Origin of the sequence: Roseovarius sp. BRH_c41 (assembly GCF_000961715.1) — a bacterium.
GTDB lineage: Bacteria > Pseudomonadota > Alphaproteobacteria > Rhodobacterales > Rhodobacteraceae > Roseovarius.
Map to the genome: position 1 here is coordinate 1 of NZ_LADY01000025.1, position 115007 is coordinate 115007.

General features: G+C 63.3%; 102 protein-coding genes and 2 pseudogenes. 53 read left to right on the forward strand and 51 right to left on the reverse strand.

Annotated features, from left to right (window positions below):
* A pseudogene (locus tag VR71_RS07950) lies at positions 1–276 on the reverse strand (calcium-binding protein); the annotation flags it as partial.
* 144 nt (positions 277–420) lie between these two features.
* A pseudogene (locus tag VR71_RS07955) lies at positions 421–1329 on the reverse strand (calcium-binding protein); the annotation flags it as partial.
* An 860-nt stretch (positions 1330–2189) separates the two neighbouring features.
* Between VR71_RS07955 and gatB the strand changes: the two are divergent.
* Positions 2190–3704, forward strand: a complete 1515-nt coding sequence (gene gatB / locus VR71_RS07960) for an Asp-tRNA(Asn)/Glu-tRNA(Gln) amidotransferase subunit GatB (RefSeq protein ID WP_045682781.1) — start codon at positions 2190–2192, stop codon at positions 3702–3704.
* A 108-nt stretch (positions 3705–3812) separates the two neighbouring features.
* Positions 3813–5441 (forward strand): AMP-binding protein, encoded by a 1629-nt coding sequence (locus tag VR71_RS07965; RefSeq protein ID WP_045682783.1) that lies wholly within the window; start codon positions 3813–3815, stop codon positions 5439–5441.
* A 9-nt stretch (positions 5442–5450) separates the two neighbouring features.
* On the opposite strand, the gene VR71_RS07970 is transcribed toward VR71_RS07965, so the two are convergent.
* The 4 genes from VR71_RS07970 to VR71_RS07985 are packed head-to-tail and all read right to left on the reverse strand — an operon-like array spanning position 5451 to position 9917.
* A complete protein-coding gene (locus tag VR71_RS07970) occupies positions 5451–6791 on the reverse strand; it encodes an FAD-binding oxidoreductase (RefSeq protein ID WP_045682785.1) in 1341 nt (446 codons plus the stop codon).
* Positions 6788–8284, reverse strand: a complete 1497-nt coding sequence (locus tag VR71_RS07975; RefSeq protein WP_045682788.1) for an aldehyde dehydrogenase — start codon at positions 8282–8284, stop codon at positions 6788–6790. The genes VR71_RS07970 and VR71_RS07975 overlap by 4 nt, the downstream gene beginning before the upstream one ends.
* Positions 8285–8286: 2 nt before the next feature.
* Positions 8287–9204, reverse strand: coding sequence for a dihydrodipicolinate synthase family protein (locus VR71_RS07980; protein WP_040651743.1), 918 nt, complete (start codon positions 9202–9204; stop codon positions 8287–8289).
* A gap of 8 nt (positions 9205–9212) precedes the next feature.
* Positions 9213–9917 (reverse strand): GntR family transcriptional regulator, encoded by a 705-nt coding sequence (locus tag VR71_RS07985; RefSeq protein ID WP_045682789.1) that lies wholly within the window; start codon positions 9915–9917, stop codon positions 9213–9215.
* A 125-nt stretch (positions 9918–10042) separates the two neighbouring features.
* Between VR71_RS07985 and VR71_RS07990 the strand changes: the two genes are divergently transcribed.
* Both VR71_RS07990 and VR71_RS07995 read left to right on the forward strand, forming a co-directional pair.
* On the forward strand, positions 10043–10993 hold the full coding sequence (locus tag VR71_RS07990) for a GlxA family transcriptional regulator (RefSeq protein WP_045682791.1): 951 nt from the start codon (positions 10043–10045) through the stop codon (positions 10991–10993).
* Between the two features lie 40 nt (positions 10994–11033).
* Positions 11034–12422 (forward strand): bifunctional enoyl-CoA hydratase/phosphate acetyltransferase, encoded by a 1389-nt coding sequence (locus VR71_RS07995; RefSeq protein ID WP_045682793.1) that lies wholly within the window; start codon positions 11034–11036, stop codon positions 12420–12422.
* A 5-nt stretch (positions 12423–12427) separates the two neighbouring features.
* Here VR71_RS07995 and VR71_RS08000 read toward each other — a convergent pair whose 3' ends face one another.
* The 5 genes from VR71_RS08000 to VR71_RS08020 form a co-directional block, all read right to left on the reverse strand.
* Positions 12428–14392 (reverse strand): cache domain-containing protein, encoded by a 1965-nt coding sequence (locus VR71_RS08000; RefSeq protein ID WP_045682794.1) that lies wholly within the window; start codon positions 14390–14392, stop codon positions 12428–12430.
* A gap of 80 nt (positions 14393–14472) precedes the next feature.
* Positions 14473–15489, reverse strand: a complete 1017-nt coding sequence (locus VR71_RS08005) for a Fe(3+) ABC transporter substrate-binding protein (RefSeq protein ID WP_045682796.1) — start codon at positions 15487–15489, stop codon at positions 14473–14475.
* A gap of 87 nt (positions 15490–15576) precedes the next feature.
* Entirely contained in the window at positions 15577–16386 is an 810-nt protein-coding gene (locus tag VR71_RS08010; protein WP_045682949.1) for a metal ABC transporter permease, read from the reverse strand.
* Entirely contained in the window at positions 16386–17165 is a 780-nt protein-coding gene (locus VR71_RS08015) for a metal ABC transporter ATP-binding protein (protein WP_045682798.1), read from the reverse strand. Before VR71_RS08015 ends, VR71_RS08010 begins: the two co-directional genes overlap by 1 nt.
* Complete coding sequence (locus tag VR71_RS08020; RefSeq protein ID WP_045682800.1) at positions 17156–17644, reverse strand: Fur family transcriptional regulator; 489 nt, start codon at positions 17642–17644, stop codon at positions 17156–17158. Before VR71_RS08020 ends, VR71_RS08015 begins: the two co-directional genes overlap by 10 nt.
* Positions 17645–17751: 107 nt before the next feature.
* On the opposite strand from VR71_RS08020, the gene VR71_RS08025 reads away from it, so the two are divergent.
* Both VR71_RS08025 and VR71_RS08030 read left to right on the forward strand, forming a co-directional pair.
* The gene (locus tag VR71_RS08025) at positions 17752–18753 is read left to right on the forward strand and encodes a zinc ABC transporter substrate-binding protein (RefSeq protein WP_045682802.1); all 1002 of its coding nucleotides are present in this window, start codon (positions 17752–17754) and stop codon (positions 18751–18753) included.
* Positions 18754–18884: 131 nt separating this feature from the next.
* Positions 18885–20768 carry an acyl-CoA synthetase gene (locus VR71_RS08030; RefSeq protein ID WP_045682804.1) on the forward strand — a complete coding sequence of 628 codons (1884 nt, stop codon included), beginning with the start codon at positions 18885–18887 and terminating at the stop codon, positions 20766–20768.
* Positions 20769–21090: 322 nt separating this feature from the next.
* Here the strand turns inward: VR71_RS08030 and VR71_RS08035 are convergent, their stop codons facing one another.
* Complete coding sequence (locus tag VR71_RS08035; protein ID WP_045682806.1) at positions 21091–22683, reverse strand: 2-isopropylmalate synthase; 1593 nt, start codon at positions 22681–22683, stop codon at positions 21091–21093.
* A gap of 261 nt (positions 22684–22944) precedes the next feature.
* Between VR71_RS08035 and VR71_RS08040 the strand changes: the two genes are divergently transcribed.
* Entirely contained in the window at positions 22945–23610 is a 666-nt protein-coding gene (locus VR71_RS08040) for an SDR family NAD(P)-dependent oxidoreductase (RefSeq protein ID WP_045682807.1), read from the forward strand.
* On the forward strand, positions 23604–25133 hold the full coding sequence (locus tag VR71_RS08045; RefSeq protein WP_045682809.1) for a cryptochrome/photolyase family protein: 1530 nt from the start codon (positions 23604–23606) through the stop codon (positions 25131–25133). Before VR71_RS08040 ends, VR71_RS08045 begins: the two co-directional genes overlap by 7 nt.
* Here VR71_RS08045 and VR71_RS08050 read toward each other — a convergent pair whose 3' ends face one another.
* Positions 25134–26546 (reverse strand): MORN repeat-containing protein, encoded by a 1413-nt coding sequence (locus VR71_RS08050; protein WP_045682811.1) that lies wholly within the window; start codon positions 26544–26546, stop codon positions 25134–25136.
* 153 nt (positions 26547–26699) lie between these two features.
* Here VR71_RS08050 and VR71_RS08055 point away from each other — a divergent pair, with 153 nt between their 5' ends.
* Entirely contained in the window at positions 26700–28367 is a 1668-nt protein-coding gene (locus tag VR71_RS08055) for an NAD+ synthase (RefSeq protein ID WP_045682813.1), read from the forward strand.
* 12 nt (positions 28368–28379) lie between these two features.
* Here the strand turns inward: VR71_RS08055 and VR71_RS08060 are convergent, their stop codons facing one another.
* A complete protein-coding gene (locus VR71_RS08060) occupies positions 28380–30527 on the reverse strand; it encodes an ATP-binding protein (RefSeq protein ID WP_296430090.1) in 2148 nt (715 codons plus the stop codon).
* A gap of 5 nt (positions 30528–30532) precedes the next feature.
* A complete protein-coding gene (locus VR71_RS08065) occupies positions 30533–30928 on the reverse strand; it encodes a hypothetical protein (RefSeq protein WP_045682815.1) in 396 nt (131 codons plus the stop codon).
* Positions 30929–31110: 182 nt separating this feature from the next.
* On the opposite strand from VR71_RS08065, the gene VR71_RS08070 reads away from it, so the two are divergent.
* The 3 genes from VR71_RS08070 (at position 31111) to VR71_RS08080 (ending at position 33356) form a co-directional block, all read left to right on the forward strand.
* Positions 31111–31914 (forward strand): prolyl oligopeptidase family serine peptidase, encoded by an 804-nt coding sequence (locus VR71_RS08070; RefSeq protein ID WP_045682817.1) that lies wholly within the window; start codon positions 31111–31113, stop codon positions 31912–31914.
* Between the two features lie 69 nt (positions 31915–31983).
* Positions 31984–32763: a methyltransferase domain-containing protein gene (locus VR71_RS08075; protein WP_045682819.1), complete on the forward strand. Its 780-nt coding sequence runs from the start codon at positions 31984–31986 to the stop codon at positions 32761–32763.
* On the forward strand, positions 32760–33356 hold the full coding sequence (locus tag VR71_RS08080; RefSeq protein WP_296430092.1) for a GNAT family N-acetyltransferase: 597 nt from the start codon (positions 32760–32762) through the stop codon (positions 33354–33356). The genes VR71_RS08075 and VR71_RS08080 overlap by 4 nt, the downstream gene beginning before the upstream one ends.
* Here the strand turns inward: VR71_RS08080 and VR71_RS08085 are convergent.
* From VR71_RS08085 to VR71_RS08105, 5 genes are read right to left on the reverse strand one after another with little or no spacing between them, the layout of a single operon-like run.
* Positions 33338–34135 (reverse strand): phytanoyl-CoA dioxygenase family protein, encoded by a 798-nt coding sequence (locus VR71_RS08085; protein ID WP_009819400.1) that lies wholly within the window; start codon positions 34133–34135, stop codon positions 33338–33340. The two genes, VR71_RS08080 and VR71_RS08085, sit on opposite strands and share 19 nt — an antisense overlap.
* Positions 34128–35507 (reverse strand): aminotransferase, encoded by a 1380-nt coding sequence (locus tag VR71_RS08090; RefSeq protein ID WP_045682821.1) that lies wholly within the window; start codon positions 35505–35507, stop codon positions 34128–34130. The genes VR71_RS08085 and VR71_RS08090 overlap by 8 nt, the downstream gene beginning before the upstream one ends.
* Before the next feature lie 48 nt (positions 35508–35555).
* Positions 35556–36728 (reverse strand): aminomethyltransferase family protein, encoded by a 1173-nt coding sequence (locus tag VR71_RS08095; protein WP_045682823.1) that lies wholly within the window; start codon positions 36726–36728, stop codon positions 35556–35558.
* Complete coding sequence (locus tag VR71_RS08100; protein ID WP_296430094.1) at positions 36725–38284, reverse strand: NAD(P)/FAD-dependent oxidoreductase; 1560 nt, start codon at positions 38282–38284, stop codon at positions 36725–36727. The genes VR71_RS08095 and VR71_RS08100 overlap by 4 nt, the downstream gene beginning before the upstream one ends.
* Positions 38281–39918, reverse strand: coding sequence for an NAD(P)/FAD-dependent oxidoreductase (locus tag VR71_RS08105; RefSeq protein ID WP_045682827.1), 1638 nt, complete (start codon positions 39916–39918; stop codon positions 38281–38283). Before VR71_RS08105 ends, VR71_RS08100 begins: the two co-directional genes overlap by 4 nt.
* 138 nt (positions 39919–40056) lie before the next feature.
* On the opposite strand from VR71_RS08105, the gene VR71_RS08110 reads away from it, so the two are divergent.
* Positions 40057–40698, forward strand: coding sequence for a TetR family transcriptional regulator C-terminal domain-containing protein (locus VR71_RS08110; protein ID WP_296430096.1), 642 nt, complete (start codon positions 40057–40059; stop codon positions 40696–40698).
* Between the two features lie 10 nt (positions 40699–40708).
* Here VR71_RS08110 and VR71_RS08115 read toward each other — a convergent pair whose 3' ends face one another.
* Positions 40709–41461 carry a cupin domain-containing protein gene (locus tag VR71_RS08115; protein ID WP_045682832.1) on the reverse strand — a complete coding sequence of 251 codons (753 nt, stop codon included), beginning with the start codon at positions 41459–41461 and terminating at the stop codon, positions 40709–40711.
* A gap of 276 nt (positions 41462–41737) precedes the next feature.
* Between VR71_RS08115 and VR71_RS08120 the strand changes: the two genes are divergently transcribed.
* The 7 genes from VR71_RS08120 to VR71_RS08150 all read left to right on the forward strand — a co-directional run bounded on the left by VR71_RS08120 (position 41738) and on the right by VR71_RS08150 (position 49097).
* A complete protein-coding gene (locus VR71_RS08120) occupies positions 41738–42862 on the forward strand; it encodes an extracellular solute-binding protein (RefSeq protein WP_045682834.1) in 1125 nt (374 codons plus the stop codon).
* Between the two features lie 71 nt (positions 42863–42933).
* Positions 42934–43869, forward strand: coding sequence for an ABC transporter permease (locus tag VR71_RS08125; RefSeq protein ID WP_009819392.1), 936 nt, complete (start codon positions 42934–42936; stop codon positions 43867–43869).
* Positions 43866–44666 carry an ABC transporter permease gene (locus VR71_RS08130; RefSeq protein ID WP_009819391.1) on the forward strand — a complete coding sequence of 267 codons (801 nt, stop codon included), beginning with the start codon at positions 43866–43868 and terminating at the stop codon, positions 44664–44666. Before VR71_RS08125 ends, VR71_RS08130 begins: the two co-directional genes overlap by 4 nt.
* Complete coding sequence (locus VR71_RS08135; protein ID WP_296430097.1) at positions 44663–45784, forward strand: ABC transporter ATP-binding protein; 1122 nt, start codon at positions 44663–44665, stop codon at positions 45782–45784. Before VR71_RS08130 ends, VR71_RS08135 begins: the two co-directional genes overlap by 4 nt.
* A 48-nt stretch (positions 45785–45832) precedes the next feature.
* Complete coding sequence (locus VR71_RS08140) at positions 45833–46531, forward strand: TetR family transcriptional regulator C-terminal domain-containing protein (RefSeq protein ID WP_045682837.1); 699 nt, start codon at positions 45833–45835, stop codon at positions 46529–46531.
* Positions 46528–48618: an FAD-dependent oxidoreductase gene (locus tag VR71_RS08145; protein WP_045682840.1), complete on the forward strand. Its 2091-nt coding sequence runs from the start codon at positions 46528–46530 to the stop codon at positions 48616–48618. The genes VR71_RS08140 and VR71_RS08145 overlap by 4 nt, the downstream gene beginning before the upstream one ends.
* On the forward strand, positions 48615–49097 hold the full coding sequence (locus VR71_RS08150) for a hypothetical protein (RefSeq protein WP_045682843.1): 483 nt from the start codon (positions 48615–48617) through the stop codon (positions 49095–49097). Before VR71_RS08145 ends, VR71_RS08150 begins: the two co-directional genes overlap by 4 nt.
* Before the next feature lie 124 nt (positions 49098–49221).
* Here the strand turns inward: VR71_RS08150 and VR71_RS08155 are convergent, their stop codons facing one another.
* From VR71_RS08155 to VR71_RS08185, 7 genes are all read right to left on the reverse strand, one after another.
* Positions 49222–49359: a hypothetical protein gene (locus tag VR71_RS08155; protein ID WP_296430099.1), complete on the reverse strand. Its 138-nt coding sequence runs from the start codon at positions 49357–49359 to the stop codon at positions 49222–49224.
* An 83-nt stretch (positions 49360–49442) separates the two neighbouring features.
* The gene (locus tag VR71_RS08160; RefSeq protein WP_045682845.1) at positions 49443–51143 is read right to left on the reverse strand and encodes an ABC transporter ATP-binding protein; all 1701 of its coding nucleotides are present in this window, start codon (positions 51141–51143) and stop codon (positions 49443–49445) included.
* Between the two features lie 28 nt (positions 51144–51171).
* Positions 51172–51945, reverse strand: coding sequence for an ABC transporter ATP-binding protein (locus tag VR71_RS08165; RefSeq protein ID WP_045682846.1), 774 nt, complete (start codon positions 51943–51945; stop codon positions 51172–51174).
* Positions 51942–53906, reverse strand: coding sequence for a Fe(3+)-hydroxamate ABC transporter permease FhuB (fhuB, locus tag VR71_RS08170; RefSeq protein ID WP_045682848.1), 1965 nt, complete (start codon positions 53904–53906; stop codon positions 51942–51944). Before fhuB ends, VR71_RS08165 begins: the two co-directional genes overlap by 4 nt.
* Positions 53903–54781: an ABC transporter substrate-binding protein gene (locus tag VR71_RS08175; protein WP_296430102.1), complete on the reverse strand. Its 879-nt coding sequence runs from the start codon at positions 54779–54781 to the stop codon at positions 53903–53905. The genes fhuB and VR71_RS08175 overlap by 4 nt, the downstream gene beginning before the upstream one ends.
* Complete coding sequence (locus VR71_RS08180) at positions 54775–56886, reverse strand: TonB-dependent siderophore receptor (protein ID WP_045682957.1); 2112 nt, start codon at positions 56884–56886, stop codon at positions 54775–54777. The genes VR71_RS08175 and VR71_RS08180 overlap by 7 nt, the downstream gene beginning before the upstream one ends.
* 32 nt (positions 56887–56918) lie before the next feature.
* Positions 56919–57857, reverse strand: a complete 939-nt coding sequence (locus tag VR71_RS08185) for a helix-turn-helix domain-containing protein (protein ID WP_045682852.1) — start codon at positions 57855–57857, stop codon at positions 56919–56921.
* 202 nt (positions 57858–58059) lie between these two features.
* Between VR71_RS08185 and VR71_RS08190 the strand changes: the two genes are divergently transcribed.
* From VR71_RS08190 to VR71_RS08215, 6 genes are all read left to right on the forward strand, one after another.
* A complete protein-coding gene (locus VR71_RS08190; RefSeq protein ID WP_045682958.1) occupies positions 58060–59076 on the forward strand; it encodes a siderophore-interacting protein in 1017 nt (338 codons plus the stop codon).
* Positions 59077–59342: 266 nt separating this feature from the next.
* Positions 59343–59795 (forward strand): hypothetical protein, encoded by a 453-nt coding sequence (locus VR71_RS08195; RefSeq protein WP_045682854.1) that lies wholly within the window; start codon positions 59343–59345, stop codon positions 59793–59795.
* Between the two features lie 14 nt (positions 59796–59809).
* On the forward strand, positions 59810–60472 hold the full coding sequence (locus tag VR71_RS08200) for a MotA/TolQ/ExbB proton channel family protein (RefSeq protein ID WP_296430104.1): 663 nt from the start codon (positions 59810–59812) through the stop codon (positions 60470–60472).
* The gene (locus VR71_RS08205; protein WP_009819376.1) at positions 60465–60848 is read left to right on the forward strand and encodes a biopolymer transporter ExbD; all 384 of its coding nucleotides are present in this window, start codon (positions 60465–60467) and stop codon (positions 60846–60848) included. Before VR71_RS08200 ends, VR71_RS08205 begins: the two co-directional genes overlap by 8 nt.
* Positions 60845–61240, forward strand: a complete 396-nt coding sequence (locus VR71_RS08210) for a biopolymer transporter ExbD (protein ID WP_045682858.1) — start codon at positions 60845–60847, stop codon at positions 61238–61240. Before VR71_RS08205 ends, VR71_RS08210 begins: the two co-directional genes overlap by 4 nt.
* On the forward strand, positions 61237–62178 hold the full coding sequence (locus tag VR71_RS08215; protein WP_045682860.1) for an energy transducer TonB: 942 nt from the start codon (positions 61237–61239) through the stop codon (positions 62176–62178). The genes VR71_RS08210 and VR71_RS08215 overlap by 4 nt, the downstream gene beginning before the upstream one ends.
* Positions 62179–62233: 55 nt before the next feature.
* Here VR71_RS08215 and VR71_RS08220 read toward each other — a convergent pair whose 3' ends face one another.
* Positions 62234–63982: a serine protease gene (locus tag VR71_RS08220; RefSeq protein ID WP_045682863.1), complete on the reverse strand. Its 1749-nt coding sequence runs from the start codon at positions 63980–63982 to the stop codon at positions 62234–62236.
* Between the two features lie 188 nt (positions 63983–64170).
* Between VR71_RS08220 and VR71_RS08225 the strand changes: the two genes are divergently transcribed.
* From VR71_RS08225 to mraY, 16 genes are all read left to right on the forward strand, one after another.
* Positions 64171–65100 carry a glycine--tRNA ligase subunit alpha gene (locus tag VR71_RS08225; protein ID WP_045682865.1) on the forward strand — a complete coding sequence of 310 codons (930 nt, stop codon included), beginning with the start codon at positions 64171–64173 and terminating at the stop codon, positions 65098–65100.
* Positions 65100–65624, forward strand: a complete 525-nt coding sequence (locus VR71_RS08230) for a DUF6446 family protein (protein WP_045682867.1) — start codon at positions 65100–65102, stop codon at positions 65622–65624. The genes VR71_RS08225 and VR71_RS08230 overlap by 1 nt, the downstream gene beginning before the upstream one ends.
* A 3-nt stretch (positions 65625–65627) precedes the next feature.
* Positions 65628–67883: a glycine--tRNA ligase subunit beta gene (gene glyS / locus VR71_RS08235; RefSeq protein WP_045682869.1), complete on the forward strand. Its 2256-nt coding sequence runs from the start codon at positions 65628–65630 to the stop codon at positions 67881–67883.
* A gap of 161 nt (positions 67884–68044) precedes the next feature.
* Positions 68045–70585 carry a putative PEP-binding protein gene (locus VR71_RS08240; protein WP_009819369.1) on the forward strand — a complete coding sequence of 847 codons (2541 nt, stop codon included), beginning with the start codon at positions 68045–68047 and terminating at the stop codon, positions 70583–70585.
* Positions 70586–70749: 164 nt separating this feature from the next.
* Positions 70750–71361: a cell wall hydrolase gene (locus tag VR71_RS08245; RefSeq protein ID WP_040650757.1), complete on the forward strand. Its 612-nt coding sequence runs from the start codon at positions 70750–70752 to the stop codon at positions 71359–71361.
* A 127-nt stretch (positions 71362–71488) separates the two neighbouring features.
* On the forward strand, positions 71489–71656 hold the full coding sequence (gene rpmG, locus VR71_RS08250) for a 50S ribosomal protein L33 (RefSeq protein ID WP_007799108.1): 168 nt from the start codon (positions 71489–71491) through the stop codon (positions 71654–71656).
* Positions 71657–71760: 104 nt separating this feature from the next.
* Positions 71761–72312, forward strand: coding sequence for a GNAT family N-acetyltransferase (locus tag VR71_RS08255; protein ID WP_009819367.1), 552 nt, complete (start codon positions 71761–71763; stop codon positions 72310–72312).
* A 23-nt stretch (positions 72313–72335) separates the two neighbouring features.
* On the forward strand, positions 72336–72725 hold the full coding sequence (locus VR71_RS08260) for a hypothetical protein (protein WP_009819366.1): 390 nt from the start codon (positions 72336–72338) through the stop codon (positions 72723–72725).
* A 69-nt stretch (positions 72726–72794) separates the two neighbouring features.
* On the forward strand, positions 72795–74204 hold the full coding sequence (locus VR71_RS08265) for a PepSY domain-containing protein (RefSeq protein ID WP_045682961.1): 1410 nt from the start codon (positions 72795–72797) through the stop codon (positions 74202–74204).
* Positions 74205–74930: 726 nt separating this feature from the next.
* Positions 74931–75434 (forward strand): division/cell wall cluster transcriptional repressor MraZ, encoded by a 504-nt coding sequence (mraZ, locus tag VR71_RS08270; RefSeq protein WP_296430106.1) that lies wholly within the window; start codon positions 74931–74933, stop codon positions 75432–75434.
* A gap of 3 nt (positions 75435–75437) precedes the next feature.
* Positions 75438–76430: a 16S rRNA (cytosine(1402)-N(4))-methyltransferase RsmH gene (rsmH, locus tag VR71_RS08275; protein WP_045682889.1), complete on the forward strand. Its 993-nt coding sequence runs from the start codon at positions 75438–75440 to the stop codon at positions 76428–76430.
* Entirely contained in the window at positions 76427–76774 is a 348-nt protein-coding gene (locus VR71_RS08280) for a cell division protein FtsL (protein ID WP_009819362.1), read from the forward strand. The genes rsmH and VR71_RS08280 overlap by 4 nt, the downstream gene beginning before the upstream one ends.
* A complete protein-coding gene (locus VR71_RS08285) occupies positions 76771–78555 on the forward strand; it encodes a penicillin-binding protein 2 (protein WP_045682891.1) in 1785 nt (594 codons plus the stop codon). Before VR71_RS08280 ends, VR71_RS08285 begins: the two co-directional genes overlap by 4 nt.
* A 19-nt stretch (positions 78556–78574) precedes the next feature.
* Entirely contained in the window at positions 78575–80056 is a 1482-nt protein-coding gene (locus tag VR71_RS08290) for a UDP-N-acetylmuramoyl-L-alanyl-D-glutamate--2,6-diaminopimelate ligase (RefSeq protein ID WP_045682894.1), read from the forward strand.
* Positions 80053–81483 (forward strand): UDP-N-acetylmuramoyl-tripeptide--D-alanyl-D-alanine ligase, encoded by a 1431-nt coding sequence (gene murF / locus VR71_RS08295; protein ID WP_045682896.1) that lies wholly within the window; start codon positions 80053–80055, stop codon positions 81481–81483. The genes VR71_RS08290 and murF overlap by 4 nt, the downstream gene beginning before the upstream one ends.
* Positions 81484–81487: 4 nt before the next feature.
* Positions 81488–82570, forward strand: coding sequence for a phospho-N-acetylmuramoyl-pentapeptide-transferase (mraY, locus tag VR71_RS08300; protein WP_009819358.1), 1083 nt, complete (start codon positions 81488–81490; stop codon positions 82568–82570).
* 248 nt (positions 82571–82818) lie between these two features.
* Here mraY and VR71_RS08305 read toward each other — a convergent pair whose 3' ends face one another.
* Complete coding sequence (locus tag VR71_RS08305) at positions 82819–83598, reverse strand: IclR family transcriptional regulator (protein ID WP_009819357.1); 780 nt, start codon at positions 83596–83598, stop codon at positions 82819–82821.
* 112 nt (positions 83599–83710) lie between these two features.
* Between VR71_RS08305 and VR71_RS08310 the strand changes: the two genes are divergently transcribed.
* Both VR71_RS08310 and VR71_RS08315 read left to right on the forward strand, forming a co-directional pair.
* Positions 83711–85837 carry a malate synthase G gene (locus VR71_RS08310; protein WP_045682899.1) on the forward strand — a complete coding sequence of 709 codons (2127 nt, stop codon included), beginning with the start codon at positions 83711–83713 and terminating at the stop codon, positions 85835–85837.
* Between the two features lie 11 nt (positions 85838–85848).
* Positions 85849–86271 (forward strand): heme-binding protein, encoded by a 423-nt coding sequence (locus VR71_RS08315; RefSeq protein WP_045682901.1) that lies wholly within the window; start codon positions 85849–85851, stop codon positions 86269–86271.
* Here the strand turns inward: VR71_RS08315 and VR71_RS08320 are convergent.
* The 8 genes from VR71_RS08320 to miaA all read right to left on the reverse strand — a co-directional run bounded on the left by VR71_RS08320 (position 86268) and on the right by miaA (position 94422).
* Positions 86268–86717, reverse strand: a complete 450-nt coding sequence (locus tag VR71_RS08320) for a CoxG family protein (protein WP_045682903.1) — start codon at positions 86715–86717, stop codon at positions 86268–86270. The two genes, VR71_RS08315 and VR71_RS08320, sit on opposite strands and share 4 nt — an antisense overlap.
* A 29-nt stretch (positions 86718–86746) precedes the next feature.
* Positions 86747–87541: an XdhC family protein gene (locus VR71_RS08325; protein ID WP_367118644.1), complete on the reverse strand. Its 795-nt coding sequence runs from the start codon at positions 87539–87541 to the stop codon at positions 86747–86749.
* Positions 87501–88676 (reverse strand): VWA domain-containing protein, encoded by a 1176-nt coding sequence (locus VR71_RS08330; protein ID WP_045682905.1) that lies wholly within the window; start codon positions 88674–88676, stop codon positions 87501–87503. The genes VR71_RS08325 and VR71_RS08330 overlap by 41 nt, the downstream gene beginning before the upstream one ends.
* Positions 88673–89551 carry a MoxR family ATPase gene (locus VR71_RS08335; protein WP_045682907.1) on the reverse strand — a complete coding sequence of 293 codons (879 nt, stop codon included), beginning with the start codon at positions 89549–89551 and terminating at the stop codon, positions 88673–88675. The genes VR71_RS08330 and VR71_RS08335 overlap by 4 nt, the downstream gene beginning before the upstream one ends.
* A 69-nt stretch (positions 89552–89620) precedes the next feature.
* Entirely contained in the window at positions 89621–92038 is a 2418-nt protein-coding gene (locus VR71_RS08340) for an aerobic carbon-monoxide dehydrogenase large subunit (RefSeq protein ID WP_045682909.1), read from the reverse strand.
* The gene (locus VR71_RS08345) at positions 92035–92529 is read right to left on the reverse strand and encodes a (2Fe-2S)-binding protein (RefSeq protein ID WP_045682910.1); all 495 of its coding nucleotides are present in this window, start codon (positions 92527–92529) and stop codon (positions 92035–92037) included. The genes VR71_RS08340 and VR71_RS08345 overlap by 4 nt, the downstream gene beginning before the upstream one ends.
* 13 nt (positions 92530–92542) lie before the next feature.
* A complete protein-coding gene (locus VR71_RS08350; protein ID WP_045682912.1) occupies positions 92543–93397 on the reverse strand; it encodes a xanthine dehydrogenase family protein subunit M in 855 nt (284 codons plus the stop codon).
* 137 nt (positions 93398–93534) lie between these two features.
* Positions 93535–94422 carry a tRNA (adenosine(37)-N6)-dimethylallyltransferase MiaA gene (miaA, locus tag VR71_RS08355; protein WP_045682914.1) on the reverse strand — a complete coding sequence of 296 codons (888 nt, stop codon included), beginning with the start codon at positions 94420–94422 and terminating at the stop codon, positions 93535–93537.
* 135 nt (positions 94423–94557) lie between these two features.
* Here miaA and pyrH point away from each other — a divergent pair, with 135 nt between their 5' ends.
* From pyrH to rseP, 6 genes are read left to right on the forward strand one after another with little or no spacing between them, the layout of a single operon-like run.
* The gene (gene pyrH / locus VR71_RS08360; protein WP_217623018.1) at positions 94558–95289 is read left to right on the forward strand and encodes a UMP kinase; all 732 of its coding nucleotides are present in this window, start codon (positions 94558–94560) and stop codon (positions 95287–95289) included.
* Between the two features lie 49 nt (positions 95290–95338).
* Positions 95339–95902, forward strand: coding sequence for a ribosome recycling factor (gene frr, locus VR71_RS08365; protein ID WP_009819345.1), 564 nt, complete (start codon positions 95339–95341; stop codon positions 95900–95902).
* 17 nt (positions 95903–95919) lie between these two features.
* Positions 95920–96645, forward strand: a complete 726-nt coding sequence (locus VR71_RS08370) for an isoprenyl transferase (RefSeq protein ID WP_040651715.1) — start codon at positions 95920–95922, stop codon at positions 96643–96645.
* Positions 96642–97421 carry a phosphatidate cytidylyltransferase gene (locus tag VR71_RS08375; protein ID WP_045682916.1) on the forward strand — a complete coding sequence of 260 codons (780 nt, stop codon included), beginning with the start codon at positions 96642–96644 and terminating at the stop codon, positions 97419–97421. Before VR71_RS08370 ends, VR71_RS08375 begins: the two co-directional genes overlap by 4 nt.
* Positions 97418–98596, forward strand: coding sequence for a 1-deoxy-D-xylulose-5-phosphate reductoisomerase (dxr, locus tag VR71_RS08380; protein WP_045682918.1), 1179 nt, complete (start codon positions 97418–97420; stop codon positions 98594–98596). The genes VR71_RS08375 and dxr overlap by 4 nt, the downstream gene beginning before the upstream one ends.
* 3 nt (positions 98597–98599) lie before the next feature.
* The gene (gene rseP / locus VR71_RS08385) at positions 98600–99949 is read left to right on the forward strand and encodes an RIP metalloprotease RseP (RefSeq protein WP_045682920.1); all 1350 of its coding nucleotides are present in this window, start codon (positions 98600–98602) and stop codon (positions 99947–99949) included.
* Between the two features lie 87 nt (positions 99950–100036).
* Here the strand turns inward: rseP and glp are convergent, their stop codons facing one another.
* Genes glp through VR71_RS08410 form a run of 5 tightly spaced genes read right to left on the reverse strand, consistent with a single transcriptional unit; the run spans position 100037 to position 104094 of the window.
* Positions 100037–101209, reverse strand: coding sequence for a gephyrin-like molybdotransferase Glp (glp, locus tag VR71_RS08390; RefSeq protein WP_045682923.1), 1173 nt, complete (start codon positions 101207–101209; stop codon positions 100037–100039).
* Complete coding sequence (gene moaC / locus VR71_RS08395; protein WP_045682925.1) at positions 101206–101682, reverse strand: cyclic pyranopterin monophosphate synthase MoaC; 477 nt, start codon at positions 101680–101682, stop codon at positions 101206–101208. Before moaC ends, glp begins: the two co-directional genes overlap by 4 nt.
* Positions 101682–102497, reverse strand: coding sequence for an indole-3-glycerol phosphate synthase TrpC (gene trpC, locus VR71_RS08400; RefSeq protein WP_045682927.1), 816 nt, complete (start codon positions 102495–102497; stop codon positions 101682–101684). Before trpC ends, moaC begins: the two co-directional genes overlap by 1 nt.
* Positions 102494–103516, reverse strand: coding sequence for an anthranilate phosphoribosyltransferase (trpD, locus tag VR71_RS08405; protein WP_045682929.1), 1023 nt, complete (start codon positions 103514–103516; stop codon positions 102494–102496). The genes trpC and trpD overlap by 4 nt, the downstream gene beginning before the upstream one ends.
* Positions 103513–104094 carry an aminodeoxychorismate/anthranilate synthase component II gene (locus VR71_RS08410; RefSeq protein ID WP_045682931.1) on the reverse strand — a complete coding sequence of 194 codons (582 nt, stop codon included), beginning with the start codon at positions 104092–104094 and terminating at the stop codon, positions 103513–103515. The genes trpD and VR71_RS08410 overlap by 4 nt, the downstream gene beginning before the upstream one ends.
* A 135-nt stretch (positions 104095–104229) precedes the next feature.
* On the opposite strand from VR71_RS08410, the gene VR71_RS08415 reads away from it, so the two are divergent.
* Together VR71_RS08415 and VR71_RS08420 are read left to right on the forward strand one after the other, a co-directional pair.
* Positions 104230–105699: a divergent polysaccharide deacetylase family protein gene (locus VR71_RS08415; RefSeq protein WP_254656456.1), complete on the forward strand. Its 1470-nt coding sequence runs from the start codon at positions 104230–104232 to the stop codon at positions 105697–105699.
* A gap of 132 nt (positions 105700–105831) precedes the next feature.
* Entirely contained in the window at positions 105832–106575 is a 744-nt protein-coding gene (locus tag VR71_RS08420; RefSeq protein WP_045682965.1) for a 1-(5-phosphoribosyl)-5-[(5-phosphoribosylamino)methylideneamino] imidazole-4-carboxamide isomerase, read from the forward strand.
* 10 nt (positions 106576–106585) lie between these two features.
* Here VR71_RS08420 and VR71_RS08425 read toward each other — a convergent pair whose 3' ends face one another.
* The 8 genes from VR71_RS08425 to fabI form a co-directional block, all read right to left on the reverse strand.
* Positions 106586–107128, reverse strand: coding sequence for a pseudouridine synthase (locus VR71_RS08425; RefSeq protein ID WP_045682934.1), 543 nt, complete (start codon positions 107126–107128; stop codon positions 106586–106588).
* A gap of 38 nt (positions 107129–107166) precedes the next feature.
* Entirely contained in the window at positions 107167–107784 is a 618-nt protein-coding gene (locus VR71_RS08430) for a sulfurtransferase (protein WP_045682936.1), read from the reverse strand.
* 92 nt (positions 107785–107876) lie between these two features.
* Positions 107877–109388 (reverse strand): anthranilate synthase component I, encoded by a 1512-nt coding sequence (gene trpE, locus VR71_RS08435; RefSeq protein WP_045682938.1) that lies wholly within the window; start codon positions 109386–109388, stop codon positions 107877–107879.
* An 11-nt stretch (positions 109389–109399) separates the two neighbouring features.
* Positions 109400–111244, reverse strand: coding sequence for a peptidyl-prolyl cis-trans isomerase (locus VR71_RS08440; protein WP_045682940.1), 1845 nt, complete (start codon positions 111242–111244; stop codon positions 109400–109402).
* A 46-nt stretch (positions 111245–111290) separates the two neighbouring features.
* Complete coding sequence (locus VR71_RS08445; RefSeq protein WP_045682942.1) at positions 111291–112496, reverse strand: aminotransferase; 1206 nt, start codon at positions 112494–112496, stop codon at positions 111291–111293.
* A gap of 1 nt (position 112497) precedes the next feature.
* The gene (gene gpt / locus VR71_RS08450) at positions 112498–112995 is read right to left on the reverse strand and encodes a xanthine phosphoribosyltransferase (RefSeq protein ID WP_009819328.1); all 498 of its coding nucleotides are present in this window, start codon (positions 112993–112995) and stop codon (positions 112498–112500) included.
* Positions 112996–112999: 4 nt separating this feature from the next.
* Positions 113000–113605, reverse strand: coding sequence for a LysE family translocator (locus VR71_RS08455; protein WP_009819327.1), 606 nt, complete (start codon positions 113603–113605; stop codon positions 113000–113002).
* An 11-nt stretch (positions 113606–113616) separates the two neighbouring features.
* On the reverse strand, positions 113617–114423 hold the full coding sequence (gene fabI, locus VR71_RS08460; RefSeq protein WP_009819326.1) for an enoyl-ACP reductase FabI: 807 nt from the start codon (positions 114421–114423) through the stop codon (positions 113617–113619).
* A 158-nt stretch (positions 114424–114581) separates the two neighbouring features.
* Between fabI and VR71_RS08465 the strand changes: the two genes are divergently transcribed.
* A partial coding sequence (locus VR71_RS08465; protein WP_045682944.1) for a pyridoxal 5'-phosphate synthase occupies positions 114582–115007 on the forward strand: 426 nt, incomplete at its 3' end.

The following is a 115007-nucleotide window of genomic DNA, read 5'->3' on the forward strand; positions in this document are numbered from 1 at the left end:
GACATCGATCACAGTATTATTTGAGGTCAGGTCAAGGCCGTCAAGCCGCGCAATCTGAAAGCTCCCCAGATTGGTGATGAAGACATTTGGAACGTTTCCGGCTATTGCGGGTTCCGCGAAGCTATACGAGAATTGATCGCCCGGCACGGATACTTCCAGCGACACAGTCCTGAAATTGCCTGCGATGACGGAAAGTGTGCCGTCCGGGAGCAGGAAGATGTCATCAATACGCGCCGCAAAGCCGTTAATCGTAAAAAGATTCATCAACTCACCCACACGTTGCTACACCTGTCTTCGCTATCTCGAAGCGGTGCGATGATCAAGTCGGGAAATGCTTATTCGCCTTTGGTTACAGGGTCTTGTGACATAAGGGCGCCCCATGGGGCGCCCTTATGCGTCTTGCCAATCGTTGAGTGCCGTTCAGAGGAACGTGAAATCATCCAGCGTGAGTTGCGCGGCCGTGATGCCCTCGACAAGGATCGTGTTGCCGTTCACGCTCATCTGTGCGCCGCCCTCTACATCGACGATATTCATCGCCGCGACGAAACCCGCCAGACCATTGCCACCGTTGGTGATATTGGTCTCGCCCGTGTCCGGGTCAACGCGACGGATCAGGAAGCTGTCGATCCCATCCTCGAAATCGGTGATCACATCGGCCTCGCCGTCGAAGAAGGACGAGAACACGAATTGATCGGCCTCGGTGCCGCCGGTGATCACATCATTACCAGCGCCTGCGTTGATCGTGTCATTGTCCGCGCCGCCGTCGATCACGTCATCACGCCCGCCGCCCGCAAGGAAATCATTGCCGTCGCCGCCAAGGATGCTGTCATCGCCTTCGCCACCGCCAACGCTGTCATTGCCAGCGCCTGCGTCGATCGTGTCCTGTCCCGTGCCGCCGCCGATAGCATCGTCGCCATCACCACCCGAGATGAGGTCATTTCCGAAACTTCCGGACATCGAGTCGTTACCATCTCCGCCGTCCAGCGTGTCATTGTCCGCGCCGCCTGCAACCACGTCATTGCCAGCCCCGCCGCTGATGCTATCCGCGCCAAAGCCGCCCCCGATGATGTCATCGCCGTCACCGCCATCAATCGTGTCAGTGCCCAGACCGCCGCCGATATTGTCAGCGCCCAGACCGCCATTGATCACGTCATTGCCATCCGATCCAGAGATCGAGTCATTACCGTTGCCGCCTTCGATTGAATCATTGTCGATACCGCCTGCCAACACGTCATTTCCATCGATACCGAACAGGGTGTCGTCGCCTGCACCGCCGCTTAAGGTGTCGTCCAGCGGTGTGCCAAAGATCAGATCATTTCCGTCAGTGCCGGGTTCCAGAACCACTTGCGCTGCATTTGAAACGACGCTCTCGTCTGTTCCGAGAAGGTCGGTGTAGGACACGCGCACAGTCAGTGACGTGCCGATATCCTCGGGCACCACAACATAGCTGACATCAACCGCTCCGACGATCGGTATCCCGTTGCGCAGCCATTGATAAGAGAATTCCCCGATCCCATCCGCGTCTGACAACCCCGAAGGGTCCACTGTCAGGGTATTCCCGGCGAAGGCCTCTCCTTCTATGGTAACCGTCCCCTGAGGTGGAACGTTCTCGGCTACATCCCGGATGAAAATCTCGAACGATTTTGACGTGGACGAATCCTCAAAGGCGATGCCATTGAACGATACGTTCAGAAAGAGGCTTTCTTGCCCCTCGTCGAGATCATCGAGAACAGCAGCCATTGAAAATGACTCGATAGTCACGTCCTCTGGAGGATTGATGCTGAAGAATATTGCTTCGCTGTTGCCGGTCCCCACGAAATCGCTTGTATCAGCAGTGCCCCCGACTGTTGAAAACGAGTACGTATAACTCGCGGATACAAAAGTGGCATCATTGAAAACGATTTGAAAGTCCAGGGTCTGACCTTCAAAAACTGTAAATCCATCTGGAGATTCAAGCGAAGCAAATGCCATTTTTCTCACCCGCGTTAAGATTCGATTGTTCACACCACTCGTGTGGGTGGGCTCATCCGCCTACACTACCCTCGTTCCTGATGGTATTGAACCCTTGTGTTTGACAGCGCTGTTGCGATGGAAAAATATGCCTCCGGCTCTCTGACGCTCCCAGCCCTCTTGCCCCATCCGCGCCCCTGTCCTAGAACGCCTCTGATATATCAGCCGGAGGCCGTGCCATGCTTGATCTCACCTATGAAGCCCCGAAACCACGCGTGATCGCGGGGGCCAAGCATGATTGGGAGTTGGTGATCGGGATGGAGGTGCATGCGCAGGTCGCGTCGCGCTCCAAGCTGTTTTCCGGCGCGTCCACGCAATTCGGGGCGGAACCCAATTCCAACGTCGCGTTTGTGGATGCGGCGATGCCGGGGATGTTGCCGGTGATCAACGAATTCTGCGTCGAACAGGCGGTGCGCACGGGGCTGGGGCTCAAGGCCAAGATCAACCTCTGGTCGGCCTTTGACCGCAAGAACTATTTCTACCCCGACCTGCCGCAGGGCTATCAGATCAGCCAGCTCTATCATCCGCTGGTCGGTGAGGGCGAGATCCTTGTCGATATGAGCCCCGGCGTGGCGCGGCTGGTGCGGGTCGAGCGCATCCACATGGAACAGGACGCGGGCAAGTCGATCCATGACATGGACCCGGCGATGTCCTTTGTGGACCTGAACCGCACCGGTGTGTGCCTGATGGAAATCGTCAGCCGCCCCGATATTCGCGGGCCGGAAGAGGCCGCCGCCTATGTGACCAAGCTGCGCCAGATCCTGCGCTACCTTGGCACCTGCGACGGCAATATGCAGAACGGCAATCTGCGGGCCGATGTGAACGTGTCGATCTGCCGTCCGGGACAGTATGAGAAATACATGGAGACGCAGGATTTCAGCCACTTGGGCACGCGCTGCGAGATCAAGAACATGAACTCCATGCGCTTTATCCAGATGGCGATTGACTACGAGGCGCGCCGCCAGATCGCGATTGTCGAGGCGGGCGGCACGGTGGTGCAGGAAACCCGGCTCTATGATCCGGACAAGAACGAGACCCGCTCCATGCGTTCCAAGGAAGAGGCGCATGATTATCGCTATTTCCCCGATCCTGACCTTCTGCCACTGGAAATCGAGCAGGCTTGGGTCGATGAGATTGCCGCCAACCTGCCGGAACTGCCCGACGCCAAGAAGGCGCGGTTCGTGTTGGAATTTGGGCTATCGGAATATGACGCCTCTGTGCTGACGGCCGATCTCGCCAATGCCGCCTATTTCGAGGCGGTGGCGGCGGGCGCGGGCGATGGTAAGCTGGCGGCGAATTGGGTGATCAACGAGCTCTTTGGTCGGCTCAAGAAAGAGGATCATTCAATTGAGGATAGCCCGGTAAGCCCGGCGCAATTGGCCGGTATCGTCCGGCTGATCAAGTCTGACGCCATTTCCGGCAAGATCGCCAAGGACCTCTTCGAGATCGTCTATACCGAAGGCGGCGACCCTGAAGAGATCGTCGAGGCGCGCGGCATGAAGCAGGTGACGGATACCGGCGCGATTGAGGCCGCCGTGGACGAGATCATCGCCGCCAACCCCGCACAGGTGGAAAAGGCGCAGGCCAATCCCAAACTCGCGGGCTGGTTCGTGGGGCAGGTGATGAAAGCCACCGGCGGCAAGGCCAATCCCAAGGCCGTCAATGACATCGTGATGGCGAAGCTGGGGCTGTAACGGGCCCGGCCCTGGATGATCCGGGGTGTCAAACGCAGTCTGGATTTGAAAACCCTACGGATTTCCTTAATCTCGCCCAACCGAGGGGCGAGAATCAGGGAGAGTTCGATGGGCTGGATGAAAGAGGAGACCGGGCTTGAGAAATGCGCCGCGAATTTCGTGGCGCTGACGCCTCTGTCGCATCTGAGGCGCGCGGCGCATCTCTTTCCCACCCATGAGGCGCTGATTTATCGCGACACGCGGCGGACCTATGCAGAGTATCACGCGCGTGTGTCGCGGCTTGCCTCGGCGCTGGTCAAGCTGGGGATCGAGCCCGGCGATGTGGTGGCCACCCTTCTGCCTAATATCCCCGCCCATTGCGAGGCGCATTTCGGGGTGCCCGCCTGTGGCGCGGTGCTGAATGCGATCAACACCCGGCTCGAGGCCGATACCATCGCCTATATTCTTGATCATGGCGGCGCGCGCGTCGTGCTCTGCGATCCGCAATTTCTGCCCACGCTGGCGCAGGCCATCGACCTGATGGAGGGACCGCCTCCCGGCGTTGTCGAGGTGGCCGATGATGCGGCGGGGGTGCATGCCCACGGGCATTACATGGAATATGAGGAACTGCTGGCCTCTGGCGATCCCGATTTCCCCTGGATCATGCCCGAGGATGAATGGGAGAGCCTCGCGCTCAATTACACCTCGGGCACCACGGGGCGGCCCAAGGGCGTGGTCTATCACCATCGCGGCGCGTATCTGATGACCATGGGCACGGTGGTGAGTTGGGATTTGCCGCGCTATCCGACCTATCTGACGATCGTGCCACTCTTTCACTGCAACAACTGGAACCACGTCTGGCTGATGCCCATGCTGGGGGCGACCCTTGTCTGCTGCCGCGACATCACTGCCAAGGCGATTTATGACGCGATTGCAGACGAGGGGGTCACGCATTTCGGCGGTGCGCCCATCGTGCTCAACATGATCGTCAACGCCAAGGACAGCGAGCGGCGCAGGTTCGACCATATCGTCGACGTGTTCACCGCCGGTGCCCCGCCGCCTGCCGCGACCCTGGCCGCAATCGAGCCGTTGGGTTTCAAGGTCACACAGGTTTATGGTCTGACCGAGACCTATGGCCATGTTACCGAATGTCTCTGGCAAGAGGCTTGGGATGACCTGCCCGATGACGAGCGATATTCGATCAAGGCGCGCACAGGGGTTCTTATGCCGATGATGGAGGACATCACCGCGATGGACCCGGAAACGATGACTCAGATCCCAATGGATGGCGAGAGCCTCGGCGAAATCATGATCCGGGGCAATTCGGTGATGAAAGGCTATCTCAAGAACCCGGCCGCCACCGAAGAGGCGTTTCACGGCGGCTATTTCCATTCGGGGGATATCGCGTTCCAGCATCCTGACGGCTATCTCAAGATTGCGGACCGAGCCAAGGACATCATCATCTCGGGCGGCGAGAATATTTCTTCGGTCGAGGTCGAAGGTGTGTTGATGCGCCATCCCGCCGTCATGCTCTGTGCCGTGGTGGCCAAGCCGGATGAGAAATGGGGCGAGGTGCCGTGTGCCTTTGTCGAGTTGAAGGATGGGGTCACGGTCAGTGAGGCCGAATTGATTGCCTTTGCCCGCGAACGGTTGGCGGGTTTCAAGACGCCAAAAGCGGTTGTATTTCAAGAGCTTCCCAAGACAGCGACCGGAAAGATTCAGAAATTCGAACTGCGGCAGAGCGCCCGCGCGCTCTGATCCGCCGCGTCACTCGTCACGCGCGCGCCATTCCCTCAAGCGCAGGACGGCGTTGGCCCCGATCTCTCGCAGCGGTTGGGGGGGCAGGCGTTTGGGCTCTGCCTCTGCGGTGAAATGGCGGGTAATCTCGGTTGAGAGGCCTGCCGCCAGGTCTGCTGCACCCATTCCTGTCAGGGTGCCGCGCGCGGTGCCGAGGCCGTTTTGCACGCAACCGGAGAAAAGCCCCGGTTCAATCTCGCGCATGACGGCAACTCCATTGAGGCTGAGGCAAAGATGCCCGGCCCATGTGTGCTCCATCTTGATACCCGCAAGCTGCGGAAATCGTTGATCAAATTTACGCTGCATGGTGCGAGAAGCGCGGGCAAGATCGGCCTTGGTGGCGCGCATGTCGGGGCGCAGGGCGGCGCAGGTGCGGGTGACGATGCGGTTGCCGCCCTGGGCTGTGTCGATGCGGCGCAGGGTGGTGCCCATGGGGTCAGAGGGGGTGACGCCCCACCGGGTGTGGCCGCCCAGCCGTGCCAGCGTGTCGCGGTCCAGATCAGGGGTCATGGTGGCGAAGAGAAAGAGCTGCATCAGCCGTCCGCGCGCGATGCCAAAGCTCTCAAGATGGCCATTGACGGTCAGGATCACCTTGCCTGCAGAGATCTGGCCATACGGTGTTTTGACCTGCCAAGCGTCGCCTTGGCGGGTAAATTCCGTCACCGGGCTTTGCTCAAAAACCTTTACACCTGAACGGCTTAGACCAGATTCGAGCCCTCGGATATAGCCTGCGGGCTGGAGCATCACCGTGCCGGGGGTATAGAGGCCCGAGCGGTAATGCGCGCTGCCGGTCAGTTCTTGCATGGCTTGGGCGTCGAGCATTTCGGAGGTCTCGCCAAGACTGGCGAGATGGCGCGCGTAGCTCTGGTTATGCGCATGGGCGGTTTCGCTCGCGGCACCGTTCACCTTGCCCGCCGGATCAAAGAAGGCGGGGGCGATGTCATAGTCCTCGACGGCGGTTCTCGCAAAGGTACACGCCGTACGATTGAGCGCGATGAGCGTACGGTCATCGCCCGTGCCTGCGTAGTCTTCCGAAGTCAACTCGTGCGGCAGGTCGATCATGAAGCCAGAGTTGCGCCCCGCCGCGCCTTCGGCAATGCGGCCTGCGTCCAGAATCACGATGCCCGCGCCGGGCACAATCTGTGTTAGCCGGCGTGCCGCCGACAACCCGGCATAGCCCGCGCCGATGATGACGACATCGGCGGTCTTGTTTCCCTCCAGCCGGGGATACGCGTCCTGCGGCGGCAGGATCGCGTTCCAGGCGGCGGGGCCCAGATGGGCGGGCAGGGTGCGGGCGGTGTAGCGTGTCAATCCACCGCCTCATCCGCGTCATCGGCCAGATCAAGCCAGATGGTTTTCAACTGGGTGTATTGGTCGTGGGCGTGGATGCTGTTGTCGCGCCCGCCAAAACCCGACTGCTTGTAGCCGCCAAACGGTGTGGTGATATCGCCCTCGCCAAAGCTGTTGACGGTCACAGTGCCCGCGCGCAGCATCCGCGCGCCCCGGATTGCCCGTTTGGCATTGGCGGTAAAGAGCGCGGCGCAGAGACCGTAGTCGGTGTCATTGGCAACAGAGATCGCCTCGTCAAAGCTGCCGACCTCGATCACGGTCAGGACCGGGCCAAAGATCTCCTCGCGCGCGAGCGGGTGATCGTTCCCAGGCACGGAAACGATCGTCGGCTCGACAAACCCATTCTCGGCCTTGCCGCCCAAGAGGATCGTGTCTGCCTGATCGAGATAGCCGCAAACCTTGGCATAATGCCCTTTGCTGACCAGAGCGCCAATGCGCGTTTCAGGATCGAGCGGGTCGCCCACCACCCATGCGCGGGCATGGGCGGTGATGCGGGCCAAGAGATCGTCCTTGATGGCGCGGTGCACGATCAGCCGCGAGCTGGCCGAGCAGTTTTCGCCCATGTTCCAGAACGCGCCGTTGACGATATGTGCCGCGACCCGGTCGAGGTTCTCGGCATCGTCCATGACGATGGCCGGATTCTTGCCACCCATTTCCAGCACCACCTCTTTGGCGTTGCTGTCGGCGGAGTAGCGCAAGAAGCGTTTGCCGGTTTCGGTCGAGCCGGTAAAGCTGACCATGTCCACATCCATGTGACGGCCCAAGGGTTCGCCCACCTCTGGCCCAGTGCCGGGCAGGACATTGAGCACACCGCGCGGCACACCGGCCTCATGGGCCAGTTCGGCGATACGCAGCGCGGTGAGCGAGGTTTCCTCGGCGGGTTTGAGAACCACGGAACAGCCAGCGGCCAAGGCCGGGCCGATCTTCCATGCCAGCATCAGCAGGGGGAAATTCCACGGCAGCACGAGGCCCACGACGCCAATCGGCTCGCGCAGGACCATGGCGATGTGGTTGTCAGAGGCGGGCGAGACCTGATCATAAATCTTGTCGATCAACTCGGCGTGCCATTTGAGGCAGTTGACGGTTTCGGGCAGGTCCACGGTTTCGCAATCATAGATGGTCTTGCCGGAATCGAGGCTCTCCATCACCGCCAATTCACGGGCGTTGCGGGTGATCAGCTTGGCCAGCCGGATCAGAACCGCCTTGCGCTCGGACGGGTGCAGGCGTGACCAGCGGCCGTCGTCAAAGGCGGCGCGCGCCTTGGTGACGGCAAGCTCTACGTCTTCGGCCCCACAGGCGGCAATCTCTGCCAAGGTCGCGCCGGTGGCGGGATTTAAACTGGCAAATGTCTTGCCCGAAATGGCCGGGCGCGACCTGCCGTCGATAAAGGCACCTGTGGGAAAATCGATCGTGGCGGCGATGGCCGCATAGTCGTCGCGTGTCAGCAAAGCCATGATCAGCCCTCCGCCGTGATGGTTGCAATGGTGGTTTTGAGAACGCGCACGACCTGTTCCAAGGCGCGTTTGTCGTCCTTGTTCAGCCCTTTGAGCGGTGCGCGCATGATGCCTGCGTCGATGCCGGTCATGGTCACGCCATGCTTGATGGTCTGGATGAATTTACCGCCCTGTTCCAGCACATGCATCAGTGGCAGCATGGCCGACATGATGCGTCGTCCCTTGGCAAAATTTCCCTCGACCACGCAGGCGTTGTAGAGCGCGATATGCTCGTGTGGCAGAAAGTTGGAGCCACCGCAGACCCAGAACGGCGCGCCCCACGCAAAGAATTCCAGCGCCTGATCGTCCATGCCGCAGCCAAGCTGGATGTGCGGATAGTCGCGCGCCAAGAGGTGTACGCGGTTGATATCGCCCGAGCTTTCCTTGATGCCGCAGAAATTGCGGCTGCGCCCGACGCGGTCTAGAAATTCCTCGCCCATCATCGTGCCGGTGCGACCGGGATAATTATAGAGCATCACCGGCAGGTTCGCGGCGCGGTCGATAGCGAGCGCATTCAGCGCATTCTCGCGATCCGTGGGCACCGCATAGGGCGGGCTGGCCAAGAGGATCACATCGGCACCGATGTCGCGTGCGGCTTGCGCCAGAGCGATGGAATCATCGGTCAGCATCGCGCCGGTGCCTATGACAAGCGGCACGCGCCCCTTGATGCAGGCATGGGCGAAACGCGCGAGATCGACGCGTTCCTGAACGGTCTGGGCGTAATTCTCGCCGGTGGAGCCGCCCGAGATGATGCCATGCACCCCCGCCGCGATCAGATGTTCGATCACGTCTGAGAGGGCGTCATGGTTGACCGATCCATCGGCGTTATAGGGTGTGATGACGGGGGTATAGATCCCGTCGAACCTGAATATCGGGGTCATGGCGGTCCTCATGCGGGGGTGGAGCGGGCAAGATTGCCCATAGGCACATCGAGTGCCGCAGGCATCACGAAGCGTTCGATCTGGTTGCGCGACAGGTTCCAGTGATCTTCGGCCAATTGCGCGGCGGTGGCCTCGTCCCGCGCTGCGATGGCGTCAATGATGGCATCATGCTGCGCGCTGGCCTCAGAGAGGTTTTCCACCATCTCGGAGGTCTGGGGTTGGTAGAAGGTCATGCCGATGCGGGCATGGTCGATCAGCAGGCGGTGGAACGAGGGCAAGAGAAAGACATTTCCCGCCATCTCGCCGGTGATTTCGTGAAAGCGGGTGTTGGCGAGGGTCCGCTCGGCGGGGGTGCCGCTGCGCAGGGCCGCGCGAAATGCGTCCTGTGCGGCGCGCAGGGCGGCGACCTGAAGCTCTGAGGCGTTGCGTGCGGCAAGCCGGAGGATCGCGCCGTAGATCATCGGGGCCGCCAGAAAGAAATCGCGCAGGGTGGTGTGCGAGAGGTCCGAGACGCGCGGACCGCGATTGTCACGCAGGTCGATATAGCCAAGCCCGGCCAATTCGCGAAACACCTCGCGCACGGGCGTGCGGGAGAGGCCAAAATTGGTGCAGAGCGCCACCTCATCAAGATCCTCGCCGGGGCGCAAGACGGTGGTGAGCACCGATTCCTTGAGATGCGCGGCGAGGGCGAATTTGCGATCCTTCGCGGCCATTGGGGGTCTCCTTTTGGTGGCTGTGGGTTGGGATTACTAAATACAAACTGTATACACAAGAAATTTATATTGTGTAATTCAAAAATTCATCCCATAGAGAACCAGTCACAGTCGATGGACCCGCCATGTCTGACACGCAGCATTTTGCCTTTGTTCTGGTCGAGGAATTCTCGCATCTGGCGTTTTCCTGCGCGGTCGAGCCGTTGCGCATCGCCAACCTGATCAGTGGCAAGGCGCTCTATCGCTGGTCCTTTCTGTCTGAGGGTGGTGCGCAGGCGACCTGTTCCAACGGGTCTGTGACGCTTGTGCATCAGGGATTCGAAAGCGTGCCGCCCTGCGACCTGCTGTTCGTGCTGTCGGGGATCAACATGCGGGCGCATGGCACGCGCCCGTTGCAGACCCTGCTGCGGCGCGCGCATCGGCATGGAACGCCGATTGGGGCGCTCTGTTCAGGGGCGTGGATTCTAGCGGAGGCAGGGTTTCTGAATGGCATGAAGACCGCGATCCACTGGGATTATCACGATGCCTTTATGGAGCGGTTTCCCGAGGTCAATCTGGTGCGCAACGTCTTTGTCGCGGATGAGCGGCACATGACCGCCTCGGGCGGGACGGCGACGGCGGATCTGATGCTGCACCTCATCGAACGCGATCACGGCTATGATCTGTCCGTCGCGGTGGCCGATCAGATGGTCTATGCCTCGGTCCGCGAGGCAAGCGTGGCGCAGCGCATCTCGTTGCAATCGCGCAATGGCATCCGCAATGCCCATCTGAGCAAGGCGATTGCCCGGATGCGTGAGACGGTCGAAGACCCGCTCAGCCCGGCGGAAATCGCGTCGGAGCTTTGCATTTCCACCCGGCAGTTGGAGCGACTGTTTGGTAAGTTCCTGAATACCTCGCCCAAGAAATTCTTTATGGATCTACGCCTGGATCGGGCGCGGCATCTATTGATTCAGTCCGAAGCCTCGGTGGTGGAAATCGCCATTGCCTGCGGATTCGAGAGCCCCGGCCATTTTTCGCGGGTTTACAAATCCGCTTATGGTGTCACTCCTATGCAGCAACGCGGGCGTTTGAGTTGACGATGATGTGCCCGGCCCGGTGAACAGGACGGCGCAGGCCATGAAGATCGAAAACCGCACCTTTGACGAGTTGCAGATCGGCGAGAGCCAGAGCCTTCGGCGGCTCTGCACGCAGGATGATCTGCTGGTGTTTGCCAATGTCTCGGGCAATCACAACCCGATGCATCTCTATGATCTCGACGGCGATGGCGATGGTCAGCCAGAGGCCTTCGTGCCGGGGATGTTTCTGGGATCGCTGGTGTCTGCTGTGCTGGGCAATCTCTTGCCGGGGGCGGGGACGCTCTACCGCGCGCAGAGTCTTGTGTTCCATAATCATGCCCATGCGGGGGATGAATTGGAGAGTCGGGTCACGGTGACGGACAAATCCGAGAAAGATTTTACCGTCACCTTGGCGACCGAGGTGCGCCGGCTGCGGGATGACGCGCTGATTGTGTCTGGCGTGGCGGTGGTCGAGGCACCGCGCCGCAAACTGAACTATTCGAGCCACGATTTGCCGGGATTGATTGTGCAGCGGCATCGGCATTTCGAGAAACTGCTCAAGCGATCGGAGCCTTTGGCCGCGCTGGTCACGGCGGTCGTCTGTCCCGAAGAGCCGAATTCCCTTGGCGGCGCGCTCTTGGCGCGGGCGCATACATTGATCGAGCCGATCCTGATTGGTGATCCGGGACGAATTGCAACGGCGGCGGTGACACTGGGCGCTGATCTGACGGGACTCGAGATCATCGCGGAAGCCGACCCCGAAGCCGCCGCGCGGCGTGCCGTGGCGCTGGTGCATGCGGGGCGGGCCGGGGCGCTGATGAAGGGGCATCTGCACACCGATCAACTGTTGCGCGCCGTTCTGGACAAGGCGCTTGGCCTGCGCGCCGGGCGGCGGTTGACCCATATCTTTGTGATGGATGTGCCGGGGCTGGCGCATCTCTTGATGGTCACGGATGCGGCCATTAACATTGCCCCCGACCTGCGCACCAAGGTCGATATCGTGCAGAACGCGATTGATCTTGCCCTCAGCCTCGGGATCGAGTTGCCCAAGGTCGGCGTGCTCTCGGCGGTCGAGACGGTCAATCCCGATATGCCGTCGTCGATGGATGCCGCGCTCTTGTCCAAGATGGCGGAGCGCGGGCAGATCACTGGCGGGTTGGTCGATGGTCCGCTGGCGATGGACAATGCGGTCGATATTGCGGCAGCGCGCATCAAGGGTATTTCCTCGGCTGTGGCGGGGCGCGCGGATATTCTGGTCGTGCCCAATCTCGATGCGGGCAATATGCTGGCCAAGCAATTGACCTATCTCGCCCATGCCGAGGCGGCGGGGCTGGTGCTGGGCGCGCGGGTGCCGATCATTCTCAATTCGCGGGCGGATGATGATATGGCGCGGCTGGCCTCCTGCGCCGTGGCGGCGCTTTATCAGGCGAGAGGCATGGGGCAGGGCTAAGGCCCTCAGCCCACCTGTGCAGGCAACCAGACGGTGAATTCCGCGCCGCCCTCGGGGCGGTTGCGGGCTGTGATGAGGCCGCCCGCCTGTCGGATCAGGGTCTGGCTGACCGAGAGGCCAAGCCCCGTGCCCTCGCCCTGTTTGGTGGTGAAAAACGGATCGAACACCAGTGCCAGCTTGTCCTCGGGGATGCCGGGCCCGCTGTCGGCCACGATCAGCGCGGCGCCCGCATGCCCCTCGCGAGACTCGGCGTGTGTTGTCACGGCCAGCCGTCCCCCCGTCTTCATGGCCTGAGCCGCATTGGTCACGAGGTTGATGATCACCTGCTGCAATTCGCCCGGATTGATCCGCACCAGCGGCGTGTCGGGCTGCGCGTCGATCACCACCGTGACGCCCGCCTTGGCAACAACGTGATCGACCAGCACAAGGCAATCGCGCAGGACCGAGGCAATCTCGACATCTTCCTCGAAGGTGCCGAATTCGCCGGGGCGCGCGAATTGCAAGAGCTTGCCGACGATCGCGCTGATCCGCCCAACTTGGCGGTCGATGAGGTCAAGTTCGGTGATGACGGGCAATGACCCTGCGCCAAGTGTCTGGCGGATCACATCGAGATTGCCCTGAATGACGGCTGCGGGGTTGTTGATTTCATGCGCGACGCCTGCCGTGATTTCGCCGATGGAGGCGAGCTTTTCGGACATCACCAATTGCTGATAGGTGATCTCGAGCTTGGCATTGGCCTCGCGCAACTCGGCTGTGCGCGCCTCGACACGGGCATTGAGCGCGTCGTTCCATGCGCGCAGGGCGCGGTCGCGTTCCTGCACCTGATCGAGCAGGCTGTCGAGATGGGCGGCCACGGTGCCAATCTCATCACGCGCTGCGACGGGACCGATACGGGCGTCGAGATGACCGGCCTCGACCCGTTCCATGGTCCGCGTCATCCGTTCGAGCGGGGCAAAGATGGTGCGCGCGAGACGCAGAAAGAGGGGGGCGCTGACGGCGAGAACGATCAGAAAGGCCGCGAGAACCAGCAGGTAGGCATTGCGCTTGGCGGCATCAAAGGGTGCCTGAAGAAAGCCGACGTAAAGCATGCCGACCCGGTCCCCAAAGCTGTCGATGAGGGGCTGGTAGGCCGAGATATACCAGTCATTGACCACAAAGGCGCTATCAAGCCAAGTCTGCCCTTCGTCCAGAACCGTGCCCCGGACCGCGGCTGACACCCGCGTTCCAAGCGCGCGCTCATCCGCAAAGAGCCGCACATTGGTTGAGATGCGCACATCCTCGAGAAAGAGTGTCGCGGTGCCCTGCCGGTCGCCTGATCGCCCGGTGTCGCGGTAGACCAGAGCATTGATCGTGTCGATGAAATCAAGGTTGCGATTCAGCAGAATCCCGCCCACCAGAATGCCCTCTCGCCCGCGCGTGCTGACCGGTGTGGCGGTGTGAACGACCATGCCACGATCCTCAACCCTGCGGTTGGTGGGGACGGCAGCGCGGGTCGAGACCAATGGCACCACGGCGCGGGTGGCGAGGCTTTGGCCGGTCTCGGGCAGGTTCTCCAGATCGCGGGATGAAAAAATGTCAATCTCTGTGGCCGGGCGACCCTTGGCGGCCGTGTCGATCACCGGCCAGTCGACCCCGCGTCGCCGCGCCTCGGGCAGGGGCAGGTAATAGAGGAAATCAAGCCCGAGGCTGCGACGGTTCGTGTCGAGAAACGCCGACATGTCTGCCGGATCACCTTGTGCCACCGCGTCAAAGTTGAGCGAGCGCGCGAGAGCGGTCACTTCGGTGCCCGTGGTGGTGAGGATGCGTTGCAGATACTGATTGGCGATGCGCAGGTCGCTGGTGACATTGGTGATCAGCAGGCTGTCGTAATTGGCGGACCAGCGATTGATCGCCACCAGCAAGAGGAGCGGCATCAGAACCACCAGCGGCAGAAGTGCCAAGATCAGCAATCGCAGCCGGACGGATGTCATATGCAAATCGGGCCCCTGTTCAGGAGCCCGACTTTAGGTCAATCATGCAGGTCGCGCAATCGCGCTTGGCCGCTGACGGATCAGTTCCAGCCGACCTGATTGAAGATCGCCTGAGCCGCGGCCGCATTGGCGCCAAAGGAGGCGGTGGGCGTGGTGCTGTCCGGCTTGAATTCGCCCAGCTCTTTCACATGCTCACCGATATCGACACCGGCGAGGACCGGGAATTCGTTGTTGGCATTGGCGAATTGCGCCTGCGCGGTCTCGCTGGCGAGGAACTCAAGCAGAGCGATCGCCTCGTCCGGGTTCGGCGCATGGGCGGTGATGCCGGCCGCCACGAGGTTCATATGCGCGCCGCGGTCGTCCTGGTTCGGCCAGACCCAGCCAATGCCGTCGATGCCGCTGGTCAGCCCGTCCACATCTCCGGCGAGGCCGCGGGCAAAGTAATAGGTGTTCGACACGGCGATGTCGCATTCCCCCGACACGATGCCGCGCAACTGGTCGGTGTCGCCCCCTTCGGGCGCGCGCGCCATGTTGGCGACGATGCCTGCCGCCCAATCCTTGGCCACTTCCTCGCCATGTACTTCGATGATCGAGGCCAGCAGCGACTGGTTGTAGACATTCGACGAGGAGCGGATGCAGATCTGGCCCTTGTATTTCGGATCGGCCAGCTCTTCATAGGTCTGGGGCGGGGCGTCGACCCGGTCCTTGGAATAAAAGATGATGCGCGAGCGCTGCGAGAGGCCGGTCCAGAGATTGTCCGGGTGGCGCAGGTTGGCCGCGACATTGGTCTCGATCAGGTCGGAGTCGAAAGGCTGCAACAGACCCTCGTCCACAGCACGCGAGATATTGCCCACGTCCACGGTCATGAACACATCCGCCGGGCTATTCGCGCCCTCGGCTTTCATGCGCTCGATCAGTTCGGCTTCCTTGCCCTCGATCCGGTTGATCTTGATGCCGGTTTCTTCGGTGAAGGCGTCGTAGAGCGCATTGTCCGAATCGTAATGCCGGCTGGAATAGAGATTGACCTCTTGCGCCAGTGCGGGGGCGGTCAGGGCGAAGAGCGCAGTCACGCTCAGGGCGGCTTTGATCGGGTGCATCGAGAGTCCTTTCAAGGTATCCGAGTGATTTGATGGGGTATCTCTCGTATCTCTGACTAAAAGAGTCAATGGTAATTTCTGACAGTTTTAGTCGGCTGCCGGTCCGCGCTGCCGCAAGCCGCTGCCGATCAGCGTGGTCGTGGCAAAGATCAGCGCCGCAACACAGACGATGGTCGGCCCGGTCGGCGTGTCGAAGTGAAACGACAGCCGCAATCCGCCCAGTGCCGAGGTGCTCGCGATGAGCGTGGCGATGACCGCCATACGCTCGGGCGTGATGGCGAGGGGGCGGGCGGCAGCGGCGGGGACGATCAGCATTGCGGCGATGAGCAGCACGCCCACCACCTTGATCGCCACCGCCACCACCACTGCCAGCGCCAGGGTCAGCACAAGCTGTTCGCGGCGCGGGTCGATGCCTGCCGACCAGGCCAGATCAGGACTGAGCGTGGTGGTCAAAAGCGCTTGCCAGCGCCAAGCAAGGAGACTGAGAACAAGCGCCGCACCGCCCCAGATCACCAGCAGATCCCCCCGGCTGACGGCCAGAATATCGCCAAAGAGATAGGCCATGAGATCAATTCGCACGCCTGAGAGAAACGACACCGCAACGAGGCCAAAGGCCAGTGCCGAATGCGCCAGAACGCCCAGCATCGTATCCATGGCAAAGCCGCGTCCCGACAGGGTTGAAACGGTGGTGGCCATGATCAGCGACATCGCCAGTGCGCCGACAAAGACCGACACGGAAAACGCCAGCGCCATCGCCACCCCGAGGATGGCCGCATGGGCCGTGGCATCGCCGAAATAGGCCATACGCCGCCAGACGACAAAGCTGCCCAAGGGGGCGGCGGCCAGCGCCACGCCAAGACCTGCGAGGGCGGCGCGGACCATGAAATCATCAAGCATCATTCGGCGGCCTCGTGGCTATGAGGGTGATCGTCGGTGTGATCATGGTCATGATCATGGTCATGATCATGATCGTGGGCGTGGTTGTGTTCATGCCGGTAGAGCGCCAGTGCGCCTTGGGTGCCAGTGCCAAAAATCGCCCTATATTCATCAGCTTGCGCGACGACCTCGGGGCGGCCTTCGCAGCAGATGTGACCATTGAGGCAGATCACCCGGTCAGAGGCGCTCATCACCACATGGAGTTCGTGGCTGACCATCAGCACGCCGCACCCAAACTCGCGGCGCACCTCTTCGATGCGGCGGTAAAAGGCGGCGGAGCCGGGTTGATCGAGGCCTTGTGTGGCCTCGTCGAGAATGAGCAGGTCGGGCTTTTCCAAGAGCGCGCGGGCGAGCAGAACGCGCTGGAATTGGCCCCCCGACAGGTCTGCCATCTGTCGATCCCGCAGGTCAGGCAGCCCCGCCTGATCCAATGCGGCGCGCGTTTGATCTGCAGTATGCCGCCTTGGCAGGCCGAGAAAGCGCGTGACGGTCAGCGGCAGCGTCGGGTCGATATGCAGCTTTTGCGGCACATAGCCGATGCGCAGGCCGGGGCGGCGGATGATCGCGCCGCGCGCCGGTTTCTGTGCCCCGATGAGGGCGCGCAGGAGGGTGGATTTGCCCGATCCGTTGGGGCCAACGATGGTCACGATCTCGCCCCGGTCGAGGACGAGATTGACGTCGGACAGCACGGTTGTGCGGTTGAAAGAGACGGTCAGCCCTCTGGTTTCGATCAGGCGCAATTCGTGGCCCCTTTGCAGCATTTCGGGCAGAGGCCCATCGCCTCGACCACGGCCTGTTCGATGACGAAACCCGTGTCGGCAGCGGCGCGGCCCAACATGCCCTTTGAGGGTTCGGCATGGGCCTCGGCCACCGCGTCACATTGGCGGCAGATCAGGAAGGCCGGGGTGTGTTTCTGTCCGGGGTGGGTGCAGGCGATAAAGGCATTGAGCCGCTCGATCTTATGCGCAAAGCCATGTGTCACGAGAAAATCGAGGGCGCGGTAGACGACGGGAGGCTGAGAACCCAACCCTTCGTCGCGCAGGATGTCGAGAATCTCATAGGCCCCCATCGCGCGGTGCTCGCTGAGCAGGATCTCCAGCACGCGGCGGCGGACGGGGGTGAATTGCAACTTGTGCTCTGCACAATGCGTCTCGACCGCCGCGATGGCGTCGCGCACGCAGCCCTTGTGGTCATGCGCTTCGAATCCGATCGTGTCCATCTGGTCCTCCAACGGGTTCACCTTGGGATCATTTTGGGGTTGATATGTTATAGGGTTACATTTATCAAGCGATGTTGAATGTTATGATATCACATATGAGGGCTGCTATGCCGAAGCGTTTTCTAATCTCCGTGAGTCTTGGGGTGTCACTGGCCGGGGTGTCACTGGCCGGGGTGGCCATGGCGGACGCACCAAAGGTGGCCACCGATATTACGCCTGTTCAGTCGCTGGTCGCGCGAGTGATGCAGGGGGTGGGTGCGCCGGAGGTGATCGTGCGCCCCGGTGCCTCGCCGCATGGCTATGCGATGCGCCCGTCTGAGGCGGCGGCGCTGGAGCAGGCTGATTTGGTTTTCTGGATGGGTGAGGGGCTCACGCCTTGGCTGGAGGGTTCCATCGAGTCGCTGGCCAGTGAGGCACATGTGGTCGAGTTACTGGGCGCAGCGGGCAGCCAGGTCTTGCCGTTCCGCGAGGGGGTAGAGTTTGCGGCGCATGAGCACGGCGAGGAACACGGCGAAGACCACGCAGAAGAAGAGGCGGGGCATGCGGATCATGCGGATGCGCATGATCACGACCACGACCATGACCATGAGGGGGCAGACCCGCATGCCTGGCTTGCTCCGGAAAACGCGCGGGCCTGGATGCGGCTGATTGCCGAGGAACTGGCCGAGCATGACCCGGATAATGCCGCAGCCTATGCCGCGAATGCAGAGGCAGGGCAGGCTGAACTCGAGGCGCTGAGCCACGAGATCGCGGCAGAGTTGGCCCCGGTCCAGGACAAGCCCTTTTTGGTGTTTCACGATGCCTATCAGTATTTCGAGAGCGCGTTTGACGTGACCGCAGCAGGGGCGATTGCGCTGGGCGATGCGGCCGCACCGGGACCGGCACGGGTTGCGGCGCTGCGCGACATGGCCGAGGCGCGTGGCATTCTGTGTGTTTTCTCGGAGCCACAATTCGATCCCAAGCTGGTCGAGACCGTGTTTGGCGATGTCGCCACCCACGGCGTGCTTGACCCGATGGGAAGTCAGTTAGAGCCGGGTTCGGGCCTCTATCCGCAGATGCTTCGGGATATGGCCGGGGCGATGGCGACCTGCCTTGGCGGGGCAAGCTAGGGACGCACCGGATCTGACGAATCCGTCAAAACGCAGCGTTAAACTTGCGCGCCTATGAATTCCCGCACATTCTCTCCCGAAAGGAATAACCCTGCGCCGGGAACGCGGGGGCAATCAGGGAGGACGGACCGATGGCGTTCAAGACGCGGCAGGATGCGCTTGATATTCAGAATGAGATGCCTTGGGCGGCGCGCGAGCGCCCCCAGACCATCTATCAGATGTTGAGCGAGGTTGCGCGCAAGTTTCCGAACCGGCCTGCAATCAGCTATCAGTTGTTGTCCGGTGCCACCGACAAGGCGGAGACCCTGACATGGCAGCAGTTTCACGATCAGTGCTGTCAGGCTGCCAATCTCTTTCGCAGCCTCAAGCTGGGCGAAGGCGATGTGGTGGCTCTGGTGCTGCCCAACTGTCTGGAAACGGCGGCGGCGACCATTGGCGGCATGATCGCGGGCATCGTCAACCCGATCAACCCGCTGTTGGAGCCAGAGCAGATCAGCGCCATTCTCCGCGAGACCGGCGCCACGGTGGTGGTCACGCTCAAAGCATTCCCCAAGACCGATATCGCGCAAAAGACCGCTGAAGCGGTGCGCCATGCGCCGAATGTCCATACGGTGCTGGAGATTGATCTCAACCGCTATCTCAGCCCGCCCAAAAGCTGGATTGTGCCGCTGGTGCGGCCCAAGAACCCGGTGCAGCATCATGCCGATTGCATGGATTTCAACAAGGCCAGCGCACGGCAGCCCAAGACCCTGAGTTTTGCCGATAGCGCGGGCGACCGCGTGGCGGCCTATTTCCACACCGGCGGCACCACCGGCATGCCCAAGGTGGCGCAGCACAAGTATTCCGGCATGATCTACAATGGCTGGATCGGGCACACGCTGCTCTTTACCGAGCAGGACAATGTGATGTGCCCGCTGCCTTTGTTCCATGTGTTTGCCTGTCATGTGATCTTGATGGCGATGATCAAATCTGGGGCGCATGTGGTGTTTCCGACGCCTGCGGGCTATCGCGGTGAGGGGGTGTTCGACAATTTCTGGAAGCTCTGCGAGCGCTGGAAGATCAGTTTCATCATAACGGTTCCGACCGCTGTTTCCGCGCTCATGCAGCGCAAGGTGGATGCGGATGTCTCAAGCGTCAGGAACGCCTTTTCCGGATCGGCACCGATGCCGATGGAATTGTTCAACCGGTTCGAATCGGCCACGGGCATTGCGGTGATCGAGGGCTATGGTCTGACCGAGGCGACATGCCTTGTCTCCGCCAACCCGCCCGAGGGCGAAAAGAAGGTTGGATCGGTGGGCGTGCCCTTTCCCTATACCGATGTGCGGATCATCAAGGGCACGGCGGATGGGCCGATGGATTGCGCGGTGGATGAGGTGGGCGAGATTTGCATCTCGAACCCCGGTGTCGTTTCCGGTGGCACCTATACCGAGGCGGTCAAGAACAAGGATCTCTACTATCATGGTGATTATCTGCGCACCGGCGATCTGGGGCGGATTGATCCGGATGGCTATCTGTGGATCACGGGCCGCGCCAAGGATCTGATCATCCGCGGCGGTCATAACATCGACCCCGCCGAGATCGAAGAGGCGCTGATGGTGCATAAGGCGGTGGCGATGGCCGGGGCGATCGGGCAGCCGGATGCGCATGCAGGCGAAATCCCCTGCGCCTATGTGGAGCTGGTGGCCGGGGCCACGGTGACGGGCGAGGAGTTGCTCGAGCATTGCAAGCTGCATGTACACGAGCGCGCGGCGGTGCCGAAACATGTCGAGGTCTTGCCGGAATTGCCAAAGACGGCGGTGGGCAAGGTATTCAAGCCGGATCTGCGCAAACTGGCGATCACGCGGATTTATAACGCGGCATTGGCCGATGCCGGGATTGCCGCGCGGGTGACATCGGTGGTGGATGACAAGAAACGCGGGCTAGTGGCCAAGGTTTCGGGCACGGCGAGTGCGGAGGGCGAGGCCGTGGGGCATGTTCTGGGACAGTTCGTGCGGCCTTGGGATTGGGCGGAGTAGGGGGGCGCTTGAGCCACCCGCGCGGAATCAAGCCCGAAGGGCGCCGCGCGATCGCTGGGCCGTCCGTCGCACCGAAGGTGCGCCGCTATATATCGGCACACCTTTGGCGTGACGGCCTAGCGATGTTGAGAGGAAGCGTTAGGCTGTCAGGTTAGACGGACTTGGCTGGCATAAAGTGGCAGCCAAGTCCGTTGCTTCGCTAGTCCCCGGCCCAGCGACCGCGCGGCTCGGTCAACGGAAGCCGCATACGACCACAGCAACGACAAAAAAAGCCCGGATGATCCTGTCATCCGGGCTTTGCAGTTCTGCGCTCAATGGGCTGTTATGACACGTCCTTGTAGCTGACCTCGCGGGCATCGCTGCCGGTTTTTTCGCGGCGCACGAGCAGGCGGTTGAGGGCGTGGACATAGGCCTTGGCCGAGGCCACGACCGTGTCAGTGTCCGCCGATTGGCCCATCACGATGCGCCCCGCCTCTTCCATCCGTACGGACACGGTGGCCTGTGCGTCGGTGCCTTCGGTCACGGCATGGACCTGATAAAGCTGCAACCGCGCCTCATGCGGAAAGAGCGCCTTGACCGCGTTGAAGGTGGCATCGACAGGCCCGTCGCCGGTGGCCTCGGTCGAAACCTCGCGCCCGTCGATTTCCATCGTGAGGGTCGCCTGTTGCGGACCATCAGTGCCGCAGATCACGCGCAAATGCTTGATTTGCAAGCGATTGTTCTCGGAATCCACTCCTGCGTTGACCAAGGCCACAAGATCGTCGTCGTAGATTTCCTTTTTGCGATCGGCGAGTTCCTTGAAGCGGACGAAGACATCGTTGAGTTGATTGTCGGCCAATTCATAGCCCAAATCCTTGAGCTTGGAACGCAGGGCTGCACGGCCCGAATGCTTGCCCATGACGATATTGGTCTCGGTGAGACCGACATCCTCGGGGCGCATGATCTCGAATGTCTCGGCGTTTTTGAGCATGCCGTCCTGATGGATGCCGGATTCATGGGCAAAGGCGTTCTTGCCGACGATGGCCTTGTTGAACTGCACCGGAAAGCCCGACACGGCGGCAACCCGGCGGGAGATGTTCATCAGCTTGCGGGTATCGACGCCGGTCTCATAAGGCATGATGTCGCCGCGCACCTTGAGGGCCATCACCACCTCTTCCAGCGCCGTGTTGCCAGCGCGCTCGCCAAGGCCATTGATGGTGCATTCGATCTGGCGCGCGCCGCCTGCGACGGCGGCAAGAGCGTTGGCCGTGGCCATGCCGAGGTCGTTGTGGCAATGGGTGGCAAAGACCACGTCATCCGCGCCCGACACGGTTTCGATCAAGCGGCGGATGAGCGAGGCGGATTCCTCGGGCGCGGTATAGCCGACGGTGTCGGGGATGTTGATCGTGGTGGCGCCCGCCTTGATCGCAATCTCGACCGTGCGGCAGAGATAATCCCATTCGGTGCGGGTGGCATCCATCGGCGACCATTGCACATTGTCGCAGAGATTGCGGGCATGTGTCACGGTCTCGTGGATACGCTCGGCCATCTGATCGCGGTCGAGATTGGGAATGGCACGGTGCAGCGGCGAGGTGCCGATAAAGGTGTGGATGCGCGGTTTTGCGGCGTGTTTCACCGCCTCCCAGCAGCGGTCGATATCCTTGAAATTAGCGCGCGCGAGGCCGCAGATCACGGCGTTCCTCGAGTTCTTCGCAATCTCGCTGACCGCGTTGAAATCGCCCTCAGAGGCAATGGGAAACCCCGCCTCGATGATATCGACGCCCATATCATCGAGCAGCCCGGCAATTTCGAGCTTTTCGGCATGGGTCATGGTCGCGCCGGGGCTTTGCTCGCCGTCGCGCAAGGTGGTGTCAAAGATTACGACACGGTCTTTGGTCACCTGTGGTGAAACACGGTCTTTAGAAGTGTTGGTCATGTTGGTCTCTTTCAAAAAATCCTAAGCCTGCGGCGCGAAACGGCACATCCTCTGAGCGGTCGCGCCAAGACGGCACGCTCAGAGGCGGCTTAGGCCTAGCAGGACAGCCCGAGCGGCACGCCGGAGGGCGTGGGGCAAGGGCGTGTTATGATCCTGCATCAACATGGGCGAAACTATAGGCATGCCGTGCGGCGATGAAAACCCCGAAATTGCACGGGTGATCGGGGTTGAAGCGGCGCGGGCTTCGGCTAGGTCTGGCGCATGGATAAGGCATTGATCATAGGGGCCTCTGGCGGGATCGGGCGCGCGGTGAGCGCCGCCTTGCAGGCGCGTGGTGTAATGGTCACGGGCCTGTCGCGGAGCGGCGATGGGATTGATCTGACCGATGAGGGGTCGATTGCGGCGGCGCTTGGGCGGCTTGAGGGGCCGTATGAGTTGATACTGGTCGCAACAGGCGCGTTGGAGATTGCCGGGGCGGAGCCGGAAAAGGCGCTGCGGCAGGTGAGCGCGCAGGCGATGCTGGATCAATTCGCGCTCAATTGCGTCGGGCCGTCCTTGGTGCTCAAGCACAGTGTCCGGCTCTTGCCGCGCGAGGGGCGGGCGGTCTTTGCGGCGCTTTCTGCGCGGGTGGGCTCGATTGGCGACAATAATTTTGGGGGCTGGTACAGTTATCGCACCGCCAAGGCGGCGCTCAATCAGATGATCCATACTGGCGCAATTGAACTGGTGCGCAGTCACCGGGGGGCGATCTGCGTGGCGCTGCATCCGGGCACGGTCGAGACCGCGTTTACCCGCAAATATCTCGGGCGACATCCGGCGGTGCCTGCGGCAGAGGCGGCGGAAAACCTGCTGCGCGTCATCGACGGGTTGCGGCCCGAGGCGAGCGGTGGGTTCTTTGATTGGCAGGGGAAACCCGTGCCATGGTAACACGGCTGATTTTGGTGCTGGGGGATCAACTGAGCCTTGATCTATCGGCGCTGCGCGCGGCGGACAAGGCACGCGACGTGGTGGTCATGGCCGAGGTGATGGACGAGGGCAGCTATGTGCCGCACCATCCCAAGAAAATCGCGCTCATCCTGTCGGCGATGCGGCATTTCGCGCATGAGTTACAGGCCGATGGCTGGCAGGTGGCCTATACGCGGCTGGACGATCCCGAGGCCATGCCGTCGATTGTCGGGGAGTTGATCCGGCGGGCAGAGGAGTACGGTGCAGGCGAGGTGATCGCCACGCAGCCGGGGGAATGGCGGCTGATCGAGGCCCTATCGGATGCCCCTTTGACGGTGCGGCAACTGCCCGATGATCGGTTCATCTGTTCATTGGAGGAGTTCGACCGATGGGCCGAGGGCCGCAAGGAATTGCGGATGGAGTATTTTTACCGCGAGATGCGGCGCAAGACCGGGCTGATGATGGAGGGCGACCAACCGGCGGGGGGCAAGTGGAATTTTGACCATGACAACCGCAAACGTGCGCAGGCGGACCTGCTGCGCGAGGGGCCGCTGCAGTTTGAGCCGGATGCGATCACGGCGGAGGTGCTCGATCTGGTCGAGGCGCGGTTTGGCAAGCATTTTGGCGCGTTGCATCCGTTCTGGTTTGGAGTGACACGGGCCGACGCGGCGCAGGCGTTTGACCATTTCGCGCGGCATCTGCTGCCGGGGTTTGGTGACACGCAGGATGCCATGCTGGAAGGGGATGCGTTTCTGCATCATTCGGTGATTTCGATCTACATGAACATCGGCCTGCTCAGCCCGACCGATATCTGCGCCCGTGTTGTAGAGGAATGGCAAGCAGGCCGGGTGCCGATCAATGCCGCCGAAGGCTATATCCGGCAGGTGATCGGCTGGCGCGAATACATGCGCGGTCTCTATTTCCGCGAGGGGCCTGACTATGTGACGCGCAACGCGCTCGGGCACAGGCGCGACTTGCCCGCGATGTTCTGGGGGGGCGAGACGCGCATGACCTGTGTTGCCCATGCGGTTGGGACGACGGCAAAAGAGGCCTATGCGCATCACATTCAACGGCTGATGGTGACGGGCAATTTCGCGCTTCTAGCCGGGATTGACCCCGCGCAGGTGCATGAGTGGTATCTGGCGGTCTATGCCGATGCCTTTGAATGGGTCGAGGCCCCGAATGTGATCGGCATGAGCCAGTTTGCCGATGGCGGCATCATTGCCAGCAAACCCTATGTGAGCTCTGGCAATTATATCGACAAGATGTCGGATTACTGCCGGTCCTGCGCCTATTCGGTCAAGGAGAAGACCGGCGAGAACGCCTGTCCCTTTAACCTGCTCTATTGGGATTTCCTGATCCGGCACAGGGGGCGATTCGGGCGTAATCCGCGCATGGGGCCGGTTTACCGCACATGGGACAAGATGGAGGAGACACGGCGCGCGGCCGTTCTGGACGGGGCCGCGCGGGTGCTGGGCGATCTGGACGCAGGCCGACCCGTCTGATCACTCGGTCTGGGTGGTGTTTTCGGACAGGGCCCCGTCGTCCCATGTGCCGCTGGCCTCTTGACCGCTGGCATAGCGCATGGTGCCTTCGCCCTGCCGTTTGCCGGCGCGGAACATGCCCTCATAGACATCGCCATTGGTGTAGGTGGCCACGCCGCGCCCCGAGATTTCGCCGGTCTGCCATTCGCCCTCATAGACAAAGCCATCGGGCATGGTGATCTTGCCCTGCCCGTGGCGCTGACCGTCGACGAATTCTCCGACATAGATCGTGCCATCGGGATAGCTCGCGGTGCCGGTGCCGTGGCGTTGACCGTCCTGCCAGTCGCCCTCATAGCGATAGCCGTCGGGGTAGGTCATGACCCCTGTGCCATGGTTGCGGGCATTCTCGAACTCGCCCTCATAGACGAGACCATTGGGGTAGGTTGCACGCCCCGTGCCCTCGATCACGCCGCCGACCCATGATCCTTCATAGGTGGAGCCGTCAGGGTATGTGATGCGCCCTTCGCCATTGGCGAGATCGTCGCGGAACTGCCCCTCATAGACCGAGCCATCGGGATAGGTCACGCGCCCCTGACCCGAGATTTTGCCCGCGACCCATTCGCCCTCATAGAGATAGCCATCGGTGCCGGTAAACGTGCCCTGACCGTGGCGGCGGTCATCCTTGAAGGCACCCTCATAGAGATCGCCATTCTCATAGGTGACGCGGCCCATGCCTTCGCGCCGCCCCGCGACAAGATCGCCCTCATAGATATCGCCATTGGGCTGGGTGAGCTTGCCCTTGCCGTCAATCTCTCCGGCGCGCCATGTGCCCTCGTAGATCAGCCCGTCGGGCATGGTCAGCGTGCCAATCCCCTCGCGCGCGCCGCGCGCAACCGCGCCTTCGTAAACGGCGCCATCGGGATAGGTGATCTTGGCCATGCCTTCCTTGACACCATTGACCCAATCGCCGTCATAGATATAGCCGCCCGGGCTCTGCATCCGGCCACGTCCGTGGTGCATCGCATTGAGAAAACCGCCCTCATAGCGCACGCCATTGGCGTAGATTGCCACACCTTGGCCGGTGATCTTGCCATCCTCCCACGCGCCCTCATAGGTGCCGCCGTCGGTGAACACGATCTTGCCGATGCCATTGGGTTTGCCGCGCGCAAATTCGCCCTCATAGACCGAGCCATTGGGAAAGCGGGCGACACCCGTGCCGCGAATTTCACCCTCGGCCCAGTCGCCGGTATATTCATAGCCATTGGGCAGGGTATAGGTGCCGGTGCCATGTTGCAGCCCGTCCTTGAACGTGCCCTCATAGATGCCACCATCGTCATATTGCTTGGTCTGGACCTCGGCGTCCTGAGCGGCGGCCATGCTGGCGGCGCTGAGGGCAATGCCCAGAAGGATGGCTCTTGTGCGCGAAAAGTTCATATCTGCCCCGATGCCCGATCCCGCCCGATGATACGGCGGCTGCGCCAAATCTAGAGGACGGGGCAGGGGCTGACAACGGGTTTTGGCCAAATCGTCTTTCCCTCCGGCGGCGATCTGCTACATCAGGCCCGAGGATAAGCAGAGGGCACGGACATGGGTGACAGGTTTCGCCTGACATTGGCGCAGTTGAACCCGACGGTGGGGGATCTGGCAGGCAATGCGCGCATGGCGCGTGCGGCATGGCAAGAGGGACGCGCGGCGGGGGCCGATCTGGTGGCGCTGCCGGAAATGTTCATCACCGGTTACAACACGCAGGATCTGGTGCGAAAGCCCGCATTTCATCAGGCTGCGATCGCAACGATCGAGGCGCTGGCGCGCGACTGCGCCGAGGGTCCGGCGCTGGCGATTGGCGGCCCGGCACTCGACGGTGTTGGGCTGTTTAACGCCTATTACGTCTTGCAGGGGGGGGCGGTGCGCGCCCGCGTGCTCAAGCATCACCTGCCCAATGAGACCGTGTTCGACGAGGTGCGGCTCTATGAGAGCGGGCCGGTGGCGGGGCCCTATACGGTGGCAGGTGTGCGGATCGGCAGCCCGATTTGTGAAGATGCCTGGCACGAGGATGTGGCCGAGACATTGGCCGAGACCGGGGCCGAAATCCTGCTCGTGCCCAATGGATCGCCGCATTACCGCAACAAGATGGACCTGCGCCAGAACATGATGGTGGCGCGGGTGATCGAGACCGGCTTGCCGCTCATCTACCTCAACATGGTGGGCGGGCAAGACGATCAGATGTTCGATGGCGGCTCTTTCGTGCTTAACCCCGGTGGGGCGCTGGCGGTGCAACTGCCGATGTTCCAAGAGGCGGTGGTGCATGTCGATCTGGAGCGGGGACCGGAGGGCTGGCGCGCGGCTCCGGGCGTTCTGGCGCATCTGCCGGATGATCTGGAGCAGGATTATACCGCGATGGTTCTCAGCTTGCGCGACTATCTGCGCAAATCCGGGTTTTCAAAGGTCTTGCTGGGCCTTTCGGGCGGGGTCGACAGCGCCATTGTGGCGACGATTGCCGTCGATGCGGTGGGGGCGAAGAACGTCCGCTGCGTGATGTTGCCGTCGGAATTTACCTCGCCCGAGTCGCTGGAGGATGCCAAGGCTGTCGCGGAAAATTTGGGCTGCCGCTATGATTTCGTGCCGATTGATGCCGGGCGTGCGGCGATCACGGCGACGCTGGCCCCCCTCTTTGACGGTATAGACCCGGATCTCACCGAGGAGAATATCCAGTCGCGCCTGCGCGGGCTCTTGCTGATGGCGCTCAGCAACAAGTTTGGCGAGATGCTGCTGACCACGGGCAACAAATCCGAGGTGGCGGTGGGCTATGCCACCATTTATGGCGATATGGCGGGGGGGTATAACCCGATCAAGGATCTCTACAAGACGCGGCTGTTCGAGATTTGCCGCTGGCGGAATGCCCAGCATCGCGACTGGATGATGGGCGGCGCGGGCGTGGTGATCCCCGCGCGGGTGATCGACAAACCGCCCAGTGCGGAATTGCGCGCCGATCAAAAGGACAGCGATTCGTTGCCCGACTATCCGGTGTTGGACGGCATTCTGGACATTCTGGTCGATCAGGACGGCTCGATTTCGGATTGTGTGGCGGCGGGCTACACGCTCGGCGATGCCAAGCGGGTCGAACACCTTCTCTACATCAGCGAGTACAAGCGGTTTCAGGCCGCCCCCGGCACGCGGCTGAGCCATCGGGCCTTTTGGCTCGATCGCCGCTATCCGATCGTCAATCGCTGGCGGGACGGATCGGGAGAGGGCTGAGCGCGACTCGGGTTATTCGGCGGCGGGGCGATGTGCGGCGGGGCGCGGCATGAGATCGCCGCTCTCACGCAGGCGGGCGATATAGGCGATAAGATCGGCCTTGCGCAGCGGTTTGCCAAGAAAGCCGTCCATGCCCGCCAGATGCGCCTCTTGCCGGTGTTGCTCGAGCACATTGGCGGTCACGGCCACCACATGCGCGGGCGGCAGATCCTGCGCCGCCTCTTGCGTGCGGATCAGGCCGGTCGCCTGATAGCCGTCCATACCGGGCATCGAGACATCCATCAGCACCAGATCGGCAGGGGCCGCGCCATAGAGCGCCACCGCTTCGGCACCGCTCGCGGCAAGGCGGAGCTGCGCGCCGGAGCGGGCAAAATAGCGCTCGAGCAAAAGGCGGTTGGTGGCGTTGTCATCGACGCCAAGGATGTGCAGCCCCTCGGCCCAGTTCTCGGCCCAGTTCCCCGCGAGGCGCGCGGGCGCGGGCTCGCACGGAAGTGCTGTGAGAAGGCCGTTGAGGGCGGCGCGCGCCGCCTCGATCAAAAGCGCGTGGCGCAGCGGTTTGCGCAGCACGGAGCGGATGGCATCCGAGGGGGCAACGGCGCGGTCGGACAGCAGGATCTGTGGCGTTGCCCCCTCGGTCAGATCACCGTCAGCCACCCGGTCATCGCGCAGGATGAGCGCCGGCTTGGCCGCAGCGGGCATATCGGCGACGCTCCCCCCTGCGATCACGCGGGCCCCGAGATGGGTGAGCGGGGCGGCGATCCCGGCACGGCGGTCGGCGCAGGGATCAAGCAGCCAGATCACCGGCGCATCCAGACCGGGCTGCGCCAGAGGCGTGGCGCGCAGGCCCCGCCCGCCGCTTTCTTGCGGGATCAGCGGCAGGGTGATGTCAAACCGCGTGCCATGGCTCTCGCGGGAATGGAGCGTCAGCGTGCCGCCCATCAGCGTCACCAACTGGCGACTGACCGCAAGGCCAAGGCCGGTGCCACCAAAGCTGCGGGTGGCGGTGTTGTCCACCTGCTCAAAAGCGGTAAAGACCTTGTCCTGTTGATCCGATGGAATGCCCGCGCCGCTGTCATGGACGCGGATCACGATCTGGCCGGGGCCGCCGGCGCTGGCGCGCAGGGCGACATGGCCCTCCAGCGTGAATTTCACCGCATTGCCCGCGATGTTCACAAGGATCTGGCGCAATCGCCCGGCATCGCCGAGCATGATTTCGGGCAGGTCGGGCGCGACATCGGAATAGAGCATCAGCCCCTTGCGCGCGGCCAGCGGGGCGAGAAGTTGCGTCACATCCTCGACAATCTCGCGCAGGCGGTAGGGCTCGGAGGCGAGCGTGAGCTTGCCCGCCTCGATCTTGGAGAAATCGAGAATGTCGTTGATGATGGTCAAAAGGGCATCGCCCGAGCGGACCATTGTGCTGACATAGCTGTCCTGTTCCGGGGTCAGATCGGTTTCCGAGAGCATGTCGGCCATGCCGATGATGCCGTTCATCGGCGTGCGGATCTCATGGCTCATCTTGGCGAGGAAATCGGATTTCGCATCGTTGGCGATCACCGCCACCTCGCGCGCCTCTTCCAGCCGGGTGATGAGGCGGCGCAGCGGGCGGCCCACGATGACCCGGAACGAGAGCCAATTGGCAAGCGCGGCAATGAGGATGCCGCCCGCCAGCAGCAAGAGCAGGAAATCGCGCTGATAGCGTTTGACGGTCGCAATCTCGCGCTCGTCAAAGCGGGTGACAAGCTCGGTGATGGGCCAGGAAAACACCTCATAGGGCAGCGAGACCGCGGTATCGGCCCCCTGACAACCCAGCCCCTCGGGCACCACCGCCAGCACGGCGCGATTGGCCGGGTCCACCAATTCCACGCAGCGGATTGCGGGATCGCCCAGCAGCGTCTGCATGAGGTCGGTGACATAGGGGCTTGCCCAATCCACCGTGCCATCGCCCTGATCGCTGAAGCGCTCCAGCGCGCCCCCCAGCCGTGATGTGGCATTGCCGATGCGCATGGCCATCGCCTCTTCGCTGCGCAAGAGGTTCTTTTCGCTCAGCCACAAGAGGCCAGAGGCGGCAAAGAGCAAGAAGGTCGGGACCATGACGGCCGTCAGCTTGAGATACAGCCCCAGCGTCGGCGTGCGCAGCGCCGCCCCATCCCTCATGGCCATCGGGGTCACTCCAGCCGGGTGGCGCGGCCCGCGTCCATCAGCGCCTTGAGCGGGGTGCGATTGTCGATCTCGGTCCGGATCACGCCATACCTTCCGCCGCTCTGCGTGATGTAGTAATCCACCGGCACCTCTTTGCCATCGGGGCCGAGGAGGGTGGCGCACATCACATAGACCTCCTCCATCTTGAGGATGATCTCGTGGTTCTCGGTCGGGTAGAATTTGGTCAATTGCCCGGTGGTCAGGTCGAGATGCGGCAGCGCGCCATCCATCATCGACCGGCTCAGGCTGCGTTGCAGCGCCGCCTGAAGCTGGGTGCGCACCTCTGTCAGCGATTGCGCCTGAGCGCCGGTCCCGGAAAACAGACTGAGCGCCAGCAAGGCGAAGAGGGCTAATCGTGTCATGCGGCATCTCCGTCATCGGGCAGCTTTGCACCCATCCAAGCGCATTGACGTTACCAAAGGGTTGATCCGCGCCGGGCACTCCGATCACAACCGCGTGAGCAGGGGACACGCGCCACGCGCTTGTGACTTGTCTCTGTCAGGGTTAGGCACAGATTAGAGCCAGTCGGTTTCAGGAGGGTGCGATGCGAGTTTTTGCAATTTTGCTGACGTTGGCGGCACTTACGGGGCCCGCGCTGGCCTGCGGGCCGGATACCGATTGTCAGCTTGGCGACCGGCATTACCGCATTGCCATGCCCGAAGGGCAGACGGGCGGCCCGGTGGGGGCGGTGGTCTATGCCCATGGCTATCGCGGGTCGGCGGCGGCGGTGATGCAGAATCAGAACCTGCGCCGGATGGTGTCGGACATGGGGCTCGCGCTGATCGCGCTCAAATCCGCCGATGACGATTGGGTGATTCCCTATGCGCCACGCCATATGGACAGCGACGGATCGGTGGAATTCCGCTATGTCGAGGCGGTGATCGAGGATGCCGCGCGGCGGTTTCCGATTGATACCAAGCGGTTGATGGCGGCGGGATTTTCCGCAGGCGGCATGATGGTCTGGAACCTCGCCTGCACCATGCCAGAGCGGTTCGCGGGCTTTGCCGCGATTTCCGGCACCTTCTGGATGAAACCGCCCGAGACCTGCGCCACGCCTGCGGCGAGCCTGGTGCATATTCACGGCACGACTGATCCGACGGTGCCCTTGGCCGGGCGGCCCATTCTGGAGACGCGCCAGGGCGATGTGGCCGAATCGTTGGACATGTATCAGGCGCTGGGTGGATTCCGCCCGAATGGCGAAACGGAATTCGAGGATCTCGAGTGTCAGAACCGCCGCAATCCCACGGGCGACGTGCTCGATTTCTGCCTGCATCCGGGCGGGCATTCGTTTCGCAGCAGCTATCTGCGCTTTGCGTGGGATCGGTTGCAGGCGGCGGGGCAACTCTGAGGCGGGGCTTGTCTGAGGGGCTTATTCGCGAAATACTCGGCTGAATGGGTATTCAGTCGGGGGCGACGCATGTCAGAAGATATTCTCTATGATCAGAGCCATATCGGCTTTCTCGAGGAGCTCTGGGGCGAGGGATTTCTGTCCCCCGGTGGCCCGGAAGAAGTGGCGCGGGTGCTCGATGGTGTCGATCTGACAGGCGCCAAGGTGCTCGACATCGGCTGTGGCTCGGGGGCGATTGCGGTGCTCATGGTGCGCGACCACGGCGCGGCGCATGTCACGGGCATCGACGTCGAAGACCCGGTCTGTGCCGCCGCGCGCGCCCGGGCCGATGCCGCAGGGCTGACCGAACGGATCACCATAGACAAGGTCACGCCGGGGCCGTTTCCCTATCCGGATCAGAGCTTTGACGTGGTGTTTTCCAAGGATTCGATCATCCATATCCCCGACAAAGAGGCGCTGGCACAGGAGGTGTTTCGCGTGTTGAAGCCGGGTGGCATCTTTGCCGCCTCGGACTGGTTGCGCGCACATGACGGCGCGCCGTCGCCCGAGATGGCGCATTACATAGCCCTTGAGGCGCTCGATTTCGCCATGGCGTCGCCAGCGCGCTACCGCGCGGCGCTGGCGGCGGCGGGGTTTGGCGATGTCGCTCTGGTCGACCGCAGCCCGTGGTATGCCGAGGTGGCAGCGGCGGAATTGCAGGAGCTCTCCGGCCCGCGCCGCGCGACATGGGAGGCGCGGCATGGGCCGGACTTTATCGCGCATCAGATCGAGACATGGACCGCGATGGTGCCGGTCATTCAATCGGGCGAGCATTGTCCCCATCACATCCGAGGTCGCAAGCCGGGATGATCGCACCAATAGAGCCAGAGGCGCTGGTGCTCGACACGCCGCGCCTGTCCTTGCGTCCTTGGGCGGATGAGGACGAGGATCTATGCGTTGCGCTGCTATGTGATCCGCAAGTGATGCGATTTGTCGGTGAGACGCTGACCGAGGCACAGGCGCGCGCCCACATGGCCAACGCGCGGCGGCGCGGCGCGGGTGGGAGGCTGGGCATATGGTGCGTGCAGGACCGTGCCACCGGCGAGAAAATCGGCGATGGCGTGCTGACGCCGATCCCGATTGAGACCGAGGAGCCGGACTGGGCGCAATTGGTACCCGACACCTATCCCGAGGCGGCGATTGAGGTCGGATATCTGCTCAAGCCCGGCGCATGGGGACAGGGTTTTGCCACCGAAATCTGCGCCCGCCTGCTGCGTTTTGCGTTTGAGCAGACGGCATTGGCGCAGGTCGTGGCCTGCACCGATCCGGACAATTCCGCCTCGCAACATGTGCTGCGCAAATGCAGACTGCGCGATTGCGGTCCGGCGCGCGCCTATGCCAGTGACGTGGCATGGTTCGAGATGACCCGCGCCGAATGGCAGGCTCAGGCGTCGAACCAATAGCCATCGGGATCGCCGGGGTAGACGCCCAGATTGCGCCCGTGGCCCTGATAGCCCAACAGGCGGCGCACGGCGTCGGGATAGGCATCGGCCTTGGATTTGGGCACCGAGAGATACATGTTTTCCTCCTGCCTGAGCCAGCCCAGCGAATAGGTGGTGATCAACCCCTTGCGCGGCGCGTTCGAGCGGTTGGCCCCGCCCGCATGCACCGTGGCCCCAAGGTAAAACAGCACCGAGCCGCGCGGCATCACGGCTTGCGTGATCTGATCCTCGGTGATGCTCTTGATCGGGCGCAGATCCTGCGAGCCGGGCACGACGCGCGTCGCGCCATTCTCAGCGGTGAAATCATCCAGCGCCCACATGGCCGAGAGCTGAAACTCCACGCCCGGAATGCGGATCGGATAGAAATCATCGTCGCGGTGCAGCACCTGCGGCTTTTCCCCCGGCAGGATCTCGATCGCGGTGGACGAGCCGATGCGGTAATTGACGCAGTGGCGCTTGAGCACGCGGTCGGCCACCTGCATGACCAGAGGATGTGCCAGAACATCCGCCGCCGCCTCGGAAATCTTGAGGATGCTGCCCAGACGTCGGGTCTTGTAGCCGTTGAAATCATTGGCGAACTTATGCCCCTGCGCGTCGAACGGGCCGCGCAGATCGGCGGTGATGCGGTCCAGCAGCGCGGATCCCGCCACCGCATTGACCACCACGCCGCCATCCCTGAGCAGGGTGTCGGCGACAAGGTCCGCGTCGGCATCTGCCGTCAGGCGCGCGACCTCAACCATTGTATTCGGCGCTGAGTTGGGTCAGCCCCGCCTCCATGATATCGAACATTTCATCTATCTCCTCTGTGGTGATGATCAATGGCGGTGAAAACACCGCCATATTGCCGTAGGGGCGCAGCAAGAGGCCGCGCGCCTCGCAGGCGGCATCGAGCTTGGCGCCGAATTGCAGATGTTTGGCGTAGCTTTCGTCGCTGAGGTCGGGCCGACATTCGAGACAGCCCAAGAGACCCATGCCGCGCGCGTCGCCGACGATGTCGAACCTCTCGCCGATGCTGCGCAACCGCGCCTGAAACTGCGGGGTGATGCGGCGGACATGGGCGAGAATATCCTCGCGCTCGATGATCTCGATGTTCTTGAGCGCCGCGGCGCAGGCCACGGGGTGTCCGCAATAGGTATAGCCGTTGTAGAACACATCATCGCCCTCCACCCCCGCCAAGCGCTCCATCAGCGCATCGGACAGGATGCAGGCCCCCAGCGGCACATAGCCCGAGGTGAGACCCTTGGCGCAGGTGATGATATCGGGGGTGAACCCGAACACATCCTCAGAGGCGAACCAATGGCCAAGCCTGCCAAAGCCGGTCACAACCTCGTCCGAGATATAGAGGATGTCGTGCCTGCGACAGATCTCATGGGTGCGTTGGTGATAGCCGGAGGGCGGCACGACAACGCCGCCGGAACACAGGATCGGTTCGGCGATAAAGGCGCCGATGCGGTCGGGGCCAACCTCTGCGATCGTCTGCTCGAACTCGGCGATTTTGAGATCACCCCAATCCGCCACGCTCATGCCTGCGGGGCGGCGGTAGGGGTTCACATCTGGCAGGAACCGCACCAGATCATCGGCCTTGTCGAACCTTGTCTTGAAGCGTTCCTTGCCCGTCATGGTTGCCGCCAGATAGGTCGAGCCGTGATAGGCCTTTTCGCGTGACAGCACGATTTTCTTGTCCGGGCGGCCCAGCCGGTTGTTGAGGAACTGCATGACGCGGATGGCGGTATCGACGGCGGTCGAGCCGCCGGTGGTGAAATGCACGGTGTTGAGATCGCCGGGGGTCAGCTCCGCCAGTTTGCGCGCCAAGAGGGCGGCGGGCTCGGTGGTAAAGGACCAGGGCGAGGCATAGGGCATCGCCATGGCCTGTGCTGCGATCGCCTCGGCCATCTCGGCCCGGCCATAGCCGATCTGCACGCACCACATGCCCCCCGGCCCGTCGATATGGCGCTTGCCCGTGCTGTCCCAGATATGGATGCCCTGCGCGGTGTTGACCCGCAAGAGATCAGACTTGCGCCAGTCGCGGATGCCCGTCCAGGGGTGCAGGTTGTGCCGGCGGTCCAAGAGGGTCAGGTCATCGGGGGCGGGGGTATTGGCGTGCGTGTTCATGGTCGTCTCCGTCTGAAGTCAGGTCTGGTCAGATCAGGTCTGGTAAGATCAGGTCTGGCCGGGCGGGGTAGCGCGGGCGCGGGGCGGGCGGAAAAAGGCTGCATTGACCGGCGTCAGCCGCGCCATGCGCCGATCCCACCGGCCCTCTTCCAGCGTGTAAATCTCGGCCCAGAGGGTGCTCGGATGCCGCGCCGCATAGGGCATCTGCACATGAGCGAGGGCGATGTTGCGCTTGGCGGTGGGGGACCAGACGCCCGAGGTGACATGCCCCACCTCACGGCGCTTGGCCTGATAGACCAGCGCGCCCTGCGCCGGTTTGAACCCCTCGACATCGAGCCGCATCAAGAGGCTGCGGGGCTTGGTGGCCGAGAGCGCGCGGCGACCGTTGAAATGCCCCTTGGTGAGATCGACCATGGGGCCAAGGCCCAACTCTAGGGGGGTGTGCCCCCGGTGCAGGCGTTCCGTGGCATGGGCGGGCTGAAAGTCGACGCCCGCGACCATGAATCCCGCCTCGATCCGGGCGATATTCACCGCCTCATACCCGATGGCGCGCAGCCCGAGATTATCGCCCGCCTGCCAGAGGCGGTCCCAGAGGGGCAGGGCATCGCCCCACGCCGTCCAAAGCTCGTATCCGAGATCGCCGGTGAACCCGGTGCGCGAGATCATCAGCCCCGGCTCCACCTCGGCCAGATCGAAGGGGCGCAGATTTGCCACATCGAGCCCCGCCGCGCACAGCACCGCAAAGGCGGTCGGCCCTTGCAGGGCCAGCCCGGCAATCTCTCGGCTCTCGTCAAGAATGTCTGCGTCAAAGCCCCATGCCGCCTCCAACAGCCATGTCAGCATCGGCTCCTGACAGCACAGCCGCCAATCCTCCGACCCAAGGTGAAAGAGCGTGCCATCGTCGATCACCATCCCCTCTTCGTCGCACCAGAGCGCATAGCCGACCCGGCCTGTCGCAATTTTGGCCACGTCGCGGGTGACGAGACGGTTGAGCACGCGCGCCGCGTCCGGCCCGGTGATGCGGTATTTGTGCATGGGCGAGATATCAAAGAGCGAGGCTTGATTGCGCAGGGCGAAATATTCGAACTCGACCGTGTCGAGCATGGACGGGGCCGCATATCCGGCCCAGCCATACCAGCCCTGCGCCCGGTTGAGCGCGGCAAGGCGCGAATGCACCGGCCCGTCGATCAGGCCCAGCTTGGGATCGGTGGCGATGCTCATGGCGTGCCTCTCAGGGCTGCCTGCGCCGCGTTGCGCCCCGCCAGCCCCATCAGATCGCCGCCGGGATGGGCGGAGGCGCCACAGAGGAGGAGCCCCGATGGACCCATCCCATAGCGCCCGATGCCAATGGCGGGGCGCAGGGTGAGAAGCTGATCAAGGCTCATTTCCGCGTGGTGCCAATGCCCACCCGGCGCGCCGGTCTCGGCTTCGATCTGATCGGGCGGGATCACCTCTACCCCGGTCACAAGGTCGGGCAGGCCGGGGGCGTAGCGGTTGAGCGTCTTTAGCGTGGTCTGGAGCAGCGTATCACGCGCCGCCGCATGCCAGCCCCCCGCCAGATCGACCGGCGCATATTGCACGATGAGAGAGAGGGCGTGGCCCTGCGCACCCCGTTGTGCGGGGTCCGTTTGACCGGGCAAGAGCGCCTCGATCACGGGATGGGGCGATATTTCGCGGTATTTCGACGGGTTGAACGCCTCTTCGACATAGGTGGCGGAGGGCGCGATCACCATGCGGGCCGAGAGCAGATCATCGGGCAGGCCGGGGATCGCGGGCAGAGAGGAAAGCGTCAGGTTGATCTTGGCCACCGTGCCGCGCGCGCGGATATGGCGCAGTCGGCGGGATGCTTCGATGTCGAAATGCGCCAACCCGGCCATCTCTGCGGTGATCCGCGCCCCGCCGCTGCTCAGGACACGGGCGGCATTCAGTGTTTCGCCCCGGTCGCTGATCACGCCGGTCACGCGGTCCTGATCGGTCAGGATACGCGCCACGCCGCAGCCTGTCTCGATCACCGCCCCAGCCTGTCGTGCGGCCCCGGCGAAGGCGTCGATCACCGCCGCCATGCCGCCCATTGGCAGGCTTGCCCCACCGCCATGCCCCATGCGGTAAAGGAGGCCAAAGACCGTGCCGGGCGCGCGCGGTCCCGCCGCCGCGCCGCGCACGGCATCAGCCGCCAAAAGGCCCGCAAGGGGGCTATCGGGGATGTCATCAAGAATGAGATCATAGGCATTCGACAGCAGGATTTGCAGGAACCGCCGCATTTCGGGTTTGCCCATGCGCCGCAGGCCAAGACCGACCCGGCCCAGACGCAAGACCTCTTTCAGCCGTGCGGATGAGAGGAGCGGCGCATCGCTCCCTGGTGGGGCCGCCTCGGCCAACTGTCGCAACAGCGCGGCATAGGAGGTCAGGCGTTGGTGGAGCGCCGCAAAACCCGCCGCATCTGGATGGGTGCCGCCATCGGCAAAGCGGGCCTTTGCGCCTTGTGTGACCACATGACGCCCATCCTCGGAGAGCGCGATAGTGGGCAAGGCCACGGTTTTGAACGGCCAATCGCGTGCACCCAGCCCCAGATCGCGCCGCACCACAGGGCTGAGATTATAGAGCAGATGCGCCATGCGCGGCGCGCCGCTGGCATCGGGGGCGGCCAGACCGCCCAGATGCGGTGCGCGTTCCAGCACGCAAACCGATTGCCCCGACCGCGCCAGCACCCCCGCCGCCGCCAGACCATTCAGCCCGCCACCGATCACGATGGCATCAAAGGTCCGGGTGGCGCTCATGCCGCATAGCCCTTGCGCGGGGCGCGGGGCCATTCGCGGCGCAGGATCGCGCGGGCGGCATTGGCCCCCGGTGCCGCCATCACCCCGCCGCCCGGATGGGCGGATGAGCCGCAGAGATAGAGGCCCGCGATGGGCGAGCCATAGCCGGAATAGCCCGGCACGGGGCGGTTGAAGAAGAGCTGATCAAAGGTCAACTCGCCCTGAAAGATATTGCCCTCGGTCAACCCCACCTCCGTCTCCAACTCCAAGGGCGAGCGGACCTCCATATGCTGAATGCGGTCGCGGATATCCGGGCAGGCGATGGTAATCTGGTCCAAGACGGTCTCGGCCAGCGCGTGCCGCGCGGTGTCCGTCCAGTTCTGGCCGCTGCGCTGGCCCTCGGCCGCGAGATCATAGGGCGCATATTGCACAAAGACCGTCATCATATGACTGCCGGTTGGGGCCATGGTCGGGTCGATCTGGCTGGGGATCAGCATGTCGATATAGGGGCGCGCCGACCAGCGTCCGGCCTTCCAGTCGTCATAGGCGCGCTCCAACTCCCAGAGGCTTTGGGACACATGCAGATCGCCGCGCAGAAAGCTGGCATGCGCGGGCGCGGCGGGAAAGGCGGGCAGGCGGTCGAGTGCGATGTTGAGCTTGGCCGAGGAGCCGCGGATCTTGAACCGCTCCGCCGCGCGGGTGAAGTCCTCGGGCAGGGCAGCGCGCTCGACATGGTTTAGAAACGTGCGTTTCACATCCATGTTCGAGGCCACGACCGGCGCGTGAAACTCGCGTCCATCCTCCAGCGCCACGCCGGTCACGCGGCCCTCCTTCACGAGGATTTGCGCAACACCCGCGCCGACATGGATGGTGCCGCCCGCCGCCTCAAAGGCCGCGCCAAGTGCCGCGGAAATCGCCCCCATGCCGCCCCGGGCAAAGCCCCAGGCTCCGATGCCGCCGTCGATATCGCCCATGTAATGATGCAAGAGCACATAGGCGGTGCCCGGTGAATAGACACCCAAGCCCGTCCCGATGATACCCGACCCGGCCAGATGCGCCTTGATCAGATCGCTCTCGAAATGCTCGTCCAGAAGGTCGCCGATCGACATGGTCCAGAACCGCAGGGTTTCAGCCAGTTCGCGCCGCCCCAGCCCATGCGCCTGTTTCACCATATAGGCCATCTCGCCCAGATCGCGGGGGTGGAGCGAAGCTGGATCCGGTGCGTCGCGCAACAGAAACGGGCGGATGAACCGGCATTGCCGCAGGATCTTCTGCGCATAGCGCGGATAGGCATCGGCATCGCGGGGCGAATGGCGCGCCATTTCCCGGTGCAGGGCGTGGTGATCCGAGTAATAGGCGAAATAATCGCCGTCCGGCGTGAAACTGGCCCCGCCCTCATAGGGGATCACCTGTAGGCCGTATTTCGGCAGGTCGAGATCGCGCACAATCTCGCGCCGCAGGAGCGAGCAGACATAAGAGCAGTTGGAATAGGTCCAGCCTTCGTGCAGCGAGCGGCTGACCGCCGCGCCGCCGATCCAGTCGTTCTTCTCCACCACCAGCACCTGACGGCCGGCGCGTGCCAGATACGCGGCGGCAGTCAGCCCGTTATGGCCCGCGCCGATGATGATGGCGTCAAATGAGGATTGGGGTCGCATGGCTTTGCTCCTGTCGTCATCCTAGCCAAACCCGAATTCGCCGTAAAGTTTTTTTGAGCGCTCAAATAAATTTTTTTGGGCTGACGTGCCGCACGGCCTGTGGCATGGATGGGGAAAGCATCGGACAAAGGGTCAGACGTGGGCGAGGTGACGACCAAAAAACCGCGAAAAGAGCGCAAGGAGAATGCCGAACGCCGCCGCAGGCAGCTCTTGGATGCGGCGCGACGGTCGATCCTGACGTATGGTCTGGCGCGCACCACACTCGCCACCGTCGCGGATGAGGCGGGGCTGTCACAGGGCGTGGCGGTTTTCTATTTCAAGTCCAAGGGCGGCTTGCTCACCGAAACGCTGCGCGATCTTTATGAAGGCTACGAGAGCCAGTGGATGCGGGCGTTGGAGGGCGCGGGCGATGCCCCGCTCGACCGCCTGATGGCCCTGCTCGCGGCGGATTTCAGCGCCGAGGCTTGCGGGGCCGATGTGTTGCCGGTTTGGTTTGCCTTTTGGGGCGAATTGCGCTTTACCGGCCACTATGCCGAGGTGGCGGCAGAGTTCGATGCCACGCGGCACGCGGTCCTGTCTGAAATCTGGGCGCAGCTTTTGCCCGAGGCCCGATCCACCGAGGCGGATCAACTGGCGGAATGGATGGAATCGCTGACCGATGGCTATTGGCAGCGCCTGCATCTGGCCCCAGACAGCTATGACCGGCAACGCGCCCTTGCCGCGAGCAAAGTGTGCCTGTCGCGGTTGGTGCCGGACCTGCTGCGCGAGCCGCCCGCGTGACGCCGCGTGATCACTCCCCGGGGCGGTTCGCGGGATCAAGCGCCGCGTAGAATTTGCGCAGGTATGTGGGCACATGCCAGATGCAGGGCGTGCCCGCCGGGATAAAGAACACATCGCCAGCGGTGAAATGATGCCGCCTGCCATCCGCTTCGGTCAGAGAGACCTCGCCCTCCAGAATCTGCGCCATTTCGTGATAGGGAAAGGGCTCCAGCTCGGTGTTCAGCACCTGCGTATCCCAGAGACCGACTTCGAAATTGCCATGGGCATTGCTGAAGAGGTTGCGGTCACGTTGCGGCGTGCTGGTGTCCTCCATCAAGTCAGCATCGGTCAGGCTCATGTCGGGCGAGAGCACGATCACGCCCCCCTCCGCCGTCAGGCCCTGCGGGGATGTGGCGCGTGGGTCCTTGTAGGTCATGTAGAATTTCTTGAGATACCCGTCCTGTCGCCAACTGACTGGGATGCCGTTGCGGATTGCCACACACTGCCCCGCCTTGGCCGCCACACCCGCGCCTGTGTTATCCAGCAGGCGGAACGCGCCCTCGAGCACAACGATGAACTCATCGCCCGGATAGGGGCCGAACGCCTCTTGCATGCTTGTCGTATCCCAGACCCCCACGCTGAGGCCGAGCGTCTCATCGGCAAAGCAGACATGCAGGTTTTGCGCCTCTGGCGGGGTTTGAAAGTCAGCCGCGTCAATCGCTAGCGGCGTCAGGCCATGTGACCCCGTCGGGCTTAGGCGGATGATCCCGGTCGTCTCGCTCATGGCGGTCTCCTTGAAAATAATATGTCCGGCCTGCCGTGATCTGCATAATCTTCGGTCATTCGGATCATCCGTCTCGCGTCGCAGGCGGGCCGCGCGCAAAACTCTTGACTCGATTCAGGAAACCCTGAAATGATTGAATAACCATTCAATGACATGCCCGAGCGACGGCAAATGTCAACTGCCCAAAGTGATCGCCGGACGCATGCAACACTAATGATTGCGTGACGGGACCCACCGCCAAGGTGGGCCCGCGCCAACAGGGGAGACTGGGACCACATGGATATTCTGGACCAATTGGGCGCTGTGCGCGAAGGCAAGCTCAGCCGTCGGAAATTCACCAAGGGGTTGCTTGCGGCGGGTGTGGCGATGACCACGGTGCCGCTGCCGGCGCGTCGCGCCTTGGCCGCCGAGGGCGATCAGGCCACCTATTTCACCTGGGGTGGCTATGACATCCCCGAACTCTTTGGCCCCTATCAGGAAAAGAACGGCGCACTGCCCAATTTCGCCATTTTCGGCGGTTCGGAAGAGGCGCTGACCAAGATGCGCGGCGGCTTTGTCGTGGATGTGTCGCACCCCTGCAACCAGTCGATGCCACGCTGGGTGCAGACCGGGCTGTTCCAGCCGATTGACACCGCACGTGTCGCCAACTGGGGCGATGTGATCCCCGAACTGGTCGATTTGCCGGGCAATGACCCCGAGGCGGGCAAGGTCTGGATGGCGCCCTTTGATTGGGGGCAGACCTCTGTCACCTATCGCACCGATCTTGTGGAGCTTGAGGGCGAGGAAAGCTGGGATATCCTGTGGGACGAGCGCTATTCCGGGCGGCTGGGGTCGCTGGCCTCGGGCGGGGACGCCTGGTGGTGCGGGGCGATCAAGGCGGGCGTGGATTTTGCCAGCATCGACACGCCAGAAGCGTTTGACAAGATCGCCGCCGTGATGCGCGAGCAGCGCCCGCTGATCCGGCTCTATACCGATGACACGACCACGCTGGAACAGGCGCTCTCGGCGGGGGAAATGGTGGCTTCTATGACATGGAACAGCTCCGCCGTGCTGTTGCAGGCCGAGGGTATCCCGGTCAAATTTGCCAAGCCCAAGGAGGGCGCGCTGACATGGGTCTGCGGCGTGATGATCCACAAGGACGCGCCCAATCTCGACCGCGCCTATGACGTGATCGACTCGCTGCTCAGCGTTGAGACGGGCCATTTCATGATCAACGACTGGGGCTATGGCCATTCCAACAGCAAGGCGTTCGATCAGTTCGACGAAGAAACCCTGGCGGGGCTGGGCCTGAGCAAGAACCCGGTCGAGATCCTGAATGCGGGGCATTTCCAGCAGCCGCAGACGCAGGAATGGGAAACCCGGATGAACGAGCTCTTCGAGCAGATCAAGGCCGGGTTCTGATCCCGCCTGCACCGCCCGCCCGCCCCGGCGGGCGGGTCTCTTGATCCGCCCATCGAGGAGACCGCGCAGGAATGGCCGAAACCTCATTACCGAAACGCCGGTCAGCAGGCGCGCCGCCCCGCGCCCCTGCCTCGCCCCTCCTGCGCCTCTTGCGCCGCAGCGAGAGCGCGCGCGGGTATCTGATGATGTCGCCCACGCTCTTGATCATGACCTTTGGTATCGTGGTGCCGTTTTTCATCCTGCTGGTGATCAGCCTCTGGACCCGTCAGGGTTTTGGGTTTGACACGACCCTCACGCTCGCCAACTACGGCCGAAGCTGGACCGAGCCGATTTATGGCGCGCTGATGCTGCGGTCCTTCTGGATTTCCGGCGTGGCGACGGTGGCCACGGTGCTGCTGTGTTATCCGATGGCCTATTACGTCGCCTTTCACGTCCACAGAAACAAGATGATGTGGATCATCCTGATGACCCTGCCATTCTGGACCAGCTATCTCTTGCGGGTTTTCGCGTGGAAGGTGATCCTTGGGTATGAGGGCGTGATCAACTCCGGGTTGATGTCGGCGGGATTGATCGACGCGCCGCTCGGTTTCCTGCTTTATAGCCCCACGGCGGTGATTATCACGCTGGCGCATGCCTGGGCCGCCTTTGCCATCCTGCCCCTCTATGTGTCGCTGGAAAAGATCGACAAATCGCTGCTCGAGGCTGCGACGGATCTGGGTGACGGACCGATGGCGCGATTTTTCCGCGTCACGCTGCCGCTCTCGATGCCGGGGGTGATCGCGGCCTCGTTCCTGATCTTCATCCCCACCACCGGCGATTACATCACCCCCGCGCTCTTGGGCGGGCCGGATGGGGCAATGATCGGCAATCTCATCCAGTTGCAATTCGGCGCGGTCAACAATTGGCCGATGGGGGCCACGCTGTCGATTGTGCTGATGCTCTGGATTGCGGCACTGGCGCTGGTGTTTCTGCTCGTCACGCGCAAGGTGCAGGGGCGCATCACATGAGCAGCTATATCAAACGCCCCAACCGGGCGCTGCAACTCTACGCGGTGATCTTTTTGATCGTGCTCTATGTGCCGGTGCTCTTTATCCCGCTCTTCAGCTTCAACGATTCCATCTACGTCCGCTTTCCGCTGCAGGGCTTTACCGTAAAATGGTATGGCGAACTCTGGACGCGCGAGCCGGTGTGGAATGCGCTCTGGAACAGCGTCAAGGTGGGGCTGGTGGTCTCGGTCATCTCGACCGTTCTGGGGGTGATGGCGGCGCGCTCGATCACCCGCACCCGGATCAGGGGCAAGGGGGCGCTCGTCACCTTCATCATGATGCCGCTGGTCATTCCCGGCATCATCTTTGGCGTGGCGCTTCTGGTGCTGCTCAGCCGGATGGGCGTGCCGCTCTCGTTGTATACAGTGGGTCTGGGACATCTCATCATCTGCCTGCCCTTTGCCGTGGCCACGCTGTTGCCGCGCTTTGAAGGGTTCGATCCCTCGATCGAAGAGGCCTCGGCCGATCTGGGGGAAAACGGCTGGTGGACCTTCTGGCGGGTGACCTTTCCGATGGTCATGCCGGGGATCGTGGCCAGCCTCTTGTTGACCTTCACCATCTCGTTTGACGAATTCATCATGGCGTTCTTTCTGACCGGCACCGATCCGACCCTGCCGATGTATATCTGGGGGCAATTGCGCTTTCCCAAGGAATTCCCCTCGGTGCTGGCCATGGCCGCGCTGATCCTGTTCGTCTCGTTCGCACTGGTTTTTGTCGCGCAATGGGTCGGGCGCAAGGGGCTGGAGGATCAAGAATGAAGGGCACCTCAGAGATGGCATCCGCCGACCGGTTCATATCCATCCGCAAAGTCAGCAAATCCTTTGGTGCCTTTCAGGCCATCGACGATGTCTCCATGGATATCCGGCAGGGCGAGTTTTTTTCCCTCCTCGGGGCCTCGGGCTGTGGCAAGACCACGCTTTTGCGGATGCTGGCGGGGTTCGAATCCACCTCGAAGGGCGAGATTTTCATCGACGACCAACCGATGTCGGACGTGCCGCCGCATCACCGCCCGGTCAATATGGTGTTCCAGAGCTATGCGATCTTTCCGCATCTCAACGTGCGCGACAATATCGCCTACGGCCTGCGCAAACAGAAATTGTCCGCCGCCCGTCGCGCGGAAATGGTCGAGGACATGCTCGATCTGATCAAGCTGCCGGGCTATGGCAATCGCAAGGCCAACGAGCTCTCGGGCGGTCAACGCCAACGCATCGCCTTGGCGCGCGCGCTCATCCTGCGGCCCAAGGTGCTCTTGCTCGACGAACCCTTGGGCGCGCTCGACAAGCAGTTGCGCGAGCAGATGCAGCTTGAATTGCGCGCCTTGCAGCGGCAGGTCGGCATCACCTTTGTCTTTGTCACCCACGATCAGGAAGAGGCGTTGACCCTCTCGGACCGGATCGCGGTCATGGCGGGGGGCAAGGTGTTGCAGGTGGATACGCCCGCAGGCCTCTACGAGACGCCCAAGACGCGCGACGTCGCCAGCTTCATCGGCAATATGAACTTCTTTCGTGGCACGGTGCGGCGCAATGGCTCTGCCATGGCGGCCATAGAGGCCGAGGGGCTGGGCACCATCCCGATGTCGACGGCTGAGCTCACCAAGCCCGATGGCGCGCCGGTGCAGATTGGCCTCAGACCCGAGAAATTCAGCCTCTCACCGACCCGACCGGACACCGGCCTCGCAATTGAAGGAGCGTTGCGCACCGCGTCCTATATGGGCGAGCGCAGCCAGTATTACCTGAGCATCCCCGGCAAGGACGAGCCGGTCGCGGTGTCTTCGCCGAACACGCATCGCCTGATGGGTGCGCAGGACGCTCCCGAGGGCCAAACGCTCTGGCTCTCGTGGTCGCCCGAGGCCATCGTCATTCTCGAGACCGATTGATCAAAGGAGAGGGGCAGGCCGCAGGACGGACGTGACCCCGACACGCTCATGCAAAGGACCGCCCCCCCGCTCTCGCCTGACACAGGCAAGCCCCGCCGCACCGAACCCAAACAGGTCCGGCGTAGACAATTGATCGAGGCGACCATCGATTCCATTGCGAAATACGGGATCGCGGGCACCACCATGTCGACTGTCACGGACATTGCCGGTCTCTCCATCGGGCTGGTCAATTTTCATTTCCAAAGCAAGCAGAACCTGCTCGAGGAAACCTTGAAATTTCTGGCGCGCGAACACCATGACCATTGGCGCCGCGCCTATGAGGATGCGGGGCTGAGCGCGCGCGACAAACTTCTGGCGATTGTCGACTCGCATTTCCATTCCAAGATCTGCACGCGTCGGAAACTGGCTGTCTGGTATGCGTTCTTTGGCGAGGCGGGGCGGCGCACGGTCTATCGCGCGTTGGTGGATGCCATCGACGACGAACGCTTTGCCTTGTCGCTGGGGCTATGCCAGCAGATCACAGACGAGGGCGGATATCCTCGCCATCCGGTCACGACCATAGCCCGCACCCTTGAAGGGCTCTATGACGGGCTCTGGCTCAATATCCTGATGTATCCCGAGACCTTTGACCGGGATGCGGCGCGGGCCAACGTGCATGCCTATCTGGCCCTCGCCTTTCCCCGGCATTTTGAACTGCCGCAGCAAGCGACAGCGGGACGGCTGGTTCAAATGGAGCGTCGCAGATGAGCAGAGACCCAAGCCACGACATCCTGTTCGAGCCGGTCCGCATCGGTCCCGTGACCGCGCCCAACCGCTTCTATCAGGTGCCGCATTGCACCGGCATGGGCTGGATGCGCCCGCGCACTCTTGCGGCCATGCGCGGGGTCAAGGCCGAGGGCGGCTGGGGCGTCGTCTGCACCGAATACAATTCCATCCACCCGACGTCGGATGACATGCCTCACCCGTCCGCCTCGCTCTGGGACGACAGCGACGTGCGCGCCCACGCCCTGATGACCGAGGCGGTGCATGCACATGGCGCGCTGGCAGGGGCGGAGCTCTGGTATGGCGGGGCGCGCACGCCCAACATGATGACCCGCCTGCCGCCGATGGATCTGGCCTCCGTGCCCAATCTGGCCGGACACCCCTATCAGACCCGCGCCATGGACAAGGACGACATCCGGCAATTCCGCCATTGGCACAAACGCGCCGCGCTGCGCGCCCGCGACGCAGGCTTTGACATCGTTTATGTCTATGCCACCCATGGCTATCTGATCTCGAATTTCCTCAACCCGCGCACGAATACGCGGGGCGATGAATATGGCGGCAGCCTTGAAAACCGGGTGCGTCTGGTGCGCGAGTTGATCACCGAGACCAAAGACGCGGTCGGCGACCGCTGCGCCGTGGCGGTGCGGTTTTCGGCGGATGAAGAGGTGGGCAGCGACGGGCACCCGGTCTGGGGCGAGCGGCGCGACATGTTCGCGATGCTGGCCGAACTGCCGGACCTCTGGGATATCAACATCGCCGATTATTCGCTGGAAATGGGTGTCTCGCGCTTCGTCAAGGAGGGCGCGCTGGAGCCCTATATGACATGGGTGAAATCGGTCACGACCAAGCCCGTCGTCACCGTGGGCCGCTTTACCTCGCCCGATACGATGGCCAGTCAGGTCAAGCGCGGCATCGTGGATTTTATCGGCGCGGCGCGGCCTTCGATTGCCGATCCGTTCTTGCCGCGCAAGATTGCGGAGGGCCGGCTGTCAGCGATCCGCGAATGTATCGGCTGCAATATCTGCTATTCCGGCGACAGTCTGGGCGTGCCCATTCGCTGCACGCAAAACCCGACGATGGGCGAGGAATGGCGGCGCGGCTGGCATCCCGAACGCATCTCGCCACGGGGACGTGATGCGCATGTGCTGATCGTCGGTGCCGGACCGGCGGGGCTGGAGGCGGCGCGCGCCTTGGGCGCACGCGGCTACCGTGTGACGCTGGCCGAGGCCACGCGCGATCTGGGCGGGCGGGTGCTGCGCGAGGCCAGCTTGCCGGGTCTGCGCGAATATATTCGCGTGCGCGACTACCGCGAGCAAGCCTTGCGCGACATGCCCAATGTCGAGATTTTCCGCGAAAGCCGCCTGACCGCGCAGGACGTGCTCGACGTCGGCGCGGATCACGTCGCCATCGCCACCGGCGCGCATTGGCGCAAGGACGTGTTCGACGGCGAGGTGTTTCAGTCCGTGGCCGAGGGCGCGGCAGAGGCGCATATCCTCACGCCCGACGATATCATGGCCGGTCGCCTGCCGGATGGGCCGACCGTGGTCTATGATGGCGACGGCTATTACATGGGCGGCGTCGTGGCCGAGCGTCTGCGCGCGGCGGGGCTCGACGTGACCCTCGCCACGCCCGACGACAGCCTGTCGCGCTGGGCGGGCAATACCGCCGAACGCTGGCGGGTACGGAGCCATCTGCAAGGCCTTGGCGTCCGGTTTGAGCCTGCGCGCGAGATTGCGGGGTTTGACGGTCGCGCGATCGTCCTGCCCTGCGCCTATGGCGGGGCGGCGTTGACCTTGCCTGCCACCCATCTCGTGATGGTCAGCGCGCGGCGTCCCGAGGATGGGCTCTACCAAGATCTGCGCGCCTTGGCCGACCCGCTCCCCTTTACCCTCACACGGATCGGCGATTGCGAGGCCCCGGCGATCATCGCAGCGGCGGTCCATGCCGGGCACCGCTATGCGCAGGAGCTGGACGCCCCGGTTGATCCCGATCTGCCGATGAAACACGACCGGATCGACGTGGGCGCGCCCGGCGGTGCCGCCTGGACGACAGGAGAACAGCCGATATGACCCGACCGGACCAAACCTATCTTGCCAAGCTCTTGCTCTATTACGAGGAGGAAATCGAGGGCGAGGCCTATTTCGACGCACTCGCCCGCCGCTTTCCCGACCCCGCGCAGCACAAGCGCCTGATGCTCTTGGCCGAGGTCGAACGCCACGCGGCCCAAGGTGTCGCTCCGCTCATCGCGCACTATGATCTGACCCCCCGCTCGGTCGAGAGCCTGACCATGAGCGGCCACGAACAGGCGCGCCGCGCGCCGGGCACATGGGCGGGGCTTCTGGACGAGATGAACCGCACATACCCCGCCTATCTCGCGGCGTTTGAGGCGCTTGAGGCGATGGGGCCAGAGGCGGATCAAACCCGCCTGCGGTTCTTGACCGAGCATGAGGTCGCCGCACTCGACTATCTCGCGCTGGAAAACGCTGGCGCGGCGCAGTCCTACGCGCCGCTCGTTCGCTATCTCGCCTCGGCCCCCGTGCCCGCATGAGGGTCGGCGTCCTGTTCGCAGTTTTGCTCTGCGGCGCCTCCGGTCTCAGTGCTCAGGAGGCCGCCGTCGCGCCGCTGACGGAGTGTGACACCTGTCAGGCCCGCCACCGGGGGCTTCAGTCGCTTCAGGCGGCGCGGGCCGGTGCGGCGCGGGCGGGTGCGGCGCGTCCATCGGCAGACCGGGCCATCACACCACCGGCCACGCGCCCGCCACTGACAGTGCCGCGCGTCGGCTCTGATTTGACAGCACCCGACTCCGGCATGGGCCGCGCCTCAGGCCCGCGCCGATGATCGGCCACTCCGCAAGACAGGGCGCAGAGCGGGGCCATGATCGGTGGCTAGGGTCTCAACTGGCGAGCTTGAAATATTTCGCGCCCCGCGTCATCAACTCCGCATGTTGTCCTGCCTCGACCAGCCTGCCATCCTCGATCACCGCGATATGATCAGCATGTTCGATCGTGCTCAGCCGGTGGGCGATCACCAGCGTCGTGCGCCCCTCTGACAGACGCGCCAAGGCCGCCTGCACCTCGCGTTCCGTCCCCCGGTCAAGCGCCGATGTCGCCTCGTCCAAGAGCAGGATCGGCGGATTGCGCAGGAACACCCGTGCAATCGCCACCCGCTGCCGTTGCCCGCCCGAGAGCATGACACCCCGCTCACCGACCAGCGTCTCTAGGCCGTCGGGCAGGCTCTCGACCAGCGGCCCAAGCTGCGCCTCGGCCACAGCCGTGCGAATATCCGCTTCGGTCGCGTCCAGACGGCCATAGGCGATATTCTCGCGCAGCGTGCCACCGAACAGGAACACATCCTGCGACACCAGCCCGATCTGCGCCCGCAGCGACGCCAGCGTCATCTCGCGGAGCGGCACGCCGTCGATCCTGATCTCGCCGCCTGTCGGCTCGTAGAACCGTGGCACCAGAGCCATCAGCGTGGATTTACCCGCCCCTGAGGGACCGACCAAGGCCACGGTCTGACCGGGCAACACCCGCAACGACACGCCGCACAAGGCCGGGCGGTGGCCATCATAGCTGAATTCTACGGTGTCAAAAACGATCTCGCCCTTCAGCTTCGGCGCGGCGACGGCCCCCGGTGTATCGACGATATCCGGCGCGTCCCCGATCAGGTCCAGATAGCGCCGAAACCCGGCAATGCCGCGCGGATAGACCTCAAGCACCGCCGCGATCTTTTCCAGTGGGCGAAAGAACACCCCCACCAAGAGCAGGAATCCGACAAAGGCCCCGGTCGTCAGCGTGCCCTCGAACACATAGGCCGCACCAGCCACCATCACCACCACCTGCACCAGCCGCAGCCCCATATATTGCAGCGCGGTGAGGACGGCCATGATCCGGTAGGCCTCGAGCTTGGTCTTGCGGTAGCGCCCGTTGTCCCCGGCAAAGAGCGCGGCCTCATGCGTCTCGTTGGTAAAGGCCTGCACCACCCGAATCCCGCCAATCGCCTCTTCCAGCCGGACGTTGAATGCCCCGACCCGGCCATAAATCTCTTGCCAGGCCCGCGTCATCCGCCCGCCATAGACCGCCACCAGCCAGACCATCGCCGGCACAATCGCTAGGGTGATGACCGCCAGCGGCGCATGCAGCCAGAGCATCAGGGCAAAGGCCCCGGCAAAGGTCATGATCGCGATAAAGAGATCCTCTGGACCGTGATGCGCGACCTCGCCGATTTCTTCGAGATCGCGGGTCACACGCGCCACCAGCTTGCCGGTTTCGGCGCGGTCGAACCATCCCCAACTCATCCGCGTGAGATGCGCAAAAGCGCGTGCGCGCAGTTCCGTCTCGATATTGATACCCAGCTTGTGCCCCCAATACATCACCACCGTCATGAGCCCGGTATTGACGACATAGACCGCAATGAGACCACAGGCGGCGAGGACCGTCAGCGTCCAGTCGCCCTGTGGCAACAGATGGTCGATGAACCCGGCAATCGCCAGAGGAAAGGCCAGCTCCAACAGTCCCGACAGCACGGCGCAGCCGAAGTCGAGCCAGAAAAGGGCCATGTGAGGGCGGTAGTAGTCGGCGAATTGGCGTAGCATCCGGGCGGGTTCTCCGTATTGGTCGGGTTCAGTCGGGCAGCGCCACAGGCGTACCATCGGCGCGGGTCAGAACCTCCATCCCGGTGCCGTAAACGCGGTGCAGCATGCCGCGGGCCATCAGCGCGTCGGGCGGACCCTCATAGGCCAGACGCCCACCGCGCAGGGCAACGATATGGTCACAGAACCGCGCCGCCATATTGAGATCATGCAGGACGAGGATCACCGTGCGATCCTGCCTGTGACTAAGGCTTTGCACAAGGCGCAGAACCTCGACCTGATGGGTGATGTCGAGCGCCGAAATCGGCTCGTCGAGCAGCAAGACGCCCGCCTCCTGTGCAATCAGCATCGCAAGCCATGCACGCTGCGCCTCGCCCCCCGATAGGGTCGCCACTCGCCGGTCGGCCAGCGACCCCAGCGCGCAGGCCGCCAGAGCGGCCTCGATTGCGGCGTGATCGGCGGCTCCCGGTCGCCCGAGCGCCCCGTGCCAGGGATAGCGCCCAAGTGCCGCCAACTCACGCACCAGCAGTCCCTCGGCGGGCGGTAGATGCTGCGGCAGATAGGCCAGACGCCGCGCAAACGCGCGGTTCGGCCACGTGGTCAAGGGTTTGCCATCCAGCCGGATATGACCCGCCGTGGCCTTGATCTGCCGCGCCAAAAGTTTCAGGAGCGTCGACTTGCCCGATCCGTTATGGCCGATCAGCCCGATCACCCGACCCGCAGGCAGGCGCAGGGTGACATCCTCCAGCAATCGGCGGGCAGGGACCGCATAGGACAGGTGGTCAATCTCGAATGCGTCCGTCATGCGGGTCTCCTTACCATCAACCAGATCAGCCAGGGCGTGCCCAAGAGCGAGGCAAAGAGACCAAGCGGCAGATCATAGGGAAAGCTCGCCATGCGCGCCCCGAAATCGGCGGCCAGCATCAGAATCGCCCCGATTAACACGCTGCCCGCCACATGATCGACCGCCCGCGCCAATCCAATCCGCCGCGCCAGATGCGGCGCCATCAGCCCGACAAAACTCAGCGGCCCGACCAGAACCGTCGCGGCCCCCGTTGCCAGTCCCGCGACCAGCACGATCAGCCCCGAGGTCCGGCGCACCGGCACGCCCAAGCCCTGCGCCACAGCCCCCCCGAGGGGCAGGATCGAGAGCCAGCGCCCCATCGCCATCGCCACCGCAAAAAGCACCAGCAGGATAGTACACAAGAGCGCCGCGCCCAGCGGTCCAAGAGTGGCGGCCGAGCCACTCAGCCACGCCAGAATGGCAAAGGATTTCGCCGTTCCCGCCGCCATCAGCGTTGACAGCACGGCCGCCGCCAGCGCCGAAACCGCGATGCCTGCCAAGAGCACCCGTTCCGGCCGCAGGTCGTGCCCCAGAGCGACACCCGCCAGAACCAAAAGGGCCAGCGACCCCCCCGCTGCCGCCCCGCCGGTGAGCCCAAGAGCCGAGGGTGCCGCCGTGGCAAAGAGCACCGCCGCATAGCCCATCGCTGCACCGCCAGAGACACCCAGCACTTCTGGCGAGGCCAGAGGATTGGCCGTCAGCCGTTGCAAGAGCGCACCGGCCAAGGCCAGCAACCCACCCGCCGCCGCTGCCCCCATAAGGCGCGGCAAACGGTTGGGCAGAAACATCGCCAGCGTTTCGGCGTCAAGCAGCGCCCAGCCCCCCGGCACACGCCCGACCAGCGCCAGCACCGTCAAGGCCCCGCAGCTCAGTCCCAGCAGCGCCCAGAGCAACAGGCTCGGCCGCCTCAGACGGCGCGGTATGTCTTCGCTTGCAGGTGGCGGTGTGCCGCGCAATCGCGGCAAAAGCCATAGCAGGAGCGGCCCACCGATCAGCCCGGTGATCGCCCCGGTCGGAAACATCTCGCCCCCGGTCTGCGCTGCCATCAGCACCAGCCCGTCACACAATGACAGCAGCAGCGCCCCGGCAAGGGGCGCATGGATCAGGATCTGCGCCGGGCTGCGCGCGCCCAGACCCCGCGCGAGTGCCGGAGCCGCAAGCCCGACAAAGGCGACAAGCCCCACCGTTGCCGACACGCTCGCCGCGAGCACGGTCGCCAGCAGCACGGCCAAGACGCGCAGCCGTCCGACATTGAGCCCCAGCGCCCGTGCGCCTGTCTCCTCGATCCGCATCACCTCCAGCGGGCGCAGGATCAACGCCGCCGCACCGCCAGCCGCTGTCAGAACCAGCGCCAGCGTGCCAACCGGGGCCCAGCCGGTCTGCACCAGCGATCCCCCCGTCCAGACCACCAGTGAAAACAGGTATTGCCCCTGTGCCAGTGTCATCGCCGCCGCGAGGCTCGAGGCAAAGAGCCCGACCAGCATGCCCGCGATCACCATGGTCACGGGATGAAAATTCCGCGCGGCGCCAATCCCCATCACCAGCGCCGCCGCCACCGCCGCTCCGGCCAGAGCCACCGGCCACCGGCCAAATCCGAGCAGGTCCGGCATCAGGACCGTCGCAGCAATCAGCGCCAGTTGCGCTCCCGACGACAGGCCCAGCGTCGAGGGATCGGCAATGGGATTGCGAAGCACAAGTTGCAAGAGCGCCCCCGACAACCCGAGCGCCGCCCCGGCAACCAAGGCGATCAACCCGCGCGGCATATGCCCATAGGCCAGCAGAATTGCATCGAGCCCCAAAGCCTCGGCATCATAGGGTGGCAGAGGCCAGCCACCGGTCGGCAGCACGGGTGCGGCCAGAACCCAGAGCGTCAGGGACAGCGCCAAGGCCACCCCATAGCAGAGCGCCGCGCGCGCGGTCATCCCGCCTGCTCCGCCTCGGCCGCGGTGGTCATCAACCGCGCGAACCGCAGCCCGGCAGGGACGCCGCCAAAGGGGTTGATCTCGCCCAACATCGACACCCGACCATTGGCCACCGGCCCCAGCCGGTTCCACAGAACCGAACGCGCCAGCGCCCGCCGTGCCACAATGGGGATATCTGACACCAGCACGATTCGCGCCTCGGGTCGCTCTGCCAGCCGCTCGAGGGGCAGGGGTGCGGCAAAGGCAAAGCGCGTGCTGCGCGACCACGCGTTCTCCAGCCCCAGCTGTTCGAGGACCGCGCCAAACATGCTGTCTGCGCCAAAGGCCCGGACATGCCGCGCATCGCCGATCTCGATGACATAGACCGGTCGATCCCGCCACAGGGTCAGTCGGCGCGCATGCGCGGCCAGCTCCGCCTCGGTCTCTGCGGCGACGCGTGCGGCCACATGCGGTAGGTCGAGCCGGTCCGCCAGCGCGTGCAACGCCGCCATCGCCTTGGGCCAGGGCGACTCGCCGGGGATGTAAAAGGGCAGGCTCATCACCTCAGCAATCGACCCAAGACGCGGTGCGATTCCTGTGTAATAGGGCGACGACAGAATGAGATCGGGCCGGGTGAGCTGCAACAGTTCAAAATTCGGCGATCCGCGCAGCCCCAGATCGACGGTTTGCGCCGGAATCTCAGGCCGGACCGCGTCGGCGCGGTAGCGGATCAACTCGCAGGCCGCGACCGGGACCACGCCCAGCGCCATCGCGGTCTCGAGCATAGCCCAGTCGATGGCCGCGAGTCGGGGACCGCGGGCCTGTGCGGGCAGTCCCCAGAGCGCCATCATCCCTCCGAGAAAGGCGCGGCGTCCGATCCGTGCCGCGTCTACCACTTGTAGGTCAAACGCGCCTGCACCGTTCGACCATCCCCGTAGAAACACCCGAACCCGCCGCAATTCGCGACATAGACCTCATCGGTCAGATTGGTGACATTGACCGAAAAATGCGTGTTCTCGGTGATTTCATACGCCGCGCGCAGATCGAGCAGCGTCACGTCCTCGGACTTGAAGAGATTGGCCGCGTCCCCGAACCGTTCGCCGATATAGCGCACGCCACCGCCCAGTTGCAGCCCGTCGAGCGCCGAGGTGTTGGCGAATTCATAGCTTACCCAAAGGCTTGCGTTGTGCTGCGGCGCATTGGGCAGATCGTTGCCGGGATTGTCGCCACGGCGCTGCTCGGCCTCGTTATAGGTATAGGCGCCGCGCACGCTCCAGCCATTCTCGAGATCGACCGTTCCTTCAATCTCCAACCCTTGCGAGCGGACGGTGCCGATCTGCCGGATGCCGGTGATACCGCCTTCGGTGACGGTGGTGCTCAGATTGGTCTGTTCCAGATCGAAGAGGGCGACACTGAAAAACCCGTTGAACCCGAGCGGCTGATATTTCACCCCGACTTCCCATTGCTTGCCTTCAGTTGGATCAAGCGTGTTGCCGTCAATATCCACCCCGATTTCCGGATCGAACGAGGTGGCATAGCTCAGGTAGGGCGCAACACCCTGATCCGTGATATAGGACAGACCCAACCGATAGGTGGTGGCCTCGTCGCTCTGATCGACCGGAGATGCGCCAGCGAAATTGGTGAAGGTGGTGCCGCTCTGTTCTGCCCAGTCATGCCGCAGCGCCAGCGAGCCGCGCCAATTGCCAAGGCTCATCTCGTCCTGCGCATAGATACCCATCTGCTCCAGCTCCAGATCATTGCTCTGGATAAACCACGGCGCGGTCAGATTGGCGCCGTTGTAGACCGGGTTGTCAAAGCTGATCGGGTCGGCGAACATGAACTCCGTGCTGTCCTCGATATCGTAATGCCGCAGATCGACACCAACGAGCAGATCATGCGTCACCGCCCCGGTCTGCGCCGAACCGGTGATGCGGGTGTCGAGATTGAGTGTCGTGCTGTCCTCGACCTGATTGATGCCGCCGCGCGTGATCGTGTCACCGTCCGGCACCGCGTTATCGACATAGAACCCGGTGTAATCCCAATCGAACTTCTGGTAGCGGAATCCTGCGTCGAGTGCCCAGTCATTGCTGAACTCATGGCGCAACTCAAACCCGAGGTTGAGTGTCTCGCGGTCGCTGCGGTCGTCATTGGGATCACCGGCATAGAAATCGCGCAGATCCTTGCCCTGTTCCGTCAGGGTCAGATCAAACGGCACCCCGGCGGGCGTGATCGGATCGTCTTTTTGCCAAGAGCCCAGAAATTGCAGCACCGTCGCATCGGTGACATCCCAGCGTGTGGCTAGGCCAAGATATTTGCGCGTGGTCTCGAGCTCCGCGATATCTTCCTCACTGTCCCGAACCACCGTGGTCAACCGCGCCGAGAACTTGTCCGAAAAGACATGGTTGAAATCGACGAAGCCTTCCGTCGCCTTGGGGTCACCGACGCCGACACCCACTTCGCCAAAGCTAAGCCGTTGCGCGCGTTTTTGGACCTGATTGATGATCCCGCCCGGATTTCCCGACCCGTAGAGCACCGAGGACGGGCCGCGCAGCACTTCGATCCGCTCCAGAGAATAGATCTCAAAGGAGGGCGCGCCGAAATCGCGCAGGATCCGCAACCCGTTGAGATATTGCGCATTGTTGGCGCTGAACCCCCGGATCGACGGGCTGTCGAAGCGCGGATCGGTGCCAAAGGGCTGCGCCAGAACGCCAGCGGTAAAGCCCAGCGTATCGCCCAGCGTTGTCGCCCCCTGATCCTCGATCTGCTCGCCGGTGATCACCGACACCGATTGCTGCGTCTCAAGAATCGGCGTGCCGGATTTGGTGGCAGTTTGCGCCGTGGTGGCGACATAACCCGGCACCGGGGCCGACGGATCATAGCCGCTCTCCAGTTCAAGCTCTCCCAGATACATCAGGTCAGCGGTGGATTGTGCCGCAGCGGCAGAGGCCAGCACCAAGAGGCTCGCGCTGGCCAGCAAAGAAAGGCGGACGGTCTGTTTCATATCGGTTTCCATGTCATAAATTTTCCGACTCTTTAACTCAGGATATGACCTGTCGCTTGAACCAGACCTCCGGGCTTTGAACGAGTCCCGCCCAATCTTGCCCGCCGCCACACACCGGGCGTCTGCCCATGCACCGCACCAAAGGCGCGCGTGAGATGCGCCTGATCGGCAAACCCGGTCGCGGCAGCGATCTCGGCCAGCCCCAGCGCCGGGTCCGCCATCAACTCGGTCGCGCGGGCGATGCGGGTCTGCATCAACCAGCGTTGCGGCGTTGTGTTGAGGCTCTGCTTGAAGGCCCGCGCGAACCAACTCTCCGAGAGACCCGCAACCTCTGCCAGATCCGGCACCGTCATCCGCCGATGCAGATTGTCCCGCGTGAACTGATCCAGTCGCCGGATCATATGGGGTGAGAGACCGCCGCGCCCCATGGGCTCGACAGGCACGGCCTCCAACCCCAGAACCTCGGCCAGAATGGCGGTCACCAACCCGTCCAGCATCAGATCAGAGCGCTGCGGGCTGTCGACCTCTTGCGCGATGATCTCGGCCATGGACCGCACGCGGCCATATCCCGCAGCTTCCGCAGGCAACAGATGTAGCGCCTCGGTCCGCGCCTCCGAGGCCACGGGGCACAGCCGGTGCAACAGCGGCCCCGGTTCCAGATGCAGGTCGAGATGGGCAAAATCCTGTGTGTGCCGCAGGTCGCTCCAGAGCGGTTGCCCCCCCGGCACATAGAACGCTCCAACACCTGAGCACCATTCGGCATCCGCCTGCGCACGCAGACGCATTGCCTCGGCCCCCCCCTCAAGAAAGACCACCAGCCGGGGGTAGGGTGACAGGTAATAGCCACCGCCCCCCGCCGCACCGCGCACATGCCAGACATCGGCAATCACCCCCGGCCACCGCCGCCACGCCAAGGGGCGCAGCGTTTCGATGGCGCGTGTTTCGGCGGTGATACGGGGCATAAAGCTCATGACGGGGCGATCCGGGGCTAGGGCGGTCCAAGAGAGGAACGAAAGGGCCTGGCCCACCTGCCGTGAGGTGTCTCGCTGAGCATCTCTGGCTCTGTCGCATTCCACTGCCGGGGTCAAGGCGGTGTCGGGACGGAAAAGATAAAATGTTGACAAATTACATCAGGTATTGGATCACAAAGGCGAAAATGACCCCGGAGACACGATGACCCAAATCGCTCAGGCCCGTTTGCCTATGGCTGGCCCCCAAGCCACACGGCTCTTTGAAGACATGGCGCGGGCGGTCAATCTGCCAGCGATTCGCATCGGCGAGGGGCTGCGCCTGCCCTTCGGTGACTCCCTGATCACCCTGGTGCCGCAGCCGGATGAGACCCTCATAGACCTGCGCGCCGAGACCCCCGCCGCCTTGCAATCGCTCCGGGATTTTCTCGCGGAACAGGCTGCACAGGGCGCGTTCTCCCTTGCTTGGGACGCTGCCACCTCCGGGGCGCATCCCGCCAATTTTGCCCTGGGTCGGGTCTGTGAGATGCGGCGTCTGTCGCCGTCCTATCGCCGTTTGATTGTCGAGGGGCCAGACCTTGGGCGCTTTGCCGCAGGTGGTCATCACCTGCGCCTTCTGTTCGGTCCCGAGGGCGCGGGGTGGCCCAGGCTTGACGTGCAGGGCGTCACGCAATGGCCCGGCGGTCTGACGGCGTGGCACCGCCCCGTCTACACGATCCGGCGCATTATCCACGGCACCGGACAGGCGGCGCGGCTTGAGATCGACATCTTCCTGCACGCAGGCGGGCGCACCACCGGCTGGACCGAGCGCGTCACACCCGGCACCATCCTTGGTCTGACCGGTCCCGGCGGCGCCGGGGCCCCCAGCGCGGGATGGCTTGGCCTTGTCGGCGACGAAACCGCCCTGCCGGTGATCGCCCGGATACTGGCTGAGGCCCCGGACGGCACCCGAGGGAGCGCCACACTCTTTGTGCCCGAGCGGGGGGATATCCGTCCGCTTGCCCATCCGGCAGGACTTGTCGTGACATGGGTGCTGCGCGGGGGTCAGACCGGCCCGCTTGACGCGCTGCGCGCGCTCGCGCCGCCGCCCGACGACCGCCATGTCTTTTTCGCCGCCGAACGCACCGAGGCGACAGAGGCGCGCCTTTGGTTGACGTCTCAAGGGTTTGACCGGTCCAGCTTCACAGCGGCCGGCTATTGGACGAAAGAGACCATCTGCTAAAGCGGTGACGTTTGGCTCTTTTGTTTGATACCAGTGGTTTAGATGCCGCAGCTTGAGGCCTGTCACGCCATCGCAACGCACCGCACCCCGGCAGCGGGCAGATGTCCCAAAGCCCGGATGATAAACTTGACTCTTTTACTTATTCTGCCATAACACATGCCGACCATCGGACCGATCCGATCCGATCATACTCGTCACACCGTGCCAGCCCAGCGCCAGCCATGCGGTTTAAACGCCCTCCGAAACGCGGGCGAAAGGAGCCTGCCATGACTGCGCCGCATCGCGCCGTTCCCTGCCTCGCGGCTGTCCTCTGTGCCGCCAGCCTCACGCTGGGCATGCCCAGTGCGGCGCAAGACGCCAGCCCCTCCCCCCAGCTTGACCTTGCACTCAATGCCGTGACCCCGACCGAGGCGGGTGGCTGTCGGCTCAGCTTTGTCATTCGCAACGATCTGGGGGCGGCGATTGAGAAACTGGTGGCAGAAGCGGTGCTTTTTGATGCCGAGGGGCAGGTGGCCACGCTGACACTCTTTGACTTTGGCACCCTGCCTGCGGGGCGTCCCCGCGTGCGGCAATTCGATCTGGCGGGGCAAACCTGCGAGAGCATCGGACAGGTGTTGATCAACGGGATCGGCACCTGTGAAGGGGCTGGGATTGCGCCCGGTGCCTGCCTCGACGCGCTGCGCCTCTCGACCCAGACCACGATCGAGGTGACAGGATGAACGGAACCGAGACAATGCTTGACCGCCTGCATGGGTTGATCGAGATGGGTGGGCCGGTGATTGCCATCATCGGTGTGATGTCCGTGGCGACACTGGCGGTTGTCCTCTACAAGATCTGGCAGTTCCGCGCCTCTGGCGTAGGGCGGCATCTGGCACTGCGCGCCGCTGTCGCCGAATGGGACCAAGGCCAAAGCAAGGCTGCGCGCCGCACGTTGGAGGGGTCGCGCAGCTATCTGGCCCCGGTGATCGCGCGCGCCTTCGCGACTGACGGTGCCAGCGACAGCGCCGCCGTCCGGCGGCTGGAGGCCGAGGCCGACGCGCGGTTTTCCCGGCTCGAACGCGGGTTTCGCTTTCTCGACACGGTGGCGCAGGTGGCGCCGCTGCTTGGTCTCTTCGGCACTGTTCTGGGCATGATTGAGGCGTTTCAAGCGCTGCAATCGGCGGGCTCTCAAGTGGACCCGTCGCTGTTGGCGGGCGGCATCTGGGTGGCACTGCTGACTACCGCCGCAGGGCTTGCCGTAGCGATGCCCGCCTCTGTGGTGCTGTCGTGGTTCGAATCGCGCATGGCCGAAGAACGCGCGCTGGCCGATCACGCGCTCAGCGTCGTGCTTGGCCCTGACAACCGCGTGGTGCGCGGCTCGCCCCCGCTGGGTCAGGCGGTGCCCCAAGGTGCGTAGCCCCCCCTTTCACCGGCGCAAGCTGTCGCTCACCTCGCTGATTGACGTGATCTTTCTGCTGCTCTTGTTCTTCATGCTGTCCTCGACCTTCTCGCAATTTTCCGAAGTGGATTTGGCGACGGCTGGGGCAGGCCGCCCTGCGACATCCGAAACACCGCCGATCTTTGTGCAACTCAGCGCAGGCGGCCTGCGCGTCAATGCCAGAGAGGTGACGCTGGAGACCCTGCGCGACACTCTGACCCCGCTGATGCCAGAGGGCCGCGCCCGCGCGCTGATCAGCACCGGGGGGGATGTCACGGCGCAACGGTTGACCGATCTTCTCTTGGCATTGCGGGGGGTCGCTGGTCTCTCGGCTCAGGTCTTGACCCCGTCATGACGCGCCCCATGCCCCGCTCTCGCCGCGAGCCGACGATTGCTCTGATCAACATCGTATTCCTGATGCTGATCTTCTTCATGGCGGCCGCGACACTGGCACCGCCGCTCGACGGCGATCTGCGGTTGGTGCACACGGCCGACCTCGAGGGGCGCGCACCGCCTGATGCTTTGGTGATCCACGCCGATGGTCATCTCACCTATCGCGGGGCGACGCTGGCCGACGCCGCCGCCTATGTGCGGGCTGCGTACCCAACCGGGGGGGAAACTGTACAGGCTGTACGCATTGTCCCCGACGCGGAATTGCCAGCCCAAGATCTGATCCGGATTGGTGAGGCCCTGCGCAGGGCCGGGGCCACGCGGGTGGTGATGATCACGGAACGGGGGCTCGAATGATCCGCACGTCACGCAGCATTCTATTTCTGTCGATGGCCACAGCCGTTACACTGCACGGGCTGGGCGCATGGTATGTCGAGGCCAGTGCCGAGATCGAGACAGAGGGCGGCGCAGGCGCGTCCGAGGTGGTTTTGGGCAGCAGCTTTGCCGATATGGTGGCAGGCAGCGCCCAGCCAGCGACAGCCACCAGGGCCACGCCCATCCGGCAAACCGCACAGGCGGCAAAACCCGCAGAGCCAGACCAGGCTCAGGCCGTTCCGGCACCGGAACGCCCATCGTCATCTCCCGACGTTTCACAGGCGACCGAGGCCGCTTTGCCCGACCTTCGGGTCAAGCCCAGCGAGATCACAGAGCCGGCTCTGCCTGCAGATACGTCGCAAGCACTTGCTCAATCCGCGCCGCAAGAGATCCTCAAGGCCGAACCAGAGCCAGACGCCGGCCTGCAGATCTCGCGTCGGCCAGAGGCGCGCCCGCGTGAGGTTGAAGAGGTGGCAGCAGAGATCGCTGCCCGCCAAGCCCCTGAACCTGAAAAGAAAAAAGAGACACGCAAACGATCCGGCAATACGGCGACCCAAGATGCCAGCCGGGGCAGCATCACGGGGCGAGAGACCGCAACTGCCGCCCGCGCGGGGCGGGACACGACGTCTCAAAGCTCCGCGCAGGGCAACGCTGCCGCCAGCAACTATCCCGGACAGGTCATGCGGCACCTTGCGCGGGTGCCGCGCCCGCGTGCTGACACGCGCGGCGAGGCGCTCGTGCAATTCTCTATCGCCGAGGGTGGGCGGTTGGCCTCTGTGAGCCTCGCCCGCTCGTCAGGCTCTACCCGGCTGGATCGCGCCGCGCTTACGGTCGTGCAACGCGCTGCGCCATTTCCGGCACCGCCCCAAGGCGCGCAACGCAGCTTCTCCGTCCAGATCAAAGGTCACGGCGTCAATTAGAGACTGCGGCAGCTCTTGGACTGTGCGGCGAGGCGTGTTCCTGTCCGCGCCGCATCTAGTCCCAGCAACTGACCAGCACGGTCATGTCGCCTGCACGGTCCGTCAGCGCCTCGGGCGATATCCGGTCCAGCGCTGAGGTGGTGCGTGGGGTGATGCCACCACGGGTCAGCACCTCTTGCAGCGCGCCATTGGTGGCCGAAAAGCTGACGTCATCCGGCAAAGACCGCCCATCCTGTGCGTGGGCCAGTAACATGCCCAACACCGCGCCGCCGACATCAAGCACGGGGCCACCGGCATCGCCGTCCAGCGCGGCGAGCGCGAGGCGCTTGAGGTGCGGCTCACCGTTCAGCCCCTGCAATTCCGAGAGTTGCCCAAAGGTAAGCGTCGGCGCCCCCAGAAGGCCACCATAGGAATACCCTGCAACCGCCACATCACTCAGCAAACGCGGTGTGGATTCCTGAAAGGTCGCAATACGCAGCGGGGCAAGGGCCATCCGCGGACGCAAGATGGCCACCCCAAGGGCTGCATCGGACAAGACAACATCGGCCTCGTAGCTCTCGTCGATTGTGATCCGTCCACAGCTCTCGACCGCCTCGGCGGTGGTCAATACGGCACCGCCCGCATCAACGTAAAAACCAGAACGCGACTGCTTCGGCTTGCGGATTTCCAACCCGGAGATCAGGTCGATGTCCTGCGCGCCAGCGCCCTCGGTGGGATCGAGTGTGCCGGGAAGCCAAGTAAAGCTGTCCTGCATTCGGCCCACAAGACGGGTGCGGCGGGCCTCGTCCCCGGCAGGCCAGATCAGGGTGAACCCTTTGATCTCTCCGTCCCGCAGCCAGACCCGCGTTTGCGAAATCTTCTGCGTCCCCTCGCCGATCAGCGTGAAGCTATCCCCCTCCAGGCTGCGCAGACCCGTTTCTGGCACAATTTCAAGGGTTTGCATGATGTCGTAGAGCCCCGCCAGGGTGCCGCGATCGCCCTCTTGGCTGATCAGCAGAACCCGGGCCTCGATCTCACCCACGGCGTTGAAATGCGCGAAGGGCGGCTCGTAACGCTCGAATGTAACGACCGCAGTGGGCAATTCCATGGCAATGCCGGTGGCATTGTCGCGCAGGATCTCAAGACCGAGCCCATCAAACACCGCATTGTATTGGCGCAGCAATTCGGCGCGCTGCCGGGTGGTGAGAATGCCCGTTGTGTCAAAGCCGTTCTGTGTCTGCCAGCGCGCCATCGCGGCGCGGGTGCCTTGTCCAAAGGCCGCATCAATCGCGCCGTCATAGACACCGGCCCACGCCATCGCCACTTGTACATCAGCACGCTCGTCACGGGTGAGACGGCTCTCGCTCGCGCGGGCCTCAGACGGGGTCTCATCCGCAGGCGCTGGTGTGGGGACAGGTTCCGGCGCAGAGTCCAGCGATACAACAGGCGGGCTATCGGGAATGGGTACTGCGGGCACGGTCGGTTGCGCGAGCAGGTTCGCGCCAATCGGCCAGAATTGTTGCTGATAATCGCGGCTCTCCGCGATGTAGCTGTCGCGCGCGATCACGCCCTCTGCCCGGTAGACCTGTAATACGCGCTCGGCCTCGTCGCGCCGGTAGGGGCCAAGTGCTATCGCATACCAGCCGCGACCGAGTGAAAACCCGTTCACATCGGCCAGTGTCGCTGCATAGCGGCGGGTTGCGATTTGTGCTTCGTTGAGGCTCGGCTGGGCCTCAATCTGGACCCAGACCACGTCCTCCTGTGCCTGTACTGCGGGAGCGGCCATGAATACCGCAAAGATGAACCCCAGAAAAAAACGCACCATCAGCTTCCCTAAATCGTGACATGTTGCGGTCATTAAGACCTTTTGGGCGTTTTAACAAAATTGCCGGGCGATGCACTCGAAATATTTGGACCGGGCCGAGGCGTGTTGCGCGTCAAACGTCCGATTGACCCCGCCCCGCACCCGGCCTAGGTAGGGGCGGCAAATCAGGGGCAGCATTGGGGTCAGGCATGAGCGACACCACCGAAAAACCGCGCAGCTTTCAGGAGATTATCCTGCGGCTTCAGGCCTATTGGGCCGCTCAGGGCTGTGCCATGATGCAGCCCTATGATATGGAAGTGGGGGCGGGCACCTTTCACCCTGCGACCACGCTGCGCTCCTTGGGGTCGAAACCTTGGGCCGCGGCCTATGTGCAGCCCTCGCGCCGCCCCACCGATGGGCGCTATGGCGAGAACCCCAACCGCTTGCAGCATTATTATCAGTATCAGGTGCTGATCAAACCCAGCCCACCCAATTTGCAGGATCTTTATCTTGGCAGCCTGCGCGCCATCGGCATCGACATGGCGCTGCATGACATCCGCTTTGTCGAGGATGACTGGGAAAGCCCCACGCTGGGCGCTTGGGGGCTTGGCTGGGAGGTCTGGTGCGACGGCATGGAAGTGTCGCAGTTCACCTATTTTCAGCAGGTCGGCGGGCATGATTGCGCGCCGGTGTCGGGCGAATTGACCTATGGTCTCGAGCGTCTCGCGATGTATGTGCTGGGCATTGATCACGTGATGGACATGCCCTTCAACGATCCCGCCGCCCCCATTCCGCTTAAATATGGCGATGTCTTTCGCCAGACCGAAGAAGAATACAGCCGCTGGAATTTCGACGTGGCCAATACCGACGTGCTCCTGCGCCACTTTGAAGAGGCCGAGGCCGAATGTCAGGCGATCCTCGCGCAAGAGGCCGTGGACCCCAAGACCGGCAAACGCATCATCATGGCGCATCCGGCCTATGACCAATGCATCAAGGCCAGCCATCTCTTCAACCTGCTTGACGCGCGCGGTGTCATCTCTGTGACCGAGAGGCAGGCTTATATCGGCCGCGTCCGGGCGCTGGCCAAACTCTGCGCCGATGCCTTTGTGCAGACTGACGCAGGGGGGCAGGCGGCATAATGGGCAAGATATTGGCGGGGGCGATCTTGATCACGGCATTGGTGGCTGGTGCGGCCATGTATTATCTCCAAGTCTACCACTTCTACGAAGAGGTGGCGGCGGATGGCACCAACGATGTGGTCCTGACCTCCTTGGTCACGGGCGCGCCCGAACCGGTGCTCTATGAGAATTTCACCGCCATCGACGCCAGCAGCAGCCCGATCCGCTACCGCGCCTGTTTCACCACCGCGATGAGCCATGCGATGCTGAGCGAGACCTATGAGATGTACGAGCGGGCAGAGCCGCTGACTGCACCTTCATGGTTTGATTGCTACGACGCCCAAGCCATAGGCCAAGCGCTGGAAGAGGGTAGCGCGCTTGCCTTTCTGGGCCAGCGTGACGTGATTTACGGCGTGGACCGCGTGGTCGCTATCACAGAGGACGGGCGCGGCTATGTCTGGCACCAGATCAACCGCTGCGGCGAGGTGGTGTTTGATGGCCAGCCCGCCCCCGTCGATTGTCCCGAACCGCCCCAAGGATACTGAGCCATGCCTGACCTCTTGATCGAACTCTTCTCCGAGGAAATCCCGGCGCGCATGCAGACGAAGGCCGCCGACGACCTGCGCGCGCGGCTGACCGAAGCGCTGGTCGAGGCCGGGCTGACCTATGCGGGCGCTGCGGCGTTTTCCACGCCTCGGCGTCTGGCGCTGACCGTGCAGGGGCTGACCGGCCAGAGCCCGACCACCCGAGAGGAGCGTAAAGGTCCGCGTGTCGACGCACCCGAAAAGGCAATCGAGGGGTTTCTGCGCGGTGCGGGGCTTACTCGTGAACAGCTCGAAATCCGCGACGAGAAAAAGGGTCAGGTCTATTTCGCCACGATCACCAAGCCCGGACGCGCGGCGGCTGAGATCGTCGCCGAGGAACTCGACAAGATCATCCGCACGTTCCCCTGGCCCAAGTCGATGCGTTGGGGCGCAGGCAGCTTGCGGTGGGTGCGCCCGCTCCATTCCATCCTCTGCATCCTGACCGATGAGGCGGGCGAGGTGACGGTCGTTGATCTCGACGTCGACGGCATCCGCGCGGGTAATTCGACCGAGGGGCATCGCTTCATGGGGGTAGGGCGCTTTGCCGTGACCTCTTTTGATGATTACCGCACCAAGCTGCGCCGCGCGCATGTCATTCTGGAAGCCGAGGAACGCGCGCAACAGATCTGGCAAGAGGCCAGCAATCAGGCTTTTGCCTCTGGTTTGGAACTGGTCGAGGATAGCGGGCTTCTGGCCGAGGTGGCGGGGCTGGTGGAATGGCCCGTGGTGCTGATGGGGCGGATTGACGAGGCGTTTCTGTGCCTGCCGCCCGAGGTGTTGCAAACCTCGATGAAAGAACATCAAAAGTTTTTCTCGGTGAAGAACCCCAAGACAGGCCGGATCGAACGCTTTGTGACCGTTGCCAATGTCGAGACCGCCGATCAGGGCGCGACCATTCTGGCGGGCAATCAAAAGGTGCTGGCGGCGCGGCTGTCGGATGCGAAATTCTTTTGGGAAAATGACCTGCGCAAGGTGCAGGCTGAGGGGCTGGAGGGGATGGGCGCAGGGCTGGCGCATGTCACCTTCCACAACAAGCTGGGATCACAGGCAGACCGGATCGCCCGTATCGCGGCACTCGCGCGCGAAATTGCGCCGCATGTGGGGGCCGATGCCGATTTGGCGGAACAGGCGGCAAAGGTGGCCAAGGCCGATCTGCAATCCGCCATGGTCGGCGAATTCCCCGAATTGCAGGGGTTGATGGGGCGGTATTATGCTGCGGCGGCGGGGCTGCGCGCTGAGGTGGCGGCGGCCTGCCAAGAGCATTATTCGCCCCTCGGGCCCGGCGACGCCGTGCCAAGCGCGCCGGTGTCGGTGGCCGTGGCGCTGGCCGACAAGATCGACACATTGTGCGGCTTCTGGGCGATTGACGAGAAACCGACGGGCTCGAAAGACCCCTATGCTCTGAGGCGTGCGGCCTTGGGGGTTATTCGTATCGCTCTGAACAATGACCTGCGTTTGTCCCTGATGCGCTTGATCGACACGCAACTCTTGCGGCAAAAGATGAACTTGTATCGTCACAAGGCCACTCAGGGTGAAATCGACACACTCGAAGAGGTGCTGGAAGAGATTGCTGATCATGGCCTGTTCGGGGCGGCCTATCACGCGGTTCTGGACCGTCTGCGGCAGAGCGGTGAGGCTGAGCAATGGGAAGGCACGCTCGTGTCGGAGTTGGGACGCGCTGTTCCTGAGTTCTCGTCGGACCTCCTCTCCTTTCTCCATGACCGCCTCAAGGTCCATCTGCGGGACGAAGGCATCCGCCACGACGTGATTGATGCCTGCCTTGCCATGCCGGGAAATGACGACCTCACGCTCTTGGCCCACCGTGCCCGCGCGCTTAGTGATTTCCTCAAGACCGATGATGGCGAGAACCTGTTGCAGGGCTTCAAACGGGCCAACAATATCCTCACCCAAGCCGAGGAAAAGGACGGGGTGGAATATTCCTATGGCGCGGATGTGAAATTTGCGGAAACGGATGAGGAAAAGGCGCTCTTTGCCGCCCTCGCCACTGCGGAACCCGCCATTGCCAGCGCGCTCAAATCCGAGGATTTCGCCGGGGCGATGGGGGCCATGGCAGCCCTTCGCGCCCCCATAGACGCTTTCTTTACTGCCGTGCAGGTCAATGCCGAAAGCCAAGTCATCCGCCGCAACCGCCTCAACCTGTTGAGCAGCATTCGGCATATCTGTCTGCAAGCGGCTGACCTCACACGGATTGAAGGGTAAGAGCCGTCATCCTCGGGCCTGACCCGAGGACCTCTTGCCGCCTGAGATCCTCGGGTCAGGCCCGAGGATGGCGGCACCACCGCCCCATCCCAACCCCGTCATCCTTTCCCTTGCCTTGCGCGTCAGCGGGCGTATGGTGCGGTCAAAGGAAAGGTGCCGCAGTGCAGCAAGACGACAGCCATATCACCCTCATCACCCCTTCGGCCCCGGTGCAGCCCCACACCCACGGGGGGCGGGCGAAATGCCTGCAACGCCTCGTGCGGCTCGATCTGCCGGTGCCGTGCACCGTCGCGCTGTCGTTCGAGGCGGTGCACCGGATCGCGGCCGGCGAAGTGCCTGATATGCTGCGGTTTCTGGCTCCGTTCGGCGATGCGCCGCTCCTCTGTGTGCGCCCCTCATCGGAAGACCCCGATTGGGGTGGACCGGGGGCCGTTCTGAACATTGGCATCAACGATGCGCGGTTTGTCGAACTGTCGGACCGGATCGGCAAGCAGGCGGCGTCGGACATCTATCTGCGCTTTGTGCAGGCCTATGCGATCCATGTGGCGCGGCTGGACCCGGATGTGTTCGAGGATGTGTCCGAAGACCCGGTTCTGGGCCTCAGCCAAGCGCTCAAGGCCTATGAGGTCGAGGCCGAAGAGGAATTCCCCCAAGATCCCGGCAAGCAATTGACCGAGGTGCTGCGCTCTATGGCGCGGGCCTGGGAGGGGACCACCGCGCGGCTCTTGCGGCAGGCCAAGGGCGCGCCTGCCGATGCGGGGCTGGGCCTTGTGGTGCAGGAATTGGCGCTTGGGCTGGGGCAGGGGGAATGCGGTTCTGGCGTGATGCAACTGGTCAATGGTGTGACGGGTGCGCGCCAGATCATCGGACGCTACCTGAGTCAGAGCCAAGGGCGCGATGCGCTGAGCGGCGGCGTGGATGCGCTCTATCTGACGCGTGACCCGCGCGGTCCCTCGCTCGAGGAGCTGGCGCCAGACGCCTTTGCCGAGATCAGGACGCATACGGAATTGATGCGTACAAAGCTGCGCGAGGAAATGCAGGCTGAGTTCACCATCGAAAACGGCAAGGTCTGGATTCTCGACGGTCTACGGGTGCCACGCAACGGGCGCGCGGCGGTGGCCATTGCGGTGCGAATGGCCGAGGACGGGATCATTACCCGTGACGACGCGCTGATGCGGATCGAGCCGCGCTCGCTCAATGAATTGCTGCACCGTCAAGTGGACCCGAATGCGCCCCGTGATGTGCTGGCGCGCGGAATTGCCGCCAGTCCCGGCGCCGCCACGGGCCGGGTGGTGTTTTCCGCCGCCGAGGCGCAGGCGGGCCATTCGCGCGGCGAACCCTGCATCCTTGTGCGGCGTGAAACCAGCCCCGAGGATATTCGCGGCATGCATGCGGCGGTGGCCGTGCTGACCGAGCGCGGTGGCATGACCAGCCATGCAGCGGTGATCGGGCGCGGCATTGGCCTCCCCTGCGTTGTGGGGGCGTCAGAAATCCATTTCCAGACCCATCGCAAGCAATTGACCATGCCCGACCGTCGGGTGGTCAAGGCTGGGGATGTGATCACCATCGACGGCACCAACGGTTTGGTTCTGGCCGGAGAGACCCCGTTGCTCGAGGCCGCGCGGGATGAATCGTTTCAGACGCTGATGAGTTGGGCCGATGATGTGCGCGATATTGCGGTGCGGGCCAATGCCGACACTCCGGCCGATGCTGTGGTTGCGCGAAATTTTGATGCGCGTGGCATTGGGCTGTGCCGGACCGAGCACATGTTCTTTGACACCGAGCGGTTGACCGTGATGCGCGAGATGATCTTTGCCGATGGCAGCAAGGATCGCGCCGCCGTGCTCGAGCGGCTCTTGCCGATGCAGCGGGCCGATTTGGCGGATTTGTTCCGCATCATGCAAGGGCTGCCGGTCTGTATTCGCCTCTTTGATCCGCCGCTGCATGAATTTCTGCCGACCGACCGGGTGGGGCATTTGCAATTGGCCGAGGCGCTGGATCTGCCCTTGTCGGATGTGACACGGCGGGTTGAGGCGCTGAGCGAATATAATCCGATGCTGGGCATGCGGGGTGTGCGTCTGGGCATCACCGTGCCCGAGATCTACGACATGCAGGCACGGGCCATCTTTGAAGCAACGCTCGAGGCCAGCCGCGACGGTGCGCCGGTGGTGCCGGAGATCATGATTCCGCTGGTCAGTGCCAAGCGTGAGGTTGAACTGGTGAAAACCCGGGTCGATGCGGTGGCCGCGGCAGTGCGAAACGAGACTGGGCGCGATTTCACCTATCATCTGGGCGTAATGGTCGAGACGCCGCGCGCGGCGTTGCGTGCCGGTGAATTTGCGCCGTTGGTGTCTTTTCTCAGCTTTGGCACGAACGACCTGACGCAGATGACCTATGGGCTGTCGCGTGACGACGCAGGCCGGTTCATGTCGGAGTATGTCAAGCAGGGTGTCTATCCCGAGGACCCGTTCCACATGCTTGATGTCGATGGCGTGGGCGAGTTGCTCAAGATCGGGGCAGAGCGTGGGCGCGCGGCCAATCCTGACATCAGCCTGTCGATCTGCGGTGAGCATGGTGGCAACCCCGAATCAATCGCTTTCTGCCGGGATGCCGGATTCAACTATGTTTCCTGCTCTCCCTTCCGTGTTCCGGTGGCGCGACTTGCTGCCGCACAGCTGACCGTCAAAGACAAGATGCGGTAGTCAGAACCGCTGTTTGCGCAACATCAGACAAAGTCGAGGCGCTTTTTGCGACAGGAAAAGCCATAGGCGGGAACTTGCCGGTGGCTCGGGTGGACGCAACGGGCCTTTTTGTCTAGAGGGCGCGGATGCAGTGGACCATACGTCCATCGGCTTGGAGAAGATGTATGAGACGGATTGCACTCGCTGCGGCACTCGCAGTGTTGGCAGGTCCGGTCGTCGCAGACGCGCCCGTGACCCGATTGATGGAACAGGAAATGCGCGCATTGCGCGCGATCTCAGGTGACAGAATGGCGAGCTATTTGAGCCGCCCCGAGACCGAGATCAGCTATTCGAGCACATGGCTTGATCAGCAAAGCCCAGCCGAAGGCGGAGCAGAGTGGCGCTGTCTGGCAGAGGCGCTTTACTTTGAAGCCCGAGGTGAAAGCATCAAGGGACAGTTCGCGGTGGCCGAAGTCATCCTGAACCGGGTTGATGATCCCTCTTATCCCAATACAGTTTGCGGCGTGATCCATCAGGGAACCGGCCGAAAATATGAATGCCAATTTACCTACACTTGCGACGGGCATTCCGACGTCATTGCAGAGCGCGCCGCCTATCAGACCGTGGGCAAAGTTGCCCGGTTGATGGTCGATGGTGCCCCTCGCAGCCTGACCAGCGGAGCAACGCATTACCATACCCGCGCCGTCGCCCCGCGTTGGGCCCGGCAGTTTCCACGCACGGCCTCTATTGGCGTGCATCATTTCTATCGGCAACCGACGCGTCTGTCCTCGAACTGAGTGGGTTGAACAAGGAAATAGCTGACTTTCACGACAATCGCGGTTGACTCGGGCGCGCGCGTCGGTAAAAGGCAGGCTTCATGAGGTATTCACGGGTGATCCTATTGCCCGGCGCAGGAGATAACCAATGGCGAAGCCGACGACCATCAAGATCCGTCTGAACTCGACCGCGGGCACGGGCCATTTTTACGTGACCAAGAAGAACGCACGCACCATGACCGAAAAGATGACCGTACGAAAGTACGATCCCGTGGTGCGCAAGCATGTCGAGTACAAGGAAGGCAAGATCAAGTAAGATCCCCCTTTCAGACCAGACAGCCAAAGCCGCGCCAACCCGAGCGCGGCTTTTTCTTTTGGGGCGCTCCGGTGGCCGGTGATTTTACCGCAAGAGTGTCTCCCATGCCCCAGTTTCTGATCCGCCCAGTCTTTCCCGCCGATCATGCCGCGATCTCAGATTTGCTCCGTTCGGCCTACGGTCTGCAGATGCAACGCGTGTATCCCGAGGCATTGGTGCGCCAAGCCGTTCCCATTCTCACCCGCTCGGCACCGACGCTCCTGTTTGGCGGGCGGTACTATCTGGCTGAGGTGGGCGAGGATGTGCTGGGCATTGCGGGTTGGAGCGATATAAGCCCATTTGGTCGGACCTGCCCTCTGGGACATGCGCATCTGCGGCATCTGGCCGTTGCGCCGGATTGGCAGGGCCGGGGAATTGGCCGGGCTCTGCTGGAGCATCTCAAGGTGACGGCGGGCCGGGCAGGCGTGCATCGCCTGCATTGCCTCTGTCCTCTGAATGCCGTGCCATTCTGCACTGCAGGTGGGTTTCAGTCGATGGGTGAGGTGGTTCTGGGGCTCTCGCCGGAAGTGAGCCTGCCCGCTGCGCAGATGTGCCACGAGTTGGAGCAGGGAATTGCACCGCGACCGGAGGTAATTGAGGCTGGTGCGACTCTGTGACCTGTGTCAGGGTCTTGTCCGTGATGCGCGTTTCATTGAGCCCTTTTCCGCGATTGATTTTGGTCTTCGCCCTCAGTGTGGCGATGGCCGCTGTGGGCTTTGCGCACCGCGGCAATGACGAGCGGAGCATGGACCCGGACTACCTCGCCTTTGTGGCGGCGGGGGGCACGGCGCAGGATCTCTGTGAAGACCATGTGGCGCAAGACGGTCCGTCGGGGCATTCAAAGCATCAGGCGACAAACGGCTGCGAGGCCTGTCGTCTGGTCGATGGCGTGCTACTGCCGTCCGCAGAGATGCCCTGCACGGCCTGGCTCGCTCCGCGTATCGTGGATTTGCGGCCCGATGGCTCTCATGGTCTGCGACTGGCAAGGTCGAATGTCTTGCCACAAAGCCGCGCTCCGCCGCGCGTCTGATTATTCAAAACCCCAGCTCATTTCAAACTCTGCCCTCGCGTTAGAGGGCCATCTCTGATGGAGATATCCATGACGTCGATTGATCCGGCCTACACCCCTGCGCAGGCGCGCCCCGGGGTTAACAAGTTCTATTTTGCGGCGTGGCGCTGGCATTTCTATGCCGGTCTGTTCGTGATCCCGTTCTTCTGCATATTAGCCGTTACCGGCATGATGATGCTTTGGATTTCATGGGTGGACGGGCGTGATGGAGAACGCACGCCGGTGGTGCCGCAAGAGGTGGCGCTGTCCGTGTCGGTTCAGGCTGAGGGGGCGCTCAGCGCTATTCCCGGCGGCACGCTCAAACAATACGTGGCCCCGCGTCGCGATGATCTGGCCGCGATTTTCCGTGTCGATCTGGAGGGCGAGGCCAATATGGTCGTCGTCGATCCCTATACGGCGCAGGTGCTTGAGATTTTCCCGCGCCGCTCTGGCTGGTATGACTTTGCGGATGGAATTCACAGCGAGTTGATGCTCGGCGTGACCGGTGATCGCATGCTGGAAATTGCGGCCTCTCTCGGAATGGTTCTGATTGCCACGGGTCTGTATATGTGGTGGCCGCGAGACGCAGGCTGGCGTGCGGCACTGATCCCCACGTTTGGGCGTGGGCGGGCGCTCTGGCGGTCGCTGCATGGCGTTCTGGGCTTCTGGATTTCCATTGTTCTGGCGTTCTTTCTGGTCTCGGGCTTAGCTTGGGCAGGGATCTGGGGAGAAAAGATGGTGCAGGCCTGGAGCCAGTTCCCGGCCGAGAAATGGGACAACGTGCCGCTCTCGGACGATATTCATGCCAGCATGAACCATGATCGCAAAGAGGTGCCTTGGGCGTTGGAGCTGACACCAATGCCGGCCTCTGGTAGTCACGCGGGGCATGGCGGGGTTGATGTCGACGCCGGAACGGCGGTCGATATCGACACGCTGGATACTTTGGCGCGCGAGATCGGCTTTGACGCGCGGTATCAGCTCAACCTCCCCAGCGGAGAAAATGGCGTCTGGACGATCAACCGGGACTCGATGAATACCGATGATACCGATCCTACCAGCGACCGCACGGTGCATGTAGATCAATATACCGGCAATATCCTCGCCGATGTGCGCTATGCAGATTATTCGCTGGCGGGCAAGGCGATGGCGGTTGGGATCGCGCTTCATATGGGCACACTGGGGCTCTGGAGCGTGCTGGCCAATACGGTGTTCTGCCTCGCGGTGTTGTTTCTCTGCGTCAGCTCCGTGGTGATGTGGTGGAAACGTCGCCCCGCCGGGGCAGGTGGACGTCTCTCGGCACCGCCACTGCCCAAGGATATGCCGATGTGGCAGGGCGCTGTGCTGGTCGGTTTGGCGGTGTCGCTGGCCTTTCCGCTTGCGGGGGTGACGTTGATCACAGTGCTCGCACTCGACGCTCTGATCTTGTCTCGCTTGCCTGCCTTGCGACGATTGGTGAGTTGAGCGAGGACGCGCACCCTTGATCGTCACGACTTGGCAACAGCCACCACTCCAAGAACCCCGCCCATCAGGCGGGGTTCTGTCGTTTTGTAGGTCAGAAGAGGAGTTGATGTGGGAATGGATGGGACGGAGATGCTCTAATGTGAAAAATAAGCAGATTTTCGCGAATCACTCTGGGGGTTTTGAGTGCCTGTGCTTGGGTTTATCGGGTTTTTTAGGGTAAAGTTGTGGGACGAGATGGCTTCTAAGAGGAAAAGTTATTAATTTATTGGGAAACCACGGGACATTCTTTAGAAGAAGCACCTGCACATATATTGTTATTAAAGGAGTATTATGCACAATATACGGTAATAAATTGTGATGCTTTGCCACATGATGTTGTTTTCTGGGTGTGTTGGGAACTAGATGCTGTAGCGAGTATCGTAAAAAACCGTTGCCATGGGAGCATTTCCCATTGTATGAAGAATGCACGATGAGGACGGGATCACAGAGGGGCGCAAAGACCCCGAAAACTCCCAAGTCAGGTTTCATACAGGCCCCCGCTTTCATCGAATAAAGAGATCCGGCGCGCGAGCGAGCAGACATCCCCCCAGGTGGCGCGCGCAGTCGGACACCCCCCGCTAGGCGGGACGAGGGCGGCGGGTTGATCAGTGGCAGCAGATCAACCCGCCGTTTCGTGTCTCAGGGGTTCGATTTCAAGCTGGGGCGAACAAGAGGACCAACGGGACAGTGGGCCGGATATTTAGAGGCGAGAGCCTCCACAAGGTGGATGGAAAGGGCAGGGTATCAATCCCGGCCCTGTTTCGCCGTGTGATCGAGGCCTCAGACCCGAACTGGACCGACGGCCTCAATCCCGAACTGATCATCGTCTATGGCGACCATCGGCGGCGCTACCTTGAGTGTTATACCATTGAGGCGATGCAGGAGGTCGATGACAAGATCAATGCCCTGCCACGCGGGTCTATGGAACGTAAAATGCTGCAGCGGATGTTCCACGGACAGAGCTTTCCCACATCGGTGGATGAAACCGGGCGGCTGGTGCTGCCCGCCAAGCTGCGCAAGAAGATCGAGCTTGACGATGAGGCGTTCTTCATCGCGGCGGGCGATACGTTTCAAATCTGGAAGCCTGAGACCTACGACGCCGATGAATTGTCGAAAACCGAGAATTGGCTGGAAGAATTCCCCGAGGATTTCGATCCGCTGATCCTCTTGGATCAACCGAAAGGGGCGTAAGCCATGGCTGCTGCCGCCGCCCCTAGAAACACCGCCCCACATATCCCCGTTCTGCTGCGCCCGTTGCTTGCGGCGGTGGCGCCGGTGCGCGGCGTGTGGCTGGATGGCACGCTGGGGGCCGGGGGCTATGCGCGCGGGTTGCTTGAGGCGGGCGCGGATCAGGTGGTCGGTGTGGACCGCGACCCGCTGGCGTTGGAGATGGCGCGGGAGTGGGGAGCGGAGTATGGCGACCGGCTGCGGTTGGTGCAGGGCAATTTCGCGCAGATGGATGACTATGCCGCGGACCTAGACGGTGTTGTGCTCGATCTGGGGGTGTCTTCGATGCAGTTGGATCGGGCGGAGCGGGGCTTTTCGTTTATGAGGGATGGTCCGCTTGACATGCGGATGAGTCAGGATGGGCCTACTGCGGCAGATTTGGTGAACACCACGGATGAGGCGGAACTCGCTGATATCCTTTATCTTTATGGCGAGGAACGGGCGAGCCGCCGGATCGCGCGGGCCATTGTCAAGGCGCGTGAAGTCACCCCGATCGAGTCGACGCTGCAACTGACGGGCATTGTCGAGCGCTGTTTGCCGCGTTCCAAGCCGGGGCAGGCGCATGTGGCTACTCGGAGTTTTCAGGCGATACGGATTGCTGTGAATGACGAATATGGATCTCTTATCGAGGGCTTAGAGGCAGCCGAGCGGGCGTTGAGGCCCGGCGGGCAGTTGGCGGTGGTGACGTTTCACTCCATCGAGGACAGAATGGTCAAGAGATTCATGCAGTTACGCTCTGGCGGCGGTGGCACCGGCAGCCGCCACGCGCCTGAGATAGAGCGTGAGGAACCGCAATTTTCCCTCAAATCGCGCAAGGCGATCGGGCCGGATGACGACGAACTGGCCGTCAATCCGCGCGCCCGGTCGGCCCGACTGCGCGTGGCGGTCCGTACGGATGTGCGGGCTGGACGTACGGAACGGTCACAGCTTGGGATGCCCATGTTGAAAGGAGAGCGATGATGCGCAGTCTGATTTGTGTTTTGACCGCGCTCTCGGTCATCGGTTTGGCGTTTTGGGCGTATCGCGAGAATTACCGGACCCAAGAGGCGCAGGCGCAGGCGCAGGCATTGCAGCGCGGCATTGGCGAGGCGCGCGCGCGGCTTCGGGTGCTCAATGCCGAATGGGCCTATCTCAACCGGCCAGACCGGCTGATGGATCTGGTGGAGTTGAACTACGACAAGCTGGGTCTTTTGCCCTTGCAACCCTATCAGTTCGGTCGGGTGGATCAGGTGGCCTTTCCCAAGCCGGTCGAAGTGCCGATCACCAATCCTGTTGATGTCTCGAACATGGAGCAGTTCCCATGATCCGCACCCCCCTGCGCCCGTTGGCGCGTATTCTGGAGGCCCGCAATCGTGGCGAGAATCCCGACGCCATCGAGCGCGAGAATATCCGCCTGCGGCATGAGGAGATGCGCGACCGGGCGCGACGTCGTGCCGAGGGGCGGCTTTTGGTTCTGTCTGCCGTGTTCTTTGTGGCCTTTGCCGTTGTCGGCGGACGGATGGCGGTTCTGGCGGGAACCGAGCCGGCGGAACCGGCGACCAGCGTTGCCGGATCGCAGATATTCGCACAGCGCGCGGATATAGTGGACCGCGAGGGGCGCATTCTTGCCACCAATTTCGACACGCATAGCCTCTATGCGCAGCCGCAAATGATGGTTGATCCGGCCCATGCCGCCGACCGGCTGGTCGAGATTTTTCCCGATCTCGAGCGGGAAAGGCTGATCAAGGATTTCACGGGTCCGCGTAAATTCCTGTGGATCAAGAAGAAGCTGAGCCCCGAGCAAAAGCAGGCGGTGCATGATATCGGTGAGCCGGGTCTGTTGTTTGGCCCACGCGAAATGCGGCTCTATCCCAACGGGCGGCTGGCGGCACATGTGCTGGGCGGCACCAGTTTTGGCCGTGAGGGGGTGCATGCCGCCGAATTGGTTGGAGTAGCCGGTGTTGAGCGGCATCAGGACGCGCGGTTGCGCGATCCGGCGCAGGCGCATGAACCGCTTGTTCTGTCGCTCGATCTGAGTGTGCAGGCGGCGATGGAGCGGGTGCTCTATGGTGGCATGAAGATCATGAACGCCAAGGGCGCGGCGGGTATCCTGATGGATGCAAAGAGCGGCGAGGTGGTGGCGGTGGCCTCGCTTCCGGATTTTGATCCCAATGATCGTCCCGCGCTGCCGACATCCGGCAGTCCCAGTGACAGCCCGCTCTTCAATCGGGCGGTGCAGGGGGTTTATGAGCTGGGCAGCACGTTCAAGGTGTTTCCGATTGCGCAGGCGATGGAGCTGAAACTTGTCACGCCGGACTCGATCGTCAACACCAAGAGCCCGATGCAATGGGGCAAGTTCCGGATACGGGATTTCAAGAATTACGGACCGGAATTGAGCGTCACCAAGGTGATCGTCAAATCTTCGAACGTGGGCACCGCGCGCATCGCGCTGGAAATCGGGGCCAAGCGGCAGCGCGAATTTCTCGATCAGCTTGGGTTCATCGACCCTGTGCAGTTGGAGATTGCCGAAGCCTCGGGGAGCACGCCGCTCTTGCCGAAGAACTGGTCAGAGTTGTCGACCATGACGATCTCTTACGGGCATGGTCTGTCGGTCAGTCCGATGCATCTGGCGGCCGGCTATGCAACGATTGCCAATGGCGGGCGTCGGGTGACGCCGACGCTTTTGCGCGATCCGACCCGCGCGCCGGGCGAGCGGGTGATGTCCGAAGCGACATCCGCCGCCATGCGCAAGATGCTGCGGCAGGTCGTGTCCGAGGGCACGGCAAGCCTTGGCGAGGTGCCCGGCTATGCGGTGGGGGGCAAGACCGGCACCGCCGACAAGCCCAAGGAACGCGGGGGCGGGTATTACAAGGACAAGGTCATCTCTACCTTTGCCAGCATGTTTCCGGCGCATGACCCGAAATATGTGCTGGTGGTCACGCTGGATGAGCCGGTCGAGACCTCTGGGGATGAGCCCCGCCGCACAGCGGGGTGGACCGCTGTGCCAGTGGCCGCTGAAATCATACGTCGCGTAGCGCCTTTGCTTGGGCTGCGACCCGAGATTGAACCCGGCCCGCTTGCTGCTATAAGCCTGACATCGAATTAAGCCGGAACGGGGCAGTGCGGTGGGGCAAATCAGAACATTGGCGGCATTGGGATTAACAGCCCAAGCCGGACGGCAGGCTGACATCACGGGCTTGGCGGTGGACAGCCGCGAGGTAAAGCCCGGCTATCTCTTTGCCGCTTTGCCGGGGACCAAGGTGCATGGCGCCGAGTTCATTCAATATGCGTTGCGGCAAGGTGCGGGTGCGATTCTGACCGATGCCATCGGCGCGCGGTTGGCGCAGGACTTTCTCAGCCTGAGCGATGCGGCGCTCGTGGTGGCCGAAGACCCGCGTCAAACGCTGGCCTTTGCCGCTGCGTTATGGTTCGGCGCGCAGCCCGAGACGATGATTGCCGTAACCGGCACCAATGGAAAGACATCCGTCGCCACCTTTACCCGGCAGATCTGGGAGCGGCTGGGTTTTGATGCGGTCAATCTGGGCACGACGGGGGTCGAGGGAGCCTATAGTGCGCCCCTTGGCCATACTACGCCCGAACCGATCACCCTGCACCGTATGCTGGCGAAATGCGAGTTGGCGGGTGTGACCCATGCCGCGATGGAGGCGTCGTCGCATGGATTGGCGCAGAGGCGTTTGGACGGCGTGCATCTGGTGGCGGCAGGATTCACCAATTTCACGCAGGATCACTTGGATTATCACGCCAGCTTTGACGAATATTTCGCAGCCAAGGCGGGGCTCTTCGCCCGCGTTTTGCCCGAGGACGGGGTTGCGGTGATCAATATCGACGATTCCCGAGGGGCCGAGATGGCGGCGATTGCCACCGAACGCGGGCAGGATCTCATCACCGTCGGGCGCGAGGTCGGGGCCGATCTGCGCCTGAAGGCGCAGCGGTTCGATGCCACGGGGCAGGTGTTGCGGTTTGAGTGGGAAGATGAGGTGCATCAGCTCCGCCTTGATCTGATTGGCGGGTTTCAGGCGGAGAATGTCCTCTTGGCCGCCGGGCTGGCGATCGGGGCCGGGGCCGATGCCGAGCGCGTATTCGAAACTCTGCCGGGAATGAAGACGGTGCGCGGGCGCATGCAGCTGGCTGCAACGCGGGACACTGGTGCGGCGGTGTTCGTGGATTACGCGCATACGCCGGATGCCGTGGCCACCGCGATCAAGGCGCTGCGTCCGCATGTCATGGGGCGGCTGATTGCGATCGTGGGCGCGGGCGGCGACCGGGACCGCGCCAAGCGGCCCTTGATGGGGCAGGCGGCGGGCACCTATGCCGATCTGGTGATCGTGACCGATGACAACCCGCGCTCTGAGGACCCGGCGAGTATCCGGGCGGCGGTGATGCAGGGCTGTCCGGGGGCGTCCGAAGTGGGCGACCGGGCCGAGGCGATCCTGCGCGGGGTGGATGCGCTGGGGCCGGGGGATGCGCTCTTGATCTGTGGCAAGGGCCATGAGACCGGGCAGGTCGTGGGCGAGGATGTCTTGCCCTTTGACGATGCGGAGCAGGCGAGTTTGGCGGTGACGGTCTTGGACGGGGGGCGGATATGAGCCTCTGGTCGGCGCAGGAGGCCGCTGCGGCCACAGGGGGGCGGGTGACGGGCGACTGGCAGGTGTCGGGCGTGTCGATCGACACGCGCACGTTGCAACGCGGTGATCTCTTCGTGGCGCTGAGTGCGGCGCGCGACGGGCATGAGTTCGTAGCCCAAGCGCTGGCCAAGGGGGCGGCGGCGGCATTGGTGAGCCATGTGCCCGAAGGGGTTGGAGGTGATGCGCCGCTCCTGCTCGTGGCGGATGTGCAGGCGGGGCTGGAGGCCTTGGGCCGCGCGGGTCGGGCGCGCAGCCGGGCGAAGGTGGTGGCTGTGACCGGATCGGTCGGCAAGACCTCGACCAAGGAGATGTTGCGCGACGTGCTGAGACATCAGGGCCGTACGCATGCGGCGGAGGCCAGTTACAACAATCATTGGGGGGTGCCGCTCACGCTGGCGCGGATGCCGGTCGATACGCAGTTTGCCGTGATCGAGATCGGCATGAACCATCCCGGTGAAATCGCGCCTCTGGCGCGGATGGCGCGGCCGCATGTGGCGGTCATCACCACGGTGGCGGCGGCGCATCTGGAGGCGTTCGAGGATATTGAAGGCATCGCCCGCGAGAAGGCCAGCATTTTTGAGGGGCTGGAGCCGGGCGGCGTGGCGGTGATCAATGCCGATATCGCAACGGCGCCGATCCTGCGGGCCGAGGCCGTGCGCCATGCTGCGCGGATCCTCAGCTTTGGCACCGCGCGGGGCGCGCATCATCGCCTGCTCAACGTCGAACTGCATGACCGTGTCACCGTGGGCCACGCCCGCGCCTGGCGCTCGCCGCTGGTCTACAAGGTCGGTGTGCCGGGCCGGCATTTCGCGATGAACGCGTTGGCTGTGCTGGCGGTGGTGCAGGTTCTGGGCTGTGACCGGGCCGTGGCGATGGCCGATCTGGCAGGCTGGGCCCCGCCTGCCGGGCGCGGCACCCGCGAGGAGCTTGTGCTTGATCTGGCCAGCGATGGGATGAGCATTGATCTGATCGACGACGCATTCAACGCCAATCCGACCTCGATGGCCGCAGCACTCGAGGTTCTGGCGGCGGCGCAGCCGCGCGATGGTGTCGGGCGCGTGGCCCGTGGGCGGCGTATTGCAATTCTGGGCGATATGTTGGAATTGGGCGCGGATGAAGTGGCGATGCACGCCGGATTGGCCGATTTGCCATATATGGCGCAGATCGACGAAATCCATTGCGTGGGGCCGCGCATGCGCGCGCTCTGGGAGTTGTTGTCCGAGGGCCGGCAGGGCCGCTGGGCCGCGACCGCCGAGGATCTCGCGGCGCAGGCGCACCGACTGATCGATGCGGGTGATGTTGTGTTGGTGAAGGGTTCCAAGGGGAGCCGGGTGAGCCTTGTGGTCGAGGCGCTGCGGCGCGCGGGCCGAGTGGCAGAGGAAGGATAGCGAAATGCTCTATTGGCTGACCATCTGGTCGGATGGCGGGGATTTCTTCAATCTCTTCCGCTACATCACGTTCCGTGCGGGCGGAGCCTTTATGACGGCGCTGATCTTTGGGTTCCTGTTCGGGCCACCCCTGATCCTTGTACTGCGCAAGCGGCAGGGCAAAGGGCAACCCATTCGCAGCGACGGGCCGGAGGGGCATTTTTCCAAGGCGGGCACACCCACTATGGGAGGGCTCTTGATCGTGGGTGCGCTCTTGACCTCGACCTTGCTCTGGGCGCGGTTGGACAATCCCTATGTCTGGCTGGTGCTGTTCGTCACGGTGGCCTTTGGCCTGATCGGATTTGCCGACGATTACGCCAAGGTGAGCAAGCAGAACGTCAAGGGCGTTTCGAGCAAGGCGCGGTTGGGGTTGGGCTTTGTGATCGCCTTTATCGCGGCCTACTGGGCCGGGCTGCATCATCCTACTGAATTGCAATATCAATTGGCGCTGCCGGTCTTCAAGGATGTGCTGGTCAACATGGGGTTCTTGTTCATCCCCTTTGCGATGTTCGTGATCGTCGGGGCGGCCAATGCGGTCAATCTCACCGATGGTCTGGACGGTTTGGCGATTATGCCGGTGATGATCGCCTCGGCCGCGCTGGGCGTGATTGCCTATACCGTGGGTCGGGTTGATTTCACCGATTATCTGGGGCTGCATTATGTGCCGGGCACAGGGGAGATCCTGATCTTTGTCGCCGGTCTGGTGGGCGGCGGTCTGGGGTTCCTATGGTATAATGCGCCGCCTGCGGCGGTCTTTATGGGCGATACCGGATCATTGGCGCTGGGCGGGGCATTGGGTGCGATTGCGGTGGCGACCAAGCATGAGCTGGTGCTGGGCATCGTCGGCGGGCTCTTTGTGGTCGAAGCGCTGTCGGTCATCATTCAGGTGCTCTATTTCAAACGCACCGGCAAGCGGGTGTTCCTGATGGCGCCGATCCATCACCATTACGAGAAAAAGGGCTGGGCGGAGCCGCAGATCGTGATCCGGTTCTGGATTATCGCGCTTATTCTGGCGATGGTCGGGTTGGCGACGCTGAAACTGCGGTGAGAAGAGAGCGGGGTGGGGTCTGAAGGGGCCTTTCGTCTGCCACTCGCGCGGAACAAAGGCGCGAAGCGCCGCCGCGCGATCGCTGGGCCGTCCCGCGGCCTAGCGATTTGGAGGCGTCGCGCAACGCTTAGGAGTTATACGGCCTTCTCGGGCATAAACTGGCAGTTCCCATGGTCGCATCGCTAGTCCCCGGCCCAGCGACCGCGCGGCTCATCGCTTGGGGCGAAGTCAGCAACAGCCCCCTTCTCTCAAACCGGCCTCTGCCCGCCGATCTTGAGCGTCAGATCTGCTGCGGCTTCGGCCACTTGACGTCCGATCGCGCTGAGGCGGGCGTCCGGCAGGCGGGCGGCAAGGCCCGAGACCGAGATGGCACAGACCGCCTCGGCCTGAGGCGACCAGACCACGGCGGCAAGGCAGCGCAGGCCGGTCACATGTTCTTCGTCATCGAGCGCATAGCCTTGGGCGCGGATGCGTTTGATGTCGACCATGGCAGTGCTCAGGCTGCGGTGCGAACGCTTGGTCATCGGATGAAACCCGGTCCGCGCCACGAAATCCGCAATATCGGCGTTTGGCCAAGTCGCGAGAATCGCCTTGCCCATGCCGGAGCAAAAGGCAGGCACGCGCCCGCCCGGTGGCGAGATGGCGCGCATGATTTCACGGCTTTCGACCTGTGAGAGGGTGACAAGCTCATCCTGATCGAGAATCCCGAGATTGGCGGTCTCGCGCGTGGCATCGCGCAAGCGGCGCAGGAGCGGCAAGGCCGGGGCCACGAAATTATGCCGCCGGGAAAACGCCGCCCCCACCGAAAAGGCACCACGCCCCACATGCCAGAGCGCGCGGTCGGAATCGAACTGGGCGAAATGCTGTAACTCCAGGGTGGTCAACAACCGATGCGTGGTCGAGACCGCCAAGCCTGCCAGACGGGCGAGGTCCGACACCCGTGCGCCTTCGTCCTGCTGGCTGAGAAGTTGCAGCAGGCGCAGCGCGCGGGCGACGGATTGAACGCCTTGGGATTGAGGGTCTGACATGTTCGGTATACCTTTCCATACAATGGAAAACATTTTTCCCGTCCTTACAAGTACAGTGCCGCTGAAGTAGCTGCAAATCCAATGAATTTCCTGATTTTCGGAAGGGACGACCATGACCACATATGTTGAGCGTCACGGCCTGAGCGTGGCGGCACCGCTGGCCCGCCTGATCGAGGACGAGGTAGTGTTGGGGCTGAGTGCTGACGCATTCTGGTCGGGCTATGCCGCACTCCTGCGGGATCTGGCCCCGAAGAACGCGGCGCTTTTGGCCAAGCGCCGCGAGTTGCAGGTGCAGATTGACGGCTGGCACCGGGCGCGGCGCGGGCAGCAGTTTGACGGGGCGGCGTACCGCGAATTCCTGACCGAGATCGGCTACCTTGTGCCGGAACCGGAGGCGTTCGAGCTGGGCACGCAGAACGTTGATGCAGAGATTGCGCAGGTGGCCGGGCCGCAATTGGTCGTGCCGGTGATGAATGCGCGCTTTGCGCTCAATGCCGCGAATGCGCGGTGGGGTAGTCTTTATGATGCGCTCTATGGCACCGATGCGATTTCCGGCACGGCGCAGGGGCCGGGCTATGACGCTGTGCGCGGCCGCCAGGTGATTGCATGGGCGCGGGCGCATCTCGACAAGGTTGTGCCACTGGCTGCCGGGTCCTGGGCGGATGTTGACGCCTTGGAGGTGGACGGCGGGTTGCGTGTCACGGTCGGAGGCCAAGTGACTGGGCTGGCGGATGCGGCGCAGTTTGCGGGCCATACCGAGGGCGGCAGTGTGATGCTGCGCGTCAACGGGTTGATGATCGAGATCGTGATTGATCCTGCCTCGGCGATTGGTCGCGATGATCCGGCAGGCATTGCCGATGTGCGGATCGAGAGCGCGCTGACCGCTATACAGGATTGCGAGGATTCGGTGGCGGCGGTGGATGCCGACGACAAATGCGTGGTCTATGGCAATTGGCTGGGCCTGATGCGCGGCGATCTGGAAGAGCGGTTCGAGAAGGGTGGGCGTTTGTTGACCCGGCGGCTCAACCCGGATGTGAGCTATATTGATCCAGAGGGGCAAGAGGTGGTGCATCCCGGGCGTGCGCTGATGCTGGTGCGCAATGTGGGTCTCTTGATGACCACCGATGCGGTGCTGCTGGAGGGCAAGGAAACGCCCGAGGTGATGCTGGATGCAGCCGTCACGGTCGCGGCGGCGATGCATGATCTGGCGCGGGGCGCGGCGGGCAACTCGCGGGTGGGATCGGTTTATATCGTCATTCCCAAGCTGCATGGGCCGGAGGAATGCGCCTTTGTCGATACGCTCTATGGGCGGGTCGAGGAGATGCTGGGGCTGCCGCGCAATACGGTCAAGCTGGGCGTGATGGACGAGGAGCGGCGGACCTCGGCCAACCTCATGGCCTGTATCAAGGCGGTCAAGGATCGCTGCGTCTTCATCAACACCGGGTTTCTGGACCGCACCGGCGACGAGATCCACACCTCGATGCAGGCGGGGCCGGTCATTCCCAAGGGCGAGATGCAAAAGGCGATCTGGCTTGCGGCCTATGAGGCCGGGAATGTCGATGCGGGCCTTGCGGCGGGCATGACGGGGCGCGGTCAGATCGGCAAGGGCATGTGGGCCAGACCCGATGACATGGCCGATATGCTGGAGGTCAAGATCGCGCATCCCAAGGCCGGGGCCAATACCGCCTGGGTGCCGTCGCCCACGGCGGCGACGTTGCATGCCACGCATTATCACCAAGTTGATGTGGCGGGGCTGCAAGCGGCGTTGAAGGGCCGGGATCGTGCATCACGCGCTGAATTGCTGACGCCGCCGATGATGGTGGGGCGGAACCTGTCGGGCGAGGAAGTGCGGCGCGAGTTGGACAATTCCTGTCAGTCGATCTTGGGCTATGTGGTGCGCTGGGTCGATCAGGGCATTGGCTGTTCCAAGGTGCCGGACATCAACGATGTGGCGCTGATGGAGGATCGGGCAACCTTGCGCATTTCGTCGCAATATCTGGCCAACTGGTTGATCCATGGCATATGCTCGGCCGAAGAGATCGACGCGTCACTGCGGCGGATGGCCCCCAAGGTGGATGCGCAGAACGCGCAGGATCCGGCTTACCGCCCGATGGCCCCCGATTTCGACGGGGCGGCGTTCAAGGCGGCGCGGGATCTGATCTTTGAGGGGGCAAAGCAGCCCTCGGGATATACAGAGCCGCTGCTGCATGCGGCGCGGCGTGGGGTCAAGGCGGCATAAGGGGCTAGGCCATGATGACAGTGAAACGGCTCGATCTGGCGGATGCCGGGGTGCTCTTGGCGGGCGCGCGCGCCAAGGCGGTGGAGGTGGGCGTGCCGATGTGCATCGCCATCACCGACGAGGGCGGCAATCTGGTGGCCTTCGAGCGGATGGATGGCGGCAAGGTGACGTCGATCACCATCGCCATCGACAAGGCGTTCACCGCTGCCGGGGCCAAGAAGGCGACGCATGAATATGGTGAGGTCAGCCAGCCGGGCAAGCCGGTCTACGGCATCGCCTCGGCCATTGGCGGGCGGCTGATGGTGGTGGGCGGTGGTCTGCCGGTGCTGGTGGACGGCGAGGTCGTGGGCGGCATCGGCGTGAGTTCAGGCACGCCGATGCAGGACCGCGAGGTCGCCGAGGCCGGGATCGCGGCGTTTCTGGCGAAGCTCTAAACTTCGGCGGGGGCCACGGCCTGCTGAAAATTTGTAAAGAACTGCGCGGCGAGCTTTTTCGCCGTGCTTTGAATGAGGCGGCTGCCCAATTGCGCGAGCTTGCCGCCAATGTCTGCACGGGCGGTGTAGCGCAGGGTGGTCACGCCCTCCTCTTCGGTCAGGGTCACATCCGCGCCGCCCTTGGCATGGCCTGCGGCCCCGCCATTGCCCTGACCCGTGAGGGAAAACGCATCCGGCGCGCCGGTGGTGTCGAGCGTGACGGTGCCGGTAAAGCGCGCCTTGACCGGGCCGATCTTGAGCACGACGCGCGCTTCCAATTCCGTATCGGAATGTTTGATCAGTTCCTCGCAGCCCGGAATGCTCTGACGCAGGATCTCGGGATCGTTGAGGGCGGCATAGACGCGGGATTTGGGCGCGTTGAGGGTGATTTCGTCGGCGAGGTCCATGGGGGTCTCCTTGATTTAAACGGGGGATTTCAGCTCTGGCGCTGGCCCTGGCGGCGGTGCTGGACGATCTGGGCCAGAATTGAGAGCGCGATTTCCTCGGGGGTGACAGCGTTGATCGCAAGGCCCGCTGGGGACTGGATACGCGCGAGCGCCTCCGGGGTGGCGTCAAGCCGCGCCGCGAGGGTGGCGAATTTGCGGCGGCTGGCGACAAAGCCGATATAGTCGGCCTCAGAGGCCAGCGCCGTGCGCAGCGCGTCGAGATCGCCCGCGCCCTGGGTGGCGATAACCACCATGCGGGCGCGGGTGGCGGCGGGCTGGGGGCTTGGCTCTGTGGTGATGTCAAAGCCGAAGGGCTGGGCGAGGGTCGCCAAGGCGAGGGCCACCGGCGAAGCGCCCAAGATCACCAGTTCGGGGCGGGGCAGGACAGGTTCGACGAAAATCTCCATCGCGCCCTTGCTGGGGCAGCCGTTGCGGGCGATGTCGCGGCCCTGATGGGTCTGGCCGGGGGCGAGGCCCTGCGCGGTCAGATCCTCGTCGGGCTGGATCGAGATCAGGCGCGGGGCGCCTTCGGCGATGGCGGTTCGGGCGGCGCGGGCAATCGCGCCGCGCACGCAACCGCCGCCGATCCAACCCTCAGAGATCGTGCCATCGGCAAGGATCAGCGCCCGCGCGCCGGGCTTGGCGGCAGTGGCACCCACGGTGCGGATCACCGTGGCGATGGCATAGGGTTCGCGCGCCTCTGCAAGGCGGCGGGTAGCGAGATCAAGCGTGTCGGTTTCCATGTCAGAGACGCACCAGTTGGGGGCCAAGGGCGGCCAGATCATTGAGCGTCGTGGCGGCTGCGAAAAAATCGAGATGCGGCAGGGCGGCGGCCATGGCGGCGGTCACGGGGGCGTAATCCTTCCAGCCTTTCAAGGGGTTGAGCCAGATGATGCGACCACCCCGTTTGCGCAGGCGGGTGAGCGCCTCGGTCAGGGCCTCGGGCGGGTCGGTGTCATAGCCATCCGAGAGGATCACCACGACCGTGCGGGAATTGACGCAATGGCGCGCCGGGCCACGGGCGAATTGCGCGAGGGATGCGCCGATTTTCGAGCCGCCGCCAAAGCCATCCGCCAAGAGCGACAGGCGGTTGAGGGCGCGCAGCGGGTCAGGGTCGCGCAGCGCGTCCGAGATGCGCACAAGGCGGGTGTGAAAGAGCCAGGCATCCGTCGCGTCATCGGCGCGAATGAGGCCGGTGAGAAAGGCGAGAAACACCCGCGCATAGATCGTCATCGAGCCCGAGACATCGCAGAGGGCGACGATTCGCATCTGTCTGTCGGGGCGTTTCTTGCGTGGGAGCGAGAGTGGCTCGCCCCCTGTTGAGAGGCTGGCGCGGATGAGGCGGCGAAAGTGGATTTGATCGCCGCGGTGGGCGGCGCGGCGGCGGGACCGCCTGTAAGCGAGCGATTGCGCAAGGCGGCGGGCGATGGTTTCGGCCTCGGCAATGTCCTGCGAGCTGACCAGTTTGCGCATGTCGTGGTGCATCAGGCTGGCGGTGCGGCTGGCGATGAGGGTGCCGGTGCCGTCGCCATGGGCAGAGCCTGCGCCATCGTCGGGGGCGTGGATTTGGCCGCGCGCGGTGCTGTCCTCACCATCCGGATTGCGGGAGTTGCGGGTGTGCAGTGCACCCTTGCGGTCGCTTTGGCTGAATTTTTCGCGCACCCGGCCGGCGTTCAGCCAATAGCTGTCAAACAGCGCGTCGAACTGCGCCACCTCATCGGCGGTGCTGGCGCAGACCGATTTGAGGGCGCGGCGCGTCTCGTCGGGGTTGGTCGCGTTGATATGCGTGAGGGCGGTGAGGGCTGTTTGTGTCTCGCCCACGCCCAGGCGCAAGCCGTTGTCGCGCAGGTGGGATATGAAGCCTGCGACGCGCGCAGATGGTCCCGGATCGCGGGCGGCAAAGCGGGTGGCGCGGCTCATGCGGCCTGACCTGCGAGGCGCTGCGCCACTTCGGTGGTGATATTGGCGCGGTCGGTTTGGGTCTTGAGCAGCGTGGCAAGGGCGGCTTGCAAGATCACCGGATCATGGGTCAGATCGTTGATGCCGAGCCCGGCGAGGGCGGCGGCGAAATCGAGGGTTTCGGCAATGCCGGGGGTCTTTTCCAGGTCTTCGCGGCGGATCGCCTGCACGAAACCGACGATCTGGCGGGTCAGATTCTGGTCGATCTCGGGGCAACGGCTTTGCAGTATTGCAAGCTCTGCGGCCCGGTCTGGGTAGTCGACATGCGCATAAATGCAGCGCCTGCGCAGCGCGTCCGAGAGGTCGCGGGTGCCATTGGCGGTCAGGATCACCATGGGCCGCGCCGTGGCGGTGATGGTGCCCATCTCGGGGATGGTGATCTGGAAATCGGACAGGATTTCAAGAAGATAGGCCTCGAATTCCTCATCGGCGCGGTCGATCTCGTCAATCAGCAGAACCGGTGGTTCTGCCTGTCTTATCGCCTGCAAAAGGGGTCGTTCCAGCAGATACTCATCCGAGAATATCCGCGCCTCGACGCCTGCGCCGGTCTCGCCCCCTTCGGCGGCGGCGCGGATGGCGAGCAATTGGCGCGGGTAGTTCCATTCGTAGATGGCCTGTGCCGCGTCGAGCCCTTCGTAGCATTGCAGGCGGATCAGGCGCGCGGATTTGAGCGCCGCAAGCACGCGCGCCACTTCGGTCTTGCCCACGCCTGCCGCCCCTTCGAGCAGCAGGGGCCGCCCGAGCGAGAGCGCGATATGCAGCGCCATGGTCAGATCGTCACCGGCGATATAGCCGTGATCCGCCATGCCTGCCTGCAAATCGCGCCAGTCCGCCATGCTGTCCCGCTCCTTCAACTTGCTGAAAATACTCCGGGGGGCCGGGGGGGTAGCGCCCCCCGTCCGTCCTTAGCCATGCAGCCCAAGCTCATGGGCGGCGCGCCAGATGCGCCAATGGTCATGCGGCATCTGGGTGTGGCGCAGACCAAAGGGGCGCAGGGCGTCGTGCACCGCGTTGGAAAAGGCCGGGACACCGCCGACATTCGGGCTTTCGCCCACGCCCTTGGCACCGATGGGGTGATGCGGCGACGGGGTTTCGGTGTGATCGGTGGTGTAATGCGGCGTTTCCCACGCGGTGGGGATGAAGAAATCCATCAGCGTGCCGGTTTTGACATTACCCATCTCGTCATAGGCGATTTCCTGTCCCATCGCGATGGCGAGCGCTTCGGTCAGGCCGCCGTGAACCTGCCCCTCGATCACCATCGGGTTGATGCGGGTGCCGCAATCGTCGAGTGCGTAGAACTGGCGGATTTGCGTCTCGCCGGTGTCCACGTCGATCTCCATCACGCAGATGTAGGCCCCGAACGGATAGGTCATGTTGGGCGGGTCGTAATAGCTGACCGCCTCCAGCCCCGGCTCTATGCCGGGAATGGCCTGATGATAGGCGGCATAAGCGATCTCGGCCATGGTCTTGAACCGTTCCGGCGCGCCTTTGACGGCAAAGCGGTCGATGTCGAATTCGACGTCATCGTCATGGACTTCCAAGAGATAGGCCGCGATCATCTGCGCCTTGGCGCGGATTTTGCGCCCGGCAAGCGCGGTGGCGGCCCCCGCGACGGGGGTTGAGCGGCTGCCATAGGTGCCAAGGCCGTAGGGGGCGGTGTCGGTATCGCCTTCCTCGACCGTGATCTTGTCTGCGGGGATGCCAATCTCAGAGGCGAGGATCTGGGCAAAGGTGGTGGCGTGGCCCTGACCCTGAGAGATGGTGCCAAGGCGGGCGATGGCCGATCCGGTGGGGTGGATGCGAATCTCGCAACTGTCGAACATGCCCATGCCGAGGATGTCGCAATTCTTGACCGGGCCTGCGCCGACGATCTCAGTAAAATGCGTCAGGCCGATGCCGATCAATTTGCGGGTTTCGCCGCGTTTGAAGGCCGCGACGCGGTCGGCCTGTTCAGCGCGCAGACCGGCGTAATCGACGGCCTTCAGCGCCTTGTCCCATGCGGTGTGATAGTCGCCAGAATCGTATTCCCAGCCAAGCGCCGAGTGATAGGGGAATTGATCGGCGCGGATGAAATTGATGCGACGCAGCTCTGCCGCGTCCATGTTCAGCTCAATCGCCAATATCTCGATCATTCGTTCGATGAAATAGGCGGCCTCGGTCACGCGGAAGGAGCAGCGATAGGCGACGCCGCCGGGGGCCTTGTTGGTGTAGACGCCATCGACGCCGACATAGGCCACCGGGATGTCATAGCTGCCGGTGCAGATGTGAAAGAACCCAGCCGGGAATTTGGTGGGATCGGCACAGGCGTCGAACGCGCCGTGATCGGCGGTAACATGGCACCAGAGGCCGGTGATCTTGCCCTCTTTGGTGGCCGCGATCTTGCCCTGCATCCAGTAGTCGCGGGCGAATGCGGTGGCCATCAGGTTCTCCATCCGGTCCTCGACCCATTTCACCGGCACGCCGGTGACGATGCTGGCGACGATAGAGCAGACGTAACCGGGATAGACGCCCACCTTATTGCCAAAGCCGCCGCCGATGTCAGGCGACACGACGCGGATGTTGTGTTCGTCTATCCCTGAGAGCAGCGAGGCCACGGTGCGCACCACATGCGGGGCCTGAAAGGTGCCGTAGACGGTCAGCTTGCCATTGAGCTTGTCCATGGAGGCGACGCAGCCGCAGGTTTCGAGCGGGCAGGGGTGGGTGCGGTGGTAATAGATCATCTCCTCGGCCACCACATCGGCAGAAGCGATCACGTCTTCGGTGGCTGTCCTGTCGCCCTGTTCCCAGAGAAAGATGTGGTTGGGATGGCGGCGGGGGCCGTGTGCGCCGTCCGCTCCGGGGGCGAGATCCTCGCGCAGGACGGTGTCGGAGTTGAGCGACACGAACGGGTCGGTGATGACGGGGAGTTCCTCATACTCTACTTCGACCAGTTCCACGGCATCGGCGGCCACATAGCGGTCGCGGGCGACGACAAAGGCCACCTCTTGCCCCTGAAAGAGCACCTTGCCATCAGCCAGCACCATCTGTTTGTCGCCCGCGAGCGTGGGCATCCAGTGCAGACCGAGCGGTTCGAGATCCTTGGCGGTCAGCACCGCTATCACGCCGTCAAGCGCCATGGCGGCGGAGGTGTCAATGGAGGTGACGCGGGCATGGGCGTAGGGCGAGCGGACGAAATCGCCAAAGAGCATGCCGGGCAGCTTGATGTCATCGACGTAATTGCCCTTGCCTTGGGTAAAGCGTGCATCCTCGACGCGTTTGCGGGCGCAGCCGATGCCCTTGAGTTTCGCGGTGCGGTCGTCGCGGTCTGGCGTCAGGTCGTTCATTGCGCGGCCTCCTTGGCGGTGTTGATGTCGCTCGCGGCGGCGAGCACGGCCTTGACGATGTTCTGGTAGCCGGTGCAGCGGCAGAGATTGCCGGCCATGCCAAAGCGCACCTCTTCTTCGGTCGGATCGGGGTTTTCCTTGAGCAGTTGTGCGGCGCGGGTGATCATGCCTGGGGTGCAAAAGCCGCATTGCAGCCCGTGATGTTCGCGGAACGCCTCTTGCAGCGGGTGCAGCGCGCCGGGGGTTCCCAGCCCCTCGATGGTGGTGATGGTCGCGCCATCGGCCTGAGCGGCAAAGACGGTGCAGGATTTGACCGAGCGGTCGCCCATGATCACCGTGCAGGCCCCGCAATGCGAGGTTTCGCAGCCAATGTGGGGCCCGGTGATGTTGAGGCGTTCGCGCAGGACGTGGATCAGGAGTTCGCGCGGCTCTGCCAGCACTTCATGCCGGGTGCCGTTGACGGTGAGGGTGATCTGCATTTTCTTGGACATGGTTTTCTCTCCCTCAGGCGCGCGACCAAGCGCGGGCGATGGCGCGGGCAAGGACAATGCCCGCCGCGTGGCGTTTGAAGGCGACAGGGCCACGATTATCCTCTGACGGGTCGATGGCGTCCTGCATGGCGGTGATTGCGGCGATGACGGCATCCTCGTTGCAGTCGGTGCCGATGAGGGCGTCGCCTGCGGCCTCGGCCCAGATGGGCGTGTCGGAGAGGTTGGTCATGGCGATGGAGGCGGCGGTGCAGTGATCGCCGTCGCGGGTCAGGATCACGGCGGCGGCGGCGGTGGCGTAGTCGCCGATCTTGCGCTTTTGCTTTTCATAGGCTTGCCCGCCGTTCGGGGCGTCAAAGCTGACGGCTGTCAGGATCTCGTCATCTTCCCGGGCTGTGAGATAGGCGCTCTCATAGAAATCACGCGCGGCGATGGTGCGGCTGCCCGCCGGGCCGGTGACGTGGAAGGTGGCGTTCAGGCATTGCATGAGGCCGGGCATGTCGTTGCCGGGATCGCCATTGGCGACATTGCCGCCGACGGTGCCCATGGCGCGCACCTGTGGGTCGGCAATCTGAAGTGCTGCCTCGCGCAGGATGGGGGCGTAGGTGGTGAGACCGGCGTGGGCGATGAGGTCCGCCTGCGTGACCATCGCACCCAAGGTGATGCGGCTGCCATCTATGGTAATGCCGCGCAGTGCCTCGATGGCTTGCAAGTCGATGAGATGCGGCACCTCGGCCATGCGCAGCTTCATCATCGGAATGAGGCTATGACCGCCCGCAATCACACGGGCGTCGTCGCCATGCTCCTGCAAGAGGGCCAAGGCGGCGGGAAGATCACCGGGGCGGTGATAGTCGAATGCGGCTGGAATCATGTGGTCTCCTCCCAAAGACGGGGCCGGATGGCCTTGGGCGGATTTGGCGAGGGGAGAGGCGATTTGTCGCCTCACATGTCCTGAAAATCGCGGTGCGCTGCACGAGATGCGAAATAGCTGCACGAAATGCGAATGCGTCAGGCGGTTAGCGTTTCCACCGCGATGGGGTGCCAGGCGCGCATGCGGGCGCGGAACCAGGTGCGTTGGCGCTTGGCATATTGTCGCGTGGCGATGGTCGCGGCCTCGCGGGCCTGATCGAGGGTCATTTCGCCGCGCAGATGGGCGACGAGTTCGGGCGCACCGATGGCCTTCATCGAGGGCAGGGTGGGGTCCCAGAGGGGGAGGTTGGCGCGCGCTTCATCAAGCGCGCCAGCCGCCAGCATCATGTCAAAGCGGCGGGCGATGCGGGCGGTGAGCCACTCCTTGTCGGCGGTGATCAAGAGCGGCGTGCAGGCGTCGAGCGGCAGAAGCGGGGGCGGCGTGTCATCCTGCCACGCGGCCAATCCCCGGCCCGTGGCGCGCTGCACCTCCCAGGCGCGCTGCACGCGCATGGGGTTGCGGGTGTCGATCCGGGAACGGGTTAGGGGGTCGAGCGCGTCGAGAAGCGTGGATAGCCCTTCGGTTGCCAGCAGGTGATCCGCCTCGGCGCGGATTGAGGCGGGGGGTGTGGGGATATCGGCCAAGCCTTCGGTCAGGGCCGTGAAATAGAGGCCGGTGCCGCCGATGATGATGGGGCGCGCGGGCGTCTGCAGAATGGCCGCCACGTCGCGCAGCCAGTGGCCGGTGGAATAGGGGGCGCGCGGCCCGACGTGGCCATAGAGGCAGTGGGGAACGGCCGCCTCATCCGCCACGCTGGGGCGGGCGCTGAGAATGCGCCAGTTTTCATAGACTTGCAGAGCATCGGCATTGACGATCACGCCGCCTTGGGTGCGGGCGATGTGCATCGCGAGCGCCGATTTGCCGCTGGCGGTGGGGCCGGCGATCAGAACGGGGCGGTCAGGGGGGATGTCAACGGGCAGGCTCATGCGACCGGGTTAGCGTCAATTGCTCGGTTTGGCGAGGCGGTTTGCCGCCTTTTCCCCGCGAAACGGGGTGATCAGCGATTGCACATGGGCGGCATTTGCGACATTTTGCGCGCGATTACCCTGACGCAGCGGAGAATGCCCATGACCAGCCCGGACCGAGCCAAATTCAGCCGCGTGATGCTCAAGATTTCCGGGGAGGCGCTGATGGGGGATCTGGGCTATGGGCTGCATCCGCCGACCGTCGAGCGGATCGCGCGCGAGGTCAAGATCGTGCATGATCTGGGAGTCGAGATCTGTATGGTGATCGGGGGCGGCAACATCTTTCGCGGGTTGCAAGGCAGCGCGCAGGGGATGGAGCGCACGACCGCCGATTACATGGGAATGCTGGCCACGGTGATGAACGCGCTGGCGATGCAATCGGCGCTGGAAAAAATCGGTGTGTTCTGCCGGGTGATTTCCGCCATTCGTATGGACGAGGTGGCAGAGCCCTATATTCGTCGCCGCGCGGTGCGGCATCTGGAGAAAAAGCGCGTCTGTATCTTTGCGGCGGGCACCGGAAACCCCTATTTCACCACCGATACGGCGGCGACGCTGCGCGCCAATGAAATGGCCTGCGAGGCGATCTTCAAGGGAACCAAGGTGGATGGTGTCTATGACAAAGACCCGATCAAGTATGCGGACGCCAAACGCTATAATCGCGTGACCTATGATGAGGTGCTGGCCCAGCATCTGGCCGTGATGGACGCCTCTGCGATTGCGCTGGCGCGGGATAATAACTTGCCTATTATCGTGTTCTCTCTTGACGAACCGGGCGGGTTCAAGGGCATTCTGGCCGGTGAGGGCACCTATACAACCGTCCACGGTTGAGGCAAAACAAGGCTGACAGGACAAGAGCCGGAAGAAGGACCAAGACGACATGGCGGAAGATATCGAAATCGACACGGGCGATCTGGAACGCCGGATGGAAGGCGCGATGAGCGCGCTCAAGACCGAATTTGCGTCCCTGCGGACAGGGCGCGCCTCAGCCTCGATGCTGGAGCCGATCATGGTCGATGCCTATGGCCAGAAGACCCCGATCAATCAGGTGGGCACGGTCAACGTGCCGGAGCCGCGCATGGTCACGATCAACGTCTGGGACAAGGGTCTGGTCGGCAAGGTCGAAAAGGCCATCCGCGAGAGTGGGCTGGGGATCAATCCGCAGCTCAACGGCACGATCATCATGCTGCCGATCCCGGAATTGAACGAGCAGCGCCGCAAAGAGCTGACCAAGGTTGCCGCGCAATATGCCGAACATGCCCGCGTCGCTGTGCGCAATGTGCGCCGCGACGGTATGGATCAAATCAAGAAGGCCAAGGCCGACGGCATGTCCGAGGACGATCAAAAATTCTGGGAAGGTGAAGTGCAGAGCCTGACCGACCGCTTTATCAAGCATGTGGACGAGGTTCTGGACGGCAAACAAGCGGAGATCATGCAGGTCTGATGCCGAAAGTCGCGCCCATGGCAGGAAAATCATCCCCGACCGAGGGGCCGCGCCATGTGGCGATCATCATGGACGGCAATGGCCGCTGGGCGCAAAAGCGCGGGCGACCGCGCCTGTTCGGTCATCACGCCGGCGCGCGGCGGGTGCGCGAGATCGTGCAGTCCTGCCCCGGGTTGGGCGTCAAGTACCTGACCATATTTGCTTTTTCCACGGAAAACTGGAAGCGGACACAGACCGAGGTGGCGGGGCTGATGAGTCTCTTTCGCCGCTATATCATGAAGGAAATGCAGGAGTTTGTGCGCGAGAATGTGCAGGTGCGGTTTATCGGTGATCGCCCCCGGCTGGATGCCAAGCTGCGCAATCTGATGGATGAGGCCGAGGCGATGACCGCGCATTGCACCGGCACCAATCTGACCATCGCGCTCAATTACGGGGGGCGGGACGAGGTGTCGCGCGCCACCAAGCGCCTGGCGATTGACGTGGCCGAGGGACGGCTGCGCCCGGAGGACGTCAATGAGGAAACGCTGCCGCGCTATCTGGATACTTACGTATTGCCCGATCCCGATCTGGTGATCCGCACCTCTGGCGAGGCGCGGATTTCCAATTTCCTGCTCTGGCAATCGGCCTATGCGGAATATGAGTTCATCGACACGCTCTGGCCGGATTTCACCCCGGATGTTTTTGCCCGCTTGCTGTCACAATACGGGTCGCGGGATCGTCGGTTCGGGGCTGCACCTGCATGAGCGGGGCGGCACGCTGGACCGATCTCTGGCCGCGTCTGATGTCGGGCATCGTGCTGATTGTTGTCGGTGCGGTTGAAATCTGGCTTGGCGGGGTTCCCTTTGCGGCGCTGGTCTGTGTGCTCGCTGGGGCGATGATCTGGGAGGCGGCGCGGATGTTTGCGGCCCCCGATGCGTTGCGGTCTGGCGTTCTGGCGGCTGTGGCGGTGGCCTTGGCGCTTTGGTTGCCGGGGATCATGGTGTTGCCGATCCTCTTGGCGGCGGTGGTGGTCGCGTCGAGGTCGGTCGAGCGGGAACGCGGGCCGTTTCTCGCACTGGCGATCTGGTCGCTCTTGGGCTGTTACGCCATGGGCACGCTGCGTGCCGAGGCTGGTTTGATTTGGGTGTTGTGGCTGGTGGCGGTGGTCGTGATCTCTGATGTCGCGGGCTATTTTGCGGGGCGCTCGTTGGGCGGGCCCAAGTTCTGGCCGCGCTACAGCCCCAAAAAGACATGGTCGGGCACGATTGCCGGTTGGATTGGTGCGGCGGGCGTTGGATTGATCTTTGCGGCACCGACCGGGGCGGGGCTGGCGCTGGTGCCGTTGTCGGTTCTGGTGAGCTTTGCCGGGCAGATGGGCGATATTGCCGAAAGTGCGGTCAAGCGCCTGCGCGGGGTCAAGGACAGCTCGAACCTCATTCCCGGTCATGGCGGCGTGTTGGACCGGTTTGACGCGATGCTGGGTGCCGCGCTGGTTGGTGTCATCTTGTGGGCCGTGGGCCTCTTGCCGGGGGTGGCATGAAACGCATTTCCATTTTGGGGGCAACCGGCTCTGTCGGGCAAAACACGATTGATCTGATCAAGCGGTCACCGGGAGCCTATGACGTCGTGGCGCTCACCGGAGGGCGCAAGATCGACAGGCTGGCCCGCGATGCCATAGCGCTTGGGGCGGATGTGGCGGTGACGGCGCATGACGATCTGCTCGTATCGCTGCGTGAGGCATTGAAGGGCAGCAATGTCGAGGCGGCGGCGGGCACGGCAGCCTTGCTCGAGGCCGCTCGCCGGCCGGCGCAATGGGTGATGTCGGCGATTGTCGGCGCGGCTGGGCTTGCCCCCGGTCTGGCGGCGTTGGAGCAGGGCGCGACGCTGGCCTTGGCCAACAAGGAGTCGCTGGTCACGGCGGGGGCGTTGATGATGCGCACCGCGCGCGCCAACCGCGCCACCATCCTGCCGGTGGACAGCGAGCATTCGGCGATCTTTCAGGCGCTGGTGGGTGAGGATTCTGCCGCCGTGAGCCGGGTAATCATTACCGCCTCTGGTGGGGCGTTCCGCGATTGGCCGCTGGAGCGACTGGCGAGTGCCACCGTGGCCGAGGCCTCATCGCATCCGAATTGGGCGATGGGGCAGCGGATCACCATTGATTCCGCCTCGATGTTCAACAAGGCGATGGAGATGATCGAGGCGCGGGAGTTCTTTGGCTTTACCCCCAAGCAGATCGAGGTGCTGATCCATCCGCAGTCCTTGGTGCATGCGCTGGTGGGGTTCTGCGATGGGGCGCTGATGGCACATGTGGGGCCACCGGATATGCGCCATGCGATCGGCTACGCGCTGAACTGGCCGCAACGGCAAGCTTTGCCGGTCGAGGTGCTGGATCTGGCGGCCATCGGCACGCTTGAATTCCGCCCGCCTGACCCCGAGCGCTATCCCGCGCTGCGCCTCGCGCGCGAGGTGATGGAGGCGCGCGGTCTATCGGGTGCGATTTTCAACGCGGCCAAGGAACGGGCGCTGGATCATTTCATCGCGGGGCGCATCCGGTTTACCGATATGAACATGGTGGTCGAAGAGGTGCTGAACGCACTCGGCCATTCGCCAGAGGCACGGAATTCCGAGATGACCCTTGATGTGGTGGCCCATATGGACCATCTGGCAAGGACGCAGGCCGATCAGGTCGTGTTGACGCGAACAACGCAAGGATAAAGCTTGGATATTCTGACCTTTCTGCCGCAATTCGGTAATGTTTTCCTGACGATACTGGCCTTTGTTGTCGCGCTCTCGGTGATTGTGGCGGTGCATGAATATGGTCATTACATCGTCGGCCGCTGGTCCGGGATCAAAGCCGAGGTGTTCTCGCTTGGGTTTGGCCCGGTGCTTTTCGCGCGCACCGACAAACATGGCACGCGCTGGCAACTGGCCGCGCTGCCGTTTGGCGGCTTTGTCAAGTTTTTGGGCGATGCCGATGCTGCGAGCGGCAAGGATGGCGCCGCAATGGCGGCGCTGCCGCCGGAGCGCCTGCGCCAGACCATGCACGGGGCGCCGCTCTGGGCGCGCACGGCCACGGTCGCGGCGGGGCCGGTGTTCAATTTCATCCTGTCGATCCTGATTTTCAGCGCCGTGATGATGAGCGGCGGCAAGACCGCTGATCCTTTGACAGTCGGTGCGCTGAAACCCTTGCCGGTGGAAGGCATCACGCTGGAGCCGGGTGACAGGGTGCTGAGCATTGAGGGGCAAAGCCTGCCTGATGTGGCGGCGGGCGAAGTCTATGACGATCTGATTGACGCGCTGCCGCGGCAAGCGCTCTTGCGCTATGAGGTCGAGCGCGCGGGGAGCCGGGTTACTGCGGCGGGGCCGCAGCTTATGCCGCCATTGATCAGCGGTCTCGCCCCGCAATCAGCGGCGTTCGATGCAGATTTGCAGCCGGGCGATGTGATCACGGCGATCAATGGCACACCGGTTATGGCCTTTGAAGAGCTCAAGGATGTGGTTGAGGGATCGAATGGCGCGCCTCTGGCGCTGACGCTGTGGCGCGCGGGGGGCGAGACCTATGAGGTCAACATCACACCGCGCCGGGTGGACGAGCCGCAGCCCGAGGGCGGGTTTCGCACCGAATGGCGCATTGGCATCGCGGGCGGCATGGCGTTCGAGCCGGCAACCGAACGGTTGGGTCCGGTCGAGGCCGTCGGCAATGCGGTGGGGCAGACCGGCGAGATCATCCAGAGCTCGCTTTCGGGTCTCTATCACATGATCACCGGGGCGATCAGCAGTTGCAACATGTCCGGGCCGATTGGCATAGCGCAGGTTTCGGGGGCGATGGCGAGCCAAGGGCCGGAGAGTTTCGTCTGGTTCATTGCGGTGCTGTCAACGGCTGTGGGTTTGCTCAATCTCTTTCCGGTGCCGGTGCTGGATGGGGGGCATCTGGTGTTTTATGCCTATGAGGCCGTGTCGGGCCGTCCACCGAGTGAGCGCGCGCTGCGGGTGCTGATGACCATAGGCTTGACGCTGGTTCTGTCGTTGATGCTGTTCGCCTTGTTCAACGATATCTTCTGCCCGTGAGGGACGGCGCTGCTCTGTGGCGCATGCCGCGCCTTGAGTCCGCGCTTTGGAGATCGCGGCCAAATCCAATCTGTGAGCCTGCCTAGCCTAGAGCGGCAGATACGCGACCATGTCACCTGCGTTGCGAGCCGGGTCGCTGGCGGGACGGACCATGAGCGCCTCGGCGTTGGCGAGGATGCTGAGGAGCGAACTGTCCTGCTTGTCCTCGGGGTGGATGCCCGCCGGTGTGAGGGCTGCGCGCATGTAATGCTCGCGCGGGCCGTTGGGTGGCAGGGGGATCGCCAGCGGGGCGCGCAGGCGGGGCGCGGCCTGCGCGCCCAGACCCAGCATGGCGTTTATCATCGGGGCAATGAACACATGACCGCAGACTATGGCCGAGACCGGATTGCCCGGCAGGCCGACCATTGCCGCGCCGTTCATGCGTCCGGCCATCAGCGGTTTACCGGGACGCATGGCGACCTTGTAAAAGGCCCGTTCCATGCCCAGATCGCCCGCCACCCGGCCCACGAGATCATGATCGCCAACCGAGGCACCACCGATGGTGATGATCAGATCGGCCCCTCGGGTGAGGGCAAAGCCTGCGGTGAGCGAGGCCACGGTATCGCGGGCGATGGGCAAGATGCGCGCCTCTGCCCCGAGCGCATCCAGCAGCGCCTTGAGGCCAAAGGTGTTGGAGGCGATGATCTGATCGGGGCCCGGGGTCTCTCCGGGCATGACCAATTCGTCGCCGGTGGACATCAGCGCCACCTGTGGTTTGCGGCGCACCGGCACGGCGGCGATGTTCATCGAGGCCAGAAGGGCGATATCGGTGGGGCGCAGGCGGCGGGGGGCTGTGATCGCCTGCCCATGGCGGAAATCGCAACCCAAGGGGCGAATGTGGTCCTTGGTATCCAGTTTATCCCCGAGGGTGATCTGATCGCCGTCGCGGGTCACGTCCTCTTGGATTATCACGCGGCTGGCACCTTTGGGCAGCGGCGCGCCCGTAAAGATGCGCACTGCCGCGCCTGCGCCGAGAGTGCCGGTATAGGCATGGCCCGCCGCCGCCTCGCCAATGACGGTAAATCGCGCGCCGGGTGCGGCTTCTTCTTCGCGGATTGCGTAGCCGTCCATCGCGGAGGCGGCAAAGGGCGGCTGGTCACGGGTCGCAGTCACATCGCGGGCGAGGATACGGCCCGCAGCCTGTGCGAGTGGCACCTCTTCGATGTCGAGCGGGTGCACGAGGCTGAAGAGATGCGCGAGAGCCGCGTCAACGGTGATCATGTCGCCTCATACCGTCCTGATTTTCCGCCATCTTTCAGGATGACGCGGATGCCGCCGATTTCCATCGCCTTGTCTACCGCCTTGGTCATGTCATAGACGGTGAGCGCGGCCACGGAGGCGGCGGTGAGAGCCTCCATCTCGACGCCAGTCTGGCCGGTGGTCTTGACCGTGGCGGCAATGCGCACGCCGGGTAGCTCGGGATCGAGTGTCAGATCCACCGTGACCTTGGTGATGGAGAGCGGGTGGCAGAGCGGGATGAGGTCTGGCGTCCGCTTGGCCGCCATGATCCCGGCGAGGCGGGCGACGGCGAGAACATCGCCCTTTTTGGCACGACCTTCGGCAATGATATCAAAGGTTTCGCGGGCCATCTTGATGTGACCCTCGGCCACTGCAACGCGCGCGGTGATGGCCTTGTCAGAGACATCGACCATATGGGCATGGCCCTGGCCGTCAAAATGGCTGAGCCCTGCCATCAAAAGCCTCCGGGCATGAGCGGATTGGCGAGTATGTCGCGGGTGGCCTGTGCCACATCGTCGGCGCGCATCAGGGTTTCGCCGATAAGAAAGCTGCGCGCGCCATAGCGGGCCATGTCCGAGAGATCGGCAGGCGTTGCAAGGCCGCTCTCGCAGACGATCATCCGCTCGGGGGGGACGAATTTCGACAATTGCCGGGTGGTGTCGAGCGAGGTTTCAAAGCTGTTGAGATCACGATTGTTGATGCCGACCATCCGCGACGTGAGGTGGCCGACGCGGTCAAGCTCTTCGCGGTTGTGAACCTCGATCAGGGCATCCATGCCCCAGTGCGTCGCGGCCTCTTCCAACTCGAGGGCCTGCGCGTCGGATACGCTGGCCATGATGATCAGAATGCAGTCGGCCCCCCAAGCGCGCGCTTCGGCGACCTGGTAGGGGTCATACATGAAATCCTTGCGCAGCACGGGCAGGTCGCAGGCGGCGCGCGCCTCTTTGAGATAGTCTGGTGCACCCTGAAAGCTGGGCGTGTCGGTGAGCACCGAAAGACATGTGGCACCGCCCGTCGCATAGGCCTCTGCCAGAGCGGCCGGGTCGAAATCGGCACGGATGAGGCCCTTGGAGGGGCTGGCCTTTTTGATCTCGGCAATGAGACCGTAACCGGACTTGCTGGCCTTGTGCAGCGCCTCGGCGAAGGGGCGCACCGGGGGCGCTTCGTTGGCCAATGTTTCGATTTCAGAGGTGGGATGGTCGGCCTTGGCTGCCGCGATTTCCTCGAGTTTGTAGGCTTTGATCTTGTCCAGAATGGTCGGGCTGGTCATACGGTCTCCGATGTCAGTTTCGCCAGAGCGGTGAGTTTCGCGCGGGCCGCGCCGCTGTCGATGCTCTCGACAGCCTGGGCCACGCCGTCACGCAGGTCGCTGGCATGTCCCGCCACGGTCAGGGCCGCAGCGGCGTTGAGCAGGACGGCATCGCGGTAAGCGCCGGGTGCCCCATCGAGCAGCGCGCGCAGCGCGGTGGCGTTTTCCGCCGGGGTGCCACCCAAGATGGCCTCAAAGGGATGCACGGGCAACCCGAAATCCTCGGGGTGCAATTCGGTCTCGCGGATGCTGCCGTCTTCTTCTAGGGCCGCGACCCATGAGACGCCGGTGATCGTCATCTCATCTGTGCCGTCCGAGCCATGCACGAGCCAAGCGCGGGTCGCGCCCAGTTGGCCCAGCGTTTCGGCCATGGGACGGATGAGGTCGCGGGAAAAGGCGCCGGTGAGTTGGCGTTTGACGCCTGCGGGGTTGGTGAGGGGGCCGAGGATGTTGAAAATGGTCCGGGTGCCCAATTCGGTGCGCACCGGGCCGACATGCGCCATGGCCGGGTGATGCATGGGTGCCATCATAAAGGCGATGCCCACCTCCCTGAGTGCGCGTTCGACCACGGGGACGCCGACCATGACCTTGATCCCCATCTCGGTCAGCGCATCCGCGGCACCAGATTTGGACGAGAGGTTGCGATTGCCATGCTTGGCCACCGGCACGCCTGCACCAGCCACCACAAAGGCCGTGGCGGTCGAGATATTGAGCGTGCCCTTGCCATCGCCGCCGGTGCCGACAATGTCCATCGCGCCCTCGGGGGCGCGCACCGCGTTGCATTTGGCGCGCATCACGGCGGCGGCGGCGGCATATTCATCGACCGTCTCGCCGCGTGTGCGCAAGGCCATGAGAAAGCCGCCGGTCTGGGCCGGTGTTGCCTCGCCTTCAAAGAGGATCTGAAACGCGATTTCGGCCTCTTGTCGCGTGAGCGGCCGGTCGGCGGCCGCGCCGATCAAGGGTTTGAGCCGATCGCTCATGCCGCGACCTGCATCATGTCGAGGAAGTTCTTGAGGAGCGCGTGACCGTGTTGCGAGGCGATGGATTCGGGGTGAAACTGCACGCCCTGGATTGGCAAATCGCGGTGTTGCAGCCCCATGATGGTGCCATCGGCCAGTTCTGCGGTAATCTCGAGGCAATCGGGCAGGCTGGAGCGTTCCACCACCAGCGAGTGATAGCGCGTGGCCTCGAAGGGTGAGGGCAGACCGGCAAAGACGCCTTTGCCCTGATGATGGATCTGGCCCATCTTGCCATGCACGATTTCGGAGTGGCGGATGACCTTGCCGCCAAAGGCCTGACCGATGGTCTGATGTCCAAGGCAGACGCCAAGCAGGGGAATGCCCGCCTCGGCGGCGGCCAGTGTCAGCGGCAGGCAGATGCCCGCCTGATCCGGGTCGCAGGGACCGGGCGACAGCAGGATCCCATCGGGGTGCATCGCCATCGCCTCTTGCACATTGAGCGCATCGTTGCGCAGAACGCGGGTTTCGGCACCCAATTCGCCGACGTAATGGACGAGATTATAGGTGAAACTGTCGTAGTTGTCGATCAAGAGCAGCATTCGCGCCTGTCCTCATGCAAAGGGGGCTGGAGGCCAAGGGCCCGGTCGCGGTATACTTGTTCAGTCTTGCGCGCTACCGTCAAGAGGCGCTAGGCCGGATAACAGGCAAAACAGGCAGATACGGGGGCAAAGGCAGTGGCACGCGGGGTATTGGCAGGCATGATGACGGGAACGCTGGTCTCGGGACTGGCCTTGGGCACGCTGTCGGTTCTGAGCGGGGGACCGGGCGTCACTCCGCCAGAGGCGGTGAGCCTAGAGGTGCCAGCCGGATCAGGGTTCGACCTTCGGCGAGAAGATGAGCAAGCGGCCTTGCCAGAGGCGCAGAGCGCGCCTGAAAGTGGGGTTGTGTCGCAAGTCGCACCGCCCACACCGGATGATCTGGCCTCTGTCGGCGCGGATACCACGCCGTCCCAGTCTCCTGAGACCGGCGAGGCGGCGGAGCTGGCTGCGGCCCCTTCGGTCGGGGGCGAGACTTCTGGCGTTGCGGTGCAGACGGATGATCCGGTGCTGCCCAGCCCGCTGCTGTCGCCGCCAGACGTGCCGTCCAGCGAGGAGTCCTTGGCGATCTCGACTGATCCGGCGCAGCCGCCCGCCCCGGAACCGGAGGAAGAGAGCGCCGGTGTGAGCGTGCCGCAAGAAGACGCGGCGGACGCTGCCGAGGCAGAGACTGACATGTCGATCTTTCCTGAAGAAGAACCAGCCCCGGTGCTCATTCCAGAGGCATCCGACGGGGACGACATGACGGATATGTCACCGGAGGCCGAAGCGCAGGCGGCGACCGCAACCGCGCCCGAAGACGAGACCGTCTCTAAGACGCTGCCCGCACTCGGGACCATTGGCAACCGCGCGGACGGGGTGACGACCAATCGCCTCCCCAGTCTGGCTGACCCGGCGCCAGAGGTCGAGGCGGCGGTGGAGCCCGTGACGCAGGAGGGGGCTCTGGCCCGCAATCGGGTGGCGTTCGACAATCCCGAGGGCAAGCCTCTGATGGCGATCATCCTCATGGATGACGGGAAGAGCCCGATTGGGCTCGAGGCGCTTCAGAGTTTTCCCTATCCGTTGAATTTCGCGGTCGATGTCGGATGGCCCGGAGCGGCCGCTGCGGCGGAACGGTACCGCGCTGCCGGATTCGAGGTCTTGGCGATGACCGATCTGCCAGAGGGCGCGCGCCCCGAGGATGCAGAGGTCGCGATGCAGGCATGGTTCGCTCAGGTGCCGCAGGCGGTGGCCGTGCTGGAGGGGACCGGCACCGGCCTGCAATCGAGCCGCGAGGCGAGTGCGCAACTGGCTCCGATTCTCAAGGAGAGCGGGCATGGGTTGGTGATGCATCCCAATGGGCTGAACACCGCGCAAAAACTGATTGCGCGTGAAGGCGTGCCTTCGGCCAGTCTATTTCGGGATTTTGACGGGGAGGGGCAGAATGCCGCTGCGATTCGACGATTTCTGGATCAGGCTGCAATGAAGGCGGATCAGCAGGAGGAGGGCGTGATCATGTTGGGCCGGATGCGGGCGGACACGATCAGCGCGCTGCTCTTGTGGGGATTGCAGGACCGGGCCGCGAGCGTGGCGCTGGCACCCGTGTCGGCGGTGCTGCGGTCGGATTGATCCGGGGGAGGGATGCCAAGAGGGCCTGTGCCGCTCAGGCCGCGAAACGCGCGTATCATGCCGCACCGGAGACAGCCGGAGGGGTGGTTTGACCTCAGGATATGCTCACACCCATAGCGAAAGGGCATGGCGATGATCCTCTATCCCACCTTGGAAATTCTCGATGGCAAATGTGTCACCCTGACTCGGGGACGGCTGAATGAGCCGGTGCGATGGCATTTGGATCCGATCGAGACCGCGCGCGGGTTCGTGGCGGCGGGCGCCGAATGGATGCATCTTACGGATATGAGCGGGCTGCGTGGCGCGGTGGACAATAATGATCTCATCGAGCAGATCATCCGTGCCGTGGGTATTCCGGTGCAATTGGGCGGCGGTTTTCGGTCGCGTGAGGCGGTGGAGCGCTGGATCGACAAAGGCGCGGGGCGGATTGTGCTGGGCACGATGGCGATACAGGATCCTGAGGCGGTCAAGGCCCTGGCCAAGTATCACCCGGATCAGATCGTTGTGGCCGTGGATATCTATCAGGGTCAGTTGATGACGGATGGCTGGCGCACGGCCTCCGCCTTTGGTCCGGCCGAATTCATTGCGGCCTTTGACGGTGTGCCGCTGGCAGGTCTTTTGATTACCGATATTGATGCCGATATCGAGGATAGTGACGGCAGTCTCGGGGTGATTTCCGGGCTGGCAGCCAAGACGCGGCATGCGGTGATTGCGCGTGGCACGGTGCGCACGGTCGATGATGTGGCGCGGTTGCGCTATATCCCCAATATCGCAGGGACACTGATCGGGCGCGCGCTGTTGTCCAAGGATGTCGATCTGGCCGAGGCTCTGGAGGTCGCGCGGGCGGTGCCTGAAGCGAAGGCCGAGTTTATCTGACCCCGCGGCGTCAGCCCCGCCACTGGCCGGGGCCGATGCCGTCCAAGGTCCAGTCGCCGATGCGCCAGCGGATGAGACGCAGGGTGGGGTGGCCGATATGGGCGGTCATGCGGCGCACCTGACGGTTGCGCCCTTCGGATATAGTGAGTTTCAGCCAGCAATCGGGGACGGATTTGCGGTAGCGCACCGAGGGTGTGCGGGGCCAGAGCGCGGGTGGGTCGATCCGTTCCACGCGCGCCGGGCGGGTGGGGCCATCGTTGAGCGTGATCCCTTGGCGCAGCGCCGCGAGGGCGGCATCATCGGGCAGGCCCTCGACCTGTGCGAAATAGGTTTTTTCCATTTTGAAACGGGGGTTTGCGATCCGCGCTTGAAGTTGGCCATCATCGGTCAGGATCAACAGTCCCTCGCTGTCGCGGTCGAGGCGCCCGGCGGGATAGACGCGCGGCACGTCGATGAAATCCGACAAGGTTGCGCGCGGGCTGGCCGCAGAGCCACGATCCGTGAATTGCGACAGCACGTCATAGGGTTTGTTGAAGAGGATGAGGCGGGCCATGTGCTTGTGATGCCTCAGGGGCAGGCCCGCTGCAAGTCTCAGTTATAGCCGGGGCGCAGACCCTCGCGGATCTTGTATGACCAGGGCAGGCCGGCGTTGCGCCAGCCATTGACCGCGCGCGCGCCTGCGTCGTTGGTGTCGCCTTCAAAGCCATCGACGACGTTGTAGAGCGTCACATCGACTCCGGCCTCGACCAGTTTGGCGATGGCCTCGGCGCTGCGCGACCCAGAGCGGCACATCACCAGCAGGGTATCCACGCCTGCGGCGGCATCGCTGGCGAGCCACGCCGTCATTTCGTCCACGAAGGCGGGGTTGTCCACCATCTTGTATGCGCCCTTTTTGGCGTCGAAGGCGAGGGCGGGGTCCATCAGTTTCGAGGGGATATTGGCGGCGGCGGCGGTGGCATAGCCGATCAGGTTCACCTCGGACGGGGTGCGCACGTCGATAAGCGCCACGTTGGGGTGTTGGCCCAGCACGCGGCCTGCGTCGGCGGCGGTGATGTAGAGACCGGGGGTGGTCTGTTTGCTCTTGCTCAGGGTCTCAGCGGCGATGGGGTCTTGCAGGTGTAGGGCACCCCCGGCGGCGCTGGAGAGCGGTGCAAGGGCCAGGGCGAGGGCCACAAGGGCCGGGGCGACGAATCGGGTCATGCGGATCATTGGCTTCCCTCCGTTATATTCCTCGATTGGAATGTGATATAACAGAGCTATGCTGGCAAAAGCGCGCACGCCTTGACCTGAGTCAAATGGGATCAGCCGTTGTTGTCGCCGCCAAAGCGTGCGGCATCGGCTGCGGCCCGCCGGATGGCGTTGGATTTATGGACGGTTTCCATATATTCCGCCTCGGGGTCGCTGTCATAGACCACGCCGCCGCCCGCCTGAATATAGAGCTTTTCATCCTTGACGACGGCGGTGCGCAGGGCGATGCAGACATCCATATCGCCGCCTGAGCTGAAATACCCAACGCCGCCGCCGTAGACGCCGCGTTTCTCGGGTTCCAACTCGTCGATGATCTCCATCGCGCGGACCTTGGGCGCGCCGGAGACCGTGCCCGCTGGCAGACCGGCAAGGAGGGCGCTCAGCGCGTCCTGATCCTCGGCCAACTCACCCACGACGTTCGAGACGATATGCATGACATGGCTGTAGCGCTCGATGATGAACTTCTCGGTCGGATGCACGGTGCCGACCTTGCAGACGCGGCCCGCGTCATTGCGCCCCAGATCAAGCAGCATGAGATGCTCGGCCAGTTCCTTTTGATCCGCCAGAAGATCAGCCTCAAGTGCGCGGTCTTCTTCGGGTGTCGCGCCGCGAGGACGGGTGCCTGCGATGGGGCGGATCGTTACCTCTTGGCCGAAGACGCGGACGAGGATTTCGGGGCTGGCCCCAATCACCTGAAAGTCGCCAAAGTGAAAGAAAAACATGAACGGTGACGGGTTTGTCCGCCGTAAAGATCGGTAAAGTGAAAATGGAGGTTGGCGAAAAGGCTGCGTCCAGCGCTGTGAGGGGACCACTTGAAAGATGTCGCCCGCGCGAATGTAATCCTTGGCCGTGTCCACGGCGGCCTTGTAGGCCTCTCGGGTGAAATTCGACACGGGCGCTGCGTCTTCATGCGCCTCGCCCAAGCTGCGGCTGGATTGCGGCAAGGCGCGTTCCAGATCACGCACCGCGTCCATCACCCGCTCGGCGGCTTGCGCATAGGCCGCGCGTGCCGATTGCCCGGTGCCGACCCAAGCGGGGGCCACAACCATCACCTCGCCCTTGACGCCGTCGAGCACGGCAATCACGGATGGGCGCAGCATCACGGCATCGGGCAGGCCAAGCGGGTCCGGGTTCACATTCGGTAGGTGTTCGACCAGCCGGATCATGTCATAGCCAAGATAGCCAAAGAGCCCGGCGCTGGCGGCGGGCATGCCCTCGGGCAAAGCGATGCGGCTCTCGGCAATCAAGGCGCGCAGGTTGTCGAGCGGGTCGCCAGACTGATCCTCGAAGGCGTCGTGATCGAACCGCGCCTGACGATTGATGCGGCTGGCGGTGCCGTGGCATTGCCAGATCACATCGGGTTTCAGGCCGATGATGGAATAGCGCCCGCGCAATTCGCCGCCGGTCACGGATTCGAGCAGGAAGGCGTCGCGCGCGGCGCCTGTCAGCTTGAGCATGAGCGACACGGGCGTGTCGAGATCGGCCGCAAGCCGCGCATGCACCACCTGATTTTCGCCAGCCTCATAGGCGCGGGCGAATGCCTCGAAGGACGGGGTCAGTTCCAATTGGGCGGTCCTCAGTTGAAATTGGCATGCACGGCGTTGAGGGCCGCCTGATTGAGTTCGACACCCGCGCGGGCCCGGATATCGTTGGCCAGCACCTGAAAGAGATCCTGACCAAGATCGCCGGCCACCTGATCCTGAAGCGCTGAGCGCAGGCGGGCGAGATCCTCGTCTTCGGCATCCTCAGCGGGCGGCGCGATGCTGTCGAGTCGCAGGACGAAAAGACGGCCTTCGCCCTCGATCACGCGAACCTCTCCCTCTTCCATGTCAAACACGGTGTCGATGAATTCGGCCGGAGCCTCGGGGCGGTAATCGCGGCGGGTCATGTTGGTGATCTCGGTCGCGGTCAGGCCGAGATCGGCAAAGCTCGCCCCGGCGCGCAACTCCGCGAGTTGCGGCTCCACTTGGGTCTTGAGCGCCTCTACTGTCGCTTTGGTACGCCAGCCGTTCAGAACCGCGTCACGGACATCCTCAAGTGGCTGAACGCGTGGTTCGTCGATGCCGTCGAGACGCAGGGCAAAGATGCCGCCATCGGCGAGCTGCACGACCTCCGGGTAATCGCCCGTCGCTACGGCATCGGCGGCCTCGCGGAAGCTGTCATAGGCCGCCATGCCTTCGGTCAGGCCGGGGTGCCAGTCGATGCTGCCAAGTTCCATGTTGGTTTCCTTGGCCACATCTTCGAGCGTCGCACCACCTGCGAGAAGATCGTCTACGGTGTCGATCTGCGCTTCGATCACGCGGCGGGCGCGGTCACCGGCAAGTTGATCGCGCAGCTGCGGCTCTGCCTCTTCAAACGGGGTGACTTGAGCCGCCAGAATGGCGTTGACGCGAAAGAGAGCTGGGCCAAGACTGGTGTCAATCGGGCCAACCACCTCTCCGGCCTCGGCCGAAAAGACGGACTCTGCTGCGCTGCCGAGATCCTCGCGCGCGACATCGCCCAGGTCGACATCGGACATCTCTAATCCGCGCTCGGAGACGAGCATTTCGAGGGCTATCCCCTCGTCAATGCGGGCTCGGGCGCGGGTCGCGGCCTCGGTATCGGCAAAGATCAGACGTTCCACCAGCCGCCGCTCGGGCAGGTTGAACTCTGCCTCACGTTCGGCATAGGCGTCGCGCAAGGCGGCCTCTTCGACCTCAACACTGTCGATGATCATGGCGGGCGTGATCCACGCAAAGGCGATTTTCTTGGTTTCAGGTGTGGTGAATCTCGGGAGATTGGCCTGATGATAGGCTTGCAAATCCTCTTCTGAGGGGACGGGCAGGCCGGATTGCAGCGCGCTGCGATCCAGAACGGCAAAGGCCAGACTGCGACGCTCTGCCAGATAGGTCATCATCGTGTCCATGTAGGTGGCAGGGGTTTGCAACCCGGCAAGGGCCGCGGCCTGCACCAATGTGCTCGCCGTTTCGGCGCGGATGTTTTCCTCGAACTGGGTCTCGTTCAGCCCGGCTTGGTCGAGGGCAAAGCGATAGGCCTCGCGGTCAAAGCTGCCGTCCAGTCCCTGAAAGGCCGGAATCTCGACAATCTGCTCGCGCAGGTTCGCGTCGCCGATGGACAGCCCCAGACGGTCGGCCTCGTGTTCCAATGCGGCGCGGGCGATGAGGCGCGACAGCACATCGGTATCGACCCCCGCCGCGCGGGCCTCGGCAAGGCTGATGGCGGAGCCGCGCTCTGCCTCGAGCGCGCGGATTTCGTTCTGCAATGCGCGGGCATAGGTGGTCAGGTCAATCTCGGCGGTGCCGACATGACCGACGCTGCGCACGGTGCCAGAGAGGTTGGTTGCGCCAAACCCGGCAAGGCCCGCGATCAAGAGCCCCATCAGAACCCACATTGCGCCTTTGGAAATACCTTTGACCGCCATGATGGCCCCCTGTCCGTTTGTGGCTTCTGCCTGCTTGGGCGACTGTCTACGCGGTGTCGCCGCTCGGGACAAGAGGCCAGCGGAGGGCGCTCAGCCGGTCAAAGAGCGTGTCGATGCCGGCACGGTCGAGATTGGCGAAGGCCACGCGCAATTCGCGTGCGCCCTGTGGATCGTCGGAGGGCCGGAACATGGTGCCGGGAAGAAGCAGGATACCCGCCTCGGGCACCAGCGCCTGTGCCAGTTGGTTGGAGGCCATGGCAAAGGGATGTGCCATATAGGCGAAATACGCACCACACCCCAAGAGTCGCCAGCCCTGCCCGGCGAGTTTGGGCATGTTGTCATGGATGGCCGCGCGCCGGTCGAGGATTTCGGCGCGCTCGCCTGCCAGCCATTGGCCAAGGTTGCGCATGCCCCAGAGGGCCGCGATCTGGCCCAGTTGGTTGGGGCAGATCGTGACCGTATCGAGGAATTTTTCGACCTCGGCGAGACGGGTCGGGGAGGCCACCATTGCGCCGACGCGGTGCCCGGTCAGGCGGTAGGCCTTGGAAAAGGAATAGAGCTGAATGAGCGTATCCGCCCAGTCGGGATCGTGAAAGAGATCATGGCCCGCGCCGGGCCGGGCATCGAAATCGCGATAGGTTTCATCGAGAATGAGGGCGATGCCGCGCTCTTTGGAGAGGCGGTAGAACGCGTGCGTGAGGTCGGCGGGATATTCCACGCCGCCCGGATTGTTGGGGGTGACGAGCACAATGGCGCGGGTGCGCGGCGTGATGAGCGCCGCCGCATGATCCGGATCGGGCAAAAGTTCCGCGCCCGCAGGCAGCGCGACAGCGCGCACACCCGCCATGTCGAGCCACATTTTATGGTTGAAATACCATGGGGTTGGTAGGATAACCTCATCCCCTTCGGCACAGAGCGTGGTGATGGCCGCGCAAAAGGCCTGATTGCAGCCAGAGGTGATGGCGACCTGAGCGGGGACGACGCTGCCGCCATAGGTGGCGGACCAGTGCGCCGCCACCTCGGCGCGCAGATCGGGCAGGCCGAGGACGGGGCCGTAAAGATGCGCTTGCGGATCGTTCAGCGCCGCCTCGGCCACCGCGCGGCGCAGCGCCTCGGGGGGCGGGGCCACGGGGGCGGCTTGGCTTACGTTGATGAGCGGACGCTCGGGCGGGAAAGTCACCCCGTCGAGCCAGCGCCGCGCCTCCATCACAGGCGGCGAAAAGGTGCAGGCGGTGCGGGGCGGGTTGGTCATGTCAGGTGCCCCGGTAGGGTTCGACATATTGCAGCGCCATGTCCCAAGGGAAGAAGATCCAGGTGTCCTGACTGACTTCGGTCACAAAGGTGTCGACCTGTGCGCGGCCCATCGGCTTGGCGTAGACCGTCGCGACATGCGCCAGTGGCAGATGCTGGCGCACCACCTCGAGCGTGCGGCCAGTGTCCACCAGATCATCGACGATCAGGACGCCCGCACCATCGCCCATGATTGCCATATCCGGGGATTTGATCACCACGGGTGCGGTCTGGGTCTGGTGGTTGTAGGATTTGACGCTGATCGTGTCGACGGTGCGAATGTCCAGTTCACGCGCGACGATCATCGCCGGGGCCATGCCGCCGCGTGTGATCGCCACCACGGCGCGCCAGCCGTCTTCGGGCGTCTTGTCCTGCAATCGCCATGCAAGGGCGCGGGCGTCGCGGTGCAACTGATCCCAGCTTACGTGAAAGCCCTTTTCATGGGGGAGGCGGTCCATCATGTCGTTACCTGCTCAGCAAGAGTTTCAGCCCGAGCGCGCCCATCAGCAGGGCTGCCGCGCGGTCGATCAAGGGTTTCGCGCCGAGATAGGCGCGGCGGGCCTGTGCCCCGCTCAGAAGCGTGGCGAAGCCCGCGTAAAAGAGCCACTCAACGATCATGTGATTGGCGGTGATGAGCGCAATTTCCAGCGCCGATAGTCCCTTGGGAAAGATCACAACCAGAACCGAGGCGGCAAAGAGCGCGGATTTCGGATTGCCGAGGTTGATCAAGACGCCATCCAGGAATGCGCGCCCACGTGGTTTGCGCGGACCCTCGGTCACGGGCTGACGGGCGGCGCGCCATGTGCTCCAGGCGATATAGAGCAGATAGGCGGCCCCGGCGAGTTTCAGCGCCATATAGGCCCAGGGAAAAAGGCTGAAGAGCGCCTCTAGTCCCAAGAGAGCCGCCAGTGTCCAGAGTGCAGCGACGAGGCCAAGGCCCAAGCCGGCCGCAATACCTGCGCCCCGCCCATCGGCCAGCGCGGTCCGCAGGGCAAAGAGCAGGGCCGGACCGGGGCTGAGGATGGCGGCGGCGAGAACCGCGTTAAAGGCCAAGAGATCGAACGCGGTCATGGGGTCGCCTCTCAGGTTGCGTCGATGTCGGGGGCGTCCACGGCCTTCATCCCGACGATATGGTAGCCTGCGTCGACATGCAGCGTCTCGCCGGTGACGCCCGAGCCCAAGTCGCTGAGCATGTAGAGTGCGGAGCGGCCGACGTCGTCGATGGTCACGTTGCGGCGCAGGGGGGAATTCAATTCGTTCCATTTGAGGATATAGCGGAAATCGCCGATGCCGGAGGCGGCCAGCGTCTTGATGGGACCGGCGCTGATGGCGTTGACGCGGATGCCGTCTTTGCCCAGATCCTCGGCCATGTATTTGACCGATGCCTCAAGAGCGGCCTTGGCCACCCCCATCACGTTGTAATGCGGCATGACCTGTTCGGCGCCGTAATAGGTGAGGGTGAGGGCCGACCCACCCTCGCCCATCATCTTTTCCGCGCGCTGCATCACGGCGGTGAAGGAATAGACCGAAATATCCATGGTCATCAGGAAATTGTCGCGGCTGGTGTCGACATAGCGCCCGCGCAATTCGTTCTTGTCGGAAAAGCCGATGGCATGGACCACGAAATCGAGGCTGTCCCAGTGGCTGTGCAGGTCGGTAAAGAGCTGATCGACCGAGGCCATGTTGCCCACATCGCAGGGCAGGACGATGGTTGACCCCAGTTCCGCTGCCAGAGGATCGACCCGCTTTTTGAGCGCATCCCCCTGATAGCTGAAGGCAAGCTCTGCGCCTGCATCGGCACAGGCGCGGGCAATGCCCCAGGCGATTGATTTGTCATTGGCGAGCCCCATGATCAGCCCGCGTTTTCCCGCCATCAGATTATTCGACATTCCCAGCCCCCGGCCATCACGATTTTTCTGACCTTTAGGCGATTGGGGGGATTGCATCAAGGGCTGGTCATTCAGGCGCACAACCTGTCAAATGCCGCTATGTGCGTTAGATAGATCGGCAGCGTTCAGTTTTTGAGAGATGGCATCGGGACAGTTTGATGGAACGAGATGGAAAGTTTGCGGGTGATGACCCGTTTGAGATTGCTCGCAACTGGCTTGCTGAGGCGGAACAGTCAGAGCCGAATGACCCCAATGCGGTGGCTCTTTCGACGGTGGATGCCGAGGGACTGCCGAATGTGAGGATGGTCTTGCTCAAGGAAATCTCCTCTGACGGGTTCATCTTTTATACAAATTACAACAGCGCCAAGGGGCAGGAATTGGCGGCGACCCCAAAGGCCGCGATGGTGTTGCACTGGAAATCCTTGCGTCGACAGATTCGCGTCCGTGGCACCGTGAGCCGCGAAGAGGGCGAGCGCGCGGATGCCTATTACGCCTCGCGCTCGCTCAAGAGTAGGCTCGGGGCTTGGGCGTCGGAGCAATCGCAGCCGCTTGATAGCCGTGCGACATTGATGGCGAAAGTGGCC

What these genes read in the sequence shown, in the direction of transcription:
- moaC (WP_045682925.1), bottom strand. Translation starts at nt 101,682, where the DNA reads ATGGCAGGGCTCAGCCATTTTGACGGCCAGGGCCATGCCCATATGGTC.
- VR71_RS08165 (WP_045682846.1), bottom strand. Translation starts at nt 51,945, where the DNA reads ATGACGGACGCATTCGAGATTGACCACCTGTCCTATGCGGTCCCTGCC.
- VR71_RS08320 (WP_045682903.1), bottom strand. Translation starts at nt 86,717, where the DNA reads ATGGACCTCGCCGACGAAATCACCCTCAACGCGCCCAAATCCCGCGTC.
- VR71_RS08125 (WP_009819392.1), top strand. Translation starts at nt 42,934, where the DNA reads ATGGCCGAAACCTCATTACCGAAACGCCGGTCAGCAGGCGCGCCGCCC.
- VR71_RS08030 (WP_045682804.1), top strand. Translation starts at nt 18,885, where the DNA reads ATGGCGTTCAAGACGCGGCAGGATGCGCTTGATATTCAGAATGAGATG.
- VR71_RS08080 (WP_296430092.1), top strand. Translation starts at nt 32,760, where the DNA reads ATGATCGCACCAATAGAGCCAGAGGCGCTGGTGCTCGACACGCCGCGC.
- VR71_RS07980 (WP_040651743.1), bottom strand. Translation starts at nt 9,204, where the DNA reads ATGACCCCGATATTCAGGTTCGACGGGATCTATACCCCCGTCATCACA.
- VR71_RS08375 (WP_045682916.1), top strand. Translation starts at nt 96,642, where the DNA reads ATGAGCGGGGCGGCACGCTGGACCGATCTCTGGCCGCGTCTGATGTCG.
- VR71_RS08425 (WP_045682934.1), bottom strand. Translation starts at nt 107,128, where the DNA reads ATGGCCCGCCTCATCCTCTTCAACAAACCCTATGACGTGCTGTCGCAA.
- VR71_RS08035 (WP_045682806.1), bottom strand. Translation starts at nt 22,683, where the DNA reads ATGACCAACACTTCTAAAGACCGTGTTTCACCACAGGTGACCAAAGAC.
- VR71_RS08090 (WP_045682821.1), bottom strand. Translation starts at nt 35,507, where the DNA reads ATGAACACGCACGCCAATACCCCCGCCCCCGATGACCTGACCCTCTTG.
- VR71_RS08200 (WP_296430104.1), top strand. Translation starts at nt 59,810, where the DNA reads ATGCTTGACCGCCTGCATGGGTTGATCGAGATGGGTGGGCCGGTGATT.
- VR71_RS08000 (WP_045682794.1), bottom strand. Translation starts at nt 14,392, where the DNA reads ATGACATCCGTCCGGCTGCGATTGCTGATCTTGGCACTTCTGCCGCTG.
- VR71_RS08255 (WP_009819367.1), top strand. Translation starts at nt 71,761, where the DNA reads ATGCCCCAGTTTCTGATCCGCCCAGTCTTTCCCGCCGATCATGCCGCG.
- VR71_RS08040 (WP_045682807.1), top strand. Translation starts at nt 22,945, where the DNA reads ATGGATAAGGCATTGATCATAGGGGCCTCTGGCGGGATCGGGCGCGCG.
- VR71_RS08445 (WP_045682942.1), bottom strand. Translation starts at nt 112,496, where the DNA reads ATGACCAACCCGCCCCGCACCGCCTGCACCTTTTCGCCGCCTGTGATG.
- VR71_RS08215 (WP_045682860.1), top strand. Translation starts at nt 61,237, where the DNA reads ATGATCCGCACGTCACGCAGCATTCTATTTCTGTCGATGGCCACAGCC.
- VR71_RS08070 (WP_045682817.1), top strand. Translation starts at nt 31,111, where the DNA reads ATGCGAGTTTTTGCAATTTTGCTGACGTTGGCGGCACTTACGGGGCCC.
- VR71_RS08120 (WP_045682834.1), top strand. Translation starts at nt 41,738, where the DNA reads ATGGATATTCTGGACCAATTGGGCGCTGTGCGCGAAGGCAAGCTCAGC.
- VR71_RS08430 (WP_045682936.1), bottom strand. Translation starts at nt 107,784, where the DNA reads ATGATCCGCATGACCCGATTCGTCGCCCCGGCCCTTGTGGCCCTCGCC.
- VR71_RS07990 (WP_045682791.1), top strand. Translation starts at nt 10,043, where the DNA reads ATGTCTGACACGCAGCATTTTGCCTTTGTTCTGGTCGAGGAATTCTCG.
- VR71_RS08195 (WP_045682854.1), top strand. Translation starts at nt 59,343, where the DNA reads ATGACTGCGCCGCATCGCGCCGTTCCCTGCCTCGCGGCTGTCCTCTGT.
- VR71_RS08065 (WP_045682815.1), bottom strand. Translation starts at nt 30,928, where the DNA reads ATGACACGATTAGCCCTCTTCGCCTTGCTGGCGCTCAGTCTGTTTTCC.
- VR71_RS08230 (WP_045682867.1), top strand. Translation starts at nt 65,100, where the DNA reads ATGGGCAAGATATTGGCGGGGGCGATCTTGATCACGGCATTGGTGGCT.
- VR71_RS08265 (WP_045682961.1), top strand. Translation starts at nt 72,795, where the DNA reads ATGACGTCGATTGATCCGGCCTACACCCCTGCGCAGGCGCGCCCCGGG.
- VR71_RS08130 (WP_009819391.1), top strand. Translation starts at nt 43,866, where the DNA reads ATGAGCAGCTATATCAAACGCCCCAACCGGGCGCTGCAACTCTACGCG.
- miaA (WP_045682914.1), bottom strand. Translation starts at nt 94,422, where the DNA reads ATGAGCCTGCCCGTTGACATCCCCCCTGACCGCCCCGTTCTGATCGCC.
- dxr (WP_045682918.1), top strand. Translation starts at nt 97,418, where the DNA reads ATGAAACGCATTTCCATTTTGGGGGCAACCGGCTCTGTCGGGCAAAAC.
- frr (WP_009819345.1), top strand. Translation starts at nt 95,339, where the DNA reads ATGGCGGAAGATATCGAAATCGACACGGGCGATCTGGAACGCCGGATG.
- pyrH (WP_217623018.1), top strand. Translation starts at nt 94,558, where the DNA reads ATGCCCATGACCAGCCCGGACCGAGCCAAATTCAGCCGCGTGATGCTC.
- VR71_RS08020 (WP_045682800.1), bottom strand. Translation starts at nt 17,644, where the DNA reads ATGGACACGATCGGATTCGAAGCGCATGACCACAAGGGCTGCGTGCGC.
- VR71_RS08245 (WP_040650757.1), top strand. Translation starts at nt 70,750, where the DNA reads ATGAGACGGATTGCACTCGCTGCGGCACTCGCAGTGTTGGCAGGTCCG.
- VR71_RS08315 (WP_045682901.1), top strand. Translation starts at nt 85,849, where the DNA reads ATGATGACAGTGAAACGGCTCGATCTGGCGGATGCCGGGGTGCTCTTG.
- VR71_RS08105 (WP_045682827.1), bottom strand. Translation starts at nt 39,918, where the DNA reads ATGCGACCCCAATCCTCATTTGACGCCATCATCATCGGCGCGGGCCAT.
- VR71_RS08145 (WP_045682840.1), top strand. Translation starts at nt 46,528, where the DNA reads ATGAGCAGAGACCCAAGCCACGACATCCTGTTCGAGCCGGTCCGCATC.
- VR71_RS08345 (WP_045682910.1), bottom strand. Translation starts at nt 92,529, where the DNA reads ATGTCCAAGAAAATGCAGATCACCCTCACCGTCAACGGCACCCGGCAT.
- VR71_RS08100 (WP_296430094.1), bottom strand. Translation starts at nt 38,284, where the DNA reads ATGAGCGCCACCCGGACCTTTGATGCCATCGTGATCGGTGGCGGGCTG.
- VR71_RS08150 (WP_045682843.1), top strand. Translation starts at nt 48,615, where the DNA reads ATGACCCGACCGGACCAAACCTATCTTGCCAAGCTCTTGCTCTATTAC.
- rsmH (WP_045682889.1), top strand. Translation starts at nt 75,438, where the DNA reads ATGGCTGCTGCCGCCGCCCCTAGAAACACCGCCCCACATATCCCCGTT.
- fhuB (WP_045682848.1), bottom strand. Translation starts at nt 53,906, where the DNA reads ATGACCGCGCGCGCGGCGCTCTGCTATGGGGTGGCCTTGGCGCTGTCC.
- VR71_RS08310 (WP_045682899.1), top strand. Translation starts at nt 83,711, where the DNA reads ATGACCACATATGTTGAGCGTCACGGCCTGAGCGTGGCGGCACCGCTG.
- VR71_RS08140 (WP_045682837.1), top strand. Translation starts at nt 45,833, where the DNA reads ATGCAAAGGACCGCCCCCCCGCTCTCGCCTGACACAGGCAAGCCCCGC.
- VR71_RS08060 (WP_296430090.1), bottom strand. Translation starts at nt 30,527, where the DNA reads ATGGCCATGAGGGATGGGGCGGCGCTGCGCACGCCGACGCTGGGGCTG.
- VR71_RS08160 (WP_045682845.1), bottom strand. Translation starts at nt 51,143, where the DNA reads ATGCTACGCCAATTCGCCGACTACTACCGCCCTCACATGGCCCTTTTC.
- VR71_RS08050 (WP_045682811.1), bottom strand. Translation starts at nt 26,546, where the DNA reads ATGAACTTTTCGCGCACAAGAGCCATCCTTCTGGGCATTGCCCTCAGC.
- glyS (WP_045682869.1), top strand. Translation starts at nt 65,628, where the DNA reads ATGCCTGACCTCTTGATCGAACTCTTCTCCGAGGAAATCCCGGCGCGC.
- VR71_RS08285 (WP_045682891.1), top strand. Translation starts at nt 76,771, where the DNA reads ATGATCCGCACCCCCCTGCGCCCGTTGGCGCGTATTCTGGAGGCCCGC.
- VR71_RS08180 (WP_045682957.1), bottom strand. Translation starts at nt 56,886, where the DNA reads ATGAAACAGACCGTCCGCCTTTCTTTGCTGGCCAGCGCGAGCCTCTTG.
- VR71_RS08185 (WP_045682852.1), bottom strand. Translation starts at nt 57,857, where the DNA reads ATGAGCTTTATGCCCCGTATCACCGCCGAAACACGCGCCATCGAAACG.
- VR71_RS08410 (WP_045682931.1), bottom strand. Translation starts at nt 104,094, where the DNA reads ATGCTGCTCTTGATCGACAACTACGACAGTTTCACCTATAATCTCGTC.
- VR71_RS07975 (WP_045682788.1), bottom strand. Translation starts at nt 8,284, where the DNA reads ATGGCTTTGCTGACACGCGACGACTATGCGGCCATCGCCGCCACGATC.
- VR71_RS08280 (WP_009819362.1), top strand. Translation starts at nt 76,427, where the DNA reads ATGATGCGCAGTCTGATTTGTGTTTTGACCGCGCTCTCGGTCATCGGT.
- VR71_RS08085 (WP_009819400.1), bottom strand. Translation starts at nt 34,135, where the DNA reads ATGGTTGAGGTCGCGCGCCTGACGGCAGATGCCGACGCGGACCTTGTC.
- VR71_RS08225 (WP_045682865.1), top strand. Translation starts at nt 64,171, where the DNA reads ATGAGCGACACCACCGAAAAACCGCGCAGCTTTCAGGAGATTATCCTG.
- VR71_RS08055 (WP_045682813.1), top strand. Translation starts at nt 26,700, where the DNA reads ATGGGTGACAGGTTTCGCCTGACATTGGCGCAGTTGAACCCGACGGTG.
- gpt (WP_009819328.1), bottom strand. Translation starts at nt 112,995, where the DNA reads ATGATGGACCGCCTCCCCCATGAAAAGGGCTTTCACGTAAGCTGGGAT.
- VR71_RS08330 (WP_045682905.1), bottom strand. Translation starts at nt 88,676, where the DNA reads ATGAGCCGCGCCACCCGCTTTGCCGCCCGCGATCCGGGACCATCTGCG.
- trpC (WP_045682927.1), bottom strand. Translation starts at nt 102,497, where the DNA reads ATGACCAGCCCGACCATTCTGGACAAGATCAAAGCCTACAAACTCGAG.
- VR71_RS08420 (WP_045682965.1), top strand. Translation starts at nt 105,832, where the DNA reads ATGATCCTCTATCCCACCTTGGAAATTCTCGATGGCAAATGTGTCACC.
- VR71_RS08350 (WP_045682912.1), bottom strand. Translation starts at nt 93,397, where the DNA reads ATGATTCCAGCCGCATTCGACTATCACCGCCCCGGTGATCTTCCCGCC.
- VR71_RS08135 (WP_296430097.1), top strand. Translation starts at nt 44,663, where the DNA reads ATGAAGGGCACCTCAGAGATGGCATCCGCCGACCGGTTCATATCCATC.
- VR71_RS08335 (WP_045682907.1), bottom strand. Translation starts at nt 89,551, where the DNA reads ATGGCGGACTGGCGCGATTTGCAGGCAGGCATGGCGGATCACGGCTAT.
- VR71_RS08325 (WP_367118644.1), bottom strand. Translation starts at nt 87,541, where the DNA reads ATGATCTGGCCGCCCTTGGCCCCCAACTGGTGCGTCTCTGACATGGAA.
- rpmG (WP_007799108.1), top strand. Translation starts at nt 71,489, where the DNA reads ATGGCGAAGCCGACGACCATCAAGATCCGTCTGAACTCGACCGCGGGC.
- gatB (WP_045682781.1), top strand. Translation starts at nt 2,190, where the DNA reads ATGCTTGATCTCACCTATGAAGCCCCGAAACCACGCGTGATCGCGGGG.
- VR71_RS08155 (WP_296430099.1), bottom strand. Translation starts at nt 49,359, where the DNA reads ATGCCGGAGTCGGGTGCTGTCAAATCAGAGCCGACGCGCGGCACTGTC.
- VR71_RS08455 (WP_009819327.1), bottom strand. Translation starts at nt 113,605, where the DNA reads ATGACCGCGTTCGATCTCTTGGCCTTTAACGCGGTTCTCGCCGCCGCC.
- fabI (WP_009819326.1), bottom strand. Translation starts at nt 114,423, where the DNA reads ATGTCGAATAATCTGATGGCGGGAAAACGCGGGCTGATCATGGGGCTC.
- VR71_RS07995 (WP_045682793.1), top strand. Translation starts at nt 11,034, where the DNA reads ATGAAGATCGAAAACCGCACCTTTGACGAGTTGCAGATCGGCGAGAGC.
- mraY (WP_009819358.1), top strand. Translation starts at nt 81,488, where the DNA reads ATGCTCTATTGGCTGACCATCTGGTCGGATGGCGGGGATTTCTTCAAT.
- VR71_RS08095 (WP_045682823.1), bottom strand. Translation starts at nt 36,728, where the DNA reads ATGAGCATCGCCACCGATCCCAAGCTGGGCCTGATCGACGGGCCGGTG.
- VR71_RS08190 (WP_045682958.1), top strand. Translation starts at nt 58,060, where the DNA reads ATGACCCAAATCGCTCAGGCCCGTTTGCCTATGGCTGGCCCCCAAGCC.
- VR71_RS08440 (WP_045682940.1), bottom strand. Translation starts at nt 111,244, where the DNA reads ATGGCGGTCAAAGGTATTTCCAAAGGCGCAATGTGGGTTCTGATGGGG.
- VR71_RS08340 (WP_045682909.1), bottom strand. Translation starts at nt 92,038, where the DNA reads ATGAACGACCTGACGCCAGACCGCGACGACCGCACCGCGAAACTCAAG.
- VR71_RS08210 (WP_045682858.1), top strand. Translation starts at nt 60,845, where the DNA reads ATGACGCGCCCCATGCCCCGCTCTCGCCGCGAGCCGACGATTGCTCTG.
- VR71_RS07985 (WP_045682789.1), bottom strand. Translation starts at nt 9,917, where the DNA reads ATGGCCGCGAAGGATCGCAAATTCGCCCTCGCCGCGCATCTCAAGGAA.
- VR71_RS08005 (WP_045682796.1), bottom strand. Translation starts at nt 15,489, where the DNA reads ATGCACCCGATCAAAGCCGCCCTGAGCGTGACTGCGCTCTTCGCCCTG.
- VR71_RS08260 (WP_009819366.1), top strand. Translation starts at nt 72,336, where the DNA reads ATGCGCGTTTCATTGAGCCCTTTTCCGCGATTGATTTTGGTCTTCGCC.
- VR71_RS07965 (WP_045682783.1), top strand. Translation starts at nt 3,813, where the DNA reads ATGGGCTGGATGAAAGAGGAGACCGGGCTTGAGAAATGCGCCGCGAAT.
- VR71_RS08115 (WP_045682832.1), bottom strand. Translation starts at nt 41,461, where the DNA reads ATGAGCGAGACGACCGGGATCATCCGCCTAAGCCCGACGGGGTCACAT.
- VR71_RS08025 (WP_045682802.1), top strand. Translation starts at nt 17,752, where the DNA reads ATGCCGAAGCGTTTTCTAATCTCCGTGAGTCTTGGGGTGTCACTGGCC.
- VR71_RS08220 (WP_045682863.1), bottom strand. Translation starts at nt 63,982, where the DNA reads ATGGTGCGTTTTTTTCTGGGGTTCATCTTTGCGGTATTCATGGCCGCT.
- trpD (WP_045682929.1), bottom strand. Translation starts at nt 103,516, where the DNA reads ATGAGCGATCGGCTCAAACCCTTGATCGGCGCGGCCGCCGACCGGCCG.
- glp (WP_045682923.1), bottom strand. Translation starts at nt 101,209, where the DNA reads ATGATCACCGTTGACGCGGCTCTCGCGCATCTCTTCAGCCTCGTGCAC.
- VR71_RS08010 (WP_045682949.1), bottom strand. Translation starts at nt 16,386, where the DNA reads ATGCTTGATGATTTCATGGTCCGCGCCGCCCTCGCAGGTCTTGGCGTG.
- VR71_RS08075 (WP_045682819.1), top strand. Translation starts at nt 31,984, where the DNA reads ATGTCAGAAGATATTCTCTATGATCAGAGCCATATCGGCTTTCTCGAG.
- VR71_RS08370 (WP_040651715.1), top strand. Translation starts at nt 95,920, where the DNA reads ATGGCAGGAAAATCATCCCCGACCGAGGGGCCGCGCCATGTGGCGATC.
- VR71_RS08305 (WP_009819357.1), bottom strand. Translation starts at nt 83,598, where the DNA reads ATGTCAGACCCTCAATCCCAAGGCGTTCAATCCGTCGCCCGCGCGCTG.
- VR71_RS08045 (WP_045682809.1), top strand. Translation starts at nt 23,604, where the DNA reads ATGGTAACACGGCTGATTTTGGTGCTGGGGGATCAACTGAGCCTTGAT.
- murF (WP_045682896.1), top strand. Translation starts at nt 80,053, where the DNA reads ATGAGCCTCTGGTCGGCGCAGGAGGCCGCTGCGGCCACAGGGGGGCGG.